Origin of the sequence: Brevundimonas sp. LPMIX5 (assembly GCF_003576505.1) — a bacterium.
Taxonomy (GTDB): Bacteria; Pseudomonadota; Alphaproteobacteria; order Caulobacterales; family Caulobacteraceae; genus Brevundimonas; species Brevundimonas naejangsanensis.
The window spans coordinates 450,012-561,801 of the sequence record NZ_QWTZ01000002.1; the positions used below are offsets into that span (position 1 = coordinate 450,012).

Below are 111,790 nucleotides of genomic sequence, written 5' to 3' on the forward strand. Positions count from 1 at the left end.
GACCGTACCGATGGCGTAGAAGTTGCCGCCCAGGGCGTCCGTCGTGGTCAGATCGCGCGAGCCCATGCCCGCTGTCTCAAAGCCGCGGAAGGTGTTGCCGCCCTTGAAGAAGCGGTCGTTGATCCGGATCGGATCGCCGCTCCAACCGCTGACATAACCCGTCTGGCCCTGGAAGCTGACCACCCAGTTCGGACGGATTCCATAGTACCAGGAGGCGTCCGCCTCGGTCCTGATGTAGTTCACGTCGCCGCCGATGCCGGCAAAGTCCTGACGCAGGGAGGCCGTCCAGCCGCGCGTCGGGCGCACCGGATCGTTCAGGCGGTTGACCAGCAGGGTATAGCCCGCCGAGGAGTTCAGGAACGACCCTGCCTGATCACACAAGGCCGACGAGCCGGCGCCGACGCCCCCGCAATAGCCGTACGGGATGACGACTTCATCGCTCTTCAGGAAGTAGCGGGCGCTGAAGCTGGCGTAGCCGTTCAGCGGATAGGTCACACGCACCCCGCCGCCAGTCGAGCGATAGTCATAGGACGAATATTTGCTGAGGTCGTAGCGGGTGTGGAACAGGTCGAAGCCCGCCCGCACGTCGCGTCCCAGGAACTTGGGCTCGGTGAAGCGGAAGTCGATCTGCTGGCGCAGCGAACCCCACTCGGCGCGGGCCACGACGTTCTGGCCGCGACCGCGGAAGTTCCGCTCGGTGATGCCCAGGTTCAGCACGAAGGAGTCAACCGAGCTGAATCCCGCCCCGACCGACAGCTCGCCGGTGGGCTGTTCTTCGACGGTCACGTTGACGACCGAGCGGTCCGGCGCGCTGCCGCGCGTCTCTTCGATCTTGACGTCCTTGAAGAAGCCCAGGGCGCGCAGGTTGTTGCGCGAACGCTCGACCAGCGAACGGTTGAAGGCGTCGCCTTCGCCCACCATCAGTTCGCGGCGGATGACGGTGTCCAGCGTGCGGGTGTTGCCGACCACATTGATGCGGTCGATGTAGACGCGCTGGCCTTCACGCACGTTGAAGGTGACGTTGACGGTATCGGTTTCAGGATCCGCGCGATAGGTCGGGTTGATCTCGACGAAGGCGTAACCGGCCGAGCCGGCGGCGAAGGTCAGGGTGTCGACCGCCGCCTGAATGCGATCGCTTTCATACAGATCACCCTTGCGGATCGGCAGCAGCAGCTGAAGGAAGTCGCCGTTCAGCCGGTCATTCTCGGTGACGACCTTGATCTCGCCGAAGTTGTAGCGGTCGCCCTCGTCCACCGTGACGGTGACGCCGAAGGCGCTGTTGTCCGGCTTCAGTTCAGCCACCGACGACAGGATGCGGAAGTCGTAATAACCGCGGTTCGTATAGAATTTGCGCAGCTGTTCCCGGTCGTAATCCAGCCGGTTTGGATCGTAGTTGTCGTTGGAGCTGAACAGCCGCCACCATTTGGAGGTCTTAGTCACCATGACCCCGGCGAGGTCGCTGTCCGAAAATGCTCGATTGCCCAGGAAGGTGATGGCGGCGATGCCCGTCTCGGGGCCCTCGTCGATCTCGAACACCACGTCGACGCGGTTCTGATCCAGTTGGACCAGCTTAGGCGTCACCGTCGCCGAGATGCGGCCCGACAGGCGGTAAAGTTCGACGATCTTGCCGACGTCTTCCTGAACCCGGGCGCGGGTGTAGATGCCGCGCGGGCGGATCGTGACCTCGTCGCGCAGCTTCTTCTCGGCCAGCGCCTTGTTACCCTCGAACGTCACCTGGTTGATGATCGGGTTCTCGGCGATCTCGACGATCAGATCGCCGTTCGCCTGCAGGCCCAGTTGAACGTCGGCGAACAGGCCTGTGCGCGACAAGGTCCGCACCGCCACGTCGATGGTCACGGCGTCGATGGTGTCGCCCGGCTGAATCGGCAGATAGGACAGGACCGTCGTCTGGTCGATCCGCTCGTTGCCGCGCACAACGATGCGGTTCACCACGGCGCGATCGGCCTGCGGCGGCGCTTCCTGAACCACGACGTTGGGCGTCTGTTGGGCCAGCGCAGGGCTCGCGAGGCCGGCGGCGAAGGTCAGGGCCAGGGCGCTGACCCCGAGAATGCGGCCACGGGTCTGGGTCATGAGGCGACTGTCGTTTTGATTCATGCGGGTACCATCGGGGGCTGGCGTCGGCTCACGAGACGAGCCCGCCGAGGAATTTGAAGAGATTGAGCTTCTGCAGATCGTTCCAGGTCGCGAACAACATCAAACTCGCCAGCAAAGCAAGACCGACCCGGTACCCCGCTTCCTGCACCCTGGCCGCCATCGGACGGCGCGCCACGGCTTCATAAGCGTAGAACAGCAGGTGCCCCCCATCCAGAACGGGAATGGGCATCAGATTTAAAAAGCCGATTCCGACCGAAAGTATGGCCGCGAAGCTCGTCAGCGTCAGCAACAGATTGCGAACAATGGCCCAGGGCTCGGGATTGGCCGCCACGGCGGCGTTGGTCAGGGCGCCCGAAGCCTTGGCGATGCCCAGCGGCCCGCTGAACTGATCGCCCGACTCGCGGCCCGTGAAGATGCGGCCGATATAGGTCAGGGTCGTATTCAGGATGGCGCCCGTCTCGCGCACGCCCTGCCCCACAGCTGCGATCGGGCCGTAACGGACATGACGAATCTCGCCGCGGGTCGAACCCAGGGCCAGACCGATGCGGCCGACGGTGACGCGACCCGCGATGCGATCAGTCTCGACCCGGCGCTCAGGCGTAGCGGTCAGTTGCACCGCCTGATCGCCGCGCTCGACGGTGAAGCGAACCGGATCTCCACTGCTGAGGGCCACAACGCGCGTCACCTCGCCGCCATCGGCAATCAGCTTGCCGTTGACGTGAGTGATCAGGTCGCCCTGCTGGAAGCCGGCGGCGGCGGCGGGCGATCCCGCCTGCACCTGCATCACCCGCGCCGGACGCAACTCGACGCCGACCAGGCTGAACAGCAGGGTGAAGATGAAGATGGCCAGGACGAAGTTGGCGAACGGTCCGCCCGCCACGACCAGGGCGCGCTGCCACAGCGGCTTGAAATACAGATAGTCGCGCTCGGCGCCCGGTCCGTGGGCGGCGATCAGCTGCTTGCGCATCGCCTCCAGCCCCGCACGGTCGGGCACGCCGGTGGCATCCAGATCGCCGGAGAACTTGACGTAGCCGCCCAGCGGCAGCCAGCCCACGCGCCATTCGACGCCGTGTTTGTCAGTGCGTTTGAAGATGGCGCGGCCAAAGCCGATGGCGAAGCGATCCATCTTCACGCCAAAGGCGCGCGCGGTCAGGAAATGCCCCAGTTCGTGCACCGTCACGACCAGCGTCAGGACGAGCAGAAACGGCACGACATAGGTCAGAATCTGGCTGATCACGCCTATCATGCCGCTCATCTCTCCTGCGCCCTCAGGCCGCCATGTTCAGCGAGGCGATGACGTCGCCCGCAATCCGCCGCGCCTGCGCATCGACGGCCAGAGCCGCGTCGCAGGCATCGTCCGAACCGCAAGACACGCCCGCGCTGGTCGCCTTCTCAAGGGTGTCGGCGACGACTGCGGCAATATTGAGAAAGCCCAGCCTTCGGTCAAGAAACGCCAGAGCCGCCACTTCGTTGGCTGCATTGAAGACGATCGGCGATGCGCCGCCTGCGGCCAAGGCTTCGCGCGCCAGCCTCAGGGCCGGAAAGCGCGCCTCGTCGGGAGCCTCGAAGGTCAGCCGCCCCAGCGACGCCAGGTCCAGCTTGGGCGCAGGCCAGGCCAGCCGATCCGGCCAGGACAGGGCGCAGGCGATCGGCGTGCGCATGTCCGGCGGCCCCATCTGCGCCAGGGTCGAACCATCCACATACTCCACAAGGCTGTGGATGATCGATTCCGGGTGCACCACCACATCGACCCGCTCGCCGGGCATGTCGAACAGATAGGCGGCCTCGATCAGTTCCAGCCCCTTGTTGGCCATGGTGGCGCTGTCGACGGAGATCTTGGCGCCCATGCTCCAGTTCGGATGGGCGACCGCCTGTTCGGGCGTGATCCGCGTCATGGCAGCGCGCGGCAAGGTGCGGAACGGCCCGCCCGAGGCCGTCAGCACCAGCTTGGACACGCGCTCGGGCGCCTCAAAGGGGAAGACCTGAAAGATGGCGGAATGCTCGGAATCAACCGGGATCAACTGGCCGCCGCTGCGCCGGACCCGCTCGATCAACGTCGGACCGCAGCAGACCAGGCTCTCCTTATTGGCCAGGGCCAAGGTCGCGCCCGTCCCCGCCGCCGCCCACGCCGAGCGCAGGCCCGCCGCGCCGACGATGGAGGCCATGATCCAGTCGGCAGGCCGCACGGCCGCCTCGACGATGGCGTCCGGCCCGGCCGCCGTTTCGATCCCTGTTCCCGTCAGCGCTTCGCGCAGTTCATTCAGCCGCGCGGGATCGGCTGTCACAGCGATGCGCGGGCGCCAGCGGCGCGCCTGCTCGACCAGCCGGGCGATATTGGCGCCGCCGGTCAGGGCCTCGACCTCGAACCGCGCAGAGCCCGCGCCTTGCGCCTGCTCCATCAGGTCCAGCGTCGACGAGCCGACCGACCCCGTCGAGCCCAGAACCGTCACGCGCCGCGCGATCACGCCGCCCGCTCCAGCATGAGGACGATCAGGCGCCCGGCGGCGACCACGACCACGGCGAACATCAGGCCGTCGACGCGGTCAAGCAGGCCGCCGTGACCCGGAATAAGATTACCCGCGTCCTTAACCCCGAAACGCCGCTTCAGCGCCGACTCCCACAGATCGCCGCCCATAGTGGCCAGGGCGGCGGCCAGGCCCAGCACCCCCCCCCAGACGGCGGTCAGCATCCCCATATCCAGCCAGCCAGCCATTGCGGCGCCCGCGATCATCCCGGCGGTGAGCCCGCCGATGAAGCCGGACCATGTCTTGTTCGGCGAAAAGCGCGGCCACAGCTTGGGGCCGCCGACGAAGCTGCCGACCAGATAGGCCAGAATGTCCGCCGACCATGCCACGGCGAAGACCAGCACGGTCCAGTACAGCCCCTGCACCTCATGCAGGTCGCGCAGCCAGATCAGCAGGACGCAAGGCCAGCCGAGATACAGCACGCCATAGGCCGTATCGAGCGCCGACTCGCCGCGCGTTCGGGCGAACAGACCCGCCGCCAGCGCTCCGAACACCATGAGCACCAGGGCCAGGGAAATCTGGCCGACGTGGGCGGCGATCACCGCCACGACCAGGGCCAGGGCCACGCCGATACCGATCGGTCGCCACAGCCTGGGCGCGCACATCCGCGCCCATTCGAACGCCAGCAGCACCGCGCCCGCCACCACCAGGGCGCAGAACCAGTCGCCGCCGGCCCAGGTCGCCAGAACCGCCGCCGGGGCCAGCACGACCGCAGAGGCGGCGCGCAGGGCGATGTCGCGAGGCTTCAGCGCCATATCAGACCGCCGCCTCGCCATAAGCCGTGTCCATGACCTCGCGCCCGCCATAACGACGCTGGCGACAGGCGAAATGGGCGATGGCCTCGGCCAGGGCTTCAGCGCCATAGTCCGGCCACAGGATGTCCTGGAAAACCATCTCGGCGTAGGCCGCCTCCCACAACAGGAAGTTGGACAGACGCTGCTCGCCCGAGGTCCGCACGATCAGATCGACCGGCGGCGCGCCCGCCGTCGACAGTCCAGCGCCCAGCGCCTCCTCGTCGACGACGATGTCCTCGCCCGCGCGGGCGCGATCGACCAGCCGCTGAGCCGCATCGGCCAGATCCGCGCGGCCGCCATAGTTGAAGGCCACCTGCAACAGGAATTTGTCGTTGTGGGCCGTCTGCGCCTCGGCCCGCGCGACGATGCCGGCGATGTCCTCAGGCAGGCCCTTGCGGCGCCCCAGCACCTTGATCCGCACGCCCGCAGCCTCCAGCCGCTTCAGATCACTGCCGACGAAGGCGCGCACCAGCCCCATGAGGTCGGACACCTCGTCGGCCGGACGGCTCCAGTTCTCGGTCGAGAAGCCGAACACCGTCAGGCACTGCACGCCCAGTTCAGGCGCGGCCTTGATGGTCCGGCGCAGGGCCTGGACCCCCTCGCGGTGACCCACGGCGCGCGGAAGGCCCCGTCGCTGCGCCCAGCGGCCGTTGCCGTCCATGATCAGGGCGACGTGACGAGGCCCCTTTGCAGGCGCCGTGGCGACGGGCTCGGCCGACATATGAGACCTTCCTTGGACAGACCTGACGCGGGCGTCAGACCTGCATGATCTCGACTTCCTTGGCCTTCAAGGTCTCGTCGATGCGCTTGATGGCGGCGTCAGTGTCCTTCTGGACCTCAGCTTCCATCTTCTTCTGTTCATCCTGGCTGATATCGCCGGCCTTTTCAGCCTTCTTCAGCTCGTCGTTGGCGTCGCGGCGCACGTTGCGCACAGCGATCTTCTTGTCCTCGGCGTATTTGGCGGCCAGCTTGGCGAGGTCCTTACGGCGCTCTTCGGTCAGCGGCGGGATCGGAATACGCAGGTTCTGGCCGTCGACGATCGGGTTTAGGCCCAGGCCCGCGGAGCGGATCGCCTTCTCGACCGAGACCACCATGCCCTTGTCCCAGACGCTGACCGAGATCATGCGCGGTTCCGGCACGCTGATGGCGGCGACGGCGGTCAGCGGCGAGGTCGCGCCATAGGCTTCGACGACGACCGGCTCCAGCAGGCCCGCGTTGGCGCGGCCCGTGCGCAGGCCCGCATAGTCATCCTTCAGCGAGGAGACCGACTTTTCCATCCGGTCACGAAAGGTTTTGAGATCGGGTTTGGCCATGACGAATGTCCTTGGTCCTGTCGTTGAATAGCGAAGCCGCTCAGGCGGGCTTGTTGGTGATGACGGTATAGGTCCCCTGCCCCGTCAAGGTCTTGTGCAGCGAACCTTCCTCGCGAATCGAGAAGACCACGATCGGAATGCCGCTGTCGCGCATCAGGGCGATGGCCGAAGCGTCCATGACCCGCAGGTCCTTGGCCAGGACATCCTGATAGGTCAGCGTTTCATAGCGGGTGGCCGTCGGGTCCTTCTTCGGATCGGCCGTGTAGACGCCATCAACGCTGGTGCCCTTTAGCAGGGCGTCGCAGCCCATCTCGGCCGCCCGCAGCGCGGCGCCGGAGTCCGTGGTGAAGAAGGGCGCGCCCACGCCGGCGGCGAAGATCACCACCCGGCCCTTTTCCAGGTGACGGAGAGCGCGGCGACGGATGTAGGGCTCGGCGATGGCGGCCATCGGAATGGCGCTCTGGACTCGGGTGTCTACGCCGATCTTCTCCAGCGCGCCCTGCATGGCCAGGGCGTTCATGATGGTGGCCAGCATACCCATGTAGTCGGCGTTGGCGCGGTCCATGCCCTCAGCCGCCTTGGACAGGCCACGGAAGATATTGCCCCCGCCGATGACCAGGCAGATTTCGACGCCCTGACGCGCCACGGCGGCGACGGCGGCGGCGACCACATCCACCGTCTTCATGTCGATGCCATAGGGCTGATCGCCCATCAGGACCTCGCCCGAGACCTTCAGCAGGACGCGCTTGTAACGAAACTCAGAGGGGGCGTCGGGCATGATCAGGGGTCCGTGGATACAGGGGTTAGCATCCGCGCGAAGTGAATCGGCGGCTCATCATAGACGAAGGGCGCGTCAGCCTTCAAAGCCGAACGCGCCCAAACGCATAATTCTCCCTCCCCTTCGCGGGGAGGGAGAGGTCTTCTTAGTTGCCGCCGGTCATCGAGGCGACTTCCGACGCGAAGTCCGGAGCGTCGGATTTCTCGACGCCTTCGCCCAGAGCCATGCGGACGAAACCCGCCAGCTTCAGCTCAGAGCCCAGCTCCTTGCCGGTGTTGGCGACCAGTTGTTCGATGGTCACGTCCGGGTCCATGACGAACGGCTGCTTGGTCAGCACCACGTCCTTCTGGAACTTGGCGATCTGGCCGGACACGATCTTCTCGATCATGTTTTCCGGGCGGCCTTCTTCCTTGGCCTTCTCGATCAGGACAGTGCGCTCCTTCTCGATCGCAGCCGGATCCAGATCCGAGGTGTCCAGCGCCAAAGGAGCCGTTGCGGCCACGTGCATGGCGATCTTGCGGCCCACTTCGCGCAGGGCTTCCTTGTCGCCGGCGCCTTCCAGGGCGACCAGCACGCCGATGCGGCCGACGCCCGGCGAAACGGCGTTGTGCACGTAGGTCGCGATCGCGCCTTCGCCAACCGACAGACGAGCCGCGCGACGCAGCTGCATGTTCTCGCCGATGGTGGCGATCAGGTTGGTGACTTCGGCCTCAACGGTCTTGCCGTTTTCCAGGGTCGCGCCGTGGATGGCTTCGACGCCGTCGTGGTGCAGGCCCAGTTGAGCGAATTCCTTGGCGGCCGACTGGAACAGGTCGTTACGGGCCACGAAGTCAGTTTCGGCGTTGAACTCGATGGCCGAGGCGACTTCGCCCTTGCCGTCTTCGCGCACGGCGACGGCCACCAGGCCTTCGGCAGCGACGCGGTCGGCCTTCTTGGCGGCCTTGGACAGGCCCTTGGCGCGCAGCCAGTCGATGGCTGCTTCGATGTCGCCGTTGTTCTCAACCAGCGCCTTCTTGCAGTCCATCATGCCGACGCCCGAACGCTCGCGAAGCTCCTTCACGAGGGCGGCAGTGATCTCGGCCATGTCTTTCTCCTGAAATTCAAAATGGGCGGCCGGACTGGATAGCCCGGCCGCATGTCAAGTTGACGTCACTCCGGCGCTCTAGGCCCCGGACGTCGATCTCAGCCCTCGACCTTCTCAGCCTCGACGACCTCGGCAGCCTCAACCGCAGGGGTTTCGACGGCAGCAGCATCGGCCGCGACCAGTTCTTCAGCCACGCCTTCCGTGCCGGCCGGAGCCGGGTCGGCGGCCGCGGGGGCCGGAGCTTCGCGCAGCATGGGCTCAACCGGAGCTTCCGAAGCGCCCAGGTCGATGCCTTGGGCGACGGCGCCGGCAGCCAGACCGTCCAGGACGGCGTCGGCGATCAGGTCGCAGTAGGTCTGGATGGCGCGGGCGGCGTCATCGTTGCCCGGCACCGGATAGGTGATGCCGTCCGGGTCCGAGTTGGTGTCCAGGATGGCGATGATCGGGATGTTCAGCTTGCGGGCTTCCTGGATCGCGATCGATTCCTTGTTGGTGTCGATCACGAACATGATGTCCGGCACCGAACCCATGTCCTTGATGCCGCCCAGCGACAGTTCCAGACGGTCCTTCTCGCGCTGCAGGGTCAGCAGCTCCTTCTTGTTCCGGCCTTCGCCGGTTTGAAGGATGGTTTCCAGTTCGCGCAGGCGCTGGATCGAGTTCGAGACGGTGCGCCAGTTGGTCAGGGTGCCGCCCAGCCAGCGGTTGTTCATATAGTACTGGGCGCAGCGCGTGGCGGCCTGCGCGACCGGATCGGCGGCCTGACGCTTGGTGCCGACGAACAGCACGCGACCGCCCTTGGCGGCCACATCGCGGACGGCGACCAGAGCCTGATGCAGCAGCGGCATCGTCTGCGACAGGTCGATGATGTGGATGTTCGAGCGCGAGCCGAAGATGTAGCGATCCATCTTCGGGTTCCAGCGGTGCGTCTGGTGACCGAAGTGAGCGCCGGCTTCCAGCAGGGTACGCATCGAGAATTCAGGCAGAGCCATGATCGTGTTTTCCTTTTTCCGATCAAACCTAGCGTGGGCGGTTAAAAGGATCGGCTGATCCCTCGGAACGGTGCAGGCCGGGATGTCTCCCCGGACCGCGCCACGCCCACGTGCGAAGTGCGCCGCGCATATAGGCGAAAGGCCTGAAAAACACAAGCGGCCGAACAACTCAGAAGCTGCGACCGTCCACGCGCTGCGCCGTCCAGGTCCACGGCTCGATATCGGTCAGGGTGCGGATATTGATCGCGGCCACCTCGCTTCCGTCCGGCGCTACGCCGTAACCGAACGGCTGCACTCCGCAGGTCTTGCAGAAGCGATGGTCGATCTTGTGCTGATTGAAGAAATAGGAGGTCGTCTCCCCCTCCCCCTTCGTCAGTCGAAAGGCCGAACGCGGCGCAAAGGCCAGAACGAACCCCTTGCGATAGCAATGGGAGCAGTTGCATTCGACCAGTCCATCCAGACCGACATCGACCTCAAACGCCACCGCGCCGCAGTGGCAGGACCCGGCATGGGTCTTTACGCTCGTCTCGCTCATCATGCATCCTCCAGCATCACCACCCCCGGCGCCGACTTCAACGCGCCGCGCAGCGCCGCGTCCAGCCGGTATCGTCCGGGCAGTTTGATCTCCACTTCAGTACGGCCGCCCAGCGTCGCCTGCAGCCAGACCTCCCCGCCCTTGCCCTGCGCCCGCGCGCGGTCCAACCGCGCCTTCAACGCCTCGGCGTCGGCCGACTGAGCCGAAAGGATGACGCGCAATCCGATCTGGGCGTCGTCCAGCAACACGTCCATGCGGCTGGCGTCGTCGCCGAAGAAGCGCACCTCCCCGTCCGCCGCCTTGGCCCGCACCCTGACCAGAACCGAGGTCCCGACCTCCAGAACCTCGCGGCAACGCCGAAGCTGTTCGGGCGGAAACAGGCACTCAAACTCGCCCGTCGGGTCCGAGAAGGTGACGAAGGCGAACTTCTCGCCGGTGCGGGCGCTGGCGCGTTCCTGACGACGACGCACCACCCCGGCCATCTGGAAGGCTTCATGCCCTGCCTCAGCCAGCCCCTGCGCCTCGGCCACGAAGGTCACCCGCTTGCGCTTCAAGGCGGGCGTCAGCTCCTCCAGCGGGTGGCCGGACAAGTAGAAGCCGACAGCATAGAGCTCCTGGTCCAGCTTGTCCGGCCCGGCCCATTGTTCGACGCTCTTCAGGCGCGGACGCGCGGCCCCTGCCTGATCAGCGCCGAACAGGCTCACCTGAGCCGAGGCGCGTTCAGCCGCCACGCTCTGGCAATAGGCGATCAGGACGTCGGCCTGTTCGAACAACTGACGGCGGTTAGGATGAATGCTGTCGAAGGCGCCCGCCCGCGCCAGTCCTTCCAGCGCACGCTTGTTGACGGCCTTGGGATCGACCCGCTCCAGGAAGTCGAAAATATCGGCGAACGGCCCGCCCGTCTCGCGCACCTCGACGACGTGGCGCATCGCCTCCAGACCCACGTTGCGGATGGCGCCGAGCGCATAAAGCACGCTGCCCTGCCCGTCTTTCCATGCCACATCAAAGTCGGCCGAGGAGCGGTTGATGTCGGGCGCCAGCACAGGCACTTCGAACCGTCGGCAGTCCTGATAAAAGACCGCCAGCTTGTCCGTGTTCGACAGGTCCAGGCTCATGGAGGCGGCGAAGAACTCGACCGGATGATTGGCCTTCAACCAGCCCGTCTGGAACGAGATCAGCGCATAGGCCGCCGCGTGCGACTTGTTGAAGCCATAGCCTGCGAACTTGGCCACCAGGTCGAAGATGGAGCCGGACTGGCTCTCCGGCACCCCCTTCTCGGACGCGCCCTTGACGAAGCGGAGGCGCTGGAAGTCCATCTCCTCCTTCTTCTTCTTGCCCATCGCCCGACGCAGCAGGTCGGCCTCGCCCAGGCTGTAGCCAGCCAGAATCTGGGCGATCTTCATCACTTGTTCCTGATAGATGATGACGCCGTAGGTCTCGGTCAGCACCTCCTTCAGGCTGGGGTGCAGATAGTCGACCTCGGCCCGACCGAACTTCCGGTCGATATAGGTGTCGATCATCTCCATCGGCCCCGGCCGGTAGAGGGAGATCAGGGCGGTGATCTCCTCAATCGAGCCGCAGCGCATCTTGCGTAGAGTGTCGCGCATGCCCTGGGATTCCAGCTGGAACACCCCGACCGTCTGGCCCGAGGCCATCAGTTCATAGGTCTTGGGATCGTCCAGCGGCAGCAGGCCCCAGTCCTGAGCTGCGCCGCGCCGCTCCAAATAGCCCTTGGCCCGGTCCAGAACCGTCAGGGTCTTCAGGCCCAGGAAGTCGAACTTCACCAGACCCGCAGGCTCGACCCACTTCATGTTGAACTGGCTGGCCGGGATGGTGGAGCGCGGGTCCTGATACAGCGGCACCAGTTCCGTCAGCGGCCGGTCGCCGATGACGATGCCCGCTGCGTGGGTCGAGGCGTTGCGGTACAACCCCTCAAGCTCCAGCGCTGTCTCCAGCAGCGCCTTGACCGAGGCCTCGGCATCGCGCGCCTCGCGCAGCCGCGGCTCCAGATCAATGGCCTGGGCCAGGGTCACCGGGTTGGCGGGGTTGGCCGGCACCATCTTGGCCAGACGGTCCACCTGGCCCAGCGGCATCTGCAGCACGCGGCCCACATCGCGCAGCACGGCCCGCGCCTGCAGGGTGCCGAAAGTGATGATCTGGGCCACCCGATCCTTGCCGTAATGGTCCTGAACGTAGTCGATGACCTCTTCGCGCCGCTCCTGACAAAAATCGATATCGAAGTCGGGCATCGATACGCGTTCGGGGTTCAGGAAGCGCTCGAACAGCAGGCCGAACCGCAAGGGATCCAGATCAGTGATGGTCAGCGACCAGGCCACCAGTGAGCCCGCGCCCGACCCCCGTCCCGGCCCCACCGGGATGTCATGCAGCTTGGCCCATTTGATGAAGTCCGACACGATCAGGAAGTAGCCGGGGAAGCCCATCTGCTGGATGATCCCGACCTCCCACTCGAGACGGTTCCAGTAGTCCTCCTCGGGCGCATAGGCCTTGTTCTTCTCCAGCCGCGCCCTCAGCCCCTCGCGCGCCTGATGCGCCAGTTCGTCGGCCTCGGAACGGCCCGCGCCCGTATCAAAGCGCGGCAAGATGGGCTTGTGCGTCTTGACCAGGAAGGCGCAGCGGCGGGCGATCTGAACGGTGTTGTCACAGGCCTCGGGCAGGTCGGCGAACAGCTCTCGCATCGCCTCGGCCGACTTGAACCAGTGCTCGCCTGTAACCCGGCGGCGATCTTCCTGGCCCGTAAAGGCGCCGTCGGAGATGCAGAGCAAGGCGTCGTGCGACTTCGCCTGCGCCGCCTTGGCGTAATAGACGTCATTGGTCGCAACCAGCGGGACATCGTGGGCGTAGGCCCACTCGACCAGCCCTCCCTCGGCTACCGTCTCGCTGGACAGGCCGTGGCGCTGAAGCTCGACATAGAAGCGATCGCCGAAGACCCGCTTCATCTCATCAAGCGCCGCGGCGGCCTCCGCCGGTTTCTTCTGCACGAACAAAGGATCAACGGGACCGTCAGGCCCGCCGGACAGCAGGATCAGCCCCTCGGACTTATCCACAACCTGTCCCCAGGGCACCCCCGGCTCGGCCATCTCGCCCGCGTCGAGGTAGGCGGCCGAAGACAGGGCGCACAGGTTGAGCCAGCCCTGCTCGTTCTGAGCGATCAGAACGACCGTGGGAGTCTTGGCCCAGCGCTGGGCGACCTGCCCACCAATGTCGAGCACGGGCAGGGCGCAGGCGACGATGGGCTGAACGCCCGCATCCCTGGTCGTCTGGCTGAACTCAAGCGCGCCGAACAGGTTGGCGCGGTCGGCCATGCCGACCGCCGGCATTCCCGCGTCAGCCGCCATCTTGCCGATCTTGCCGGCCTTGATCGCCCCTTCCAGCAGGGAATAGGCGCTGCGGACCCGCAGGTGGACGAAACCCTGACTGTTCACCGCATCCGACAAAAGAAAACTCCGCATCGCAGCGTCGTTCAAACGACGCTTCATCATCATGCAGGGAGTCGCCCCTCAACGGGGCGCGGTCATGTCACCAAGAAGGCCGCCTGCCAGACCATCCAGACGAAGCCGCCGCAGGACGCAAGCGACAGCAGATCCCTCACCCAACGCGCCATTGATTTTATCCCCAGATCAAATGTTGCCCATTTGTTCTAAGTTGCCTCTTTGTTCTCGTCAACCTCAATTCGCGAGGAAGCCGAGACGGGTCAGCGCCGACGCCAGGGCGGCGGAGTTGGGCGACTGGGTCTTGCGCAGCAGGCTGGCGCGGAAAAATTCCACCGTGCGCGGGCTGAGCTCCAGGTTCTGAGCGATCTGCTTGGTCGTCAGGCCCTCGACCAGCATTTCGGCGACCTGTCGTTCGCGACGTGTGAAGGTCAGTTCTTCACGCGGCGCCGTCGCAGCCAGCGCGGTCATGCCCCGTCGCAGGGCGCGCACCAACTCATCAATCGTCGCAGGCTTGGGCAGGACGTCGTCAACGCCCAAGCGCATGGCGTCGACGGTCGTTCGCACGTCCACAAAGGCGCTGACGATAATGACCGCGTGCCGGTTCAGCGCGCAGAAGGCCGCCACCAGATCCAGCCCCTCGACCCCCGGCATCTTCAGGTCGGCGATAATGCAGGTCGGCTCCGCGTCGGAGGCCCACATCAGAGCGTCGAGCGGTTCGTGAAAACCGACAACGGAAAAGCCCGCCTCACGCACCGCCAGAAGCGTCAGTTCCAGCAGCGCTCGATCGTCGTCGATGATGGCGACTTCGGTGATGGGACGCCCTGCTTTGTTCGCGATCTGATCATTTCGATTACCGACGGCGTTATCAAGCATCATACATTTGAAAATACGCAAGCTTTCGCACGTGAAAACCTCGTATTCCCACGCAGTTGATCCGCTTCTTCTCATCGCCGATCGATGTCTCGGTCACGCTACGAGACGGGAAGGTTCGACGTGCTGCAAAGCGCTGTTTTTCTAGCCCGCCCGGCCTGCGGCTTCATTGACAGCGCACGCTGGCCCGCGCTGACCGATAGGCGCCGCGACCAAGCCCGCAGCCTGAATCTCGCCGGCGTCATGGTCACGGTCGATGACGTCATCATCTACGCAATGGAAGGCGGCCCGGCGGCGCTGGATGATTTCCTCCGCCTGCTGACCGTCAGTCCCTGTCAGGCCGTGACGCACGAAGCCTGGCGAGAGACCATTCGTTTCCGCGTTCAGCGCGTGCTGGCCCTGTCGCAACCGGTTCTGATGTCCGAAGAGATCCTGGCCCTGCAGCAGGCTCTTCGTCCTGACGCCCCCGCCTATGGCGATATCCCGCCGCTGCTCGGCGCGGCCGCCATGCGATGGGTGATGCAGCCCTATCGGACCGCGCTCAAGCCCACGCTTGTCATCTCCTAATAGGTCTGACTTTCGGCGGCGCGCTGCTCCAGATGGCCGTCCTTGAGGGCGAAGACGCGGTCCATGTGGCCGGCCAGTTCCATGTTGTGCGTGGCGATCAGGGCGGCGACGCCCGTGGTCTTGGCCAGTTCACGCAGAGCCTCGAACACAGCCTGGCTGGTGACAGGGTCCAGATTGCCGGTCGGCTCGTCCGCCAGCAGCAGGCGCGGGCTGTTGGCCAGGGCGCGGGCGATGGCCACGCGCTGCTGCTCGCCACCGGATAGTTGCGCCGGCTGATGCGTGACACGCTGGCCAAGGCCGAGCGCGGTCAGTTGCTCGGTCGCGCGGCGACGCGCTTCCCCTTCCCGCACGCCCGCAATCCGCATGGGCAGGGCGACATTGTCCAGAGCATCAAATTCCGGCAGCAGATGGTGGAATTGATAGACGAAACCAATTCGATGCAGCCGCAGACGGGTACGCGCCCTCTCGTCCAGCCCGCCCACATCCTCGCCGTCAATCAGCACCTGGCCGCTGGTCGGCCGCTCCAGCAGGCCCGCCGCGTGCAGCAGGCTGGACTTGCCCGAGCCGGATGGTCCGATCAGGCCGACGACCTCGCCCGGCATAACCTCCAGGTCGACGCCCTTGAGCACCGTCAACCCGCCCTGAGCCGTCGGATAGGTGCGCGTCACCCCGCGCAGCGACAGGATGGCGCCGTTGGTTTCCGTCGCCACGGTCGGCTTCTTCTTCAGCAGCCTATTCAAAACGCAGGGCCTCCACCGGGTCGATGCGCGACGCGGTCCACGACGGCGGCAGGCTAGCCAGGCAGCTCATGAAGAAGGAGAAGACGGTCACTCCGACCACGTCCCACAGATCGACCTTGGCCGGGACGGAATCCAGCATATAGACCTCGGCGTTGAACAGCTGGACGCCCAGCAGTCCCTCCAGGAAATGCTGGATCGCGCCGATGTTCCAGCAGAACAGCAGGCCCAGCACCAGACCCGCGATCGTGCCGCCGATGCCGATGGCTGCGCCCGAAATGAAGAATATGCGCAGGATGGACGACTGGCTGGCGCCCACGGTCCGCAGGATGGCGATGTCGCGCGTCTTGTTCTTCACCAGCATGACGATGCCGCTAATGATGTTCATCGCGGCGATGGCGACCACCATGCCCAGGATGATGCTCATGGCCGTGCGCTCGACCTGAAGCGCGCCCCAGATCGCGGCCTGGCGGTTGCGCCAGTCGGTGACCGCATTGCCCGGCCCAGCGGCGTGCTGGACCGGCGTCAGCAGGCTCTCAACCTTGTCCGGCTCGGCCACCTTCATCTCGATGATGTCCCAGACGCCATCCTTGCCGAAGAAGAGCTGAGCCTGCTCCAGCGGCATGAAGATGAAGGCCCGGTCGTAATCCGCTGCGCCCGACGTATAGACGCCGCCGACGATATAGGTCTTCTCCAGCCCGCCCAGATTGCCGAAGGCGCTGTCAGCGCCGGTGGGACTATAGAGCGAGATAGGATCGCCTTCGCGCAGCCCGGCTTCCTCAGCCAACGTCTTACCAATCAGGACGTGGTCGCCGCCGTATTCGCCCTTACCGAAACGCTCGCGCGCCTCAGGGCTCAGGCTTTCAAAGACGAACTTCATCGAGGCCAGGTCCTGAGGCCTTACGCCGCGCACCATGCCGCCGGTCGCCAGATTACCCGCGCGGAACATGGCGGGGCTTTCGGTCAGAGGCGTCACCGACACGACGCCCGGTACGTCGCCGATCCGCTTCAGCGCCGCGTCGCGATCAGGCGCATAGAGTACAGGCCCCTGCACATACATATGGCCGTTGAACGACAGGATCCGGTCCATCAGCGTGCCGCGAAAGCCCGCCATGATGCTCATGACGCTGATCAGCACGGCGACGGCCAGCATGATGCCGATGAAGCTGATCATGGCGATCAGCGCCACCCCGCCCTGTTTCCGCTTGGCGCGCAGATAGCGGAGCGCCAGCCCGATCTCCCAGCTGGAAAACGGGCCGGACCCTTTCGATGCGGGCGGCGGAGCGGCAGCCGTCGCGGCGTCGGTCATTTCGTGAGCAGCTCCAGGGCGGCGTCCAGCGACAGGCTCTGCTTCTCGCCGGTGGCGCGACGCTTCAGTTCAACTACGCCCTCGGCCAGGCCCTTAGGCCCGATGGTCAGCTGCCACGGCACGCCGATCAGGTCGGCGGTGGCGAACTTGCCGCCCGGACGCTCGTCCGTGTCGTCGTAGAGCACGTCCTTGCCCGCCGCTTCCAGCTTGGCCACGGCGTCTTCACAGGCGGCCGAGACGGCCTCATCGCTGGCGCGCAGGTTAATCACCACCACGTCGAACGGGGCGACCGCATCCGGCCAGATGATGCCGCCAGCGTCGTGGCTGGCTTCGATGATGGCGCCCAGCAGGCGCGAGACACCGACGCCGTAGCTGCCCATGTGGACCGGCGCGTCCTTGCCGTCCGGCCCCTGGACATTGGCCTTCATCGCCGCCGAATATTTGGTGCCGAAATAGAAGATGTGGCCGACTTCGATGCCGCGCGCCGACAGGCGGTCGCCCTCGGCGGTCTGGGTCTCGAACTGAGCCGCGTCGTGCATTTCCTCGGTCGCGGCGTACAGGGCGGTGCGCTCGTTGAACACGCCTTCCAGTTGCTCGACGCTGAGATCGTGGCCCGGCGGGGCCATCTCGACCAACTTGCGGTCACAGAAGACCTCGCTCTCGCCAGTCTCGGCCAGGACGATGAACTCGTGGCTCAGGTCGCCGCCGATGGGGCCGGTGTCGGCGCGCATCGGAACCGCCTTCAGGCCCAGACGGGCGAAGGTGTTCAGATAGGCCGCGAACATCCGCTTATAGGCGATGCGCGCGGAGGCCTCGTCGATATCGAAGGAATAGGCGTCCTTCATCAGGAACTCGCGGCCGCGCATGACGCCGAAGCGCGGACGGCGCTCGTCGCGGAACTTCCACTGGATGTGAAAGAGGTTCAGCGGCAGGGATTTGTACGACTTCACGAAGCCGCGGAAGATGTCGGTGACCATCTCCTCATTGGTCGGCCCGTACAGCAGCTCGCGCTCGTGGCGGTCGGTGATGCGCAGCATCTCCGGGCCATAGGCGTCGTAGCGGCCGCTCTCGCGCCACAGGTCGGCCAGTTGCAGTGTCGGCATCAGCAGTTCGACGGCGCCGGCCTTTACCTGCTCCTCACGCACAATGTTCTCGATCTTGCGCAGCACCCGCAGGCCCAACGGCAGCCAGGCGTAGATGCCGGCGGCCTCCTGCTTGATCATGCCCGCGCGCAGCATCAACTGATGCGACACGATCTGAGCGTCGGAGGGGGCTTCTTTCAGGATAGGCAGGAAGTAGCGCGACAGGCGCATGGGAGGATTCTCGGCAAATTCAGTCAGGCCCGAGGTTTAACCGGGCGAAGGGGGCGAAAGCTAGAGCGCGTTCGCGTGGGTGATGTCGGGAACAGGGGTCCAGCCGATCCAGACGAAGGCGACAATCACCAGCCAGACGATGACCGACACCCAGGTCGTGGTGATGAACTTCTTCTTCAGGTTCGGATTCTTCGGCGCACCCCACTGGGTGCCGTCCGTCGGCGGATCCTTGACCTGATCAGACATCCCCAGCGGCAGAATGGCGAACAGGACGATCCACCACACCGTCAGGAAAGTGGCGATCAGGGTGAAGGGGCCAAGGGGCATCGTCTCTAAAGTCCGTTCATCGCAATCATCGTCGCGGGGCGATAAGGAGGGGCTCCGCAACAAGGACGCCCTGAATGCCACAGATTACGCTGGAACACTCCACCCATTTCGACGCGACCGACTGGCGCGCCCTGGCGCTGGAGATTCATCGCCTCTGTGTCGACACGGTCGGCGCGACCCTGCCCGCCTGCAAGACCCGCATCGTCCGCTGCGAAAACCTGATCATCGCCGACGGCGCCCCGGAGCAGGCCATGGTCCACTGCGACCTGCGCATCCTCAGCGGCCGCACCCAGGAACAGAAGACTGCGCTGGGCGAAGCGGTGCAGGCCGCGTTGCTGGCCGGGGTCGCGCCTTATGACGGCCCGCGCCAGATCTCGGTCGAGATCGGAAACCTGGACCGCGACAACTACCGCAAGACCACGCTCTAACGCCCTCTCCCGATGGGAGAGGGCTTGAGCTTCGGAGAGCCGAAGGCGATCCGCTAAGCGAAAGGGTGAGGGTTCGGCAATCAGCCGTATTTGCAACGGCTTTCGCCGACATCGGCCGGAACCCTCATCCGGTCCTTCGGACCACCTTCTCCCATCGGGAGAAGGATTCACTGCTTACGGATGCGGCCGACCGATCCCGTAGCGCGCCGCCCAGTAGGGCAGGATGTCGTCGTCCTGCAGGAAGCGCGCTCCCGTTTCCTCACTGACCTGAGCATCCGGCCAGTCGAACTCGTCGTCCAGCACCAGAAGGGGGCAGCTCTGGTTCGCCTCCCCCACTTCGGCAATTACGGCCGGGCGCGGGCGCGGGTGATCCAGATAGGTAACGGTCAAGTGCTCGCGCAGGCGCGGATACAGGCCCAGAACGCCTTCGATCCGCGCGCCGGGCGGGCAGAACCACGGCCCGCCCTGATCGTCGAACCAGTCGGCGTTCAGCAGATACAGCCGATCCGCCATCAGAGCCTCAGCACCACGGTTTCGACGATGGGACGGCGATCCCAGATCTGCTGGCTGGCCTTCTTCAGCGTCCGGCTGACGGCCTGTTCAATGACCATCTCGTCTTCCAGAGCCTCGCCCTTCAGGCCGCGCACCGTGTTCTCGACGCGCTCGGCCATGTCGTCCAGAACATCGCCCAGCGGGCGGTCCGCGTCGCCGGGCAGGCCGATGCCGCGCACGTCGATGTCGCTGGCGATCCGGCCGCGCTTATCCAGGACGAAGCTGACGATCAGGATGCCGTTGCTGGCGGCGTGCTTACGCTCGCGCAGGGCCTCGCCGCCCTCCTCGACCAGCATGCCGCCGTCGACGAACAGGCGGCCCGAGGGCACTTCGTCGATGATGGCGGCGGGTCCGGGGGCGAGGCGCACCATGTCGCCGTTGCGCGGCGTCACCGTCTCGGGGACCTGCATGTCCTTGGCCAGATTGCCGTGCTCGATCAGGTGACGGCGCATGCCATGGGTCGGCACCGCGATCTGCGGCCGGGCCCACTGATACATCTGGCGCAGTTCGTCACGGCACGGGTGGCCCGAGACGTGGATGCCGGGATGGTCCTTCTCAGTGTAGATGCGCACCCCGCGCTCGGCCATCTTGTCCTGCAGACGGCCAATGGCCAGTTCGTTGCCGGGGATGACACGCGACGAGAAGATGCAGTGATCCCCCTGCCCCAGCTTGATGAAGGGATGCGTCCCTTCGGCCACGCGAGAGAGGGCGGCTCGCGCCTCGCCCTGGCTGCCGGTGCACAGGTACAGGATCTCGTCCGCCGGCCAGATTTTGGCCTCCTGCTCCGACAGGAAAGGCTTCAGGTCGCTCAACATGCCGACCGACTTGGCGGCGGCGGTGATGCGGTGCATCGAGCGACCGGCCAGCGCCACACGGCGCCCGGCGGCCTCGGCGGCGCGGATCACGCTGTCCATGCGCGCGACGTTGGAGGCGAAGCAGCCGACCGCGACCCGGCCCTTCAAACCGCTGATCAGTTCGGCCAGCTTGACCTTCACCTCGCCCTCGGACCCGGCGACGCCGTCGACGAAGACGTTGGTGGAGTCGCACACCATGGCCAGAACGCCTTCGTCGCCCAGCTTCTGGATGAAGTCGACGTCGGTGCGCTCGCCCACGACCGGATCGTTGTCGATCTTCCAGTCGCCGGTGTGCAGCACCGTGCCCAGAGGCGTCTTGATGGCCAGGCCGTTCGGCTCGGCGATCGAGTGGGTGATGGTGACGTAGGTCACTTCGAACGGGCCCAGATCCACGGTCGAACCCAGCGGCGCCTCGATCAGTTCGACATCTTCATAGATGCCGGCGTCACGCAGCTTCTCGCGGATCAGGAAGGCGGTGAAAGGCGTGGCGTACAGCGGCGCCTGAATACGGGGCCACAGCCAGCCCAGGGCGCCGATGTGATCCTCGTGCGCGTGCGTCAGCACGATGCCGAGGATGTTCTCGCCTTCCAGGAAGGTCGGATCGGGCACGATCACGTCCACACCCGGCGTGGACTGGTCGCCGAAGGTCACGCCGACGTCGACGATGATCCATTTGCGATCATGCGCCGGGCCGAAGCCATAGGCGTTCAGGTTCATTCCGACCTCGTTCGAGCCGCCCAGCGGCAGGAAGACGAGTTCGTCGTTTTGATTTTTCTTAGTCATACGGCCTTACAGATGGGAGTTCCGCCGCCAGATTTCGAGTAGGCCGCGGATGGTCAGGTCCGGATCGAACCGGTCGATAGAGTCAGTTGCGCCCTCGAACAGTGAGGCGACGCCGCCGGTGCCGATGACCGTCATGGGCTTGCCCCACTCGGCCTTGATGCGGTCCACCAGCCCTTCGATCAGGGCGATATAGCCCCAGAAGACGCCCGATTGCATGGAGGTGACGGTGTCGCGCCCGATCACGGTGTCGGGGCGCTGAATGGCGATGCGCGGTAGCTTGGCCGCCGCCTCGTGCAGGGCCTGAAGCGACAGATTGATGCCCGGCGCAATCAAACCGCCTTCAAAGGCGCCCATGCCCTGCCCGTTGGCGCCGGAAATGATGTCGAACGTCGTGGCGGTGCCGCTGTCGATCAGCAGCAGGTCGCCCTCGTAAACCTGCAAGGCGCCGATGGCGTTGACCAGACGGTCGGCTCCGGCCTCGCTGGGCTTATGGATACGCACCTCGATGCCCAGCTCGACGTTCTCGCCGATCACCAGAGGCTCGACGCTCAGATACCGCCGCGCCAGATTGCGCAGGTTGAAGATCGACTGCGGCACCACGCTGGAGATGATGCAGCCGTCCATGTCGCCCATCGTCAGGCCATGCCCGCGCATCTCGAACAACTGATGCAGCCAGACGGCGTATTCATCGGCCGTGCGCATGGGATCGGTGGCGGTGCGCCACTGGAAGATCCACTCCTGACCGTCATGGACGGCGAACAGGGTGTTGGTGTTGCCTTGCTCGATCGCCAGCAGCATCAGGCAGCCTCTCCGAAGAAGACGTCGCCCGCAGAGATCACTCGCAGGTTTCCGTCCGGCAGTTTCAGACGCAGGGCGCCGTCGGCCTCGACGCCGTCGGCGATCCCGCTCAGGGTTTCGTGGCTCAGCCGCGCCGTGCACGGTCCGAACAGGCCCGGCGTCCGCGCGACCCAGGCGTCCAGCACCGGCTGAAAGCCCAGACGCGTCCAGCGTTCCAGCCAGGCGTCAAAGGTTTCGGCCAGCGCCTTCGCCCCCTCCTCCATCGACGGCGCAGCGGTCACGTCGTGACGCAGGTGCTCGGCGATGCAGGTGGTCGGCCGCTCGGTCCCTTCGGGCGCATGGGACAGGTTCACGCCGATACCCACGGCCAGCCACAGGCCGCCAGAAGGCGCAGGCCCGGATTCGATCAGGATGCCGGACGACTTGCGCCCGTCCAGCAGCACGTCATTAGGCCATTTGATGCTGACCAGCGCTGGCGGAACATAGCGGTCCAGCAGATCGGCCACCGCCAGCGCGGCGGCGAAGGTCAGTTGCGCCGCCTCGGCCGGAGTGCGGTTCAGCGTCAGCAGCAGGGTCGTGGCCAGATTGCCGTCCCGGCTGTCCCAGGCGCGGCCGCGACGGCCCCGCCCAGCCGTCTGACGCTGGGCTGCAATCCACAGCGGCTCGGCCTCGCCCGCCTCGGCGCGGCGACGCGCCTCGGCGTTGGTGGAGTCGGTCTCTTCGAGGATCAGGACCGGAGCCGCCAAGGCCCCTTATCCGATCCCGACGCCCGCGGCCGCCGCGCGCGTCAGCGGCTCCAGCCAGGTGAGGGCGATCAGCAGCACCGGGAAGCTGAAGGCCGCAGCCGCCCAGCCGATCCACTGGGCGCTGACCGGCGCCTTGTCCGTGGTCACGTCGAACTCCGGCGTGTCGAACCAGATCACCTTGATGATGCGCAGATAGTAGAAGGCTGCGACGACCGAGGCCACCAGACCCGCAGCGCCCGCCATCCAGTAACCGGCGTCGGCGGCCGCGCCGAAGACATAAAACTTGCCCCAGAAGCCCGACATCGGCGGAATGCCCACAGCCGACAGCGACAGGATCGTCAGGGCGACGGCCATCAGCGGACGATCCTTCTTCAGGCCCGCCAGGTCGGCGATCTTGCGGATCGGACGGCCATTGCGGCTCAGCGACAGCAGGATGGCGAAGAAGCCGATCTGATCCACAACATACAGGGTCATGAACATCAGGGTCGCCTGAACGCCGACATGCGTGCCCGCCGCCACGCCCAGCAGGGCGTAGCCGATGTTGATGATGGACGAATAGGCCAGCAGGCGCTGGATGTCCTTCTGCATCAGGCCGCCGAAGGCGCCGACAGCGAAGCTGATCAGCGAGATCAGGATCACGACCTGGGCCCACTGGGCATGGGCCAGGCCGAAGCCTTCGACCAGCACGCGGATGATCAGCACCATGGCCGCCACCTTGGGCGCCGTCGAGAACAGGGCCACGACCGGCGTCGGGGCGCCTTCATAGACGTCGGGCGTCCACATGTGGAACGGCGCGGCCGAAACCTTGAACGCCAGGCCGCAGATCAGGAAGACCAGACCGAAGATCAGGCCCGGACCGGGGTTGGCGCTGGCGAAGGCGGCGATGTCTTCGAACCGCATCGACCCGGCGAAACCGTAGATCAGGCTGGCGCCGTAGAGCAGCAGACCCGACGACAGCGCGCCCAGGACGAAATACTTCAGACCGGCTTCCGAGGCCTTCAGGTCGTCGCGGCGATAGGCGGCTAGGACATACAGGGCCAGCGAGTGCATCTCGATGCCGATGTAGAGCGAGATCAGGTCGCCCGACGAGGCCATCATCCCCATGCCGACCGAGGCCAGCACGATCAGGATCGGATATTCAAACTTGGCGATATTGTTGCGGTGCATCCAGCTGTCGCCCAGCACCACAGCCACGGCGGCGGACAGAAAGATCACCGCCTTGCCGTAAACGGCCAGCGGGTCAGCCACATAGGCCCCGTTGAACGCCGAACCCAACGGGCCGACGACAGCCAACGCCGTCGCCGCCAGCAGCAGCAGAACCGACAGGCCCGAAACCAGGCGCGTCGACTTCTCGCCGGAGAAGGCGCCGACCATGAGCAGCACCAGACCGCCGACCGCAAGGGTCAGTTCGGGAGCCGAGAGATGAAGGGCGGAAGACAGATCAGTCATTATGCTCTCACCCGCCGATGGCTGCGCGATAGGCGGTCGTCAGGGCCTCAACGCTTGGCCCGGTGTAGTCCAGAACGGCGTTGGGATAGAGGCCCAGCCAGATGGTGCCGACAATCAGGGGCACGAAGATCAACAGTTCGCGCTTGTCGATGTCGGTGATGTTTTCCAGCGCCGGGTTGGTGATCGGGCCGTACATGACGTTACGGAACAGCGTCAGCGCATAGACCGCCGAGAGGATCACGCCCGAGGCGGCGATCAGAGCCGTCCAGGTCGAGACCTGATAGGCGCCCGTCATGGTCAGCACTTCCCCGATGAAGCCCGAGGTGCCCGGCAGGCCGACGTTGGCCATGGTGAACATCAGGAAGATGGCCGCATACCACGGCATCCGCGCCGTCAGGCCGCCGTAGAGGGCGATCTCACGCGTATGCATCCGGTCATAGACCACGCCGACGCACAGGAAGAGCGCGCCCGAGATCAGGCCGTGGCTCAGCATCTGGAAGACAGCGCCCTGAACGCCGGTGTCGTTGCCGGCGAAGATCCCCATGGTCACGAAGCCCATGTGGGCGACCGACGAATAGGCGATCAGCTTCTTGATGTCCGTCTGACGGAAGGCGACCAGCGAGGTGTAGACGATGGCGATGACCGACAGCGTCAGCACCAGAGGCGTGAACATCTGCGACGCCAGCGGGAACATCGGAATGTTGAACAGGATGAAGCCGTAGCCGCCCAGCTTCAGCAGGATGCCGGCCAGGATGACCGAACCCGCCGTCGGCGCCTGAACGTGGGCGTCAGGCAGCCAGGTGTGCACCGGCCACATCGGCATCTTCACCGCGAAGGAGGCGAAGAAGGCCAGCCACAACAGCGGCTGCACCGAGGCGTCGAAGGCGTACTGCTTCAGCTCAGGGATGCTGGTGGTGCCGGTCGTGTGCGCCATCCACAGCATGGCCAGCAGCATCAGGACCGACCCGAGCAGGGTGTACAGGAAGAATTTGTACGCCGCGTAGATGCGGTTGGCGCCGCCCCAGATGCCGATGATCAGGTACATCGGGACCAGGGTGCCTTCGAAGAAGATGTAAAAGAGGAACAGGTCCAGCGAAGTGAACACCCCGATGACCAGCGTCTCCAGGATCAGGAAGGCGATCATGTATTCGACGACGCGCGTCTGGATAGACTTCCAGCTGGCCACGATACAGATCGGCAGCAGGAAGGCCGTCAGCAGGACGAACAGGATGGAAATCCCGTCCACGCCCAGATGATAGCTGGCGCCCGCGAACCAGGCGTGGTTCTCGACGAACTGATAGGCCGGGTTCGACGGATCGAACTGCGCGACCAGCACGACGGACACCGCCAGCACCAGCATGGTGGTGACCAGGGCGATCCAGCGGGCGGCCGGGGCCGCGGCGTCCTGACCGCCCTTGTTCAGCAGGCGCGCGACCAGGATCGCGGCCGCGCCGAGAAGCGGCAGGAAGGTGACGATGCTCAGAATGTGAGGCACGAGGCTCAGGCTCCCCACGTGAAGATGGCGAAGGCAAGGAACGCAGCCACGCCGATCAGCATCACGAATGCATAGAAGTAGACGAAACCGGACTGGAACCGGGACAGCCAGCCGCCCGACTTCAGCGAAGCCCAGGCCGCGCCGTTCGGGCCGAGGCCGTCGATGATCTTCACATCGCCGATCTTCCAGAAGAAGTCGCCGATCACCTTGGCGCCCTTCACGAAGACGGCGTCATACAGTTCATCGAAGAACCACTTGTTGTAGAGGAAGGTCCACAGCGGGCCCTTGCGGTCGGCCATTTCCTTGGCCGCCCCTTCCTTCACGACATACAGCCAGTAGGCGATGGCCGTGCCCAGCAGCGTCACGATCAGCGGCGCCCACTTCACCCAGGTCGGGACGTTGTGGCTCTCGTGCAGGACGTGGTTGTCGCCGCCGACGAAGATGGCGCCGCGCCAGAACTCGGCCTCATGATGGCCGATGAAGTGCGGGGCGAAGATCATGCCCGCGGCCACCGCGCCGACCGAAAGCAGCAGCAGCGGCAGCACCATGACCAACGGGCTCTCGTGCGGCTTCAGCGGACCGTGGTGATGGTCGTCGTGCGCGTGATCGTCGCCGTCCAGCGGCTCCGAATGGGTTTCGATCTGAGCGTGCGAGGCGTGATCGTCCGCGTGATGGTCGTGCGCGCCCTCCTCTTCCTTCCAAACCGGCTTGTTGTGGAAGGTCATGAACACCAGACGCCACGAATAATAGGCCGTCAGCAGAGCCGCCGAGATGCCGATGACGAAGGCGAACATGCCCGCGGCCGAGTGGCCGGTCGTCGCTGCGGCATAGGCGCTCTCGAGGATGGAGTCCTTGGAGTAGAAGCCTGCGAAGCCGCCGACGCCGGGCATGCCCAGGCCGGTGATGGCGATGGTGCCGATCATCATGGTCGCATAGGTGACGGGCAGCAGCTTCCACAGGCCGCCCATCTTCCGCATGTCCTGCTCGTGGTGCATGCCGTGGATCACCGAACCGGCGCCCAGGAACAGCAGGGCCTTGAAGAAGGCGTGCGTGAACAGGTGGAACATGGCGGGCTGATAGGCGCCGACGCCCGCCGCGAAGAACATGTAGCCCAGCTGCGAACAGGTCGAATAGGCGATCACCCGCTTGATGTCGTTCTGCATCATGCCGACGGTCGCGGCGAAGATGGCGGTGATCCCGCCGATGATGGCGATGAACTGCGACGCGACGGGCGCGTGCTCATATAGGGGCGACAGCAGGCAGACCATGAAGACGCCGGCCGTGACCATGGTGGCCGCGTGGATCAGGGCTGACACCGGGGTCGGGCCTTCCATCGCGTCCGGCAGCCAGGTGTGCAGGAAGAACTGCGCCGACTTGCCCATGGCGCCGACGAACAGCAGCAGACCGGCCAGATCCAGCGCCGACCAGGTGTAGCCCAGGAACTCCCAGCCCGCGCCGACCTTGCCCGCGATCATCGGGAACAGCTTGGCGAACTCGATCGTGCCGAACATCCAGAAGACGGTCATCATGCCGAGCAGGAAGCCGAAGTCGCCGACGCGGTTGACCACGAAGGCCTTGATCGCCGCCGAAGACGCCGAGGCCTTCTTGTACCAGAAGCCGATCAGCAGATAGGACGCCAGACCCACGCCTTCCCAGCCGAAGAACATCTGCACGAAGTCGGCGGCCGTCACCAGCGCCAGCATCATGAAGGTGAACAGCGACAGATAGGCGAAGAAGCGGGGACGGCTGTCGTCCTCCTTCATATAACCCCAGGAATAGAGGTGAACCAGCGACGAGACGCTGGTCACGACGATCAGCATGACCGCCGACATGGCGTCGACGCGGATCGACCAGTTCGACTGGAAGTCGCCGACGTGGATGAACGGCGCGATGTGCACGGTGAAGGCTTCCAGCCCGCCCCAGGTCCACTGGCTGAACACGATCCAGGAGACCGCGCACGAGAAGAACAGCAGGCCCGTGGTCACGGCCTGAGACGGAATGTCGCCGATCCGGCGACCGAAGAAACCGGCGATCATGGCCCCCAGCAGGGGGGCGAAGACGCCGAGAGTGACGAGAGTCTGGATAGTCACGGTTCCGATCAGCCCTTCATCACGGAGGCGTCGTCGACCGCGATGTCGCCGCGGTTACGGAAGAAGGTCACGAGAATGGCCAGGCCGACGGCGGCCTCGGCCGCGGCGACGGTCAGGACGAACATGGCCATCAACTGACCCGACACGTCGTTCAGGTGGGTCGAGAAGGCCACGAAGTTGATGTTCACCGCGAGCAGGATCATCTCGACCGACATCAGGATGATAATGACGTTCTTGCGGTTCACGAAGATGCCGAAGACGCCGATGGTGAACAGCATGGCGGCGACCGCCAGATAGTGCTGGAGCGAGATATCCATCACAGAAGCTCCTCGGGGGTGACGCCCTGGCCCGTGGTCACGGACTTGACCTCGACGGCCTTGGCGCGTTCGCGGTTGGCCTGGGCCGCCAGATCCTGGCGGTGCACGCCCGGACGGTGACGCAGGGTCAGGACGATGGCGCCGATCATGGCGATCAGCAGGACCACGCCCGCCGCCTGGAAGAAGTAGACGTAGTCGGTATAGAGCACGCGGCCGATCGTCTCGATGTTGGTGACGTCAGGTCCGGCCGGAACCGGCGAGGCGGCGTCGCGGGCGGCCCCGCCCTGCACGACGCTGATCGACACCATGATCATCTCGGCCAGCAGGACGCCCGCCACGATGCCCGCCAGCGGCAGGTAGCGCGCGTAACCCTCGCGCAGCTTCACGAAGTCGACGTCCAGCATCATGACGACGAACAGGAACAGCACCGCCACGGCGCCGACGTAGACGACCACCAGCAGCATCGCCAGGAACTCGGCGCTCAGCAGCACGAACAGGCCGGCCGCCGAGAAGAAGGTCAGGATCAGCCAGAGAACGGAGTGCACGGGGTTGCGCGCGGTCACCACCAGAAGGGCGGAAACCACGGCGACCGTCGCCAGAAGATAGAAGGCCAGGCCTTGCAACATGTGCGGGACGACGCCCCTCTTCAAAACCAATGGCCCGGATGGAAATCCCGGACCCTTCCAGAAATCGGCCCCGGCCCGGAGGTCAGGGTCAGCGTGGCGGAATCGCCGCTCCGTTTAGCGATACGGAGCGTCGAGTTCCAGATTCTTCGCGATCAGACGCTCCCAGCGGTCGCCGTTGTCCAGCAGGCGCGCCTTGTCATAGAGCAGTTCTTCGCGGGTCTCGGTGGCGAACTCGCTGTTCGGTCCCTCGACGATGGCGTCCACCGGGCAGGCCTCCTGGCACAGACCGCAGTAGATGCATTTGACCATGTCGATGTCGTAGCGCGTCGTGCGGCGGCTGCCGTCGGCGCGCGGTTCGGCCTCGATGGTGATGGCCTGGGCGGGGCAGATGGCCTCGCACAGCTTGCAGGCGATGCAGCGTTCTTCGCCGTTCGGATAGCGACGCAGCGCGTGTTCGCCACGGAAACGCGGCGACTGCGGATTGCGCTCGAACGGATAGTTCACCGTGGCCTTCGGCTTGGCCATGTACTTCAGCGACAGGCCGACAGCGCCGAACACGTCGGTCAGCATCGCGCCCTTGGCCGCCTGAACGATACGGGTCAGCATTACGATTTCACTCCGGCGCACTCGCGTTGATAGCGGGCGCTTTCCTTGTCGAGGGTCTGGCACAGGCGCTGGCGTTCCGCCTCGCGCCGTTCAACTTCCTGCACCTTGCGTTCCCACTGATAGACCGAGACGGGCTCGGCCTCATAGGGCGCGCAGGCCGACGCCAGCATGGGCGCGACCAAGGCGAACATGAGGGCTGCGGCTTTCGTCTTCATCCGCCGATCCGGCGTTCGCAGCCGTCCCTGTTGAAGCGCGGATCGTCCCGCGACAGACGTTGGCAATAAGCACGCTTGTCCGCCTCCTCTCCCCGCTCGCGGTCCAGCCGCTCGAGACGCGCGGACGCAGTCTCGGGCGCGGCCGGATCCATCGGCTTGAAGGTGCAGGCCGACAGGCCGGCGGCGAGCGCCAGCGCGATCAGGAATGTGGCGTAACCGCCCATCAGCCGCCCACCGCGAAGACGCGCCACGCCGCCACAAAGACCACGGCGACCAGCGAGGCCGGCAGGAAGATCTTCCAGCCCAGACGCATCAGCTGGTCATAGCGATAGCGAGGCACGAAGGCCTTCACCAGGGCGATCATGAAGAACCAGAAGACCACCTTCACGGCGAAGACCGCCAGGTAGAACAGGTTGGCGACGAAGGCCGGGACGCTGTTCAGGAAGTCGGTGGGGAAGCCCGGATTCCACCCGCCGCAGAACAGCAGGGTGATCATGGCGCACATGAAGACGATGTTGGCGTACTCGCCGATCATGAACAGCAGGTACGGGGTCGAGGAATATTCGACCTGATAACCGGCTACCAGTTCCGATTCCGCTTCGGGAAGGTCGAACGGCGGGCGGTTGGTCTCGGCCAGGGCCGAGATGAAGAAAACGATGGTCATCGGCAGCATGACGATGATCGTCGGCAGGGTCTCGAGGCCGCCGCCGAAGGCGTTCCAGTTCCAGATCCAACCCTGTTGCTGGGTCACGATCTCGGTCAGGTTCATTGTCCCCGCCAGCAGGATGACGTTGATGATGATGAGGCCCATCGAAACTTCATAGGACACCATCTGCGCCGCCGAACGCAGCGAGCCCAGGAACGGATACTTCGAGTTCGAAGCCCACCCCCCCATGATGATGCCGTACACGCCCAGCGAGCTGATCGCGAGGATGTACAGGATGCCGACGTTCAGGTCCGACACCACCCAGCCCGGCGCGAACGGGATCACCGCCCAGGCGATGAAGGCCAGCACGAAGCTGATCAGCGGGGCCAGGATGAAGACCACCTTGTCCGACCCGGCCGGGACGACGATCTCCTTCAACACGAACTTGAAGAAGTCGGCGAAGGATTGCAGCAGGCCGAAGGGACCGACCACGTTCGGCCCCTTGCGCAGCTGAACGGCCGCCCAGATCTTACGGTCAGCCAGCAGCAGAAAGGCCAGGGAGATCAGGATGCCGACCACGACCAGCAGGATCCCGCCCAGAGTGGCGAGGGTCCAGCCGACGGGAGTGGCCCAGAAGGAAGTCGCAGCGTCCATGTCTTACTCCGCCGCCAGGGCGACCGGCGCCGTCCGCTCAGCGGACAGTTGGGCCATGGTTTCACTGGCGCGCGCGATCGGGTTGGTCAGGTAGGGATCGGCGATGACGGAGACGAAGGCGACGTCGCCCAGGTCCCCCTTGGCGCCCAGCTTGGCGACGTCGAACGTCGCGGCGGGGGCCAGATAGTCGATGCGGCCGAAGGTCGGATGGTCGCCCATCAGCTTCGTCCGCAGTTGCTCAAGGGTGTCGAACGGCAGCTTGGCGCCCACACGCTCGGACAGGGCGCGGATGATGGCCCAGTCGTCCTTGGCCTCGCCCTTCGGAAAGACCACGCGCTCGGCCATCTGCACCCGGCCCTCGGTATTGACGTACAGGCCCGACTTCTCGGTGTAGGCCGCGCCCGGCAGGATCACGTCCGCGCCGTGCGCGCCGCGATCGCCGTGCGAACCCAGATAGACGCGGAAGGCGCCCGATGCGTCCGCGTTCACCTCATCGGCGCCCAGCAGGAACAGCACGTCCAGCGCGCCCGGCTTCAGCATGGCGGCCACATCCAGACCGCCCTCGCCCGGCAGGAAGCCCATGTCCAGCCCGCCGACGCGCGCGGCGGCGGCGTGCAGGACGTTGAAGCCGTTCCAGCCGTCCTTGACGACGCCGACCTTCTTGGCCAGCGCGCCCAGGGCGTTCAGCACGGCCGGGCCGGTCTCGCCGGTCAGGGCGCCCGCGCCGACGATGATCGCCGGACGCTCGGCCTTGGTCAGGAAGTCGGTCGCCGCCTTGGGCAGCTTGCCGACGGTCTTCGAACCGGCGCCGAGGTAGTTGTAGTCATAGGTCAGGTCAGCCTGCGGGCCGATGACGCCGACTTCGACGCCGCCCTTCAGCCAACTCTTGCGGATGCGCGCGTTCAGCAGCGGCGCTTCCGTGCGCGGATTGGCGCCGACGATCAGAATGGCGTCAGCGTTTTCAATGCCTTGCAGGCCGGAGTTAAACAACCAGCCCTCGCGAGCCTCGCCGCCCAGCGCCGCGCCGTCCTGACGGCAGTCGGTGTTGGCCGAGCCCAGCGCGCGGAACAGATCCAGCGTCGCCTTCATCGACTCGGCGTCCTGCAGGTCGCCGGCGATGACGCCGATGCGATCAGCCGATGCGGCCTTGATCTTGTCGGCGACGACCGACAGAGCCTCGTCCCACGAGGCCGGACGCAGTTTGCCGTTCTCACGCACCCACGGGCGGTCCAGACGACGCGCCTGCAGGCCGTCGACGGCGTAGCGGCTCTTGTCTGACAGCCATTCCTCATTGATGCCCTCGTTCACGCGCGGCAGCACGCGCATGACCTCGGCGCCGCGCGAGTCGGCGCGGATGTTGGAGCCGAGCGCGTCCATCACGTCGATGGTCTCGGTCTTCTTCAGCTCCCACGGGCGGTAGTGGTACTGCCACGGGCGGTGCGTCAGGGCGCCCACCGGGCACAGGTCGTTGACGTTGCCCGACAGTTCGCTGTCGATGTTCTTTTCCAGATAGGTCGTGATCTCAGCGCTTTCGCCGCGCGAGATCATGCCGATGTCCGGGACGCCCGCCACCTCGGTGATGAAGCGAACGCAACGCGTGCACTGGATGCAGCGCGTCATGAACGTCTTGACCGTGGGGCCCATGTTCTTTTCTTCGACCGCGCGCTTGTTCTCGCCGTAGCGCGAACCGTCGCGGCCATAGCCCACGGCCTGATCCTGCAGGTCGCACTCGCCGCCCTGGTCGCAGATCGGGCAGTCCAGCGGGTGGTTGATGAGCAGGAACTCCATAACCCCTTCGCGGGCCTTCTTCACCATCGGCGTGTCGGTGAAGATTTCCTGGCCGTCGGCGGCCGGCAGCGCGCACGATGCCTGCGGCTTCGGCGGTCCAGGCTTCACCTCGACCAGGCACATGCGGCAGTTGCCGGCGATAGACAGGCGCTCGTGGTAGCAGAAGCGCGGGATTTCCTGCCCGGCGCGCTCGGCGACCTGCAGCACGGTCATGCCCGGTTCGAACTCGACTTCAACGCCGTTGACCTTGGCGATAGGCATTACGATTACTCCGCCGCGATCGCGTGGCCGGCGAAGTTCGCGCGGCGGCTGCGGTAGGTGTGGATGCGCTCTTCGATCTCGTGACGGAAGTGCCGGATCAGGCCCTGAACGGGCCAGGCGGCGGCGTCGCCGAGGGCGCAGATGGTGTGACCTTCGACCTGACCGGCCACGTCGAGCAGCAGGTCGATCTCGGACGGGTCGGCGTCGCCGATCGCCATGCGTTCCAGCACGCGCCACATCCAGCCGGTGCCTTCACGGCACGGCGTGCACTGGCCGCAGCTCTCGTGCTTGAAGAAGTAGCTGATGCGGGCGATCGCCTTCACGATGTCGGTGGACTGGTCCATGACCGTCACGCCGGCGGTGCCCAGAGACGAGCGATGCTCGCGCATGGAATCGAAGTCCATCAGGGCGACTTCGGCCTGTTCGCGCGTGATCACCGGGCAGGACGCGCCGCCCGGAATGATGGCCTTCAGGTTTTCCCAGCCGCCGCGCACGCCGCCGCCGTGATCTTCGATCAACTGGCGCAGCGGGATCGACATGGCCTCCTCGACCACGCAGGGCGTGTTCACGTGACCCGACAGCGACATCAGCTTGGTGCCAGCGTTGTTCGGACGACCGAAGCTGGCGAACCAGTCAGCGCCGCGACGCAGGATGGTGCCGACCACGGCGATCGACTCGACGTTGTTCACGGTCGTCGGGCAGCCGTACAGACCGGCTCCAGCAGGGAACGGAGGCTTCAGGCGCGGCTGGCCCTTCTTGCCTTCCAGCGACTCCAGCAGCGCCGTCTCCTCGCCGCAGATGTAAGCGCCCGCGCCGTGGTGGATATAGACGTGGAAGTCCCAGCCGTGGACGTTGTCGTCACCGATCAGCCTGGCCTCATAGGCCTGCTTGACGGCGGCTTCCATGCGCTCGCGCTCGAGGATGTACTCCCCGCGCAGGTAGATGTAGCAGGCGTGGGCCTTCATCGCGAAGGAGGCGATCAGGGCGCCTTCGATCAGCAGGTGCGGATCATGACGCATGATCTCGCGGTCCTTGCAGGTCGCGGGCTCGGACTCATCTGCGTTGATGACCAGGTAGTGAGGGCGATCCTTCACTTCCTTGGGCATGAAGGACCACTTCAGCCCGGTCGAGAAACCGGCGCCGCCGCGTCCGCGCAGGCCCGAGTTCTTGACGTTGTTGATGATCCAGTCGCCGCCAAGGTCCAGCATGTCCTTGGTGGCGTTCCACGCGCCGCGCTTCTTCGCACCTTCAAGGCCCCAGTCGTGGAAGCCGTAGAGGTTGGTGAAGATCCGATCCTTGTCTTGGAGGATGCCGACCATGATCCCTTAAAGTCCTTCCGCCATGCGGCGTTTATGGTGGCGGGTGCGCTGGAAGACGGCGTAGATCACCAGCACCCATCCGATAGCCAACAGGCCATAGGCCGCCATCACCGCGTTGTCAGTCAGGCCGAAACGGCCGTCGCGCGCGAACATAACCAATGCGGCCGCGACCACGATGCAGGCCAGGCCAGCCCAACGCTGGCGCCAGCCCACGCGACGCAGCTCGGCCCGATAGGCCGCCCTGCCCGCTTCTGTCTCGAGGTCCGGCCGCGCCATCAGACCGGCGCCTTTTCAGCGACAGGCTCAGAGTTCGGCAGTTTCTTGATCTTCTTGGCGGCCGAGCCGTCATACAGCGCCGGATCCGTCAGCACGCGCGCGCCGCCTACCGGCTCAGACGTGTGACGACCGACATAGCTGCCCGCCTTCGGCGTCTTGCCCGCAGCGAAATCATCGATGATCTGGGCCATGTTTTCCGGCGTCAGATCTTCGTAATAGAGGTCGTTGATCTGGGCCACCGGCGCGTTCGAGCAGGCGCCGATGCATTCGACTTCCTGCCAGGTGAAGCGGCCGTCGGCGGACAGTTCATCCTTGGGACCGATCTTCTCGCGGCACACGCGCATCAGCTCATTGGAGCCGCGCAGCATGCACTGCGTCGTGCCGCAGACCTGGATCAGCGCGGCCGTACCGACCGGCGTCAACTGGAACATGGTGTAGAAGGTCGCGACCTCCAGCACCCGGATATAGGCCATGCCCAACAGGTCGCCGATGGCGCGCAGCGACGGCTCGGACACCCAGCCTTCCTGCTTCTGGACCAGCCACAGGATCGGGATCACGGCCGACTGGCGACGCGATTCCGGGTACTTCTTGATCCACCACTGAGCCTTTTCCATCGTCTCCTTCGAAAACTCGAAAGAGGACGGTTGCTCCTTGGCGAGACGACGAACGCTCATCGGTCCACTTCTCCGAACACCATGTCGAGCGAGCCGAGGATGGCGGACACGTCCGCCAGCATGTGGCCGCGGTTCATCCAGTCCATCGCCTGCAGGTGACGGAAGCCGGGGGCCGACAGCTTGACGCGGTAGGGTTTGTTGGTGCCGTCCGACACCAGATAGACGCCGAACTCGCCCTTCGGCGCCTCGACGGCCGCATAGACCTCGCCTTCCGGGGTGCGGAAGCCCTCGGTGTAGAGCTTGAAGTGGTGGATCAGCGCTTCCATCGAACGCTTCATCTCACCGCGACGCGGCGGGGCGACCTTGTGGTCTTCGGTCAGGACCGGCTCGCCGGGGCAGTTGCGCAGCTTGTGGATGCACTGCTCCATGATGCGCACCGACTGGCGCATCTCTTCGACGCGGCACAGATAGCGGTCCCAGCAGTCGCCGTTCTTGCCGACAGCGATGTCGAACTCCATGTCGGCGTAGCAGTCGTACGGCTGGGCCTTGCGCAGGTCCCAGGCGATGTCCGAGCCGCGCAGCATGACGCCCGAGAAGCCCCACGCCAGGGCGTTCTCCTTGGACACCACGCCGATGTCGACGTTGCGCTGTTTGAAGATGCGGTTCTCGGTGACCAGGCTTTCGATGTCGTTCAGCGCGGCCGGGAACTCGGCGCACCAGCGGCCGATATCGTCGATCAGCTCGGGCGTCAGATCCTGGTGGACGCCGCCCGGACGGAAGTAGTTGGCGTGCAGACGAGCGCCGCAGGCGCGCTCGTAGAAGACCATCAGCTTCTCGCGCTCCTCGTGGCCCCACAGCGGCGGGGTCAGGGCGCCCACGTCCATGGCCTGCATGGTCGCGTTCAGAAGGTGGTTCAGGATGCGGCCCATCTCCGAGTACAGGACCCGGATCAGTTGGCCGCGATACGGCACGTCGATCTCCAGCAGGCGCTCGATGGCCAGGCAGAAGGCGTGCTCCTGGTTCATCGGCGAGACGTAGTCCAGCCGGTCCAGATAGGGAATGTTCTGGAGGTAGGTGCGCGCCTCCATCAGCTTCTCGGTGCCGCGGTGCAGCAGGCCGATGTGCGGATCGACGCGCGTGACCAGCTCGCCGTCCAGCTCCAGCACCAGACGCAGCACGCCGTGAGCGGCCGGGTGTTGCGGGCCGAAGTTGATGGTGAACTTGCGGTCGTCCATCGCCCGTGCGTGCGGGGTCAGGCCGTCTTCATAATCCTCGAACGGGTCGATGGCCGAACCGAGCGGCGCGGGCATGTTCTTGACGTCGGCCATTACTGCGCTCCCGCCTTTTCATCGCCCGGAAGGACGGTCGGGTAGTCGGCGCCTTCCCACGGAGACAGGAAGTCGAAGTTGCGGAATTCCTGCGTCAGCTTCACCGGCTCATAGACGATGCGCTTCTGCTCTTCGTCGTAGCGGACCTCGACGTAGCCCGTCATCGGGAAGTCCTTGCGAAGCGGGTGCCCCTGGAAGCCGTAGTCGGTCAGGATGCGGCGCATGTCCGGGTGATCCGAGAAGATCATGCCGTACATGTCGAAGGCTTCACGCTCGAACCAGCCCGCCGACGGATAGACCGAGGTCACGCTGGGGACCGGCTGCACTTCGTCGGTCGACACCTTGACGCGAACGCGCGCGGCGCGGGTCAGCGACAGCAGATGATAGACCACCTCGAACCGCTCGGCGCGATCGGGATAGTCGGCGCCGCAGACATCCATGCACTGCTGGAAGCCAAACTGATCGCGCAGGGCCGTCATGATCGCGACGATCTTCTCGCGCGGGGCGATCAGGGTCAGTTCGCCATAGGCCACCACAGCCTCGACGCCGAGCGCCGCGACCATTTCCGTGCCCAGAGGCGTAAGAGCGGATTCACGTTCCGCAACGCGCACCAGTTCGCTCATCGCTCGATGGTCCCCGTGCGGCGGATCTTCTTCTGCAGTTGCAGGATGCCGTACAGCAGGGCCTCGGCGGTCGGCGGGCAGCCCGGAACATAGACGTCCACCGGCACCACGCGGTCGCAGCCGCGCACGACGCTGTAGCTGTAGTGATAGTAGCCGCCGCCGTTGGCGCACGACCCCATCGAGATGACGTAGCGCGGGTCCGGCATCTGGTCGTAGACCTTGCGCAGGGCCGGAGCCATCTTGTTGGTCAGCGTCCCGGCGACGATCATCAGGTCCGACTGGCGCGGCGAACCGCGCGGCGCGGTGCCGAAACGCTCCAGGTCGAAGCGCGGCATCGACAGGTGGATCATCTCCACGGCGCAGCAAGCCAGACCGAACGACATCCACATCAGCGAACCCGTGCGCGCCCAGGTGATGACGTCGTCCAGCGAGGTCGTCAGGAAGCCGCGCTCGCCCAGTTCCGTATTGACGGACTCGAAGAACTTGTCGTGGATCTTGGGATCATAGCCCTCGACGGTCGAACGCGCAGCCGAACCTGCGGGGACCAGAGGACTGGAGGGGGCGATCACTGCCATTCCAGTGCTCCCTTCTTCCATTCGTAGATGAAGCCGACCGTCAGGACGCCCAGGAAGACCATCATCGACCAGAAGGCGAAGACCATGCCGCCGTGCGACAGGTCGAACATCGACACCGCCCACGGGAACAGGAAGGCGATTTCCAGGTCGAAGATGATGAAGAGGATCGACACCAGATAGAAGCGCACGTCGAACTTCATGCGCGCGTCGTCAAAGGCGTTGAAGCCGCACTCATAAGCCGAGAGCTTCTCGGTATCGGGGTTCTTGGGAGCCAGCACCCAGGCCGCCAGCATGAAGCCGGCGCCGAGCACGATGGCGATGCCCAGGAAAACGACGATCGGAAGATATTCTAGAAGAAATTCGTTCATTCGAGCTGCCTCGCCCGCCGGGAGGTAGGGGGCGGATTCGGGGCTTCTTAGACCCAACCTCGCCAGGGTTCAAACCCATGTCGGCAAAGGTTTTTTGTTGCGAATGGTTCGCAGTTTTTTGCGCGATTTGCCGCAGCCCTCCCGATTGCTTCCTATGCCGGTGATCCGCGAAATGCGCTGTCGCCCATAGATAGCCTAGAGCCTGCGCATGAACCTGGCCGCCCGCCTGCTGAACTCCGTCGAACGCATCGGCAATCGGCTGCCAGATCCTGTCTTTCTATTCCTATGGCTGATCCTGGGTCTGGTGGTCCTGAGTCTGGTCGGGGCTGGCCTGGGCTGGTCTGCGGTCAATCCCGTGACCGGCGAGGTGCTGCAGGCGCAAAGCCTGTTGTCGCCCGCCAATCTGGAGCGGCTGTTCATCGGCATGCCGCGCACCCTGGCCGACTTTCCGCCGCTGGGGATCGTCATCACCATCATCTACGGCGCTTCGGTGGCCGAGCGGACAGGCCTGTTCTCGACGGCGATCCGTGGCGCGCTGCTGAACGCCCCACGCTTCATCCTGACGCCGATCGTGGTGATCACCGGCATGGTGTCGCACCATGCGTCGGACGCCTCCTATGTCGTGGTGATTCCTCTGGCGGCCGTCATCTTCGCCGCTGCGGGCCGCCATCCGCTGGCGGGCCTGGCCGCTGGCTTCGCCGCCGTGTCGGGCGGCTATGCGGGCAATCTGTTCCCTGGCGCCAGCGACGCCCTGATCCTGGGCATCACCGAGCCGGCAGCCCATCTGATCGATCCGTCCTACGCCGTCAGCATCGCGGGCAACTGGTTCTTCATCGTCGGGGTGGTGATCGTCTTCACCCCCATCGTCTGGTTCCTGACCGACCGGGTGATCGAGCCGCGCCTGGGCGCCTGGATTCCGCATGACGCCGCCCCAGTCGCCGCCGAGGAGAAGACCCCTCTCACCGCCGCCGAGAAGCGCGGACTGGGCTGGGCGGGCCTGACCATACTGGCCATGATCGCCGTCTGGGCCGCCGTGACCTTCCTGCCCGGCTCGCCCTTCATGGACGCCGACGCCGAGCCGGAGCAGCGCTTCAATCCTCTGTACCGCTCGCTGGTGGCCTTCTTCGCCCTGACCTTCTTCATGGCGGGCGCGGCTTTCGGCGCGGGGTCCGGCTCGATCAAGAGCCACCATGACCTGGTGCGGATGATGCGCGAGGGGATCAGCCAACTGGCGCCCTATATCGTCCTGGCCTTCTTCGCCGCCCACTTCGTCGCCATGTTCAACTGGTCCGGCCTGGGGCCGATCCTGGCGGTCAACGCGGCCGCCTCCTTACGCGAACTGGCCCTGCCGACGCCCGTGCTGCTGATCATGGTCGTGCTGGTGTCCTGCATCTTCGACCTGTTCATCGGCTCGGCCTCGGCCAAGTGGTCGGCGCTCGCGCCCATCGTCGTGCCCATGTTCATGCTGCTGGGCATCAGCCCCGAGATGACGACCGCCGCCTATCGCATGGGTGATTCCGTCACCAACATCGCCACCCCGCTGATGAGCTACTTCCCGCTGATCCTGACCTTCGCCCAGCGCTGGGATCCCAGATTCGGCCTGGGATCGCTGATGGCGACCATGCTGCCCTACGCCGGGGCCTTCCTGATCGCCGGCCTGATCATGGTCGCGTCCTGGGTGGCGCTGGATCTGCCGCTGGGACCGGGCGTGGGCGTCCACTACGAACCGCCGCCGCCCGCCACGGCGTCGCAACTGCCTGCGGACGGCGGAATCGCCGGTCCCGCCGCCCCGCCTCAGGCCGCCGCAGCCGCTCCGACGAGATGATTTGATTTATCCACAGCCAGGTCGCTTGACCTTCGGCGCAGCCCCGCCTAAACGACGCCCCTCGCCGGGGCGCACAGTCGCTTCGGATGGGAACGCGGGTGTAGCTCAGTTGGTTAGAGTGCCGGCCTGTCACGCCGGAGGTCGCGGGTTCGAGCCCCGTCACTCGCGCCACTCCTCTCAAGGCTTTGAGGGAGTGGCGCACCGCCCTTCCCTCTTCTCCTGAAAATCAAAACCGACCCGCAGGCGCCGTTTTCGCACGCCCGCAGTTCATCGGTCCCCAAGCCTAGTTGAGCGGCAGCCTCTCTCGCGGCGTGACGAAGGCGGCCTTCCCGGTCAGTTCGCCGTACAACATGGTCAGATCCTCGAACACGCGGTTCCAGGCGAACTGCTCGACCGCCTTGACCCGCGCCGCCACGCCCAGCGCCTCTACGTCGCGCGCGAACAACGCCTCAATGGCTGCGGCGTAGTCGACCGGATCGGCCGAGGCCGCCAGTTGCCCCACGCTGTCATCGACCGTCTCGGCCACGCCGCCCGCATTGACGCCGACCACGGCCCGGCCGCAGGCCATCGCCTCCAGCACGATCAGGCCGAAAGGCTCCTTGTCATTGGCGTGCACGAAGGCGTCGCAGCTGGCGATGATCCGGGCCACGGCGCGCGGGTCCTTTTCATACGGCAGGGAGATCACGCGATCTTCCGGCGGCATTCCGGCGCCCGCGCCGACCAGCACCAGATGATAGGGCGCGCCCAGACGCTGGACCGCGTCGATCAGCACGCCGACGTTCTTCTCCTTGGCCGGACGCCCGGCGAAGCACAGCAGACGGGCGTCTGCGCCCAGGCCCAGCTTCTTCAACAGCCAGTCGCGATCGCGACGATCCGGATGGAAGGTATCGACCTCCACGCCCAGCGGGCGCACGACGATGCCGCCGACCCCGGCCTCTTCCAGCCGCCTGGCAATGAAGCGGCTGGGGGAGACGACGCGATCAAACTGCGAGAACAGCTTGGCCCAGCGTTTCTCGACCGGCTTCTTGGCCCATTCGCCGAAATGCAGCGCCGCCAGACTCGCCGGATCCGAATGACAGAAACCCACGACCGGGCAACCGACCCGCTGGCCCGCCTCCAGCGCGCCCTGCCCCGGCGTATAGGGATCGCCCGCCTCGATCAGCGCGGGATTCAGCGACGATACCCATGCTCCCCAACGGCGCACCGAACCGGGCCAGCGATAACCGTCCCCGAACGGCAGCTTGGGGGCCTGCAGCCGCACCACGCCGTCGCCGCTGGCCCTGTAACCGGCGCCGGGCACGACGAGGCTGTGCGCCACATCGGGGCGATTGTCCGCCAGCCACGCCTTTTTGGACAGCAGATAACGCTTCACCCCGCCCGAGCGCGGCGCGAACAACATCGTGGTGTCCACCAGCCGGGGCCGATCCTCGGCCGCGCAGGCCTTTAACGCCCGAAGGGTCGCCGCAACCTCATCATCCAGGCCAGGAAAGAGGCGCAGTTCGCTTTCCTGGACGTCGATCGGGCTGACGCTCATGCCTGGGGCCTTTCCGCTGAACTTCTTCACGTTAACGCCAAGGCTCCGACTTTGGATGCGGGACGGTGCAAATCAGCATCATGCAGATCTTCCGCCCTATATTCGTCCCCGGCTACGCTGCAAGCCACAAGCGCACAAGGCTGCGCTTGTATCCCGGCTGCGCCATGGTTTTCATCTGCCGTTCAGCTTCAGCCCCCTAACGCGAGGTCTTGCAATCGCCTCAAATTCAAGAAACTTGGGGCATGTAGGTGCTGACCCTGTTAGGAGGGGCGCCTCAATCCTTGCGCGTGCGACCACGAGGGGTTTCCTACCGATGCGTATTCTGCTCGCGACCGCTGTAGCGATCGCTCCCCTGATGGTTGCAGCCGGCGCCCAGGCCGAACAGGTCATCTCAAACGGCCGCACCACGCCGATCAGCACCTCGACCGCCAATAACGGCGCGCGCGACGACGTGCGCATCGCCAGCGGCGGCTCCATCACGGTCACGTCCGGCACGGCCGTGACGCTGGATTCCAGCAACAGCGTCAAGCTCGACGCCGGCTCCAAGATCGACATGCTGAAGGCGGCCGACGGCGCCACAGGCATCCTGGCCAATGGCGGCAACACCGGCGACATCACCATCGGCGGCGCCATCACCATCACCGATGCGATCGACGAGTATAAGGACGAAGACAAGGACGGCGACCTGGACGGTCCCTTCGCCGAAGGGAATAACCGCTATGGCGTGCGCGTCACCGGCGATTCCCCCCTGACAGGCAACATCCGGATCGAGAACTCCGGTTCAATCCGCGTTGAGGGCAACAATTCCGCCGGTCTGTCGGTCGAAGCGCCCCTGACCGGCAACATCTTCAGCATGGGCCAGATCAACGTCATCGGCGACAACGGCTATGGCGTGCGCACGACCGGCGATGTCAGCGGCGACGTCACCCTGCTGGGCGGCATCGGCGTGGTCGGCGAGAACTCGACCGGCGTCGCCATCGACGGCGATGTCGGCGGCCAGGTCAAGATTCAGGGCGCCGTCACCTCTACCGGCTATCGCTACACCACGGCCCCGCCGTCCAAGCCCACGACGGGCGAGCCGTGGCCCGGCCAAGCCTATCTCGAAAACCTGGACGAGGACGACCTGCTGCAGGGCGGCCCGGCCGTGCGAATCGCAGGCGATGTCGGCAAGGGCGTCGTGTTCGACACCGCCCCTTCCTACGGTCCCGGCGGAATCGACGGCGACGACGACGGCGACGGCGTCAAGAACGGCGACGAGGACGACGACGGCGACGGCAAGATCAACCGCGAAGACGATGACCGCGACGGCGACGGCATCCCCGACGCCCAGGAAACGACCGCCACCATCCGCTCGTTCGGCGGCGCAGCGGCGGTGCTGGTGGGTTCAACCGACAAGGCGATCACCCTGGGCGCGGCCGGCACAGGCGATTCCGCCTATGGCCTGATCAACCGCGGCTCCATCGAAGCGGCCGGCGTCTACAAGGACGTCGACGCCAAGGCCGTGCAGATCGGCGGTACGGGCCAGGACGTGACGGTCGCCGGAGGTTTCCGTAACGAAGGCACCATCGTCTCATCAGCCGTATCCGCGAACAGCAGCACCGTGCTGGTCGGCAGCGGCGCTTCGCTGCCTACCATCTTCAACAGCGGCGCCATTCAGGGCTCCATCGCCACCTCCGACGCCGACACGGCCAGCGGCGTCCTGATCCAAAACGGCGCCAACGTCGGTTCGATCTCGAACTCGGGCAACATCGCCGTGGCGGTGAACGGGTCCAAGGGTTCCGCCGTGGCCATTCGCGACGAATCCGGCACGCTTTCCACAATCGACAACACCGGTCGCATCATCGCCGTCGTCACGCCCGAGAAAGATGTCGAGAAGACGGGGTCCGCCATCGCCGTGGACGTCAGCGCCAATACGACCGGCGTGACCTTCGTTCAGGACGGCGTCGTCGTACCAGACCACAAATTGCCTGACGCTGACGGCGACGGGGTGCCGGACGCCAATGAACCGGCGATCGTCGGCGACATCCGCTTCGGCTCAGGCGCTGACGTTCTGGATGTCCGCAACGGAACGGTGAACGGCGACATTTCCTTCGGGACCGGAGCCGACCGCCTGTCGATCAGCGGCGGCGCCGTGGTGAAAGGCAAGCTGTCGAACGACGACGGCCAGCTCGACATCGACATTTCCAAGGGGGTCCTGGACGCTCAGCAAACCACGAGCCTGGATATCTCCAGTCTTAATGTCGGCGAAGACGGCAAGCTGATCGTGACCCTGGACGAGGCGACCAAGGACGAGTTCCGCTACAATGTCAGCGGCTCGGCCGACCTGGCGGGCGCCAGCAGCCTTGGCGTCCGCTTCAACTCCCTAATTGACGCTGAAGGCACGACCACCTTCAAGGTGATCAAGGCAGGTGACCTGAACGCTGGCGATCTGACGTCCGAAGAACTGCAATCAAACTCGCCCTACGCTTTCGTCGTCGAAATCGGCGACGTGACCGCGAACGAACTGTCGATCGACGCCCGCAGGATCACGGCCGACGAGGCCAAGATGATCAACTCGGAAGCCGCCGCCTACGACGTGCTCTACGCCGGCCTGGCCGATAATGAGATCATCCGCGCGGCTCTGCTCAACCAGACGGATCGCGAAGGCTTCTTCCACATCTATCAGCAACTGCTGCCCGAGCACTCGGGCGGGCCGCTGCTGTCGCTGGCCAGCGGCGTCGACGCCGTGACCCGCGCCCTGACCGGCCGCAACGCCGCCGCCGCTCCGGGCGAAACCAGCGCCTGGGTGCAGGAGATCAACTTCTACGCCGATAAGGACAAGACCGACACCTACGGCTTCCGCTCGGAAGGCTTCGGCCTGGCGGGCGGCGTCGAGCGCGGCACCTCGATGGGCGCCTTTGGTCTGACGGCCGCCTTCACCTCCTCCGATCTGGAAGACCCGGAATCGGCCGCTGAAGAAGTCCTGTCGGCCAATCTGCTGGAACTGGGCCTCTATTGGCGCGCCCAGGGGCAGTACTGGACGACCTGGGCGCGTGCGGCGGGCGGTTACGCCTCCTTCAGCGCGACGCGCAAGCTGGTCGCCGAAGGCGTCAACCTGAAGAACGAATCCGACTGGCACGGCTTCACCCTGGCCGCAGCGGGCGGCGCTTCGTACGAGCGTCACTTCGGCCGCCTGAATGTCCGTCCCGAAGCCTATGTCGAATATTTCTCGCTGAGCGAGGACGCCCGTTCCGAACGCGGCGGCGGCGACGGCTTCGATCTGGATATCGACGAGCGCGACGGCCACATGTTCTCAGGCGTGGCGGCCGTCAACATCGGCTACGGCTTCGGCAAGGACGGCTGGATCCGCCCGGAAGTCCGCCTCGGCTGGCGTCAGAACTTCTCGGTCGACGCCGGGACCACCATCGCCCGCTTCGCCTCAGGCGGCGACGCCTTCACCCTGACGCCCGCCAGCATCGAAGGCGGCGGTCCGATCCTGGGCTTCCGTCTGAATGTGGGCAACGACCTGGGGATGCTGGCCATCACCGGCGACGCCGAACTGCTGGAAGACTACGTCCGCTACACCCTGCTGCTGCGGGCCAGCTTCAAGTTCTGATTCTTCTTCGGGATTCGGATCAAAACGGGCCGTCGGATTCGTTCCGGCGGCCTTTTCCGTATCTTGTCGTCGCCTCGCGTCTTCCTATGATCCCTGTCAATTCAGAGGGGGATTCATATGAACAAGTTCGCCTGGGCCGCCTGCGCCCTGATCCTTAGCGCCCATGCGCCGGCGCTGGCGCAAACTGCGCCTGCTGTTGCTCAGGCCGCCCTGCCCTCTGCCGACCGCGGCCTGTTCACCGCTCAGGACCTGTTCGGCATGGAGGTCGCCTCCGACGCCCAGATCAGCCCCGACGGCAGCCGGATCGCCTATGTCCGCCAGACGGCCGACATCATGACCGATCAGATGCGCCCGACCATCTGGCTGATCGACGTGAAGACGGGCCAACACACGCCGCTGATCGCTTCGGCCGGTTCCCACCGCCAGCCGCGCTGGTCGCCGGATGGAACGCGCCTGTCCTACATCTCGAACGCCGAGGGCGGCGCGCCGCAACTGTTCGTGCGCTGGATGGCGTCGGGTGAAGCGGTCCGCGTCACCAACCTGCCCAACACCCCGTCAAGCATCAGCTGGTCGCCCAACGGCGAGCAGTTGGCCTATTCGGTCCTGGTTCCCGGCGACAAGCCCAAGATCGGCTCGTCGCTGCCGAAGCCCGAAGGCGCCAAATGGGCGCCGCCGCTGGAGATTATCGACACCGTCTCGTACCGCTCGGACGGTCAGGGCTATCTCAAGCCCGGTTTCCGCCATGTCTTCGTCGTCGGCGCCCAGGGCGGCGGCGCGCGCCAACTGACTCACGGCGACTTCAATCACGGCGGCGGTCTGTCCTGGTCGGCTGATTCCCGCACCCTCTATCTCAGCGCCAACCGTCGACCCGACTGGCAGCGCGAAGCCGCCGACAGCGAAGTCTTCGCCCTGGACGTGCAGACCGGCGGCCTGACCGCCCTGACCAGCCGCGCCGGTCCCGACAACTCGCCCGTCGCCTCACCCGACGGACGCCGCATCGCCTATCTCGGCTATGACGACAAGCGGATGGGCTATCACAACACTCGCCTCTATGTGATGGACGCCGACGGCTCGAACAGCCGCGTGCTGACGCCGAACCTGGACCGCTCGGTCAAATCGCCGGTGTGGAGCCGCGATGGGCGCTCGGTCTATGTCGCCTATGACGATCAGGGGCGCACCAAGGTCGCCCGCGTCTCGCTGGACGGCGCCGTCACCACCCTGATCGAAGACCTGACGGGCGACGATTTCGGCCGTCCCTACACCGGCGGCGATTTCACCGTGGCCGACGACGGCGCCATCGCCTTCACGCGCGGCACGCCGATGCGTCCGGCCGATGTCCACGTCCTGAAGGGCGGCCGCAGCACTCAGCTGACCCGCCTGAACGCGGACTTCCTCAGCGCCCGCCGCCTGGGCGAGGTGCGCCGCATTCAGGTCGCCTCGTCTCACGACCAGCGCGCGGTCGAAAGCTGGCTGACCCTGCCGGCCGACTACGTCGAGGGCCAGAGCTATCCGCTGGTGCTGGAAATCCACGGCGGCCCGTTCGCCGCCTATGGCCCGCACTTCGCCACCGACAACCAGCTGTTCGCAGCTGCGGGCTACGCCGTTCTTTCGGTCAACCCGCGCGGCTCGACCTCCTATGGGGACGAGTTCGCCAACCTGATCCACCACAACTATCCGTCGAACGACTATGACGACCTGATCAGCAGCGTCGACGCCGTCATCGCTCAAGGCGTCGCCGATCCCCACCGCCTGTTCGTCACCGGCGGCTCGGGCGGCGGCGTGCTGACCAGTTGGATCGTCGGCAAGACCGACCGCTTCAAGGCCGCCGTGGTCCAGAAGCCCGTCATCGACTGGGCCAGCTTCGTGCTGACGGCCGACAACCCGGCCTTCTTCGCCCGCTACTGGTTCGGTGAATATCCGTGGGAGAACCCGGAGGCCTACTGGCGCCGGTCGCCGCTGTCGCTGGTCGGCAACGTCAAGACCCCGACCATGGTCGTCGTCGGCGACGAGGACTACCGCACCCCGGTCAGCGAGTCGGAGCAGTACTACACCGCCCTGCAACTGCGCGGCGTGCCCACGGCCCTGGTGAAGATCCCCGGCGTCGGCCACAGCCTGGCCGTCCGTCCGTCCCAGAACGCCGCGCGCATGAACGCCATGATCGAATGGTTCGAGCGCTATAAGGACGGCGCCCCGACCGCTCGCTAACGTCAGCACAGCACGGACCGAAACCCGCGCCCGCCGTCGAACGGCAGGCGCGGGTTTTTGCTTTGAGAGCCTTAAGCGTGGCGTTAGTTGACTTTTAACCAGAACACTTACAGAACATCACCAACGGTTCACGCCTTGTTCTGGATTCGCCGCCATGCTCACGAAGAAACAGCACGAACTCCTGATGTTCATTCATGAGCGCATTCGGGAAACGGGCGTGTCGCCCTCCTTCGACGAGATGAAGGAGGCGCTGGACCTGGCGTCCAAGTCGGGCATCCACCGCCTGATCACGGCGCTTGAGGAACGCGGCTTCATCCGCCGTCTGGCCCACCGCGCTCGCGCGCTGGAAGTCGTGAAGCTGCCGGAACAGGCGACGACCGCCGCCCCCTCAAAAGGCCGCGCCCCGTTTAAGCCCGACGTCATCCAGGGCGGCGGCCTGGGCCCGCGACCGGCCGTCGCCGAGGCCGCCAACGATGTCCGCGACCTGCCCCTGTTGGGCAAGATCGCCGCTGGCACCCCCATCGCCGCCATCCAGCACGAACGCGAGCGCCTGCCGGTCCCTGAGGCCATGCTGGGCGCGGGCGAGCATTATCTGCTCGAGATCGAAGGCGATTCCATGATCGAGGCCGGCATCCTCGACGGCGACACCGTCATTATCAAACGCGTCGAAAACGCCTCCTCCGGCGAGATCGTGGTCGCCTTGGTCGAGGGTGAGGAAGCCACGCTGAAACGCCTGCGCAAGAAGGGCCAGTCCATCGCGCTGGAACCCGCCAACAGCGCCTATGAGACCCGCATCTTCGGCCCTGATCAGGTCGAGGTTCAGGGCAAGCTGGTCGGCCTGCTGCGCCGGTATCACTGAGGACGGGGCAGAGGCGCCACGAGCCTTCTTTCCGCTCATCCCGGCGGACGCCGGGACCCAGTGCTTTGGCCGCAAGCGGGGCCGTTTGATTGTCCGCCGACCTCCCCTGGCCAGCGACAGCACATGTGGCTCTTACTGGATCCCGGCGTCCGCCGGGACGAGCGGGTTAAGAGAGAGGCCCGCTCCACGGCCGCCTGCCCCGCACTTCGGCCGCCCACAAGGCGCGCCAGCCGCCGGCGTCATCGCGCCATAACTCCACCGAACCGCCGCGCGCATAGTCGGCGCCGTCCAGCACCAATCGCCCTTGGCATGACGACGGCAGGGTTGTGATCACGGCGCGCACGCTGACAACCTGCGCGCTACGGCACATCTGATCCAGTTGCTCGGCCGTCGGCGCCGCCTTGCCCCACCACAGCGCCAGCGGCCCCGTTCCGCCGTCCGGCGCACAGAAAGAACGCTTACAGACCCAACCCTCGGGCGACCGCGCGACGGGCTCCAGCCCTCGTCTCCGGGACCACAGATCGATGGCGAACCTGCGAACCGCAGGCCGCACCACAACCGCCTCGCTTTCCAGCCGATAGGCTGCATTCGCTCCACCATCGCCGATCCAGATATCCGGCGGCGCCGCGCGCGGCCAGATCAGCACAGCGGCCGCAAAAGGCAGCCCCAGCAACCGCCACCATCCGCGCCACAGGCACATAAACAATATACCCAGAAAGGCGACCGGCAGGGCCGCCGCAGGGGCGCTGGAAATCGCCTTCACTGCGCCGGGCAGATTGGCCGCCCAATGTCCGATCGCCAGCATGGCGTCCACCGACTGACCCGCCGCCCACAGGAAGGGCGCGCCCAGCCCCAGCGGCTCCAGCGCCGCACCCAACGCCAGCATGGGCATCATGACGAAATCCGCCAGCGGCGCCGTCGCCATATTGGCGATCAGCCCATAGACGGCCGTGCGATTGAAGTGCTGCATGGCGAACGGCCCGGTCGCCATGCCCGCCACCAGGCTGGCGGCGCAGGCAGCCATCAGCCAGCTTGCAAACCTTTGAACGGCGGCGATCGGCCAGGGAACGGACAGTTCGCGGATGCGACGCGGCCAGACCTCGACCAGGGCGACCAGAGCCGCCGTCGCCGCGAACGACATCTGGAACCCCGGCGTCACGACGGCCTCGGGCCGTAGCAACAGGACGACAAAGGCCGCTGCCGACAGCGCCCGCATGGTCACGGCCTGCCGATCCGTCAGTATCGCCAGAAAGGCGATCGACGCCGTAATCGCGGCGCGTTCGGCCGGCGGCGGCGCGCCCGAGATGACCAGATAGGTCCCGACCGCGATCAACCCCGCAATCGCCGCCGCCTTCTTGCCCGACACACGCAACGCCAGCCACGGCCACGCCGCAACCAGAAGGCGGGCCGCAAAGAAGACAAAGCCGCCCACGACCGCCATATGCAGGCCCGAGATCGACAGGATATGCGCCAGCCCGGAATCGCGCATGGCGTCCAGATCCGGATCCTGGATCCACGTCTCATGACCGGTCGTCATAGCCGCCGCCACCCCGCCGGTCCGCTCGCCCAGACGCGCCACGATCCTTTCAGCCAGGGCATAGCGAACCGCATTGACCTTCATCGTCGCCCTGACCCGCCACGGCGGCGGGGCGAGAGCCGCCGGACGCGTCGGGCCCAGGGCGAACAGGGTCCCGCCCATCCCCTTGAAATAGGCGTTGCGGCCGAAATCGTAGGCTCCGGGACTGGCGGGCGGCGGCGGCGGGTTCAGGATGCCGAACACCCGGATCGGCGCGCCGGGCGGCGGGGGCGCCCCCTTCACCGTCACGCGCAGCCGCTCGGGCGTCTGCTCCGGCGCCAGCCCCCGCACGCGCACAGGCGCCACCACCACGCGCGCCCCGTTCTGCCCGGACGAGTCCACGTCGATGACCCAGCCCTCGACCTGGGTGGGAGCCATGTCCGCAGGCGCGATCGGCGCCGCCACAGCGTCTGTTCTCAGCTTGGCCACCGCCAGTCCGCCCGCGAAACAGGCCAGCATCAGCAGGATCAGGGTCGCCCAGCGCGGCGCGCCTCTGGCCCGACTGACGATCCAGGCTCCGAAGAACACGGCGGCGCCCAGCACCAGAGGCCAGGTCGTCGGCTCGTCCTTCAGGGTGAAATAGGCCCCGCATCCGGCGCCGAAGCAGACGGACGACCACAGCGGCCAGCGTTCGGCCTGCGCCCGTGCATCTGCGATCAGACTGGCAAATAACCCGGCCATGAGGGTTCGCTTCCCCACGGGCGGGCGTATAAGACCCTGCCCTATGGATGCTGCCTCTATGACCTCCCCCTCGTCGACCGTCGTCACCCGCTTCGCCCCCTCGCCCACAGGCTACCTGCATATCGGCGGGGCGAGAACTGCGTTATTCAATTGGCTGTACGCCAAGGGGCGCGGCGGCAAATTCCTGATCCGTATCGAGGACACCGACCGCGAGCGTTCGACGGATGAAGCGGTGAAGGCCATCTTCGACGGCCTGTCCTGGCTCGAACTGTTCGGCGACGAAGAGCCTGTCTTCCAGTTCGCCCGCGCCGACCGTCACCGCGAGGTGATCAACGAACTGCTGGCGACGGGTCACGCCTATCGCGACTTCCTGACGGCCGACGAGACCACGGCCCTGCGCGACCAGGCCAAGGCCGAGGGTCGCGACTTCGTCTCGCCCTGGCGCGACCGCGAGCCCAGCGTCGATGATCTGGCCAAGCCGCACACGGTGCGCTTCCGCCGCCCGTTGGATCAGGCCGTCATGGTCGACGACGCTGTGCAGGGGACGGTGCGCTGGGAATCGGCTTCGCTGGACGACCTTGTCATCCTGCGCTCGGACGGGGCGCCGACCTATAATCTGGCTGTGGTGGTGGACGACCACGACATGGGCGTGACCCACGTCATCCGCGGCGACGACCATCTGAACAACGCGGCCCGTCAGAGCCTGATCTACGACGCCCTCGGCTGGACGCGGCCGACCTTCGCCCACATCCCCCTGATCCACGGTCCGGACGGCGCCAAGCTGTCCAAGCGCCACGGCGCCCAGGCCGTGCACGAATACGCTGACATGGGTTATCTGCCCGAAGCCATGCGCAACTATCTGGCCCGACTCGGCTGGGCGCATGGCGATGATGAACTGTTCAGCGACGAGCAGGCGCTGGAATGGTTCGACCTGGCGGGCGTCAACAAGGCGCCGGCCCGGCTGGACTTCGACAAACTGGCCCACGTCAACGCCCACTGGCTGCGGCTGGCGGACGACGACCGTCTGGCCAAACTGACGCTCGACGCTCACCTGGCACGCGGCCGTGTTCTGGAACCGGACGACGAGGAACGGCTTCTACGGGCCATGCCTTTCGTCAAGGATCGCGCCAAGACCATCCCCGAGCTGGCGGATCAAACGGCATTCGTGTTGCAGGCGCGTCCACTCGCGCTCAACGAGAAATCGGCCGGTTTGCTGCAAGGCGAAAGCCGGCAGAGAATCTCACGACTGCGTGAACGTCTCAATCTTTTCCAGAGCTGGGACGTCTTCGCCCTTGAAGCCGAACTTAAGGCCTTTGCGGAGGAAGAAGGCGTAGGCTTCGGAAAAATAGGACCTTCCATGCGCGCAGCCTTGACGGGCGGTTCGGCCTCGCCTGATATCGCGCGAACTCTTTGCGCTCTCGGGCATAACGAAAGTCTCGGACGCTTGGATGATGCGCTGCAACAGACTAAGTGATCACCCATAACCAACTCAGGCCGACCGCCTCCCCGCGCCGGTCCAAGGAAGAACAAGGGGCCTAGATGACTGAACAAGCGAAACCCGCCGGCTCGGCGACCCTGTCCTACCAGGACAAGACCGTAGAGCTCCCCGTCCTTTCCGGCTCGACCGGCCCGGACGTCATCGATATCCGCAAGCTGTACGGCGGCACCGGCGCCTTCACCTTCGACCCCGGCTTCACCTCTACCGCGGCCTGCGAATCGGCCCTTACCTACATCGACGGCGACGCTGGCGTTCTGTTGCACCGCGGCTATCCGATCGACCAACTGGCCTCGAAGTCCAACTTCCTGGAAGTCTGCCACCTGCTGCTGCACGGCGAACTGCCGAACGCCGCCGAATACGAAGAGTTCGAGCAATGCGTCACGCGGCACACCATGCTGCACGCCCAGTTCGACCGCTTCTTCGAAGGCTTCCGCCGCGACGCCCATCCGATGGCGATCATGGTCGGCACTGTCGGCGCCCTGTCGGCCTTCTATCACGACAGCCTGGACATCCATGATCCGGTGCAGCGCAACATCTCGGCCATCCGCCTGATCGCCAAGATGCCGACGATCGCGGCCCGTGCCTACAAGTACCATATCGGCCAGCCGTTCATCTCGCCGCGCAACGACCTGTCGTACGCCGAGAACTTCCTGCGCATGTGCTTCGCCGTGCCGGCCGAGGACTATCAGGTCGATCCGGCACTGGTGCGCGCGATGGACCGCATCTTCATCCTGCACGCCGACCACGAGCAGAACGCCTCGACCTCGACCGTTCGTCTGGCGGGTTCGTCGGGCGCCAATCCCTTCGCATGTATCGCCGCCGGCATCGCCTGCCTGTGGGGCCCGTCGCACGGCGGCGCCAACGAAGAGGCGCTGAACATGTTGAAGGAAATCGGCACGCCGGACCGCATCCCCGAGTTCATCGAGGGCGTGAAGGCGCGCAAGTACAAGCTGATGGGCTTCGGCCACCGCGTGTACAAAAACTACGACCCGCGCGCCAAGGTCATGCAGCAGTCGGCCTACGAAGTGCTGGCCGCCACGGGTCGCGAGAACGATCCGCTGTTCCTGGTCGCCAAGGAACTGGAGAAGGTCGCCCTGTCGGACGAGTACTTCACCTCGCGCAAGCTGTTCCCGAACGTCGACTTCTACTCGGGCATCACCCTGTCGGCCATGGGCTTCCCGACCACCATGTTCACCGTGCTGTTCGCCCTGGCGCGCACCGTGGGCTGGATCGCCCAATGGCAGGAAATGATGGCCGATCCGTCGCAGAAGATCGGCCGCCCGCGTCAGCTGTACACCGGGCCGACCGAGCGCGACTACGTCCCGCTGGCTCAGCGCGGCTAAGAGATCAAAAGCGTAAGACTGCACAAACGCCGGGGCGAGAGCTCCGGCGTTTTTTCTTGGCTTTGCGAAAGATCAAGACCCGGCCGCATCAGGCGCGCTAAGAGTCGAAATCTCCCAGTTCTTCTTCATGAGGATCCGCCATGCAAGGCTATCTCGACGACATCGAACGGGCCACGCTCGACAACGACGACTATCGCCGCGTGCTCTACACCGGCCGTCACCTGCAACTGGTGCTGATGACGCTTCAGCCGGGCGAAGAGATCGGCGAAGAGGTCCATGACGGCCACGACCAGTTCTTCCGCATCGAACAGGGCGAAGGGCAGGTCGTCATCGACGGGCAGTCGCGCCCCGCCCAGGCCGAGTCCGGCATCATTGTTCCCGCCGGAGCCCGCCACAACCTGATCAACACGGGCTCGGAGCCGCTGAAGCTCTACACCCTCTATGGCCCGCCGGAGCATCGCCACGACGTGCTCCACCCGACCAAGGCCGACGAGGCCGAAGAGCATTTCGACGGCAAGACCTCGGAATAGGCTCAGGCGACCGGCGCGCTCTCTCACGCCAGGCGGGAGCGCGCCCTCTGCCTTCGAACCCCGCCAGCGATTTCAAATGACGAACGGTCTGGCATGGTGAAGCCTGTCGAGAATCTTCGACCGGTTGAAAAGCCGACTCGGCGTCATGGCCAAACTCAATGGAGCTAAGCGATGGATTTCACCCTGACGGAACGCGAGCGTTCGTTTCAGGCGCGCGTCCGGGCCTTCATGGCCGAAAAGGTGCGCCCGCGCGTCGCCGCCGTCCACGCCGAGATCGCTGAAGGCGACCGCTGGGCCGCACCCCTGCCCTCGATCGAGGCGCTGAAGGTCGAGGCGCGCGCCGCAGGACTGTGGAACCTGTTCATGCCGCCCGCGCCCGAAGGCATGGCCGAACCGGACGATTTCGAGTTCGCGGGCGAGCGGCTGACCAACCTGGAGTACGCCCTGTGCGCCGAGGAAATGGGTCGCATCGACTGGGCCAGCGAGGTGTTCAACTGCTCGGCGCCGGACACGGGCAATATGGAGGTGCTGCACCGCTACGGCACGCCCGCGCACAAGGCGAAGTGGCTGACGCCGCTGATGAACGGCGAGATCCGCTCGGCCTTCCTGATGACCGAACCGGCCGTCGCCTCGTCCGACGCCACCAACATCCAGACGCAGATCCGTCGCGACGGCGACTGCTATGTCATCAACGGCCGCAAATGGTGGTCGTCCGGGGCGGGCGATCCGCGCTGCCGCATCGCCATCGTCATGGGCAAGACCGACCCGGACGAGAAGACCTATCGCCAGCAGTCGATGATCCTGGTGCCGATGGATGCGCCCGGCGTGAAGATCGAACGGCCGCTGAGCGTCTATGGCTATGACCACGCCCCGCACGGCCACATGGAGGTCAGCCTGACCGACGTGCGCGTGCCGGTCGAGAACATCCTGCTGGGCGAGGGTCGCGGTTTCGAGATCGCGCAAGGGCGCCTGGGCCCCGGCCGCATACACCACTGCATGCGCACCATCGGCGCGGCCGAAGAGGCGCTGGAAGCGATGGCCCGCCGCCTGATGTCGCGCGTCGCCTTCGGCAAGCGGATCGGCGAACATTCTGTCTGGGACGAGCGCGTCGCGCGCGCCCGTATCGACATCGAGATGACGCGCCTGCTGTGCCTGAAGGCCGCCGACATGATGGACCGCGCAGGCAATAAGGCGGCCAAGGACGAGATCGCCATGATCAAGGTCCAGGCGCCGATGATGGCCCTGCGCATCATCGACGACGCCATTCAGGCCCACGGCGGCGGCGGCGTGTCCCAGGACTTCGAACTGGCGGCGGCCTGGGCGGGCATCCGCACCCTGCGCTTCGCCGACGGCCCGGACGAGGTCCACGCCCGCGCCATCGCCCGGTCCGAGTTCGCCCGCCACGCTGAGGCGACCCGATGAGCGATCTGGACGTCGCGCGTCTGGGACAGTGGCTGGCGGGCGTCCTGCCCGCCGCGCCCGCCGACATCCGCCTGGAAAAATTCCCCGGCGGCCAGTCGAACCCGACCTATCGGATGACTGTCGACGGCCGGGACTATGTCCTGCGCCGTCGCCCGTTCGGACCGCTGCTGCCCTCGGCCCATGCGGTCGAGCGCGAATACCGGCTGATCAGCGCCCTGCATCCGACCGGCTTTCCCGTGCCCGCACCGCTGGCCCTGTGTCAGGACGACGCCGTCATCGGCTCGGCCTTCTATGTGATGGAACTGGTCGAGGGCCGCACCTTCTGGAACGGCGCCCTGCCCGACCTGTCGCCGTCTGAGCGCCGCGCCGCCTATGAGGCCATGATCGACACGCTGGCCCGCCTGCACAGCGTCGATCCGGTCGCCGCCGGGCTGGAGGACTTCGGCCGCCCCGGCAACTATTTCGAGCGCCAGGTCGCCCGCTGGACCAAACAGTACCGCGCCGCCCAGACCGACGACCTGCCCGAGGTCGAGCGTCTGATCGACTTCCTGCCGCGCACGGCGCCGGAACAGACGCGCACCGCCATCATCCACGGCGACTATCGCATCGACAACCTGATCTACGCCCCCGACTCCATGACCGTCCGCGCCGTGCTGGACTGGGAGTTGGCGACTCTGGGCGACCCGCTGGCCGACTTCGCCTATCTGGCCATGAACTGGATCCTGCCCGCCGACGGCCGCGCCGGTCTGAACGGTCTGGATCTTGAGGCTGCAGGCATTCCGTCGCTGGACGACATGGCCCGGCGGTATTGCGCCGCGACCGGCCGCGACGCCCTGCCGGACCTGCACTGGCACTTCGCCTTCAACCTGTTCCGCCTGATCGGCATCATCCAGGGGGTGAAGAAGCGGATGCTGTCGGGCAACGCCTCCAGCGCCAAGGCCGCCGACGCCGTGGCCATGCTGCCTGCCCTCACCACCGCCGCCTGGCGCGAGGCCCGCCTCGCGGGCGCCGCGACTGAAGGACAAGCCGCATGCTAAGGCTCGGACCAACCCAGCACGCGCAGACGCGGCTCAGGCTTCTGCGCACCTGAGAAGACCAAGCTGACCTTCTTCTCTCCCTGTCCCGGCACATAGTCCAGCGACACGCCGGACCGTTCATGGCCAAACTGGCCCTCGATATCCACGGCGGCGGCGGCCAGGTCGCCATGATTGGCGACAACGATGTCGACCACCCATCCGCCCGCCGATGGCCGAATATCATCGCGCGTGATCGTCAGATCCGCCGGCGAGGGTTTGGAAAAGGCCGCAGAAGCGAGAACGGCCACGGCCCCGAACAGAACGACACCTCCCGCGACGGCGCAGCAGGCCTGCAGCCGCGACACGGACTTCTTATCCATCTGCTCTTTCCCTCGGCGCGCCATGGTCACACCAGCAGCCGGGCCGCAGCCGCGCCGACAGACGCCGGAAAGGCCAGGATGATCGCATTGGCGGCCAACGACTGAACGCCGTGGCCGTCCGCTCCTCCGAACACCCAAAGCATGGCCAGGCTGGATAGCAGGCACAGAGCGTAGCCCGGCAAGGTGAAATCGAGGAAGGCCCGCAGCGGCGTCTCCGCCTCTTCCTGCCCGGCGAATCCGGCTTCAAACACGATAAGGTGCAGCAGGATAACCGACACCGCCAACACCCCCAGAGCGCCCAAAGGAGTGGTGAGATAGGCGATCAGCCGCATCTCCTCCGTAGGAGCCAGGTTCAGGGCGAAATAGAGCGCCCCGGCCAGCATGAGAAACAGTTCGCCCGGATAAGAGGCTTGGTCCTCCTCACCCTCGTTCGGATCGCCGGACAGCTGACGTCGCGCCGCCAAGGCGCCAAGCGCGGCCGGCACCGCTTGCAAGGAGACCTGCCCCACGGCGGATGCCGGCGAACTCCCATCCAGAACATTGAACATCAACAGAAGCGCGGTGGCGGTGATGAATCCCACGGCCAGAGCGACCAGGGTGTCCAACGCATTATTCACCAGGCCTCGTCGCGCCGAGAACCCGGCGTAATGCGCCAACCCGAACAGCACCGGCAGCGCCGCCAACAAGAAGAGCAGACGCCGCACCGGCTCAGCAGCAAAGCCGAGCGCCCACATCTCCATGGTCATCAGCAGGGGCAGGCTGAACAGCAGCGCGCCGCCGAACGCCCGGCCCAGGTCCCGTATATAGGCGCCGTCTTCCGCCTTCCCGATATCCTGCAGCGAGCTCATGCCCATCCAACGCCGGCGTCTGACTTCCGCTCCCGCGTCACTAGGCGCCTCTGTCTCCAAAGCGCCACTTCATGATCAGAACGGCCGACGCCATGACCAGAGCGCAGGCGTTGGCGAAGGTCACAGGCCACGCCTGGGTCATGACGCCATAGATCGTTCAGAGGATGAAGCAGCTGACGGTCAAGGAATAGGTCTTGAGGCTGACCGCCGACGCATCGCGCTCCTTCCAGATCTTGTATGCCTGCGGCGCAAAACTGGTGATGGAGCAGATCGCCGCCGCCGTGCCTATGGTGTTCGCTAGCTGGTCATTCATGACCGGCCAACGCCAGGCCTGCGCCGCCGTTCCGAAAGCGCGCTTCCGGAATCAGCCGCCAATCACGCCCAGGCGAACCGCCAGATGAGACCCTCAGGCGAACTAGACCCAGGCGTCCAAGACTTCATCGCACTCCGCCGTCTCGATCTGCTGGCCGAACCGGTCATGATAGAGGCCGAGCAAGGCGTCGTGCGACTGGTCCGACGAACTGCACAGGGCGTCGGAAACCACCACCACCCGCAAGCCCAGATCCACGGCGCCGAGCACGGTCGCAAGCACGCACACGTCGGTCTCCGCCCCCGTCACCACCAGGGTGTCCACATGACCGGCCGCAAGCGCCCTCGCCAGACCGGTATCTACCCATGGCGAATAATGCGCCTTGTCCAAGATCCTGGCGGGCGGGGTGAAGCCTTGAAGCTCAGGCAGAAGCTGCACCTTGTCCTCACCCAAGTTCTCGAGCGTGATCGACGACCATCGCTCCCAGTAGCGCCGCCACGCGCCCCGCCCCTCACTAGGCGAACGCGCGGGAATGAACCGAGTGAAGCAGGTCCGGTCTGCCTTACGCTCGCACAGGCGTTCGACAATGGGCAGAACGCGCGGCATCCACGGCGTGCGCCAGGCGGTGTCTTCAGCAAAGAGCCGTTGCATGTCCACGCACAGGTGGACGGCGTTGGCCGGGATGCGGCCGAAATGAATGCCAGAAGCCATGCTGGGGCAAACCTCAGATTTTCCCAAGCGGTTCCACCGGTCGCGAACAGGCATGCGCCCATGGAGCAGCCTGCCTGCCAACGCGGCCAGAGCGTCGCCGACGGCGAGGCGAGCGCGTGGTCGGCCCGACGAGCGGCGGAACCGGGCTTCGACCTGCGCCGTTTTCCTGCCCTGCTCAGGAACCCCGACACCATGTCTGATACGGTCGCCGAACCCGCCTTTGAACCGCCTCCCGAGGCGCAGGCCTTCTATGAGGAGGCGTTGGGCCTGCTGAAGGAATCGGGCGTGCCCTTCCTGCTGTCGGGGACCTACGCCGTCACGGCCTATACGGGCATTCGACGTCCGACCAAGGACCTGGACGTCTTCTGCAAGCCCGGCGACTACCCCCGTATCCTGTCATTCTTCCAGGCGCGCGGCTATCGCACCGACGTCGAGGACGAGCGCTGGATCGCCAAGGTCTGGAAAGACGATAAACACTTCTTCGACGTCATCTTCGCCATGTCGAACGGCACGATCGCCGTGTCCGACAGCTGGTTCGGCCCCGACCACATCACCGTCTACGGTCATGAGGTCACGATCACCCCGCCGACAGCCCTGATCCTGTCGAAGGTTTTCATCCAGGACCGCTATCGCTACGACGGCGCCGACGTAAACCACGTCATCCTGAAGCAGGCGGACGCCATCGACTGGAAGTCGTTGCTGGATCAGATGGACCTCTATTGGGAGGTGTTGATGGCGCACTTGCTCAACTTCCGCTTCGCCTATCCGACCGAGCGCGGCCTGGTGCCCGGCTGGTTGATGACCGAGTTGATCGGCCGCCTGCAAGCTCAGGTCGATCTTCCGCCGCCGCGCGTGAAGGTCTGCCGCGGCCGCCTGTTCAGCCCGCGCGACTACATCGCCGACATCTCCGAGTGGGGCTTCGGCGACGTCGTCGGCAAAGGCCTGGAGGAACGCCATGACCCCGTCGCCTGAAGCCGCCTCCGCCCCCGCTGAAGGCCAGACGCCTCAGCCGGGCATGGAGGCCGGACCGAAGAAGAAGCTGCGCGTCGCCGCCGTCGGCGACCTGCATGTCGGCGAGACCTCGCATCGCGCCTATCGCGACCTGTTCGATCGGGTGCATGAAGACGCCGACGTGCTGTGCCTGTGCGGCGACCTGGTCAATTTCGGCAAGACGGTCGAGGTGGAGAACCTGCTGGAAGACCTGCGCGCCTGCCGCATCCCCATGGTCGGCGTTCTGGGTAATCACGAGCACGAGTGCGGCCAGCCCCTGGAAGTCACCCGCATGCTGAGCGAAGCCGGGGTCAAGATGCTGGCCGGCGAGGCCTATGAGATCGACGGCGTCGGCTTCGCCGGCGGCAAGGGCTTCGTCGGCGGCTTCGGTCGCTACATGCTCAGTTCCTTCGGCGAGGCCTCGATCAAGACTTTCGTCAATGAAGCGGTGGAAGACGCCAACCTTATCGAGAATTCGATCCGCACCCTGCGAACCGAACGAAGCGTCGTGCTGCTCCACTACGCCCCGGTTGTGGACACGGTGATCGGCGAGCCGCCCGAGATTCACGCCTTCCTCGGCTCGTCACGCCTGGCCGAGGTCGTCGACCGCTATGAGAACGTGAAGCTGGTGCTGCATGGTCACGCCCATCGCGGGGCGCCGGAAGGCCGCACGGCGCGCGGCGTTCCGGTCTACAACGTCGCCCTGCCCGTGCTGCGGACGCTGGGCGACACCCCCTATCGCGTATTCGAGGTCTGAAAGCTCAGGCGATCCCGGCCCCGCCGGTGACGCCCCATACCTCGCCCGTGACGAAGCTGGCCTCCTGCGAGGCAAGCAGCACATAGATCGGTGCGATCTCTACCGGCTGGCCCGGTCGGCCGAACGCGCTGTGGGCGCCGAACTGTTCGACCTTTTCCTGAGGCTGGCCGCCGCTGGGCTGCAGCACCGTCCAGAAAGGGCCTGGCGCCACGGCGTTCACGCGAACGCCCTTTTCGATCAACTGCTTGGCGAGGGCCTTGGTGTAGGTGACGATCCCGCCCTTGGTGGTGGCGTAGTCCAGCAGAATGTCCGACGGCTCATAGGCCTGGATCGAGGCGGTGGTGATGACCGCCGCGCCCGGCGGCAGGTGGGGCGTCGCCGCCTGACACAGCCAGTGCAGGGCATAGAGATTGGTCTTCATCGTGGCGTCGAAATCATCGGTCGAAACCTCGCCCACATCCTCGCGGAACTGCTGGCGTCCGGCATTGACCACCAGGATGTCCAGCCCGCCGAAGGCCTCCAGCGTGCGCTCCACCATGATCGCATTCCACGCCTCATCGCGCACGTCGCCGGGCAAGGCCAGCGCCTTGACGCCCTCGGCCTCGACCAGGGCGATCACCTCGCGCGTATCGGCTTCCTCTGAAGGAAGATATGAGATCGCAACGTCGGCGCCCTCACGAGCGTAAGCGATGGCGACCGCACGGCCTATGCCGGAATCGGCGCCGGTGATCAGGGCGCGTCGCCCCCTCAGCCGCCCGTGGCCGCGATAGGTCTCTTCCCCATGATCGGGCTGCGGCTCCATCTTGGCGACCAAGCCGGGGGCCGACTGGGGCTGGCGCGGAAAGGGAGGCCGCGGATACTGATTTCGGGGGTCTTGCATGGTGATGCGGTCGGGCATGACGGCTCCTCTGAACGACTGAAGGTCGCCATTCTAAGTCGTGCCCGCCGCGGGCGTTCCCGGCGCAAGGATGGAACGGCGGGATCGGAAGCGACGTTTCCGGCAAAGCCAAGCCGGAGGCATCCATGCCCGATTCCGTCGCCCCGCCTCCTGCCGTCCCCGAGCCGCGCAAAGGCATGCCCAGCCCCGAACTGGATCGCGCGACCTTCAAGGCGCGCTTTCGCAGCCGGTTCGCTGACCCCGCCTTCGACTCTTTGCGAGAGGAGATCGATCGCTTGGCCGCCACAGCCTGGGACGGATATATCTCGGGCCGCAAATCGCCGCTGACGCAGGCCGCCGGCCAGGGTTTTGCTGATCCCGAATATGAGCTGGCTCTCGACTGGGTGTACGCCCACGCCGCCGTCCGCGCCGCCCAGGCCTGTCACGACGATGCGTCGGCGCCTTTACGCATCCTCATCATCAACGCTTCCAGCCGATCGGAACACACCTGCCCCGGAGAAATGTCCAAGAGCTGGCGCCTGGTCCAGATAGCGCTTGAGGTCATTGAGCGCACCCCCGAGATAGAGGGCGAAATTCTCGACCTGTCGCGGCTGGCATCGGAGTACGGCCGCGAAATCCACCCTTGCAAGGCGTGCTTCTCGACCGCGGCCGCTCTCTGTCACTGGCCGTGCAGCTGCTATCCCAACTACAGCCTGGGCCAGGTCCACGACTGGATGAACGACATCTATCCCATGTGGGTCCGGGCGCACGGGGTGCTGATCGTCACGCCGGTGAACTGGTATCACGCCTCCAGCCCATTCAAGCTGATGATGGACCGGCTGGTCTGCGCCGACGGCGGCAACCCGGACCCCACGTCGACGCAGGGCAAGACCGTCGCCCTGGCCAAGGCCCTGGAGCTTGCGGATTGGCCCTATCCGCGTCACCTGGCCGGCCGGCGTTTCGCCCTGGTGGTCCATGGCGACGTAGAAGGAGCGGAGAACGTGCGCCGGTCGCTGTCTGACTGGCTTATATCGATGAAGTTGTCGCCGGCCGGACCCGACGCGGAGATCGACCGCTATATCGGCTACTGGGAGCCGTACGCGACCAGTCACGAGGCCTTGGACCATGACGAGACCATCCAGGACGAGGTGCGTTTGGCGGCGGAAGAGTTAGTTCGCGCCGTTATCGCCGGACGGGAAGACGGCGGCCCTGTGGAACCCTCTCGCCGCCCGCCGCGACAGAAATAGGCGAACCACCGGCGCCGTATGGAACAGGCCGCATGCCTGTCGCTTCTCCTCAGAACGAAAGGAACCGCCTTGCCTCTCGCCAACAAGCAAAAGCCGCCCATTCTGCAGCGCCCGCGGCGGTTGCTGATGGTCGTCGGCGCGCTCCTGGCGCTGCTGCTGATCGTTTATCTGGCGACCGCCGCGACAGGTTTTCTGCGCACCCAAAGCAAGGTTCCTGACCCGCAGATGACCGGAGGCGAAGCGCCGCTGGAGCGCGCCATGTAGCGACCGCCAAGCTTGACCGTTTGGAACGGGCTCGCGCTTTCGCTGCTTAACCTCCTGTCACAGAGAGGAAATAATGACCGAGCATCGCTCACGACTGCGCCGTCCCTTCATACAGGGAGCCCGCCATGCGCTTCTATGAAGTGGTGGTCGGCAGCGACAGCGGACCGCAGCGGCATTTGCGCGTGGCTTCGCCCACCGACGCCCAGGCCGCCGACGCCGCCGCTCCCTTGATGCGCGCGCATGAGGCCATTCTGTCCATTCGAGAAAGCCCTGACGACGGATTGCAGCAGGCCGACGCGCCGCCGCCCAAGACTCAGGCTGAAGAGATGGCGCCCGACACACCGGGCATGGCCGCTAAGTCCTGAAAATTATCCAAGGAGAAATCGATCATGATCAAGCAAACCGTCGCCGTTCTGGCTGTATCCACCGCCGCCCTGACCTTGGCCGCCTGCAATCAGCAGCAAGCCTCTGAAGCTATCGACAAGGCCCAAGACGCCGTCTCCGAGCCAGTGGGTCAGACCTCGGCCGCGACCATGGGGTCCAATATGGTCAGCGCCTACGTCCCCAACGCGGCGATGGGCGACATGTACGAGATTCAAGCGGCTGACATCGCCCTCGAGCGCTCGCAGAACGCTCAGGTCAAGGAGTTGGCCCAAATGATCAAGGCCGATCACACCGCCGCCTCCGCCGCGCTGAAAACGGCGGCAGGGCAGGCGGCGCCGGACACGACCCTGCCGACGGAACTGGACCAGCGCCGCAAGGGCCTGATCGACAACCTCCGCTCGGCCTCGGCGGCGAACTTCGACAAGACCTACGTCGACCAACAAGTCGCCGCCCATGAAGAAGCCGTCACCCTGCATCGCGGCTTCTCGAACAACACGGACGTGCCCGCCCTCGCGGAACACGCCCGCACGGTATTGCCCAAGATCGAGGCGCACCTGGAGCGCGCCAAGCAGTTGCAATCCAGCCTCGGTTGACGCCAGCCGCGAGGATTTGCTGAGGGAGGGGCGGTCTAAAGACCGCCCCCAAAGGATACGGCGGCGCTGGATGGGCCTTCTGGCCGCTGCCCAGTCGGTCGAACCTCATGACATCACCCGCTACGGCGCGCTCAAACGCTGGGCTGAAGTGCTGGGGACGAAGGCTGCCGTCATCGCCGACGCGACGGTCAACGCCGAAGCGTTGCAGCCGACAGCCTGAGCCAGCTTGGGCTCGCCGCCTCCGCCCGGCGGCCGGGCGAACGCCCGCGCGCGACTATGGCCGGCGACAGATCGGACAATGGCGATGGATGGTAGGCGGCGACGGGTTCGAACCGCCGACCCCCTCGGTGTAAACGAGGTGCTCTGACCAGCTGAGCTAGCCGCCCACATCAAATCGACTCAACGTCGGGAACAGGGCTTCATGCCCTGTGGCGGTCAGCCGTTCAAGGCGCTTTTCAAGCCTTCGCCGGGACGAAAGCGCGCGGTGCGCGAGGCGGGACGAGCGATCTCCTGGCCGGTCTGGGGGTTGCGCGCCACGCCTGCCTTGCGCTCGGCCGCGACGAAGCTGCCGAAGCCGACCAGACGCACCACCCGCCCCTCGACAAGCGAAGCAGTCACCTGATCAGTGAAAGCCTCCAGCGCCAGCTTGGCCTGGTCGCGGCTGATGCCCGCCGCCTGAGCCATGCGGCCGATCAGTTCAGTCTTGGTCATGTCGAAAGCTCCCCTCGCGAACGAAGGCGGAACTTAAGCGGCTGTCGGCGCACAGGTCAAAAAAGAGGCGGCTCAGGTCGCCCCGAGCCGCCTCTCTTCACTTCATCAGGCCCAGGCCCGCATCAGTGGCTGATGCTGGTCCCTTCGCCCGCCGTCGGCGCGGGCGGCGTCGGGGTCATGGGTTCGGCCGCCTCGTCCCATTCGACAGGGGTCGGCGTGCCGGTCAGGGCCCACTTCAGCGCCTCGTCGGCGGTGGAGATCGGCACGATCTCCAGGGCCGCCTTGACGTTTTCCGGCACCTCTTCGAGGTCCTTCTCGTTCTCCTGCGGGATCAGCACGGTCTTCACGCCTGAGCGCAGGGCCGCCAGCAACTTCTCCTTCAGGCCGCCGATAGCCGTGACCCGCCCGCGCAGGGTGATCTCGCCGGTCATGGCGATGTCCTTGCGGATCGGAATGCCGGTCAGAACCGAGACCATGGCCACCGTCATGGCCACGCCCGCCGAGGGGCCGTCCTTGGGCGTGGCGCCGTCGGGGACGTGGACGTGGATGTCGGTCTTCTCGAACACCGGCGGCTTGACGCCGATGCTGAGGGCGCGGCTGCGGACGTAAGACGCCGCCGCCGAGATCGACTCCTTCATGACGTCCTTCAGGTTGCCGGTCACGGTCATGCGGCCGCGGCCCGGCATCTTCAGGGCCTCGATGGTCAGGATGTCGCCGCCGAACTCGGTCCAGGCCAGGCCGGTGACGATGCCGACCTGATCTTCCGCGTCCGTCTCGCCATAGCGGAACTTCTTCACGCCCGCGTATTCGGCCAGCTTGGCCGCATCCACGGTGATCGAGGCGGCCTTGGTCCTGGCCATCTCGCGCACCGCCTTGCGGGCCAGGCCGCCCAGGGCGCGCTCCAGCGAACGCACGCCTGCTTCACGCGTGTAGTAGCGGATCAGGTCGCGGATCGTGTCGTCAGGGACGATCAGCTCGCCCTCCTTCAGGCCGTGGTCCTTGAGCTGTTTGGGCAGGACGTGGCGGCGGGCGATCTCGACCTTCTCATCCTCGGTGTAGCCGGAGACACGGATGATCTCCATGCGGTCCAGCAGGGGCTGGGGCATGTTCAGGCTGTTGGCCGTGGTGACGAACATCACCGGCGACAGGTCGTAGTCGACCTCCAGATAGTGGTCGCCGAAGGTCGAGTTCTGGGCCGGGTCCAGCACTTCCAGCAGAGCCGAGGACGGGTCGCCGCGCCAGTCGGCGCCCAGCTTGTCGATCTCGTCCAGCAGGACGAAGGCGTTGGTGGTCTTGGCCTTCTTCATCGACTGGATGATCTTGCCGGGCATGGAGCCGATGTAGGTCCGGCGGTGGCCGCGGATCTCGGCCTCGTCGCGCACGCCGCCCAGCGACATACGGACGTATTCACGCCCCGTCGCCTTGGCGATGGACTGGGCCAGCGAGGTCTTACCGACGCCCGGAGGGCCGACGAGGCACAGGATCGGCCCCTTCAGGCTGCCGGTGCGCGCCTGAACGGCCAGATACTCGATGATCCGTTCCTTGACCTTCTCCAGGCCGTAGTGATCCTCTTCGAGGATGTCCTCGGCCTTCTGCAGATCGATGGGCTTGGGGCGGGTCTTGGACCACGGGATCGACAGCAGCCAGTCGAGATAGTTGCGCACAACGGTCGATTCCGCCGACATCGGCGACATGTTACGCAGCTTCTTCAGCTCCGCCTCGGCCTTGATGCGGGCTTCCTTGGACAGGCGCGTCTTCTTGATGCGCTTTTCCAGCTCAAGCAGTTCGTCGCGAGCGTCGTCGGTCTCGCCCAGCTCGCGCTGGATCGCCTTCATCTGCTCGTTCAGATAGTACTCGCGCTGGGTCTTCTCCATCTGCCGTTTCACGCGGCTGCGGATTTTCTTCTCGACCTGAAGGACGCTGATCTCGCCTTCCATCATGCCGTAGACCTTCTCCAGCCGCGCCGGGATGACGACGGTTTCGAGCAAGGCCTGCTTGTCGGCGATCTTGACCGACAGGTGGGCGGCGACCGAGTCCGCCAGCTTGGACGGGTCGGTGATCTGAGGAATGGCGCTGAGGGCCTCGGGCGGGACCTTCTTGTTCAGCTTCACATAGTTTTCGAACTGCTCGATCACGGCGCGCAGCAGGGCTTCGCTCTGCGACGGATCGCCGGCCTCGTCGTCGATCTCGACGGCCTCGGCTTCGTAATAGTCCTCACGGTCGGTGAAACGAGTCAGGCGCGCGCGCGACTTGCCCTCGACCAGCACCTTCACCGTGCCATCCGGCAGCTTCAGCAGTTGCAGCACGGAGGCCAGAACGCCGGTCGAATAGATGGCGTCCGTCGCCGGGTCGTCGTCGACCGAGTTCATCTGGGTGGCGAGCAGGATCTGCTTCTCGCCCTTCATGATCTCGTCGAGGGCGCGCACGGACTTTTCGCGGCCGACAAACAGCGGCACGACCATGTGCGGAAAGACGACGATGTCTCTCAGCGGCAGGACAGGGAGGATTTTGCTCTCGGTCATGATGCGTACTTTCCGGGGCCTTCGTGAATCTCCGGCCCGCCGAACCGGTCTGATTTGGCGCTACTGCCTCTTCGTCCCGACTCGACCCGCTGTTTTCAGCGGCTTTCGTGTGAGTATGTGGTTCTGTCTGGACGCGGTTCAAGCGTGGCGGGCCTGCAGCCCACAGAAGCGTGAAAAAGCGTGTGATTTCAGACGGCCGCCTGGACCATCTCTGAAACGATGAAGGGGCGGCCCATGGCGAGCCGCCCCTTTCGCTTGGATCAGACCGTGGCGTCAGGCGGCGCCGTCGGCCGTTTTCTTCTTGGTTTCCGAATAGATCAGCAGCGGCTGGGCCTTGCCGTCGATCACCTCGGCGTTGACCACGACCTCTTCGACGCCCTCGAAGGTGGGCAGTTCGAACATCGTCTCCAGCAGCACGCCCTCCAGAATGGAGCGCAGGCCGCGGGCGCCGGTCTTGCGGGTGATCGCCTTCTTGGCCACCGCCGACAGGGCGTCGTCGGTGAAGGTCAGGGTGACGTTCTCCATCTCGAACAGTCGCTTGTACTGCTTAACCAGAGCGTTCTTCGGCTCGGTCAGAATGGTGATCAGCGCCGCCTCGTCCAGGTCTTCCAGCGTCGCCAGGACCGGCAGACGGCCGATGAACTCGGGGATCAGGCCGAAGCGCATCAGGTCGTCCGGCTCGACGCCCTTGAGGATTTCACCGGTGCGACGCTCATCGATCTCCTTGACCTTGGCGCCGAAGCCGATCGAGGCCCCCGCCCCGCGCGCCGAGATCACCTTTTCAAGGCCGGCGAAGGCGCCGCCGACGATGAACAGGATATTGGCGGTGTCGACCTGCAGGAACTCCTGCTGCGGATGCTTGCGGCCGCCTTGCGGAGGCACGGAGGCGACGGTGCCTTCCATGATCTTCAGCAGGGCCTGCTGCACGCCCTCGCCCGACACGTCGCGGGTGATCGACGGGTTGTCCGACTTGCGCGAGATCTTGTCGATTTCGTCGATGTAGACGATGCCGCGCTGAGCCCGCTCGACGTTGTAGTCCGACGCCTGAAGCAGCTTCAGGATGATGTTCTCGACATCCTCGCCCACATAACCGGCTTCGGTCAGGGTCGTGGCGTCGGCCATGGTGAACGGCACGTCGATGATGCGCGCCAGCGTCTGGGCCAGAAGCGTCTTGCCCGAGCCGGTCGGCCCGATCAGCATGATGTTCGACTTGGCCAGTTCGACGTCGTTGTTCTTCGTCGCGTGGTTCAGGCGCTTGTAGTGGTTGTGAACGGCGACGCTCAGCACCTTCTTGGCGTGGGCCTGGCCGATCACATAATCGTCGAGGACGTCGCGAATCTCCTTGGGCGTAGGCACGCCGTCCTTGGAGGTCTTGAAGGCGATCTTGTGCTCTTCGCGGATGATGTCCATGCACAGTTCGACGCATTCATCGCAGATGAAAACGGTCGGTCCGGCGATCAGTTTGCGGACTTCGTGCTGGCTCTTGCCGCAGAACGAGCAGTAGAGCGTGCTTTTGGCGTCTGTGCCGGCGGCTTTGGTCATAGACCCTTCTCACTATCCGCAATCCGCCCCGACATTGGGACGAAAGGCGCTTCCTTCGCGATCGATCCGAGGAATCTATCATCGAAGGTCTTCAAAAAATGACAATCACCCATCACACGTTCCGCCACAACCCCGTTGCGGCGCTGCAACGCGCTTCGGGGAACGGACAGGACAGATAATATGGGGATCACGGCTAATGTCTGACATGGGAAGCGAAAAAGCCTTTCACCAGTCCCCTGCCCCCGGTCAGGCCATCGTCGCCTTCGATTTCGACGGCACGCTGACGATTCGCGACAGCTTCACCAGTTTCCTGAAATGGCGGGCCGGGCCTGTGCGCTGGCTGACCGGTCTGGCGCAGATGGTCCCGGCAGTCTTCGCCTATCTGGGCGACCGGGATCGGGGCCGGATCAAGGTCGCCTCGGTGCGCGAATTCCTGATGGGCGCCGACCGCAAGTCGCTGGAGGCCGAGGCCGAGCGCTTCGCCGCCGAGATCTGGCCGCGCTTCATGCGCCCCGACGCCCTGGCGACGTGGGAAGACTGGGGCCGTCGCGGCGCCCACCGCGTCATCGTCACAGCCTCGCCCGAGACAACCGTCGCCCCCTTCGCCCGCCGTCTGGGGGCCGAAAACCTGATCGGCACCCGGTTGGCCTTCGACGGCCAGGATCGCGTGGCGGGAAGCTTCGTCGGCGGCAACTGTCGGGGCGAGGAGAAGATGAGCCGCCTTCGCGCCGTCTACGGCCCGGACATGAAGCTGGCCGCCGCCTATGGCGACACTTCGGGCGACGCCGAGATGATCGCGGCGGCCGACGAAAAAGGCTACCGCGTGTTCACTGGCCGCCCCTGATCGACACTTCACTCTAGCCGATCATCCGCCGGGTCGTCTCATCCTTCCAGATGAAGCGATGGACCAGCACCATCAGAATATGGCCCGCAATCGCGGCCAGCAGCACCCAGGCCAGCAGGCCATGCACGGCGTTGGCCGGGGCGGTCATCCACGACACCTCGGCCCAGCCGCCGTCGATCAGGCGCACTCCGAACACATCCAGCGGCTTACCCGATCCATACTGCCGCAGCAGCGCCAGAGCCGGGACGATCAGCATCAGGGCGTACAGCGCCAGATGCCCGACCTTGGCGGCCAGACCCCAAAAACCGCCGCCATGCGCCGGACGCTCCTTCATATTGTACAGGCCCCAAAGCGCCCGCAGCACGATCAAGGTCAGCAGAATGACGCCGATCCCCTTGTGCGTTCCGACCCAGAAGGCGGTGATCGGCGCCCTGCCGACGATCAGCTTGATCGCCATACCCGCGAACTGCCACGCCAGCAGCAGGGCCATCGCCCAGTGCAGGACGCGCGTCACGGCGCCATATCGGAATCCGTCGTCTCTCCACTGCATCATCATGAATCGCCCCCTTGCTGACAACGAATCTCAAACACGATTCGAGGCGGAATCCGTCGCCAGATCCCGCCTCGCAAATTGTCGCAGCCCGAGCGCGTTTAAGACTTAGGGAGCCTTCACGCCGTCGTCGTCGGCCTGGGTGCGTTTGTCATAGACGTGGTCGACGATGCCCCAGGCCTTGGCTTCCTCAGCCGTCATGAAGTGGTCGCGGTCCAGAGTGCGCTCGACCTCTTCATAGGTGCGGCCGGTGTGCTGGACGTAAATCTCGTTCAGACGTCGCTTGGTGGCGATGATGTCTTCGGCGTGGCGCTCGATGTCCGAAGCCGTGCCGCGGAAACCGCCCGAGGGCTGGTGCACCATGACGCGCGCGTTCGGCAGGGCGACGCGCTGGCCCGCTTCGCCGGCCGTCAGGATCAGCGAGCCGGCCGAGGCGGCCATGCCCATGACCACGGTCGAGACCGGCGACTTGATGTATTGCATGGTGTCGTAGATCGCGAGCGCCGACGTCACCTGACCGCCGGGGCTGTTGATGTACATGCTGATCTCCTTCTTCGGGTTCTCCGATTCCAGAAACAGCAGCTGGGCGCAGATCAGCGAGGCCATGCCGTCCTCGAACGGGCCGGTCAGGAAGATGATCCGCTCGCGCAGCAGGCGCGAGAAGATGTCGAACGACCGTTCGCCGCGGCTGGATTGCTCCACCACCATCGGCACCAGGTTGTTGGAGATGTAGTCGATCGGATCGCGCATGAAGGCCTTCTCGAATTCAGGAGGGTCGCACGACTCATGGAACGCGCGCCTGTCTCCTACGATATCGCGTCGCTGGCCCGCCGGCGCAAGGCTCCCTTGCGCTCGACCTTATTGGCGCTGCGCGTTCCGCTCCGCTCGTCGGAGGTCACGCACGATCGAAGAGGCATGATTGTATCGGTCGATGCGCTCCGAGAACGCCCCGTATAGCGAAGCGAGGTAGGCCTTATCCCAGCCCGACAAGCCCTCCTCCCTACCCGTTTCGTGGAAAAGATTCAGCACCGTATCGAACCGACCCGTGCCGCCCTCGGGGTCAACCTGCGCCAACACCACCATCGCCAGATAGTCCCCTAAAAGGGGAAGTTCAGTCCCCTCGACCTTGGCTATATCGACGATGACGATCACCTTGCTTAACACGTCCGTGATAGGTCGCCCCTTGTTCGCCAGCCCCTCGCCCGGCACATAAATCGGCTCGACGTCCCCCGGCATCCGGATGGCCCGCTGCCCCGAGATGCCGATGACCGGCATGCTGACGTGCCACCAGCGCACCGGCCAGTCGCTGTTCTGGAAGGCGTCCAGCGCTTTCTGGCCTCGGTCCAGCTGGCTGGTCCAGCGCACGCGGAACGCATCGGCGTCGTGCTCCACCAGACCCCGCGCCAAGCCTGGAGCGTCGTCCGTGAAGACAATGATGACATTGGGCTGGCAGCCGGGCTCTCGTATGCGCACGTCGTAGCCGCTCGCCACCGTGGCGATGTGGTCGATCAGCGGGCGCGCGACGCTCTGCGACAGGTTGGCGACGCCGATGCAGATCGGCCCGCGCCATCGCGCCAGACCGCGCTTGGGCGGCGGAGCCGCCAGTTCCGCCACAAACGCCTCAGCCTCGTCCTGCAGGCGTCGGCTGGATACGACAACATCCTCGACCCGGACGGGGTCGTCCTGCGCCGACGGCGAGCCCGCAGCTTGCACCGGCGTGCTGGAGATCGCTGCTGACGCCATCAGCGTCGCTAGGCTCAGCATTGTCGTCTCCGTGTCGAAATCCCGACCAAACGCCGATATTCTATCGTCTCCGCTCTTCCATGCAAAGAGGGGCGGCCCATGCGGACCGCCCCTCAATAAGGCTCGTCAGGAAAGAAGGCTTACGCCTCGTCTTCTTCCTTCATCAGCTCTTCCTTGGTGATGGCTTCGTCCTTCACCTCGGCGACCGAGACGATCAGGTCGACGACCTTCTCTTCATAGATCGGGGCGCGCAGCTGGGCGGCGGCGTTCGGGTTCTGGCGGTAGAAGTCCAGCACCATCTTTTCCTGACCCGGATAGTTGCGGGCTTCGGCCATGATGGCGTTCGACAGTTCCTGATCCGTCACGCCGACGTTGTTGGCGCGGCCGATCTCGGCCAGGACCAGACCCAGGCGCACGCGGCGCTCGGCGATCTTCTTGTACTCGGCCTTCAGTTCGTCTTCCGACTTCTTGGCGTCTTCTTCCGGCAGCTGGCCGGCGTCCTTGTCGGCCGACACCTGGGCCCAGATGCCTTCGAACTCGGCGTCCACCATCTTCGGCGGCAGGGCGAAGTCGTGGCCTTCGTCCAGCAGGTCCAGCAGGGCGCGCTTCAGCTTGAAGCGGGTCGCGCCGGCGTACTGCTGGTTCAGGTTGGACTTCAGCAGTTCCTTCAGCTGGTCCAGCGACTCCAGGCCGATGCGCTTGGCGAACTCGTCGTCGATCGTGGATTCGACCTCGGCCTTGATGGCCTTGACGGTGACGTCGAAGGTCGCGGCCTTACCGGCCAGGTGCTTGGCCTGGTACTCTTCCGGGAAGGTGACCTCGATGGTCTTCTCTTCGCCGACCTTGGCGCCCTTCAGCTGCTCTTCGAAGCCCGGGATGAAGCGGCCCGAGCCGATCACCAGGTCGGCGTCGGTGGCGGCGCCGCCGTCGAAGGCTTCGCCGTCGATCTTGCCCAGGAAGTCGATGGTCAGTTGGTCGCCGTCGGCGGCCTTGACCGTCTTGCCCTTCTTGTCCTCGTAGGACTTGGCCTGCGAGGCCAGTTCCTTCAGCGCCTCGTCTAGGTCCTCTTCCGAGGCCTCATAGGTCGGGCGGGTCAGCTTCAGGGTCTTGGGGTCGACCGGAGTGAATTCCGGCATGACTTCCAGCGACATTTCATAGGCCAGGTCTTCCTGACCGGCGATGACCTTGTCCATGTCGGAGGTCAGGTTCATCTCGGCCGGAGCGGCCGGACGCAGCTTCAGCTCTTCCAGAGCGCCCTGGCTGGTCTCGTTCAGCGAGGCGTTGATGATTTCGCCCATGAAGTCACGGCCGAAGGTCTTCTTGACGTACGAGGCCGGCACCTTGCCCGGACGGAAGCCCTTGAGCTTCATCTGGGGGGCCACTTCCTTGATGCGGGCTTCGAGCTTTTCATTCAGCTCGGCGACGGGAATGGTCACCGCAATCACGCGGCTGAGGCCTTCGTTCGACTTTTCGACGACTTGCATGGTCGGATATCTGACGCTCTGTGGCGACGCCGCAAAGGCGCGCGGTGGATAAAGCAACAGGGCCGCCCCTTTCGGGAGCGGCGCCTCGGAGCCCGCCCTTATGTCGAGAAGGGGCTGAAACGTCAACGCAACGCGGTTCCTTTGTGGTCATCGGGCCGCTATCTGAGGGCGCATGAGCCAGTCGTCAGCCTCTTCCGCAGCCCCCATCGGCGTCTTCATCACGCCCGTGACCCCGCTTCAGCAGAACTGCACCACCGTCTGGTGCACGAAGACCAACAAGGCCGCCGTCATTGATCCGGGCGGCTCGGTCGACGCCATTCTGGGCGAGGTCGCACGACGCGGACTGACGCTGGACGCCATCTGGATCACCCACGGCCACCTGGACCACGCTGGCGCCGCCGCCGAGATGCAGGAGAAGACGGGCCTCGACATCGTCGGCCCGCACCTTGAGGATCAGTTCTGGATCGACCTGATTCCCACCCAGGGCCAGAAGTACGGCTTGCCCGAGGCCCGCACCTTCACCCCGACGCGCTGGCTCGACGACGGCGACGTGCTGACGCTGGGCGAGACGACGTGGGAGGTCTTCCACTGCCCCGGACACACGCCCGGCCATGTGATCTTCTTCAACCGCCAGGCCCGTTTCGCTCAGGTCGGCGACGTTCTGTTCCAGGGTTCGGTCGGTCGCACCGACTTCCCGCGCAGCGACCATCAGGCCCTGCTGAGCGCGATCACCACAAAGCTGTGGCCGCTGGGCGACGACGTAACCTTCGTGCCGGGCCACGGGCCGCATTCGACGTTCGGAGCCGAGCGACGCAGCAACCCCTTCGTCTCGGATCGGGCCATGCAGGCGGCGCCGATTGCGCGCCCGGCCTTCGGCCCAGCCTGATTCAGCGCGCGGCCAGCAGGCCGATCAGCACGCCTATCCCGAGGGCATAGAGCGTCATCCGGATCGGCTCGTCGCGAATCGCCTCGCAGGCCTCAGAGCCGCGATGCCGCGCCCAGTCGCGCACCTCGGCCGCATCCTCGCGCACGGCCTGACGCAGGGGGCGCGGCCGCGTCCCTGCGGCCAGAATCTCATCGGCCGCACCTTCCAGACGGTCGCCAAGGGTGGAGCGGCCTTCGGTGATGTCCTCCGGCGACGGCGCGCCGTCAGTATTGGCGAAGGGGTCGTTGGAAACCGGCATGAACTGAGCTCCTGAATGCTGCACTCCGAGCCTCGATGAACCCGCCGAAATCCGTGCGGTTCCGTTTTATCGCGCCTTGACGAGCCTGGCCGCCGAACAGGGTTTTAATCCTTTCTCGGAACCTCCGCGCCGGGGCCGGGTTCTCTTGCGCAAGCGCCACCGTCTACGAAAGGAACATCTGAAATGGCCGAAGGTCAGCCCACTCGCGGCTCCGGTGTTTCCAAGCGAGGTTTCGCCTCGATGGATCCGGAACGTCAGCGCGAAATCGCCCGCAAGGGCGGCGCCAGCGTCCCCAGCGAGAAGCGCAGCTTCTCTCAGGATCGCTCTCTTGCAGCCCAGGCCGGGCGCAAGGGCGGCGAAGCCTCCCACGGGGCGCGCAACAAGGCCGCTCAGGATCCGGCGACGCCGAAGCGCTGATCCCAGCGACACAGTTTCAGACTTTAGAGACGGCGCGTGAAACCTCGCCGTTTTTCTTTGCCCGACATCCGCCGAGGACTAGCTGGCCAGCAGCGCCAGGGCCACGCGCGGCGCGTCGCTGACCTCGAACGCCTCGACCCGCCAGCCGGCCGCCTCGGCCAGAGCGCGCACGCGGGCCTCGTCGAACTTGCGCGAGCTTTCGGTGTGGATCGTCTCGCCCTGCGCAAACCGGAAGACCAGCTTGCCCAACCGCACCGTCATGGGGCGCAGGGCCTCCAGGTGCATCTCCATACGCGCCTCGGCCTCGTTCCAGACCGCCCGATGGGCGAAGGCGTCCAGATCAAAGTCCGTCCCCAGATCGCGGTTGGCCCGCGCCAGCACGTTCAGGTTGAAGTGGGCGGTCACGCCTTGCGCGTCGTCATAGGCGGGGATCAGGATCGACGGCTCCTTGATCAGATCGACGCCCAGAATAAACAGAGCGTCCGGCCCCAGCATGTCGCGCGCGCCGCGCAACAGGGCCTCGGCGACCTCTGGCGTCAGATTGCCGATGGTCGAACCCGGGAAAAAACCGACGCGCCGCCCCTGCCCCGCTTCAAGCGGCAGGACGCCGAGATGTTCGAAATCGCCGACCAGCGGCAGGACCTTCAGCGCGGGATAGGCCTGCCTCAAACGCGCGGCCGCGTCTTCCAGCGCTGTAGGACTGATGTCGATGGGGACGTAGGCCGCCAGATCGGACGCGGCGTCCAGCACGATCCGGGTCTTCTCGCTCGCGCCCGAGCCCAGTTCAACCAGGACGGCGTCAGGGCCGAACCGCCCCGCCCACTGCGGCGCGACCAGCCGCAGCAGCGCTGCTTCCTGTCGGGTCGGATAATATTCCGGCAGGCGCGTAATGGCCTCAAACAGGTCCGACCCCCGCGCGTCATAGAACCATTTGGGCGGCAGGCTCTTGGGCCGCGCCGCCAGACCTGAAACCAGATCGCGACGAAAGGCCTCATGCTCGTCGTCACCCTCGCCCTGACGCATCGCCTCATCGGCGTCCGACGCCAGCCGCACGCCGGTGAAGGCCCAGCGCTGGTCAGGATAGAAGAAGTTGCGATAGGTCGGCCGCGCATGGCCCGGCGCCGTGGCGAAAGCGCCGCCGCGCAGCACCATCTGATTGGCCATGAACTTGCCGTTGTACTCAGCCGCCGTGCCTTCGGTCGGGCGAAAGCCGGGGTAAGGGCCATAGGCGCTGGAGGTCCATTGCCATGCCTCAGTGTCCAGATTGGAGAAGGCCTCGGGCCGACTGCGAGCCGCGTGCTCCCATTCCGCCTCGGTCGGCAGGCGCCGCCCCGACCACCGCGCGAAGGCGTCGGCCTCATAGAAGCTGACATGACGCACCGGCGCCGCCGGATCGACCGGCCGCCGCCCCGCCAACGTCATCACCGTCCAGCCGCCGTCTTCCTCACGCCTCCAGTACAGCGGCGCCGTCCAGCCCTGCGCCTGAACCGTCGCCCAGCCGTCGCTCAGCCACAGATCGGCCCGCGCGTAGCCGCCGTCGTTGATGAAGGCCAGCCACTCGCTGTTGGCGACCAGGTCGGCGGCCAGATCGAACGGCTCCAGCCAGACGCGATGGGCGGGCCGCTCATTGTCGAAGGCAAAGCCCTCGGCGGCGTCGCCGATCTCAACCAGCCCGCCATCGAAAGTCCGCCACCCGTCGTGCGACGACTGCAGCTGCGCGCAGCGCGGCTCCTCGCCAAAGGCGGCTGGATCCAGCGGCGAGCGCGACATCAGATGCAGCATATCCATCAGGAAAAGCTCCTGATGCTGCTGTTCGTGGTTCAGGCCCAACTCAAAGAGATATCGCTCCAGCTCGCTGAACGGCGCCGAGGCGTCGGCGAGGCGCGCCTCCATTCGCCGATCGACCTCCTCCCGATAGGCCATGACCTCAGCCCGCGAAGGGCGCGTCATCAGGCCCCGTTCGGCGCGAGCGATCCGCTCGCCCAGAGCATCATAATAGGAGTTGAAAACCCGCCTCAGCCTCGGGTCGATCGGCCGATAGCCCGGCCGTTCAAGCAGCATGGCCTCAAAGAACCAGCTTACATGGCCGAGATGCCATTTGCCGGGACTGGTCTCAGCCATCGACTGAGCCTGCAGGTCTTCATCCGACAGGGATGCAGCCAGTATCGGCAACACGCTACGCGTCCGCCGATAGCGTTCAAGGTCGCAGTCGGGGGCGGTCGCCCTATGCTGCATGCTGCCCATGAAGCCGTTTCGCCCCCATGCTGATTTCGTCGGTCGCCACCTTCTCGAAATGCAGGCCACGCGCAGGCGGTTCCGTCAGTCGTGATCCGGCCCTGGGCGTGGGCTGACGGCCGCGACGACGCACACAGGAGAGAAAGTCATCGACCGCCGGCGCCGCCGGGAATGCAATAGCGCTCCATGACGCCAAAATAATAATGGCCGCGACAGCGGCGCCGAAGGAACAGCGCCCTTCTGAAAGGGTTTAATTCCCAGCTTCAGGAGAGTCCGTAATGATGACTCCGCAACACCCCTCGTTCCCTCAAAGCCCCCGTCCGGCCAAGCGCGGCCTCATGGACTGGCTGTTCGGCCGCCCGCCTGCCCCGCCCAGCAAATCAAGCACGAACCTTTATCTGGGCGACATCGTCGATGGAGACTTCAGTTCGCCCTCCGTCCATCACCATCATAAAAATCCGCCTGATCAGGCGCGATAGCCAGAGTCGCGACCCAGCCCCGCACAAATGAAAACGGCGCGGCTCCGTCGGAGCCGCGCCGTTGATCATCAGGCCTTAAGCCCGTCGTCAGCCCTTGAGCAGCGGCGCCAGCTTCTGGGCGATCATCATGTCGCCGGCGATTTTCAGCTTGCCCTGCATGAAGGCCATCATCGGATCCAGGCGACCTTCGGCCAGGGCGACGAAATCGTCCCACTTGATCGAGACTGTGGCGTCGGCCGGCTTGTCGTCGTTGCTGACGGTGTTCGGAGCCGAGGCGCCGTCGATGAAGATCTTGCCGTCATCGCCGAAGTCCAGCTTCACGGTCTTGCCCAGACCCGAGTTTTCGCCGACGGCGGCGCGGATCTTGTCGGTGGCGAGGGCCAGATCGGCCATATGCGTCTCTCCCGTTGAGAAGTTGAGCCACAGGCCTAACCCGCGCGCCGCGCGGCGCCAAGATCACCCTAGGGAAGCTCGCCCCCGAATGCATTCCAAGGTGTGGGTTCCATCACATATGGCTCAGGTTACATGAGTTTGCGTTCGCGCCCGGCGGGACGGCCTAAAAGCAAAGAGTCTGCGTAACAAGGACTCCTCAATGACCCGCCTACTCACTCCCGAGGAAGTTCGCCTCGATCAACTGTGGCGCGAGCGTTTTGGCCAGCCTCTGCCCATGATCGGCGCGCCCGAAGTCGCGCGTCGCATCCTGCGCCAGCACGGCGTCGCCGTGCGCCGCCCTACCGACGCCAAAGCCGCTCCCTCCAAGGAAGGCTGAGGCTGCGTCATCATTTGTGAAGGTGAATGGTTCTGGCGGAGACGGAGGGATACTCCGCTGTGTGACATCTTTAGGACTGTTGTTAAAAAGCTTTTTGTTTACCGTGGCTTTTGCGATTGCACTGTCACACAATTTGTCACACAATTCTGCGCGAAATGGCTCGCGTACCCTCCCATCTGATCCTTCGTAACGGCGTCTATAACTACCGGCGTCGCGTCCCCGCTGACCTTCGCTCAAACCCGGTTTTTAGAGGGCGCGATACCTTTCAAGTGTCGCTGGGCGTCAGGACATTGGTTGAGGCCCGAAAACAGGTGGCATTGCGGAAGCTAGACGAGCTTTTTCACGTCGAGCATCCCGCTACCGACGAAGCTTCGGAGCGCACAGCCCTGACCCCGGCGCTTCTCGCTCACATAGCGAAATCCGCCTTTGAACGCAGCATGACAGCGACTCAGAGAGACCGCCTGTCTGACCCGGACGATGTGCGACAAGAAAAGGACGAGTGGGCCGCTCAGCAGGTAAGCGCGCTCAATGATCCGATCGACGGGCTAAACACGCGCGAGCACCTAAGACGTGAGCTTGCCCCTGTGCTTCAAATCGAAGCTGAGGCTAAGGCTAGAGAGTTCGGCCTCAGCGCCGACGAGACGAACCTCAACCGGATTGCGGGCGCACTATTCGACGCCGAGGTTGGAGCGATAGGCGCGCGCGTTGATTTCGCCAGCGGCAAAGCAGTACCAACTATGCCCGCCTTCGCCCATGCCAGCCCATCGGGCTCGGCAATCCCCCTACGCAAAGAAGCGCACTGGACGTTCAAAAAACTGGCTCAGGCAGCCATGCGCCAGCACCCCAAGGGAGACAGCTGGGAACACAAGGTCACGACTGTCGCCAAGCTATTCGATGACTACGTAGGTGCAGTGCCGATCTACAAAATCGATCGCCGTAAGGTCCGGGACTTCATGAACGATATTCAGTTTATGCCGGACCGGATGGCTATGCGCTTCCCGAACCTTTCGTTGAAAGACGCAATCAAAGCGAATGACGCGCGTGAGACGCCTTACCGCTCCATCTCTCCGAACACGGCGCGAGACGGGTATTTCTCGATCATCCGGTGGGTCTTCAACCATGCGCTAGAGCTAGAGGCGATTACGACGAACCCCTGCACCGGCATTCGGATCAGCGGGGCGACCAAGGCGAAAGGGAAGCGAACGCGGAACCCATTCACCGTCGCGGAGCTAAATGCCTTCTTCCGCCTACCACTTTTCACCGGATGCCTATCGGAGCAGCGTCCTAACACCCCCGGCAAATACACGTTTGACGATCACAGGAAATGGGCTCCGCTAGTTTTGCTTTTCTCCGGGGCTCGTCCAAGCGAAGTGGCCCAGCTGGCCGTCGCAGATATCAAAAGCGACGGGCCGCATCCCTACATTTCAATCCTGACCGAATACGACCCTGAAGACCCCGAGGACGAACGCGACTTCGTGGTATCTCACAAAACCGAAAACGCCCGTCGAAACATTCCAATCCATCCCGAACTTATCGACCTGGGTTTCCTGAGCTACGTGCAGCGCCGCAAAGATGCTGGCGATGAACGCTTGTTTCCAGGATGGAGACTCTCAGGGGACGGACGCAAGCTCTACTCATCAGCCTCGTGGATCAGGAGTCTGAATGAGAAGCAGATTCCTGCGATCACCATGCGCCGTCCAAAGCCTACACTCTACAGCTTCCGGCATACATGGAAGACGCAGATGGCTATCTGCGGAGTACCCACGCAGTATCAAAACCAAATTCTCGGCCATGCTCAGTCAGGGATGGATGAGCATTACCTTGGTCGAATGGACATCGAACATACTTACAAGGCGATTAGCCGAGTTAGTTTCGATAAACTTGATCTCGACCACCTAAAATCTAGCTGATTAGATAGACGTTATGTGGTAATATTATCACATGACTTTCTCTGATATGGTAGACCGATGGAAAGGCGGCTCTGACGGCTTCTTCAACTTCCTCGAAGACGTAAAGCCTGTAGTTCGATGCTCCAAGGGTGGCTTCACCCCCTTCGTCCCCGGCCCTCGGGAGCGATCCGAGATCGTTCAGGCACTAGACGGCGACTTCTCGACCGTCGTCTTCTCATGGCCGCGACGGCACGGGAAAACCGCCACAAGCGTCATGATCATCCTGTGGCGCTTTCTCACGCGCCGCACCGAAAACGTAGCCATCGTCGCAAACTCCGAAAAGCAGGTGGTCGATACCGCCTTCCGGATGTTGCGGGACGCCTTCGAAAACACGCCCTTCCTGAAACGCCTGACCGACGCCGGAAGCATCGATGTCGGGATGGATGCCATCCGTTTTCCAGCCACGTCGTCTGTTATCCAAGCTTTCAGCGCCAACCCCTCCGCTCTGTGGGGGAAAAAGCTGACGGCGGCGCAAATCAGCGAGCTTCATGCCGCAAAGAGCGATGGCGTACTCGAAGCCCTGACTGGTTCTCTGATCGACACCGAGGGCTCGATGTTGCTGATCGACTCGACCGTGGGACCAATGTCGTCGCCGCTCTATGCGCTCTACCAATCCCACCTCACCGGGGATGACCCCAGCCTATTCTTCTCGCACATCCAATATGCTGACCTGGACGACGCTTGCGCCAACAGCCCACCGTGGATTGATCGCGCAAGGCTCCGGGCCGCGTCGCGTCGGATGCTTCCCCAGCGCTTCGCATTGTTCCACTTCAACCGCTGGGGCGATGCGTCCAGCCTCCTGATCGCCAGCGACGCGCTCGCTCTCTGTACGGCGACCAGCTACCTCCCCGACCCCAAGGCTTTAGCGGGCGGCGCGAGCTATGTCGTGAGCGGCGGGTTAGACCGTGCGTTCGGCGGATCGAAGCACGGCGACGCCACCGTCACCACCGCCGTCGTCATGACCGTAGTGGACGACGAAGAGCATTATTTCGTGCTGGACTCTGACGCGGTGATGTTCTCGCGCCTCGCTGGCATCAAAGCCAACCTGAAGCGTTATCACCGGGATTGGGGGATGACCCGCTGCGGCCTCGAAACCTATGGCGCACAGGACGTATATGATTGGGCGCAGGCCGAGGCGTTCGCGGACGGCACGGAACTGATCACGCCTAGCCGAAAGGTTCAGTATCAAGCGTTCACGCTGTTAGCGACCGCCGCTGCTGAAGGCCGCCTTCATATCGACCCACGCTTCACCCGCCTCATTGAAGAGTTGAAGTGCTTCGAAATCACCGACGACGGCAAAGAGACCGTTGGGAATGAAGCTCTTCCGAAGTTCGGCCATCCGCGCGGAAAGCATGATGACCATGTTTACTCCCTCGCCTGGGCGATGTTCGCGACGCGGGAAATAACTCTGAACCCTTATGAGCTACCCGGTGTCCGATGCACCGACACCACCGCAGCGCGGACCATGTGCGCGCTCAACGGCGGTGCGCTGATCCCGCTATGCGCCGGTTCCTGCCGCTCGATGAGAAGGGCGCTCGACCTGTTCGACCAATACGCCGAACGCAGCCCTCGCAATAACCTCTCTATAGAAACCTTCATCACCGAGAAGCTAAAAAATACAGGAAGCCATACGATTGCTCGCTAAATCATGTTGCATAATAGCAACCCATAGTGATATACTTATATCATGTTGGGATTTAGCGACGAAAGGAAGTCATTCTTAGATTTGGTTAGAAAATCGGAGCCGCGAAAACTTCGCGCCGCCGAAGCTTTAGCATTCTTTGACGACAAACAGGACGAAACCACCCTAGCCCTGATTAGGCAGCGTTTCGCCAACCCGGAGTCATTCCGGGTCTTTAACGTGAACATCGTCAAAAAGATCGTCAGCCGTCGCGCTACGGCCTATCAGACGCCGCCTGTCCGCACGTTTGAAGGCTGGGATCAGAGGGCGGCCTCTGCCCTCTATCAGGACGCCAACATCGACGCCGTTATGAAGCGAGCGTCCAAGCTGACCAAGTTGCACAAAACGACCGCACTACAGGTTGTTTGGACCGAACCGCATGGCCTCCAGGTCCGCGTTCTGACCCCGAACATCCTCGATGCGGAATGGGACGACCCGGAGCACCCCACCCGGATTGTCGTGACCCACGCGGCCAACAACCCAGCGCATACGACCTATTCAGACTGGACCGCGAACAGCTTCGTTCGTCGCAACGCCAACGGCCACAAACTGCCAAACCCCGGCAATGCGGGCGACCAGAACCCTTACGGTGTCCTACCCTTTGTCCCGTTGTTCGACCGTCTGCCCGACGCCGATTTCTTCCTTCCGGGCGGCGACGATCTCATTGGCGCACAGAAAGCCCTCAACGTCGGCCTGACGAACCTGTGGCGAGCGGTCGAACTGCAAAGCCACGGCCAAGCTGTCGCGAAGGGACTTCCTATCGGCGACCCAATCGCCACCGGCCCCGATAAGGTGATCCTGCTTCCGAAGGATGGCGAGTTTTCCTACGCGGCCCCCAACACGCCCATTCCCGATATCCTCGAAGCGTTAGAGTTTCTGATGCGCTCGACGGCGGCGACTAACGATTGCACCGCCGATGTTCTGGACCTGTCCAAAACGGCTGAATCTGGTTCAGCCCGCGAAGCTCAACGTATCGACCTGAAGGAAGCCCGCCTTGATGACATCGCCCTATGGCGAGGCTTTGAGCGCCGTCTTTTTGAAACGATCAAGCGCGTCGTCAACACCCACCGCCCCGGAACGATTCCCGAGGGCGCGAAGGTTCGGGCTGACTTTGCCGAGCTTCAGGACAATCTCACCGAGGCCGAAGTTCTCGCCAATCTGAAAGAGCGCGCCGAGCTTGGCGTGTCTTCCCCGGTCGATGCTCTGATGACGCTCAACCCGGACGGCTACGCCACCCGCGAGGACGCCTACCGCGCCCTCATCACCTGCAAACAAGAAAGCCAGGAACTGCTTCTGGCCCTCTGAGGAAATACTGTGACTGACGACATCAAGGAAAACGCAGCCGACCAGATCGACCTGACCGCCGACATTGCCCGCTTGGACGCCGAACTGAAGAGCCTCCGCGAAGCTACTAGAACGGCAATCTCCGACGACGACCTGGGCGATTTGATCACCCAACTCGAAGATATGATTCCGGAAGGTGAACGGGCGAAGCTACCCGCCTCGGGATCGCGGGAGCATCAAATCTTCTCCCGGATCAACGCCGTCCTGAGGACTCAAAAAGCGCCCCTCGTCCCGGAAACGGACACCAAACGTCCCGCCCTGACGACGCCACCGACCGACTACACCGGCCTTCCGGCACACGCCCGCATCGCAGCCGGTTACGGCAAAGCCTGACCGTCCCGCGTCTCAACAAACCACCCCCGCCAAAGGCGGGAGAAAGGATCAAAGTGAACAAACGTGCTGACTCAATCCGAATGGAGCAAGCTCAACCCTAACCCTCTGCAATCCGGCATTGTCGAGGTATTCGCCCGCGAAAATCCGGTTCTCGCCCTGATGCCCTTCCAGAGCATCGCCGGTAACGCCTACACCTACAACGTCGAGGAAGAACTGCCCGGCGTCGAGTTCCGAACGTATAATGAGGGCTACTCGGAAAGCACCGGCGTCATTAATCCGCAGACCGAGCGCCTGACCATTCTCGGCGGCGACTCTGACTTCGATGTCGCTCTGATCGCGCAACAGGTCGGCGGCAACGACACCCGCGCCGTCTATGACGCCCTGAAGGCGAAGGCGCTGACCCTGAAGTGGTTGCGCACCTTCTTCGAAGGCGACGCTGACACGAACCCCAAAGAGTTCGACGGCATCAAAAAACGCCTGACCGGCGACCAGATCATCGAGGCTGGTGCGAACGGCGGCGCGATCACAATGGCAATGCTGGATGAACTGGTGGACGCCGTTCAGGGCCAGCCGTCCGCGATTTTCGCCCGCAAGTCCGTTATCCGCGCCTATCGAAATCTGTTGCGGGCATCGGGCGGCACCACGCCCGAAACGATCATGGTTCCCAACTTCGGTCGCCCGGTCATCGCCCATAACGGCGTCCCGATCCTGCCTATCGAACTCGATACGCGCGGTACGGAAATCCTGACCGCTGACGAAACCCAAGGCACGAACGACAACACCTGTTCGGCCTATGCCGTTCGATTCGACATCGACGGCCTGCACGGCATTCAGACCGCCCCCATCGGCGCCCGCGACCTTGGCGAAATCGACGCCAAGCCCGCCTTCCGGACTCGCATCGAGTGGTACTCGGGCATTGCCCTGAAGTCTGGCCGCTGCGCCGCCCGCCTAAAAGGTCTGACGAACGTCTGACCGATCCAGTGACATCGCCGTCACGGCGGCGATGACGGGCGGCCCTCTAACTCAGCAAAGGCAGAGGACCGCCCCCACGAAGGCGTCGCATCCCAACGCGCGACGCCAAGCGGGGACGGATCGTGGTTTCTCAGCGCGATCCGTCCCTGCCCCCAGGGGATAAATATGGAATATTACAATGACGATCTGACCGCCGCTGACAGCCTCGTCAGCCTTGAGGCCGCCGACGGCATCTTAGCCAACACCCTGCACGGTCGCGCTTGGACGGCCCGTGCAGAGAGCGATCGGCGGGCTTGTTTCGATGACCCGGAGCGTCAACCGGAACGAACCGATGATAAATCCGCCCTTCGCGATGCCAGCGCCATGCTCGCGGCACAACCGTGGAAAGGCAGTCCCGCCGCCAGCGAACAGCCTCAGCCATTCCCCCGCGTCGGCATTCGTCTCGACACAGGCGCTTCCGCTCACGGCGTCCCCGCTGCAATCCAGACAGCAACGGCATTGCTTGCTGCATATCTGATCGAGCAAGCCGATCAGCCGATCTCACCTGAACTCCTGATCAGCTACACAATAGGGGAGAGCCAGGGCGTTTTCCGCGCCCCCAGCCTCGACGCCCTACCCCGCCACGTCCGCCAGCTAATCCAGCCCTACCTCAATGCAGGTTCCGGGTGGGCGCAGGTGCGAGCGTAGGAGGCGGGCATGCTGTCATTCATGGGGAGAGGGTACCGCATCAGCAAAAACCCGTACTGGTTCAACGCCAATACGGGGGAAATCGTCACAACCGGCAACGTTCACCATTCCAAGGTTTTCGCTTCCGATCCGGGCATCCTCGGCATCGCCGCCGATGAGGTGGCATCGAAATACGATGGCGAACTCTACGCCATGGCTTATGCGACCGTCATGCTGCGCCATGGGTGGTGCCGTATCGACATCTGCGACGGAACCGACCGCACTATTAGCCAACCGACCGCCTACCCGCCCGGTACCGTTTCAGTAAACGCTCCAAACATCGGGGCCGCGAATGACGCCATCCGCGAGGCCGTCCGTCTAACGAGCGGATCGATTCCTTTTCTCATCGTAGTCATTGCCCCAAGGGCGACGAAGGACGCCGAAGAAGCAATCACGCTTGGCCTGTCCGGAAGGGAACTAAAGGAAGCGCTCAGCGACGGCATCGACCGCCTTGCCGCTGATCGTCGTCCCGAAAGAATCGATGATGCGGCCTTCGAAGGCCGCTCAAAAATGGCCGCAAGCCGCTGCCCATTTGGGTTCGGGGGGCGGTGATGGACGATCTCGACATCCTAATCGCAAGGCTGACGGCTGAGTTCGAAGACACCCTTCACCTTAGCTTTAAAAAAATCTCTGAAGATATTGATATTGATTATCTTTCAAATGCGATAGCAGCGCGTGACGAAGGAAAAATCGCCGGTATCCTTAGCTTCGATGAAGGACTTCATCAGGGTATCGATAACGACCTTAACAACGGCCTTCTGTACGCTCTCATCGGCGGCATTGCGTTCGCGATGAAAGGCTTCGCGCAACGTCATCGCTCGCGGGTGAATCCTAATGGCGAAGTCGAACAACTCATGGCCGAGCTTCGCCGCAACGTGGTCGAACCCCTCGCCCGCCGCGCCTATGAAGCCGCCACCCAAACCATTAGCAGGATGCAGCGCCTGAACTTCAACGCGCATGAAATCGCCCGGAGCGCGGTAGCTGCACTGTCCCTCGCACCGGATCAGGCGAAGAGCATCGTATATATGCGGAAAGCCGTCAGGGAGGCACTACAGGCCGCATCCACCACCCCGGACGCCAAACTGTCCGCACAGGCCGTCAAGGCCATTCTCGACCGCGTACAAAGCCATCTGAACGCAGCCCAGCGCGGCGCGCTTAGAAAGGCGTTCTCTGGACCTCTGGATCAGAAAGCCGCTGACGACATCATACACCGGCACACAAGAGCTTTGGCCTCCTACCGGCAATCAGTCATCGCCCGACAGGAAGCCACGCGCGCCGTACACCTTGGAGAGTACCTGGCCTTCCGACAGGGAAAGGCGAACCGCTCAATTCCCCGCGATGCCCGGAGGTTCTGGCGCACTCGGGAGGATGAACGGGTACGCCACACCCATCACCTTGTCCCGGCCATGAATGCCGATGGCGTGGATGTAGGTGAACCCTTCCAGACGTCGTTAGGCCCTGCTCTGTACCCGCCATTGGAGATAAACTGCCGATGCAGGGTCGATGTCAGAAGGCCGAATGCAGGGGCGTGATTCAATTCGGGAGGGATCAGTTTCTCCAAAAGGGCGCGCTCCCTCCCCGCCCTCATCGCCAGCCCAGCAGAACCCAAGCCCTGAAAGGAGGGCGCATCATGAACTCGTTTGAAAGCAGCAATGAACACCGCGACATCACCGCCCTCTTCACCTTGGAAATCGACGGTGGGAAAGCTGACGGGCGCAGTCAGGCCGCTAGGGTGTTCAAACGCACCGCTGGCGACCTGATGGATCAGCTGGCGCGGACGCCAAAGCCATCGGAAGGCATTCTTCTCCGGAACGCCGCCACCCTGGCCTTCCTATGCGACAGAGACACGGCCCGCCTAATGGCCGGTCAGGCAATCGATGAAGAGAACTACCGCCGCAACGCACAGGCGCTAGGCGGCGTCCTGATCAAGCTTGGCATGGCGGCGAAGAGCCGGGATGTAACGAAGGGTGGATCGAAAGGCGGCGACCCGTTCGCTGACGCTATCAATGCTACATGGACCTCCCGGACGGTAGCTTAGTTCCGCCCATCGTTAAGTTCAGCCTCAATAGCGGCGGCGAGTTGCTCAAGGCTAAGCCTAGCCTCTCGGACAACGACCCTGATCGGCAACCCAATTTCCATTGCGCTATTTAGCTGTTCCGCGACATCTGACAGTGGGACAGACAATCTCTCCCCAATTCTAGCAGCCAAATCAGGCTTATTGGCGATCAAATGATTAACCCATAGTCCAAGCGCTCCCACCGCCGTATAGGAGCTGCTTAGTTGCCCCGCGTAAGTTCCTAAAGCGGTCTTAGAGAATAGCATCTGCGTTTTGGATATACGCATTGGTGCATCATAGAACTGTGCATCCGGGTTAGATGACGAACGATCAATGAGCTTTGTTAAAGCCTGAACTGATGCCAGTAGATTTTGAGCAGAATCTTCCAGCTTTGTAAGCATAGAATCAGCGTTGTCGTCTCGAGAAGCAGCAGGTTTGCGACCATGCGTCAGATACATATTAACCAGCGTCAACACGAATGAAGATGCGGCTATGCATACAGAGGCGACCTGCGCTGGGTCCGGGTCAACTTCGTACGTTTTTGGTTCAAGTTGCATCTAACCCCCCTCAACAAGGCGATCAGGCTAACGCTTTCAAACGGCTCCGCAAGACCTATGCAACGCAACAGAAAGCGGCTCAAAAGTTCTAACTTTCGATCCTGGCGCAAATCATAGACTTGACGCGATTATGAGCTATGGTTATGAGCTAGGTATCGTAGTCAGGTATCTTTTGAGCCACCCATGCACCGCATTGCCTATTACCGGGTCAGCACAGGCGACCAGAGCATTGAAGCCCAGCGGAACGCACTCGGCGGGCCGTTCGATCAAGAGTTTTCAGACGTAGGCGTGAGCGGCGCACGGCTGGCCGCTTCTCGCCCTGGCTTTTCCGACCTTCTGTCAAAAGTCCGCAGCGGAGACACGGTGTACGTCTATGCCGTTGACCGGCTAGGCCGCGACGCCCTCGACGTTCAATCCACTGTGCGCCGCCTAATTGAGGCTGGCGTCACCGTCCACGTCCACGGTCTAGGCCCCATCGGAAAAGGCGTCGGAGAGCTTATCCTAGCTGTCCTAGCGCAGATCGCGGACATGGAACGCCAGCGCATTACAGAACGCACTCAGGCGGGCCGTGACGCGGCCAAAAAAGCCCTTGCCGCTACCGGAAAAACCCATCGCGGAAAGGTCAGCCTTGGACGCCCCAAAGCTCACGACCATGAAGACGTAGTTAGATGGAGGAAGAGCAACGCCGCCAGCATCAGAGAGACTGCGTTACACTTCAAGATTTCACAGGCTACCGTGAAAAGGTACTGTTCACCTATGGATTAGAGGGATGACAACAGCGCCGGGATAGATTGCTAAAAAACTAGCGACCTCCTTTTTTTGAAAGCCGGAGACCGGGACCACCCCACTCCAGATTGAGGCACCGCTCCCGAAAGCATCGACACCAACTGAAAGCTTAGATTATCGTCAAGCTCGAACGGAGGGGATTATGTTCAGCTTCATCGATAGAGAGACGCCCGAGGTAGCCCGACGCCTATTCCTACGCACCCAGGAGGCGGGAAGGCGATATCTTCGACGGTCATTTCCCGAAATAAGAACTTTGGTAAAAGCGGACTTTCCTACTGAAAGGCGCTTCACCTCATACGATGAGGTCAGCTTCAAATATCCTGACCTTCCAGACTTCAGCTTCACCATCATGGCGATGCTGGATGAAGCGACGCTCTCAGTTTTCGGCGGTGGTCAATATGACGGCTTCATGCTTCAGCGGCCCGCGCACGACGCATGGCACATCGATGTAACCAAACCGATTTCCCGACCGTTAGGCCGGAGGGCCAAGAAGCTCAGCGAAGCCCTTAAACACCACTATGGGGCTACGAGTCCCAGGGAGACGATAGAACGCCTCATGGGGCGTTGAGCGCCAATCGCCGCAATGTAAGAAGGCCGCCCGATATACGAGCGGCCCCTTCAAGCATCAGACGCCGAAGCCAGCGAACGCGGTCCAAAGCACGAACAGCACAATAGCAGCGACGAAGTTCAACACGGCGATGCCAAACCCAATGGCAAACCCGCGCCCGACCCATCCTGAGTTCAAAGTGCGGACAAGCTTCTCAATATCCCGTGCCGTAGCAGGCTGGTCGAGGCGGAGCTTTTCGCGACCAAGTCGAACTTGTTCATCTTCAAGCCGACGCTGCGCCGCATCAGCTTCAATTCGACGCCGTTCATCAGAAATTTTAAAAACCACTCGCTTCCCCAAACAGCGCTTTTGAACGAAGCGCAGCCTTATCAAGGAAGATTGGGTTTGGGTATCCGGGTGCAAGCCGAAATCTGTCATAGCGGATCCGGGTGCGGTTCTTGACACGCTACCCCCGCCCTGAAACTTACTAATTATCTAATCTAAATTAGATATATTAAGAGACTTCTTAATTGTCCCTTATTCATTCGCTCCGCTCATTCATAAGTGACAAGAACGAGGGGTACGTGTCAAGATGATTTCGACACCAACCCCCTCCGGGATGCCGAAACAGTTACATCCCTACAACACATACGCGCGTGAACCGCGCCGAAGCCCCGCGACAATGAGACCCTTTGCCCGAAACGCCGTTCATCTAGTTTTCTAGCTTGCTATAAAGCTATATAAATACTTGGATATTCTATATTTTTTACTGTTTACCCTCGATTCCCGGTGACATATAATAGTGTCATCATGAACATCACTTCAGAAGAAAGGCGCACTCACAGCGCAGGTCAGAAGCGAAAGCTTCTTTGTGTACAATCATCCACCCACCGCCTCCTCCAGCGGGTGGCATCGATCCGGGGCGAGAGCATGAGCGACACGCTCTACCTAGTTCTCCGCGACGAACTCCAACGGCAAGAGGGCGGGGATACCTGGGCTTTTGTCCCGCCGCCGTTCAGCATCAAGCCGACTTATCTCGAACATGAGTGCGCTGTGCTGTTCTGGCACCCGATGTTTGGCGGCGTCGTCCTAACCAAGGCTGAGGCCGTCCAGCTTGCCGACGCTCTTCAGCGAGCCGTGGACAGCGACGTAAAACCGACGCTGGCGATGATCACCACGCACAGCGCAAAGGCTCTCAGCTTGAGCCGTGGCGGTCGTCACTTCAAAATCCACGTGGATGATCAATCAGCAACCGTAACGCGGCCCGTCGCCATCGACGTTGTTGCCGCTCTGGACTCGGCAAGCGTTCACGCCGGTCCTCTTTCCACGACGGTTCATTGACGCCGGTGTCCTACGCTAACCACCTACATGATTGGGCTGAAACCAATGGTGCGCGTCACGCTCTGACGCTCACCCTTGGACTTTGGCCGTCTCGCTCATTCGATCCCGAAGCGAGCTTTCGCCCTCACTTGAAAAAACTCTTCCGGGCCATCGCCCACGAAGTGTTCGACATTCCCAAGCGCCACCTGCCGCAAATGGACATCGGAGAAATGCCGTGGTTCGCGGGCGTGGTTGAAGAGGCCACACGCAGCGGCGCGCTCTATCCGCACATCCACGGCTACATAGCCATCCCGGATCGCCTAGAGCCACTTCTGAGGGGCGTTCTACGCAATCGGTGGGGACAGGACGCTAGCCCTTCCCTGCCCGCCCATCGCATCGAGGGGTGGCAACTCGTCAACGCCCCTTCGGAAGCGATTGCCCCTCGGGCCGTAATCCCTCCCCGCCTGGGCTTCAAACCCACGTTCGAACTTCGGGAAGCCATCAGCGCCGGATGGGCTGACTACTCCCTCAAGCGCTCTGGTGCCGATCTTCGCGGCGTCTGGACCACTCCGGAAATCCTTCACTAATCAAGCCAAAGACCCAACTAGCGAAAGACAAAAGCCAAGCCCTCGCGCGGTCATCCTTCGGGACGCGAGGCAGGAAGGTAGGTGGTTCATCCACGGCCTTCCGGACCGATACGGGAGAAGTGCGGATTTGCGACGCACACAGCCCCGGCCCGATGTGGGTGTCAGCCTGAAAGCGGCGCGCAAGGTTCGATCTTCGAACAAAACCATCCTCGCATCACGGCTGTTCTGAGGACGCTCAGTCAGCCGGATAGAGAAGCTATGCCTAAACAAAAAACAATCAAACGCATCATTGAGAAAACCAATGACCGCCATCAATCTTCAACATCAGACGCAAGCCGAAATCATCGACATCGACTACCTCTGGTACATGATCGAAGAGGAATCTTATGAGGATCATCAGGACGGCGACATCATCGTCTTCTGCCATACGCGCCGAGGCTGGCTGACCGCCCTTCAGTCCGGAAATACCGCCCTCATCGTTCCGGGCAAGGTTCGCGACAATCGGGGTCTTCCGCCGACTGCGGAGGTGGTTCATTTGTGGGCATAACAATCGATGTCAGCAGAATCAGTATATCTCCAAGGAGATCGATCTATCAAGATAGCAATAAGTACAAGCTACGCGCGGCTCTCATCACAACCCCATTAGACAAAAGAGACATTGCCCTACGAGCTTCGATAGATATTTCTAGAGCCTGATCTAGGTAGGAACTACTATGATCGTCTTCGATCAACCCCATCTCATAAGACTCTTGGTCAAAATATAATCCAAGGTGCTTCACCCTTTCCGTTGCTCCGAGAGCCACATATCGTGACAGCTTGGCCTCCTTGCTAGAAGCAATCGAGTTAGCAAGATCCTCTCGGAAGCTCTTCGCAACTTCCCTTGTAACACCCCTCAAACCGTCAATTGATTTGAGTAGAACAAACGTCTCAGAGATAGCTTGATCAGCTTGCAACAACATAGTTGCTGCGGCCTGCTTCCTGCGATGATAAGTCCAACGTCGGTCGATTTTGCGGAGTTCCTCCGGATTACCCCATAACTCCAAAACAACCTTGCCGACTTCCTCGAGGGCAAGCACGCTCAAAGCGATAGCCGAGCCGCCGCGTCGATGAGACATCAAGAGATCGGCGTCAGCGAGTAAACGTTGAGCGTTCAGAACGATCCGACCCAGCATTATACGCCGGTCCTCCGCGCAGTCTAAAGGCCAAGCGACGGAGATGGTATCCGAAGCGCTCAATCGTGCTGCTCCCGCCATGTCGTTAGCTGTCTGACCTGCGCCCTTATGCATCTCCGCGAGTACCCCTGCCTCACCAAGCCGCCTCAACGGCCTTCATCTCAGATCAAGGGCCGCTCTGCCCCCCCAAAAAAAAGGCCCCCGAGCGCAACCACAGTCAAGCAACCAATTTTCACTGCCCCCTCCAACGACCAGGGTAGACAAGGCATGCGACAGGGACCGCTCGTTGTTGCCGCTTCGGTCCAAAAAGGTGCCGGCCTTCCGACAGTCGTAAATCGTTGTGACGAATCAAGCGGCCCGGTTGTGCGCCCTAACCGCCCACCAATCGCCCCGAGGGGTAAGGAAGGGGTGTCACACAATCCGTCACACAACCGAACCCAAAGAGGGGATAAGTTGCTGATTTCCCTGATTTTTTAAGGCAATGGCGGAGACGGAGGGATTCGAACCCTCGGTACCCCTTACAGGGTACGACGATTTAGCAAACCGTTGCCTTCAGCCACTCGGCCACGTCTCCAGCAGGCCGCGTGGATAGCGAGTCGCGCGACGCTTCGCAATGCGGAACTGACACCCTTTGTGTTAACCCGGCATAAGAGTGGCATGTGAGAGGGGATTATCGCCCCATTTTGCTCGATTTCGGGAAAGAGAATTGGCCATCACCCCTGCTGACACCCTGGCATCCGCGACGGATGGCGCGCGCGCATCTCGCGCCGCGACGACCGAATCGCGCGCCGCGGCGCCGACAGGGCCGACCGGGCGGACGCGGCGCGGGCCGCTGCGCCCAGAAGTCTGGCTGAACACCCGTCAACGCGCGGCCGCGCGGCGGCGCGTCTTCTATTTCCGAGGCATGGACATCGTCGCCTCTTCCTTCCTGTGCTTCGTGGCCATCGACCGGCTGAACCCAGGCGGTTTGACGAAGGTCACCCTGCTCCAGGCCCTGCCGATCCTGATCGGCGCACTGGTCACCCTGGGCCTGATGCGCTCGCTGGGCCTGTATCGTTTTGACAGCAGCCGGGCGCCGGCGCGCCATCTGGCGGGGGTCGCTGTCGTGGCCGCCCTGGGCGGAGCCATCGCCTGCGCGCTGGGGCTGGTCCTGCCCGGCGAAACGCCCGTGGCCGAATACGGCTGGTGGGCGATTGCATCCACGGTGGTGGTGACCGGCCTGCACACCATCTGGCGGATGCTGGTGGCTCAATGGAGAAGCCGCGGCGACCTGACTCCCAATGTCGTCGTGGTCGGCGCCACGCGTCATGCCGAATCCCTGATCCGCGAGGCGCTGGATCGGCGCGACCTGAACATTCTGGGCGTCTTCGACGACCGCCTGGCCCGTACGCCTGACGCCCTGGCTGGAGTGCCGGTTCTAGGCGGCGCCGACGCCCTGCTGGACCATCGACTGACGCCCTATATCGACCGCGTCATCCTGGCCATCGACCCCAAGGCCGAAGAGCGGGTTCGCGCCCTGACGCGCCGGCTGGAAGTCCTGCCCATCCCGCTGACGCTTCTGGTCGACCCCAAGGGCGCCGCCCAACGCAATGAAGCGCTGGAGAAGCTGGCCTCGGCCTCCCTGCCCCTGCTGGGCGGCGCAGTGGACGGCGAGCGGCGCGCGTTCAACAAGCGGATCCTCGACATCATCCTGTCGGCGCTGGCTCTGGTCGCGCTCAGCCCGGTTCTGTTCCTGATCGGCCTGGCCGTGCGGCTGGACAGCAAGGGCCCGGCCCTGTTCCGCCAGCGCCGCCACGGATTCAACCAGGAAGAGATCGTGGTGTGGAAGTTCCGCACCATGCGTCAGGAAGCCTCCGACGCCACCGCCAGCCGCCAGGTGACCGCCGGCGATGACCGCGTGACGCGCCTTGGCAGGTTTCTGCGCGCCACCAGTCTGGATGAACTGCCGCAGTTGGTGAATGTGCTGCGCGGCGAGATGTCGCTGGTGGGGCCGCGTCCGCACGCCATCGGCATGAAGACCGGAGACGCCGAGTCGGCGCGTCTGGTCGCTGAATACGCTCACCGTCACCGCATCAAGCCGGGCATGACCGGCTGGGCCGCCATCAAGGGCTCGCGCGGGCCGCTGCATACGGCCGACGAGGTGCGCCGCCGCGTGCAGCTCGATATCGAATACATCGAGCGCCAGTCCTTCTGGCTGGATCTGTGGATCATCGCCGTGACCGTTCCCGTTCTCCTGGGCGACCGGATGGCTGTCCGCTGATGTTCTGGCGAGGGGTTTTCGGCTACCTGCCGGCCAATATCGTGCAAGGCGTGGTCGGGTTTCTGACCATCATCATCTTTACGCGCCTGCTGTCGCCCGAGGACTTCGGCCGCTACGCCCTGGCCTATTCGGTGCTGACGCTGGCCCATGTGGCGACGTTCAGTTGGCTGGAAGCCTCAATGGCCCGTTTCTGGGCGGCACAGTCCGATGAAGCGCAGATGGCCGGGCATTTCGCCAGCCTGTATCGCGCCGCCTTCCTGATCACCGCCGTCTTCGTGCCCGTCGTCGGCCTGCTGGTGTGGCTGTGGCCCATGCCGGACAGTTTCCGCCTGCCCCTGGCGGTGGCGTTGGCAGGCGTGCCGGTGCGCTGCTTCCTGAAGCTGGCGCAGGAACGGTTCCGCGCGGCGGGGAATGTCGGCCCCGCCGCCGCCATCGATATCTGGAGCGCGGTCGCCGGACTGATCTTCGGCGTCGGCCTGGCCCTGCTGGGGCTGGGGGCTGAGGCCCCGCTGGCGGGTATGCTGCTGGCGCCGCTGGCCGCCCTGCCCTTCATTCTTCCCGCTGAACTGCGCGAGGCCAGGCGCGGACGGCTGGATCGCCAAAGGCTGAAAGCCTACGCCGTCTATGGCTATCCCATCGCCGTCGGTCTGGGGCTGACCGTGGTGCTGGCGTCGACAGACCGCTTCCTGCTGGCCCTTTTCATGAACGAGGCGGCGGTCGGCGCCTATCACGCCGCCTACAGCATCGCCAATCGGACGCTGGACGTGATGTTCGTCTGGCTGGGCGCTGCGGGCGCTCCCGCCCTCGTCATGGCGCTGGAGCGCGGCGGGCGCGCAGACCTTCAGGCCGCCGCGCGAGAACAAGCCTCGACCCTGGTGCTGATCGGCCTGCCCGCCGCCGTGGGCGTAGCCCTGGTCGCGCGGCCGCTGGCCGAGTTCATGATCGGTGAAGACCTGCGCACTGTCGCCGCCTCCGTCACGCCATGGGTCGCGCTGGGCGCATTCCTGTCGGGCATGACGACCTATTATTTCGGACAGGCTTTCACGCTGGGCCGCCGCACCGGCTGGCTGTTGCTCGCCATGAGCATTCCGGCGGGCAGCAACATCATCCTGAACATCCTGCTGATCCCGCGCTTCGGCGTCATGGGCGCGGCCTGGGCGACGGCGATCAGCTTTGCACTGGGCCTGAGCGCCTCCATGACCATCGGCCGCCGCATCCTGCCGCTGCCCGTGCCGTGGAACGCGCTGGCGCGCTGCGGCCTGGCGGCCGCCGTCATGGCCGCCGCCGTGCTGTTGCTGCCGCCGATCGGAGGTTTCGCGGAACTCATGATGGACGCTGCCGTAGGCGTAGCCGTGTACGGCGTCGTCGCCTACGCCCTGAACGCCGCGGGCGTGCGCGACCTGCTGCGTCGCCTGCGCGGCTTCCTGCAGGCGCGAAAGGCGGCGGCATGAGCGTCTCGGTTCACGACAACACGGCATGGGCGGCGGCGACGCCCGCCCTGTCGGTGCTGATGCCCTTCCTGCGCGACGATCCGTCAGTGCTGCTGCGGATGCTGGACCGCGAGGCTCATGCCGTCGCAGAGCGCACCGAGTTGATCATTCTCGACGACGGCACAGCGGACCCGGCCCTGACCGCGCGACTGACCGCCCTGATCGACGCCCTGTCCCTGCCCGCCCGACTGATCACCCTGAACGCCAACGAGGGGCGCTCAAAAGGCCGCAACCGCCTGGCTGAGGCCGCGCGCGGCCGCTTCCTGCTGTTCCTGGACAGCGACATGTGCCCCGACCATCCGCGCTTCCTCAGCGACTGGGTCGATCTGGCGATGAAGGATGACCCGGCCGTGGCCTTTGGCGGGTTCTCCTTGCTTCAGGCGCCGAGCGACGCGCGCTTCGCCGTCCATCGCCAGATGGCCGCGCGCTCCGACTGCATCTCCGCCGATCAGAGGGCGCTGCAGCCGGAAAAATACGTCTTCACCTCCAACCTTCTGGTGCGCCGGGACGTGTTCGACACCGAGAGCTTCGACGCCGGTTTCAGCGGCTGGGGCTGGGAGGATGTCGAATGGGCCATGCGCGTGTCGCGCCGGTTCACGGTTACGCACATCGACAATCCGGCCACCCACATGGGTCTGGACACGGTCGAGGCCCTGGCCGCCAAATATGAGCAGTCGGCGCCCAATTTCGCCCGCGTGGCCGCCCGGCACCCTGACTTCGTCGCCGCCTATCCCAGCTATCGCGTGGCGAAAAAGCTGAAGGCCGTGCCCGGCCTGCGCCTGATCCGGCCTCTGTTCAAACAGGCGGCCCGCATCGGCCTGCTGCCCCCCGCCGTACGCGGCCTCAGCCTGCGGCTGTATCGCGCCGCCCTCTATGCCGAGGCGATATGAGCAACCCTGACGTCGCCGTCGTCATTCCGACCCTGCGTCGTCCGGACGAACTGACCCGCGCCCTGCGCTCGATCTTCGCTCAGCAGGGTTCCGAGAGCCGTCTGCGCGAAATCATCGTCGCCGACAACGACCCCGAGGCCAGCGCGCGCGCGACGGTCGAGGCGTTGAAGGGCGAATCGCCGGTCCCCCTGATCTGGACCCATGCGCCGCGCCCCGGCGTCGCCACCGCGCGCAACACAGGCCTTTCCGCCACCCAGGCGCCGCTGATCGCCTTTCTCGACGATGACGAGGCCGCCAGCCCCGGCTGGTTGGCCTCCCTGTTGCGCGGTCAGGCGGTGACCGGCGCCGACGCCGTGTTCGGCCCGATCCAGGGTCGTGTGCCCGACGATACCGGCTGGACGACGGCCTATCTGGAGCACTTCTTCGGTCGCGACGGACCTGAAGGCGATCAGCTGATCGACGAGCCCTACGGCTGCGGCAATTCGCTTCTGGTGCGCGCCACCGCCCTGCCCGGCGAGGCGCCCTTCCACGTCGGATCGGATCAGATCGGCGGCGAGGACGATGTCCTGTTCGCCGCCTTGAAGGCGCGCGGCGGCCGCTTCGGCTGGGCGGCCGACGCCTGGGTGGACGAGTTCGCTCCCCCGCATCGGGCCACCCTGCGCTACGCCCTGACCCGCGCCTTCGCCTATGGCCAGGGCCCCAGCCAGACAGCCGCCGAAGCGCGCGACTGGCTGGGCGTCGGCCGTTGGATGGCCATCGGCGCGCTCCAGACGTTGGTCTGGGGCGCAGCAGCCCTCGCCCTGACCATTATGGGCCGCGCCAGCCGCGCCCAGATGGCCGACCGCGCCGCACGCGGTCTGGGCAAGATCATGTGGATGACGGGGTTCGAGCCGCGCTTCTATGGCCAGAGCGAACTGGACCGCCTGAACCGGTTGAGCCGGTCTAGCTGAAGAACCGCTTCAGCAGTTTGGGCGGACTCCAGGTCGAGCGGTTCATCACCAGACCCGCGACACGGCCCCCGGCGGCGTCGATCTCCTCGCGCAGGGCGGCAGGTGCGGCCGCGCCAGTGCTGTCCGCCGCCACCACCATCACCGTTGAGTCCGCCAGCGGCGCCAGCGTCAGGGCCATGTCGCTACGGTCCGCCGCCGGGGCGTCGATCACCACGGTGTCGGCATGCGCCCGCAGCCGGGTCCAATAGCGCGGATCATCGACCGCCTCGACCCGCTGACCTGCGCGCAGCAGCTCCATATGGAAGCGGGTGACATACAGCCGCCCTCCCAGACAGGCCTTGGCCGTCAGGATGCGTCCCGGCGCAGCGGGCTTGCCGTCACGGCCGCGCAACGGCGGTGACACGGCGTAGAAGGCCGATCCGTCCGGCGACGCCCGCACAGACGACCCCAGGCGCCCGAACCGGTCCGGCTCGGCGGCGATCTGTTCCATCTGCCCCTGCTGCGACAGGTCGCCGTCGATCAGCCAAACCGAACGGCGTCCACGCACGGCGGCCATACGGGCGAACTCTCGCGCCACCGTCGAGACGCCTTCGCCCGATGTCGCGGCGGCGAACAGGATCACGCGGCCGCGATGCGCCGGGGCCGGCCCCAGCGCAGCCCACAGGCCAGCCATCTCTGTCGTCAGATCGACCATGCGAATCGGTTACGCGCGCGCCATTTGGCGCAACCTAGCACGAGCCGTCCGCCGGTCATCGCCGCGTATCAGCGTCATACGCGCTCAGGCGCTCTTGGCCGGCGCCACGGCCAGCACCGGCGCATTGAGGGTGCGGCTCAGGGTCGCGGGCATGGCGAATCCCGGCCGCAGCAGCACCCGCAGCAGGCCGACGCACAGGGCGGTGAAGCCGGCGAACAGGAAGACGGCGATCATCAGCGGCGCCTTCAGGCTCTTGCCCTTCGACGGCGGCTGGGCGCGCTCGATGACGGTGACGTTATCGGCGCCCGCCTTGACCAGTTCGTTGTCGGCGCGGCTCTGGGTCTCGCGCTGCTGGAACTCGCGGATCGAGGCGGTCAGCACCTCGCGGTTGCCCGCCAGGGTCGAGTTGCGCGACTCCAGTTCGGTCAGGCGCGACTGACGCGCGCGCAGGTCCGACAGTTGCCGATCCAGCACGGCCAAGCGCGCCGCCAGCGAGTCCCTCTCGGCCTGGGCGTTGATGCGGGTGGTCTCCAGCTCGACCCAGATCGGGTTCGGTCCCGTGCGGACCTCCTTGGCGCCGACCGCCGTGCCGGTGCCGACATAGGTCTGGAGCTGGGCGATCTTGGCGTCGATCTCGCGCACCGGCTGGGCGTCGGCCTGATAGCGGGCCAGCAGGCTCTCACGCTCGGTGCGCAGTTGTAGGATCAGATCCTGGGCCGAGACGTTCAGATCCTTGTACAGGGCCACCTCCGACGGTGTCCGCGACAACTGGCTGACGAGGGTCGACAGGCGCTGCGACGCCTGTTGCAATTGGGCCTGAACGCCCATCCGCTCGGTGAAGATCGACTGATAGGTGCTGGCGACCGTCGCCCGAGCCGTGGCGAAATCGCCGATGTTATTGGTGCGCAGGAAGTCTTCATAAGCGCGGTCAGCGTCGCCCAGCTCATCTTCGAACGTCTGGCGCTGAGTGCGGATCGCCGCCGTCGCGCGGTCCTGGAAGACCTCGCGGCGATAAGTCAGATACTGGTCAATGACAGTGTTCAGGACCCGCGCCGACTTGGCCGGATCATCGCTCTTATAGCTCAGGCCGATCACCGGGCTCAACGGCGTCACCTCGACGCCCAGACCGCTGGCGACCGCGCGAACCGCCGAGGCCTCGCGGCGGGCCGGATCAGCGGGCGGGGGCGCATCGGGGCTCTGGAAGCTCTCGACGCCCAGGGCGCGCACCACGCGGCGCTTGACCTCCAGACTGTTCAGAATGGCGGCTTCGGATTGAGCCACCTCGGCGGCCGAAGGGGGCATAGCCCGCTCGCCCAGACCGACGCGCGGCTGGTAGACATATTCCTGGCCCACGCCGACAAACAGGCTGGCTCCGGCCGTGTAGGTCTTCTTCATCGTCATCACGACAGCGGCGCCGATGCCGAAGAGCACCGCGAAGATGACGATCATCAACAGCAGCTCCCGGAACAGCAGGGCCACGACGTCCATGACGCCGTACCGGGGACGGGTTGCTGTGACGTGCGAACGCATACGGGCCGGATTATCCACCAGTGTCAGACCGGGACACCTTGAAGCGTTGGCGTTAACCGGCCGTTACCCATAAGGCGTCAACTTGGAGGAACTTCAGTTTCGCAATCGATCGGACCCGGCCGCTCATGGACGTTGATCGCCGCCTGCTTCTTCTGGCGCTGGGCGCCGGCCTGACCGGCTGCGCGGCCGGCGGTCGCAACGGCGGGTCAGCCGCCCTGCCCCGTCCCCAGACGGTGGCGGACCTGCCGCGCGACCTGCCCTTTGCGCCGTGGACCGATATCGAACCTGAATACCGCCTCTACGCCGGAGACGAGATCGAGGTCGCCCTGCCCACCGCGACCGAACTGACTCGCCAGTTGAAGATCGGCCCGGACGGACGGGTTTCGTTGCCGCTCGTCGGACATGTGACCGCCGCCGAGCGCAGCCTATCGGAGCTTGAGGGCGACATCTCGGCCGGTTACGCCCCTCACCTCCTGCGCCCCGAGGTCGAGGTGACGTTGCGCCAGGCCGGTCCGCTCAAGGTCTGGATCGACGGCGAGGTCCGCAATCCCGGCATGTTCGACATGCCGGGCCAGATCGACGCCTATCAGGCCCTGATCATGGCGGGCGGCGTCCTGCCGACATCCAACGCCCGCAACTGCGCCCTGATCCGACGCGGACCGGGCGATCTGCGCATGCTGAAGGTGCTGGACCTGCGCGCGCCGCGCGGCGAAATTCTGCCCTTACGTCGCGGCGACATCATCTTCGTTCCGCGCTCGACGCTGGGCGAACTGGCGGCCTTCTTCACCCAGTTCCGCGCCGCCCTGCCGATCGGCTTCTCCTACGCCATCAACGGCGGCTACGCCTCGACGTAATGTGGGTCAGAGCGATGCGGCGATAAGTGAAGCCGCGTCATCGTCCATATGGATCGCGAACCCCGTGTCTTACAGGCCGAAGCGAACTTCGCTTCACGACCCATTGCGGGCATTCGATAGCATTGCTTGCTGACACCAATTCCACCGATACAGTAGTAGTGGGCTTGGCCTTGAAGGTAGGGATTTGAGACCATGGGCGTTCACCCCACAGGCGGTCTGGCAGATGCGTTGATTTCATGCGGCATCAACCCGGAAGACGTAAAGGTAGAATGGGATGACGTCTGCCAAGAGGACGTCCTCATCTTTTCAACAGCCCACATCCCAGATGCGGTGCTGACTGACCTCGCCGATTTATATCTGTCGTTTTCAAGCCGCTTCGTGTTCGCATCGGAAGACCTCGAAAAGGCTTTTCAAAGCATGGTTTCAAAGTCGCCCAGATTGGTCGCGCTACGAGATCAGGCACTCAATCAGCAACACGAATGGCTCAAGACGCGGGCCCTATCAGCCTTTCCGCAGTTCGATCCTGGGAGCGAGAGTGTGAGCGATTTTGCCGCCCGCGTCGAAATCGCGTGCGACGCCGAACGGGGCGACCTGCTTTCGGTGAAGGGCAACGACGCAGTTTCCGTCCATCCACGAGACCCCAGCAAACTCACGCTGGATCGCATGAGAACGCTGATGGCTCTCTTGGAGACATGCGCTCCTAACCTTCCCTATTTCATAATGGGAGAGGATCTGGGTGATGACGGCTAACCACCTTGTGCAGTCGCTGTGAACGGCCGCTCTCGGGCTGTCTGGTCAAGATCCGGTTTCAGGCATGATGCCTAGGACTGAAACGGACCCTTAAGCGAACTTCGCGTCACGACCCGTTGCAGACATTCGCGGGTCATCCGAAGTTAGCATTATGGTCCCTCCTGCGAACCAATATTTGGCTCCGGCCATCGCGATATTCGCCGTGCTGGCAGTCACCTTCGCCGGCTTCGGAGGCTTGGCAGCGACCAAGTCTCACCGCAACTTGTTTGCGGCTGGCGCCAGCTTCTGGCTGCTCATGCTGCTCGTTCCCTGGATTTTCATGTCGACTAGAGATTGGTCGCAGACAACCCAGTCTGCTGTGTCGGCAGCCCATGGTGGCCTTGCCGGACTGTGCGTCAGTCTGTGTTTCGCGCCAGGTGCGGGGTGGATGGCTCTCCTCGCCCATTTGGCTGCTGGTGCTGCTATTGGCTTTGCGAGCCACTGGCTTCGGCTCATCCGCCACGGAGCACTCTGGCGTGACGACTGAGGATAGGACCGACTGAACGAACTTCCGGTTTCCACCCATAGATCAAGTTGAAAGGGTCTGTTTTGGGGAAACCAAAACCAGCGCCGATCGAGAAAACCGATTGAGAGGCAGCGTTTGCGCGCGTGGACGCGTGTAAAACTCATCCAGCCCAAAAGGGCTTAAACCGTGGTCGGGGCGAGAGGATTCGAACCTCCGACCCTCTGGTCCCAAACCAGATGCGCTACCAGGCTGCGCCACACCCCGGACCGACGGAGCGCTCTCATGGCACGTCGGCGGCGACGCCGCAACGGCCTAAGCGGCGCCTTAGTCGGTCAAGGGCGAAAGAAAGGGTGTTTCACCGTGTCGCCCGGCTTGGCGCCGATCTCGTCCGCCCGTCCCGCACGCAGTTCCAGCACCCCGTTGGCTGCGCCGTTCGAGGGAATCGGCGCCTCTGAGTTCGGCGTCGTGTGGCTGGCGATGGAGACGATGCGGCCGCGCGGATCGATGTAGAGGATGTCCAGCGAACTGGGCGTGTTCTTCATCCAGAAGCTCTGCTCGGACGCCGCCGGAAACTGGAACAGCATTCCGCGATCGTCTTCCAGCGGCGGGCGGAACATCAGGCCCCGCGCGCGTTCGGCGTCGTCGTCCGCGATTTCCACCATGAATTTGTGCTCGCCCGTCGATGTAACGATGGACAGGGCCTCAAGCGGTCGCCCCGCGCCATCCATCGGCCCGGTGCGCGCGCAGGCCGAAGCCGTCACGGCGATCCCCAGGGCCGCCCCCAGAGCCAAACGGCGGGTAAGGTTCATCATCATCGTCCCTTACGGACGAACTCAACCGCCCGGTCTGATATCAGCCACCACGAGGCCCTTGGGACCTTCGGCGAAGCGAACGCTGACCGGATCGCCCGGCAGCAGGTCGTCCAGGCCGCAGCGTCGCAGCGTCTCGACGTGAACGAAGATATCGCCATCCTGGCCGTCACGCACCACGAATCCATAGCCCTTGGTGCGATTGAACCATTTGACCACAGCCGCTTCCAGCGGCGTGTCAGCAGAGAAAGCCTGACCAATGGACGAGGGCCGGATGCTTTCCCGGCGCGTCACAGGCGCCGCCACGGCCGCATCCAGATCAACGACCGTCACGACCTGCCAGCCCTTGGTCCGCTTGGCGCATTCGCAGGTGATGGCCGCGCCCTCGCCCGCCAGTTCGTGCCCGGCCTGGCGCAGGCTGGTGACATGAAGCAGGACATCACGAGATTCAGTCAGAGCCGGATCGTCAGGAACGATGAAGCCGTATCCCTTGCCCGCGTCGAACCATTTGACCTTGCCCGCGACCTTTACGGTCTCAAGCGTATCGCTCTCTTCGAAACTCATCACCTAACACCCCCGCCCGAACACACCGGGACAGTCACCATAACACGGGTACACCAAGATTGGCAATCTCGCCGCCCATTTTACGCCACATTATTGTCAAGAACGCAAGGCGGCGCGCAACTGCGCGTTGCAATGACGCGCTGAAGGATTTTGACGATGTCGGGGGAGATAAAACTCCGCGTGGCAGTCCCTAGGGGAATCGAACCCCTCTTTTCAGGTTGAAAACCTGACGTCCTAACCGATAGACGAAGGGACCGCTGCGCGGAGGAGCGGCCTGATAGCCGTCCCTTTTCGGCGACGCAAGAGGCTGCTGCGCGCTTTTTCAAAAAAACGGCAAGTCGACCGTCCGGCGCGGATCGGCGCGTACGAAACAAGTGCGCAGACGCGCGAAGTCACGGCGGTGAAACAGCTTGAATTGTCGGGGGAGATAAACTCCGCGTGGCAGTCCCTAGGGGAATCGAACCCCTCTTTCCAGGTTGAAAACCTGGCGTCCTAACCGATAGACGAAGGGACCGCTGCGCGGAGGACCGTGTAGATAGCCGCCGATTCCGCCTATGGCAAGCTCGGCGAAGCGGATTTATGCGACTTTTTCAAAGACCTGCGTCGTTTCACGGCCAAGGCTGACGGTTTCAGACCATGCGCGGATCGGCGACGTCCTCGATCTCGAACTGGACGCCGCGACGGCCGTTCCAATCGTCGGCTTTCAAGCGGCCCGCCAGGTTCAACCCGCCCTGCCCCGCCAGCAGCGCCTTGCCCGTCGGCAGATCGGCGCAGCGCCAGGCGATGGCCCGCACCGAGGCGCCGTCCGGCCCGACCAGACGGCACCGCACATGCCCCCCATTCATCGCTACCGGCTCGCGCGCCTGAACGCCCTCCAGCGCGAACAGGGGTTCAGGGTTGGCGGGACCATAGGGCGCCAGTTGCTCGAACGCATCGAACAGATCGCGGGTGGCGGCGCGTGGATCGATCAGGGCGTCGATCTCGACCCAGTCCTGAGCCACCGCCTCGACGCGCTCGGCCGACAGGCGGTCGTTGAGGAAGGCGCGCAGTTCGTCGATGCGGTCGACCGCGATCGTCAGCCCCGCCGCCATGGCGTGACCGCCGCCCGCGATCAGCAGCCCCTCGTTCCACGCCGCCTGCACCGCTCGGCCCAGATTCATGCCCGGCTGTGACCGACCCGAGCCCTTGCCCACGCCATTGATGGCGTCGACGCCGATGACGATGACCGGCTTCCTCCAGCGTTCGCGCAGGCGCCCGGCGACAATGCCGACCACGCCGGGGTGCCAGTCTTCGCCGCTGACAACTACGGCGGCGCTGTCGTCGGCATGGGCGCCGATCGCCTCGACGCGGCGGACGGCCTGTTCCGTGACTTCGGCCTCGACCTCGCGCCGTGCGAGGTTCAGGGCGTCCAGTTCCTGGGCCAGCAACCTCGCCTCGTCGGCGTCATCGGTGGACAGCAGGCGCGCGCCCAGGTCCGACTTGCCGATCCGGCCGCCCGCATTGATGCGCGGACCGAGGATGAAGCCCGCGTGGTTGGTCTTGGCCGGCCCCGGCTCAGCGCCCGCCGCCGCCAGCAGGGCGCGCAGGCCCGGATTGCGCCAGTGCGACATCACCCCCAGCCCCAGACTGGTCAGGGCGCGGTTGAAGCCCGTCAGGCCCGTCACGTCGCAGATAGCGCCCATGGCGGCCAGGTCCAGCCACTGACGGATGTCCGGCTCGGTCTTTCCCTCGAACAGGCCGCGCCCGCGCGCCTCGCGGTTCAGGGCGGCCAGCAGAACGAAGACCACGCCCGCCGCCGCCAGATTCCCCTGCCCCGAGTTGCAGCCCGGACGGTTCGGATTGACCACGGCGAGGCAGGCGGGCGGCTCCTCGCGCATCATGTGGTGATCGATGACCACGACCTTCAGGCCGATGGCCGCCGCATGGGCCACCGCCTCATTGGCGGCCGCCCCGCAGTCGACGGTGATGACCAGATCGGCGCCGCGCGCCTTCAGCGTGTCGAAGGCGCGCGCGCTGGGGCCGTAGCCTTCAGTCAGGCGATCCGGCACATAGATGGGAAGGTCCGCGCCCAACGCCCGGAACCAGCGCACCAGCAGGGCCGCGCTGGACGCCCCGTCCACATCGTAATCGGCGAAGACATGGATTCTGGCGCCGCCCTGCAAGGCATCGACGATCGCGGCGGCTGCGGCGTCCATGTCCATGAAGCTGGACGGATCGGGAAACAGCGCCTTCAGGGTCGGTTTCAGGAAGTCGGCGCCCTGATCCGCCGCTACGCCACGCGCCGACAAGGCGCGGGCCATCACCTCGTCCAGCCCCAGCGCCTGCATATGGGCGCGGGTCGTCGCCGCTTCGGCCGGACGCTGCCGCCACGCCCGCCCCGACAGAGAGCGGCTGACGCCCAGAAAGGCGGACGCGCCGTAACCGTCCGCCATCAGAAGGTCCGTCCGACGAAAAAAGCGGCGATGAAGACAGAACGGGCCATGCGGACCTTTGCAGCAGATTCGAGCGACGGCCCTGCGGCCGAAGCGTTCAGGATCGCGGGATTCGAGACTGGACGCGATCTGCGCGCCTCATGCCTATTAAATCGCGGCTGCGTCCAAGGCGGTCGTGCGCCTCAGAAACGCGGGCGGTCGATAGGCGGCGGCGGCGTGGCGCGACGGCGCAACTCCTCGGCGTAGGCTTCGACCTCCTGCGCCGTCTTCAGCGTCTGGGGCGACATCTGGCTGGCGTCCAGGCGACGATTGATCTCGGCGAGAAACGCAGCCGGGTCGCTGTTCAGCGTCCAGTCGATACGGGCCATCTCGGCCGCCAGAGCAGCGCTGCGGCCTTGCAGGCGTCCCACATCGGCGGCGATTTCAGTCGGCGGCGGCAAGGGCGTACTGCTGCGCGGGAAATCGGCCCAGCGCGGATATTGGCGATTCTCATCGACCAGTTGCTGGATGCGGGGCGCCAACGGCGAGGTCGGGTCGGTTTTCGGCTCGAAAGCCCCGACGCAGCCGCCCAAAATCAGCGCTGAACCGAGGGTCGCCCCCCAGGCCGCCGTCCATCCCGTCTTTTTCAGCATAAGCGCGTTCATTTCCGTCACTGACATATGCCATCATCGCGTCGGGAGGAAGGCGCGCGCATTCGCTCGTCCCCAACGGAGATTCGCCATGGCCAAGCGCCCGACCAAGGCCCCGCTCCAGCAGACAGCGCCCGCCGAGGCGCCCGCGCCGCGCAAGGCTGGCCGCCCGACCTCGGCCAAGCCGCGCGCCAGGAAGGCCGCTGCACCGCCTGAACAGCCGCAACCGGCGCCCGCCCCGGAACCGACGCCGCAGGACGAAGCCCCCTCCTCCGCGCCCGACTTCATGGCCTTCAGCGCCGAACAGCGTCAGCAGTTGGAGACCCTGTCGTTGAACCTCGCCAAGGCGGCGATGATGGCTCAGACGGCGGTGGCCGAGGCGGCTCTATCGCAGGCCGACCGCCCCGCCGCCCTGTCGCCCGACCCGTTCAATGTGGCCCCGGCCATGTCCTCGGTCATGACCAGTCTGGCCGCCCGCCCCGAAAAGCTGTTTCAGGCCCAGGCCGACCTGTTCGGCCGCTATATGGAGCTGTGGTCGACCACGACCCGCCGGGCGATGGGTGAGACGGTCGACAGCCCCGCCCCGTCCGACAAGCGGTTCCGCGACCCTGCGTGGTCCGAGAACCCCATGTTCGACATGATGCGCCAGTCCTATCTGGCCACCTCGGACTGGATGAACAGCCTGGTCTCCAGCGTCGAGGACGTGGACCCGCGCGTGAAACGCCGGGCCGAGTTCTTCACCCGCCTGCTGACTGACGCCTTCTCGCCCGCCAACTTCTTGGCGTCCAATCCCGTGGCGCTGAAGGCCCTGGCCGAAACGAGCGGCGAATCCCTGGTGCGCGGGATGCAGAACTTCGCCGCCGATCTGGAGCGCGGCGCCGGGTCGCTGAAGATCAGTCAGGCCGATTATGGCCGCTTCGTCCTAGGCGAAAACGTCGCCACGGCGCCGGGCCAGGTCGTCTGGCGCGACGAACTGTTCGAACTGATCCAGTACGACGCCGCGACGGATCAGCAGCACGCCGCCCCGCTGCTGATCTTCCCGCCGTGGATCAACAAATTCTACATCATGGACCTGCAGCCGGCGAACTCCCTGATCCGCTGGCTGAGCGCGCAGGGCTTCACCGTCTTCGTCTGCTCGTGGGTCAACCCGGACCGCGACAAGGCTGAGTTCGGCCTCGACGACTATATGAAGAAGGGCGTCTATCGCGCCGTCGAAAAGACGCTGGAGCAGACCGACCAGAAACATCTGAACGCCGTCGGCTACTGCATCGGCGGCACCATGCTGGGCGCCACCCTGGCGCACATGGCGGCCAAGGGGGACGACCGCGTCGCCTCGGCCACCTTCTTCGCCGCCCAGCACGACTTCGCCGAGGCGGGCGACCTGCTGCTGTTCACCGACGAGCACTGGCTGGCCGAGATCGAGCGGCTGATGGACGAGGCGGGCGGCGTCCTGCCCGGCACGGCGATGGCCGACACCTTCAACGCCTTGCGCGCCAATGACCTGATCTGGTCCTTCTTCGTGTCCAATTATCTGATGGGCAAGGCGCCGCCCGCCTTCGACCTTCTGGCGTGGAACGCCGACCAGACGCGGATGCCCAAGCGGCTTCACCTGCAATACCTGCGCCTGATGTACGGCCAGAACGCCCTGGCGAAGGGCGAACTGAAGATCGACGGCGAGGCCATCGACCTGTCGAAGGTCCGCATCCCCCTCTACTTCCAGGCCAGCCGCGAGGATCACATCGCACCGATGAACTCGGTCTATCGCTCGGCGCGGCTGTTCGGCGGGCCGGTGACCTATACGCTGGCCGGATCGGGCCACATCGCCGGGGTCATCAACCCGCCGTCCGCCAACAAGTATCAGCACTGGGTCAACGCCGCCCTTCCCGAAACGCTTGAGGAATGGCAAGCGGAGGCGCAGTTGCATCCAGGCAGTTGGTGGTCGCACTGGGCCGATTGGCTGGGCGCGAAGTCGGGCGAGAAAATCTCCGCTCGCGATCCTGAAACCGGGCCGCTGAAGCCTATCGAACCGGCGCCCGGCGCCTATGTGAAAGTGAAGTCTTGAAGCGTATCGAGCCCAACCTGCTGCTGGCCGTCGCCACGGCCATTCCGCTGATCCTGCTGATCGCCACGGCGACCCTGTTCGGAACGCCGGGCCAACTGGTGAAATATCTGGCGATTGCGATCGTCGTGCCCGCGGCTTTCGTGCCGCTGAACGGCATGATGGCGAGACGGATGGGAATGCAGCGTCCGCCGATGATCCATCCCAACGCCGCCTCGACCGCCGTCTGGGCCAGCCTGTTTCCGGCGTTGATCATCCTGGCGGCGGGCGTGCCGTTGGTCTTCCCCGGACACGATTACGGCCTGCTGATCATCATCGCCGCCGTCTTCTTCGGCGGGACGGTGGAGTCGGCGGTCAAGGCGGCGCGGGCGCGCTGATCGTGCGCGCCGGCCGGCCTCACTTGAGGCCGGTCGCCTCGTCCAGACCCAGCATGATGTTCAGGTTCTGGACCGCCGCGCCCGAGGCGCCCTTACCCAAATTGTCCAGCAGGGCGACCAGACGCGCCTGTTCGCCCCCGCGATCGCCGAAGATGTGCAGGCGCATACGGTTGGTGCCGTTCAGGCCCTCAGGCTCTATGCCGGTCATGGCTTCGGTCTCGTCGATCTCGGCGACCTCTACGAAACGCTGCCCCTCATAAGCTTCGGCCAAAGCGCCGTGCAGCCGCTCGACCGAAGGCGTTTCAGGCAGGGCCGACAGGTGCAGCGGGACCTCGACCAGCATCCCCTGACGATAATTCCCCACGGCGGGTGAGAACAGCACCGGGCGGGACAGGCCCGCGTGCTTCGTCATTTCCGGCACGTGCTTGTGCTTCAGCGTCAGGCCATAGGCGCGGAAGGCGGTGGATGCGCCCTCAGTTTCAAACTCGGCGATCATGGCCTTGCCGCCGCCGGAATAGCCGGACACCGCATTGATCGTGACGGGCCAGTCGGCCGGGACCAGTCCCGCCCTCACCAAGGGTTGCATCAGGCCGATGAAGCCGGTCGGATAGCAGCCAGGGTTCGACACGCGCGTCGAGGCGGCGATGGCCGCGCGCTGGTCCGCATCCATCTCGGCGAAGCCATAGGTCCAGCCGTCCGCCACGCGATAGGCGGTCGAGGCGTCGATGACCCGCACCTTGGGATTCTCGATCATCGATACGGCTTCCTTCGCCGCATCGTCAGGCAGGCACAGGATGACCGCATCGGCGCTGTTCAGCGCCTCGCGCCGCGCCTCGACATTGCGACGACGGTCGCCCAGCAGCATCAGTTCCAGATCGCCGCGCGCCTCCAGACGCTCGCGGATCTCCAGCCCCGTGGTTCCGGCCTCGCCGTCAATGAAGATGGTGTGGGTCATGCGCATCTCCTGCCCTTCTCCCCTTGTGGGAGAAGGTGGCCCGTCAGGGCCGGATGAGGGGTCAGACGAACCCCGAGAATTCAGCAGATTTGAGACGCTAGCTCAAATTGTTAGGTCGAGATCAAACGGCGCTTCTCTCGCGCGCCACTTGTCGCGCCTCAATCAAAAGATCGCGTATTCGACGCTCGCCATCGGCATTCACTGGTAAGTCGATGTTCGCTGCGGCAGCACGGATCGCTTCGAGTGCAGGATCTGCAATATCCACCGAAATGAAGTCGTCCCAATCATAAGGGGCGCCACGATTCTCGAGAAAGTTTGACAAGCAGGAGACAACGTCTTCCGGCGCCCGCTGCACTTTCCCTGAAAAAACACGCGCCATTATTTTCACCCAAGAAATCTACATTGCGCTCAAAAAAGAAAAAAAGCGCCCCGGGTTTCCCCGAAGCGCCCTTTGTATTCCCAGTCGCGGGTTCGCGACCGACTTAGCGCTTCGAGAACTGGAAGGACTTGCGCGCCTTGGCGCGGCCGTACTTCTTACGCTCGACGACGCGGCTGTCGCGGGTCAGGAAGCCGTGCGGCTTCAGAACCTTGCGCAGTTCCGGCTCGTAGTGGGTCAGGGCGTGCGACAGGCCGTGGCGGATGGCGCCGGCCTGGCCCGACAGGCCCGAACCTTCAACGGTGCAGATCACGTCGTACTGGGTGGCGCGGTCCGAGACGTTCAGCGGCTGGGCGACCATCATCTGCAGCACGGGGCGAGCGAAATACGCAGCCACGTCCTTGCCGTTGACGGTGATCTTGCCGGTGCCGCGCTTCACCCACACGCGGGCGATGGCGTTCTTGCGCTTGCCGGTCGAGTACGAACGGCCCAGGGCGTCGATCTTCGGCTCGCGGACGATTTCCTCGGCAGCAGCGGTGCCCAGGCCCTTCAGGGCGTCAAAACCGGCGGCGGTGTCTTGAGTCACGTCGGTCATGCTCAGGCGCTCCGGGTGTTCTTGGACGACATCGACTTGAAGTCGATGGTCGTGGGCTGTTGGGCTTCGTGTTCGTGAGCCGCGCCGGCGAACAGGCGCAGGTGGGTCATCTGCTTGCGAGCCAGCGGCGACTCCTTGGGCAGCATCCGCTCAACGGCCTTCTCGAGCACGCGCTCGGGGAAACGACCGCCCAGAACCTTCTCCGGGGTGGTTTCCTTGATGCCGCCGGGGTGGCCGGTGTGGCGATAGTAGACCTTGTCGGTGTTCTTCTTGCCGGTGAACACGACCTTGTCGACGTTGGTGACGACGACGTAGTCGCCGCAGTCAACGTGCGGGGTGTAGGTCGGCAGGTGCTTGCCGCGCAGGCGGTTGGCGATGAAGGTCGCGAGGCGGCCCACCACGACGCCTTCGGCGTCGATGTGGATCCACTTCTTCTCGACCTCGGCCGGCTTCAGCGAAGCCGTAGTGCTCTTCAGCATGATGAGGGTCCTGGAAGACGAAAAACGCGGCTCGATCCGGACGGATTGAGCGGAGGCCGTGCTGATAGAGGGTCCGCACGCAGAGGTCAACGCCACTCGCGACACCAATAACACATCAATACATTGAAAAATATCGACTATTTGTTAATGGTATTAAAATACCCGATCCATTTGGCGCAAAACACGTGGGCCAAAGACCGGAAAACGCCGCTCAACCCTCCCGGCGCGACGGTTTTCATCTTCTCGTACGAATCCAGACGCGGTAATCGCGGGCCATGCCCTCTCGCTCCCTGTTCCCGACCCAGGTGTATGACGCCTCCCTCGTCTCGGCGCGCGGATGGAGCGAACTGCACGAGGAGTTGCTGGACCTGTGCCTGGTCATGGCTGAGGAGGACGAGGCCGGGATCGAATGGTGCCGGGCCAACCACTATCCGGGCTATACCTCCTATGGCTCGATCAACGACCTGCCTCAGCGGTTTCCCGAGTTCGCCGAGCTGAAGAAGCTGCTGGACAAGCAC

111 protein-coding genes, 6 tRNA genes and 1 pseudogene (2 of these 118 only partly in view) are annotated in these 111,790 nt (G+C 64.5%); 46 read left to right on the forward strand and 72 right to left on the reverse strand.

Annotated elements, in window-relative coordinates:
• The 12 genes from bamA to D1604_RS03245 form a co-directional block, all read right to left on the reverse strand.
• Window positions 1-2,091: the 5' portion of an outer membrane protein assembly factor BamA gene (gene bamA, locus D1604_RS03190; RefSeq protein ID WP_233551823.1), read on the reverse strand. Its footprint begins 288 nt before the window's first position; the window shows 2,091 of its 2,379 coding nt (coding positions 1-2,091); the start codon lies at window positions 2,089-2,091; the stop codon falls past the left edge of the window.
• Window positions 2,092-2,143: 52 nt separating this feature from the next.
• Window positions 2,144-3,370 (reverse strand): M50 family metallopeptidase, encoded by a 1,227-nt coding sequence (locus D1604_RS03195; RefSeq protein WP_233551824.1) that lies wholly within the window; start codon window positions 3,368-3,370, stop codon window positions 2,144-2,146.
• 13 nt (window positions 3,371-3,383) lie between these two features.
• A complete protein-coding gene (gene dxr, locus D1604_RS03200; RefSeq protein ID WP_119412157.1) occupies window positions 3,384-4,580 on the reverse strand; it encodes a 1-deoxy-D-xylulose-5-phosphate reductoisomerase in 1,197 nt (398 codons plus the stop codon).
• The gene (locus D1604_RS03205; protein ID WP_024352575.1) at window positions 4,577-5,395 is read right to left on the reverse strand and encodes a phosphatidate cytidylyltransferase; all 819 of its coding nucleotides are present in this window, start codon (window positions 5,393-5,395) and stop codon (window positions 4,577-4,579) included. The genes dxr and D1604_RS03205 overlap by 4 nt, the downstream gene beginning before the upstream one ends.
• Before the next feature lies 1 nt (window position 5,396).
• A complete protein-coding gene (gene uppS, locus D1604_RS03210) occupies window positions 5,397-6,155 on the reverse strand; it encodes a polyprenyl diphosphate synthase (protein ID WP_119412158.1) in 759 nt (252 codons plus the stop codon).
• Window positions 6,156-6,189: 34 nt separating this feature from the next.
• Window positions 6,190-6,747, reverse strand: coding sequence for a ribosome recycling factor (gene frr, locus D1604_RS03215; protein ID WP_024352573.1), 558 nt, complete (start codon window positions 6,745-6,747; stop codon window positions 6,190-6,192).
• 40 nt (window positions 6,748-6,787) lie between these two features.
• A complete protein-coding gene (pyrH, locus tag D1604_RS03220) occupies window positions 6,788-7,525 on the reverse strand; it encodes a UMP kinase (protein ID WP_024352572.1) in 738 nt (245 codons plus the stop codon).
• Between the two features lie 145 nt (window positions 7,526-7,670).
• Window positions 7,671-8,609 carry a translation elongation factor Ts gene (tsf, locus tag D1604_RS03225; protein WP_024352571.1) on the reverse strand — a complete coding sequence of 313 codons (939 nt, stop codon included), beginning with the start codon at window positions 8,607-8,609 and terminating at the stop codon, window positions 7,671-7,673.
• Between the two features lie 98 nt (window positions 8,610-8,707).
• On the reverse strand, window positions 8,708-9,598 hold the full coding sequence (gene rpsB, locus D1604_RS03230) for a 30S ribosomal protein S2 (protein ID WP_119412159.1): 891 nt from the start codon (window positions 9,596-9,598) through the stop codon (window positions 8,708-8,710).
• Between the two features lie 169 nt (window positions 9,599-9,767).
• Complete coding sequence (locus D1604_RS03235) at window positions 9,768-10,133, reverse strand: GFA family protein (RefSeq protein ID WP_024352569.1); 366 nt, start codon at window positions 10,131-10,133, stop codon at window positions 9,768-9,770.
• Complete coding sequence (gene dnaE / locus D1604_RS03240; protein WP_119412436.1) at window positions 10,133-13,588, reverse strand: DNA polymerase III subunit alpha; 3,456 nt, start codon at window positions 13,586-13,588, stop codon at window positions 10,133-10,135. Before dnaE ends, D1604_RS03235 begins: the two co-directional genes overlap by 1 nt.
• A 231-nt stretch (window positions 13,589-13,819) precedes the next feature.
• The gene (locus D1604_RS03245) at window positions 13,820-14,533 is read right to left on the reverse strand and encodes a response regulator transcription factor (protein ID WP_233551826.1); all 714 of its coding nucleotides are present in this window, start codon (window positions 14,531-14,533) and stop codon (window positions 13,820-13,822) included.
• 45 nt (window positions 14,534-14,578) lie between these two features.
• Here D1604_RS03245 and D1604_RS03250 point away from each other — a divergent pair, with 45 nt between their 5' ends.
• Window positions 14,579-15,022 (forward strand): hypothetical protein, encoded by a 444-nt coding sequence (locus D1604_RS03250; RefSeq protein ID WP_233551828.1) that lies wholly within the window; start codon window positions 14,579-14,581, stop codon window positions 15,020-15,022.
• On the opposite strand, the gene D1604_RS03255 is transcribed toward D1604_RS03250, so the two are convergent.
• Genes D1604_RS03255 through D1604_RS03270 form a run of 4 tightly spaced genes read right to left on the reverse strand, consistent with a single transcriptional unit; the run spans window position 15,019 to window position 18,708 of the window.
• Window positions 15,019-15,732 carry an ABC transporter ATP-binding protein gene (locus tag D1604_RS03255; RefSeq protein ID WP_233551830.1) on the reverse strand — a complete coding sequence of 238 codons (714 nt, stop codon included), beginning with the start codon at window positions 15,730-15,732 and terminating at the stop codon, window positions 15,019-15,021. The two genes, D1604_RS03250 and D1604_RS03255, sit on opposite strands and share 4 nt — an antisense overlap.
• Window positions 15,733-15,754: 22 nt before the next feature.
• The gene (locus D1604_RS03260) at window positions 15,755-17,068 is read right to left on the reverse strand and encodes a lipoprotein-releasing ABC transporter permease subunit (protein ID WP_119412161.1); all 1,314 of its coding nucleotides are present in this window, start codon (window positions 17,066-17,068) and stop codon (window positions 15,755-15,757) included.
• Window positions 17,065-18,381, reverse strand: a complete 1,317-nt coding sequence (proS, locus tag D1604_RS03265; RefSeq protein ID WP_119412162.1) for a proline--tRNA ligase — start codon at window positions 18,379-18,381, stop codon at window positions 17,065-17,067. The genes D1604_RS03260 and proS overlap by 4 nt, the downstream gene beginning before the upstream one ends.
• A gap of 60 nt (window positions 18,382-18,441) precedes the next feature.
• A complete protein-coding gene (locus D1604_RS03270; protein ID WP_024352562.1) occupies window positions 18,442-18,708 on the reverse strand; it encodes a DUF1467 family protein in 267 nt (88 codons plus the stop codon).
• Window positions 18,709-18,782: 74 nt separating this feature from the next.
• On the opposite strand from D1604_RS03270, the gene D1604_RS03275 reads away from it, so the two are divergent.
• Window positions 18,783-19,136, forward strand: a complete 354-nt coding sequence (locus tag D1604_RS03275; RefSeq protein WP_119412163.1) for a 5-carboxymethyl-2-hydroxymuconate Delta-isomerase — start codon at window positions 18,783-18,785, stop codon at window positions 19,134-19,136.
• A gap of 174 nt (window positions 19,137-19,310) precedes the next feature.
• Here D1604_RS03275 and D1604_RS03280 read toward each other — a convergent pair whose 3' ends face one another.
• The 21 genes from D1604_RS03280 to D1604_RS03380 form a co-directional block, all read right to left on the reverse strand.
• Window positions 19,311-19,649, reverse strand: coding sequence for a DUF3088 family protein (locus D1604_RS03280; RefSeq protein ID WP_119412164.1), 339 nt, complete (start codon window positions 19,647-19,649; stop codon window positions 19,311-19,313).
• Window positions 19,649-21,325 (reverse strand): ribonuclease J, encoded by a 1,677-nt coding sequence (locus tag D1604_RS03285; protein WP_119412165.1) that lies wholly within the window; start codon window positions 21,323-21,325, stop codon window positions 19,649-19,651. The genes D1604_RS03280 and D1604_RS03285 overlap by 1 nt, the downstream gene beginning before the upstream one ends.
• Window positions 21,326-21,331: 6 nt before the next feature.
• Window positions 21,332-22,126: a type III pantothenate kinase gene (locus D1604_RS03290; RefSeq protein WP_119412438.1), complete on the reverse strand. Its 795-nt coding sequence runs from the start codon at window positions 22,124-22,126 to the stop codon at window positions 21,332-21,334.
• Entirely contained in the window at window positions 22,123-22,869 is a 747-nt protein-coding gene (locus D1604_RS03295; RefSeq protein ID WP_119412166.1) for a biotin--[acetyl-CoA-carboxylase] ligase, read from the reverse strand. The genes D1604_RS03290 and D1604_RS03295 overlap by 4 nt, the downstream gene beginning before the upstream one ends.
• Before the next feature lie 6 nt (window positions 22,870-22,875).
• On the reverse strand, window positions 22,876-24,318 hold the full coding sequence (nuoN, locus tag D1604_RS03300; protein WP_119412167.1) for an NADH-quinone oxidoreductase subunit NuoN: 1,443 nt from the start codon (window positions 24,316-24,318) through the stop codon (window positions 22,876-22,878).
• 7 nt (window positions 24,319-24,325) lie between these two features.
• Window positions 24,326-25,813: an NADH-quinone oxidoreductase subunit M gene (locus D1604_RS03305; protein ID WP_119412168.1), complete on the reverse strand. Its 1,488-nt coding sequence runs from the start codon at window positions 25,811-25,813 to the stop codon at window positions 24,326-24,328.
• Window positions 25,814-25,818: 5 nt separating this feature from the next.
• Window positions 25,819-27,897: an NADH-quinone oxidoreductase subunit L gene (nuoL, locus tag D1604_RS03310; RefSeq protein WP_199683677.1), complete on the reverse strand. Its 2,079-nt coding sequence runs from the start codon at window positions 27,895-27,897 to the stop codon at window positions 25,819-25,821.
• 14 nt (window positions 27,898-27,911) lie between these two features.
• Entirely contained in the window at window positions 27,912-28,220 is a 309-nt protein-coding gene (gene nuoK, locus D1604_RS03315; protein WP_003164596.1) for an NADH-quinone oxidoreductase subunit NuoK, read from the reverse strand.
• Window positions 28,220-28,846 carry an NADH-quinone oxidoreductase subunit J gene (locus D1604_RS03320; protein WP_024352552.1) on the reverse strand — a complete coding sequence of 209 codons (627 nt, stop codon included), beginning with the start codon at window positions 28,844-28,846 and terminating at the stop codon, window positions 28,220-28,222. The genes nuoK and D1604_RS03320 overlap by 1 nt, the downstream gene beginning before the upstream one ends.
• Before the next feature lie 114 nt (window positions 28,847-28,960).
• Window positions 28,961-29,452, reverse strand: a complete 492-nt coding sequence (gene nuoI / locus D1604_RS03325; RefSeq protein WP_003170180.1) for an NADH-quinone oxidoreductase subunit NuoI — start codon at window positions 29,450-29,452, stop codon at window positions 28,961-28,963.
• Window positions 29,452-29,667 (reverse strand): hypothetical protein, encoded by a 216-nt coding sequence (locus D1604_RS03330; RefSeq protein ID WP_119412170.1) that lies wholly within the window; start codon window positions 29,665-29,667, stop codon window positions 29,452-29,454. Before D1604_RS03330 ends, nuoI begins: the two co-directional genes overlap by 1 nt.
• The gene (locus D1604_RS03335) at window positions 29,664-29,891 is read right to left on the reverse strand and encodes a hypothetical protein (RefSeq protein ID WP_024352550.1); all 228 of its coding nucleotides are present in this window, start codon (window positions 29,889-29,891) and stop codon (window positions 29,664-29,666) included. Before D1604_RS03335 ends, D1604_RS03330 begins: the two co-directional genes overlap by 4 nt.
• The gene (gene nuoH / locus D1604_RS03340; RefSeq protein ID WP_119412171.1) at window positions 29,891-30,967 is read right to left on the reverse strand and encodes an NADH-quinone oxidoreductase subunit NuoH; all 1,077 of its coding nucleotides are present in this window, start codon (window positions 30,965-30,967) and stop codon (window positions 29,891-29,893) included. The genes D1604_RS03335 and nuoH overlap by 1 nt, the downstream gene beginning before the upstream one ends.
• 3 nt (window positions 30,968-30,970) lie before the next feature.
• Entirely contained in the window at window positions 30,971-33,016 is a 2,046-nt protein-coding gene (gene nuoG, locus D1604_RS03345; protein WP_119412172.1) for an NADH-quinone oxidoreductase subunit NuoG, read from the reverse strand.
• A gap of 5 nt (window positions 33,017-33,021) precedes the next feature.
• On the reverse strand, window positions 33,022-34,335 hold the full coding sequence (nuoF, locus tag D1604_RS03350) for an NADH-quinone oxidoreductase subunit NuoF (RefSeq protein ID WP_119412173.1): 1,314 nt from the start codon (window positions 34,333-34,335) through the stop codon (window positions 33,022-33,024).
• 6 nt (window positions 34,336-34,341) lie between these two features.
• Window positions 34,342-34,611: a hypothetical protein gene (locus D1604_RS03355; protein ID WP_119412174.1), complete on the reverse strand. Its 270-nt coding sequence runs from the start codon at window positions 34,609-34,611 to the stop codon at window positions 34,342-34,344.
• Window positions 34,611-35,285 (reverse strand): NADH-quinone oxidoreductase subunit NuoE, encoded by a 675-nt coding sequence (gene nuoE / locus D1604_RS03360; RefSeq protein WP_024352545.1) that lies wholly within the window; start codon window positions 35,283-35,285, stop codon window positions 34,611-34,613. Before nuoE ends, D1604_RS03355 begins: the two co-directional genes overlap by 1 nt.
• On the reverse strand, window positions 35,282-36,460 hold the full coding sequence (locus D1604_RS03365; RefSeq protein WP_233551885.1) for an NADH-quinone oxidoreductase subunit D: 1,179 nt from the start codon (window positions 36,458-36,460) through the stop codon (window positions 35,282-35,284). Before D1604_RS03365 ends, nuoE begins: the two co-directional genes overlap by 4 nt.
• A gap of 92 nt (window positions 36,461-36,552) precedes the next feature.
• On the reverse strand, window positions 36,553-37,176 hold the full coding sequence (locus tag D1604_RS03370; RefSeq protein WP_119412175.1) for an NADH-quinone oxidoreductase subunit C: 624 nt from the start codon (window positions 37,174-37,176) through the stop codon (window positions 36,553-36,555).
• Entirely contained in the window at window positions 37,173-37,772 is a 600-nt protein-coding gene (locus D1604_RS03375; protein ID WP_119412176.1) for a NuoB/complex I 20 kDa subunit family protein, read from the reverse strand. Before D1604_RS03375 ends, D1604_RS03370 begins: the two co-directional genes overlap by 4 nt.
• Window positions 37,742-38,119 carry an NADH-quinone oxidoreductase subunit A gene (locus D1604_RS03380; protein WP_003164585.1) on the reverse strand — a complete coding sequence of 126 codons (378 nt, stop codon included), beginning with the start codon at window positions 38,117-38,119 and terminating at the stop codon, window positions 37,742-37,744. The genes D1604_RS03375 and D1604_RS03380 overlap by 31 nt, the downstream gene beginning before the upstream one ends.
• Before the next feature lie 208 nt (window positions 38,120-38,327).
• Between D1604_RS03380 and D1604_RS03385 the strand changes: the two genes are divergently transcribed.
• The gene (locus D1604_RS03385; RefSeq protein ID WP_024352542.1) at window positions 38,328-39,944 is read left to right on the forward strand and encodes an AbgT family transporter; all 1,617 of its coding nucleotides are present in this window, start codon (window positions 38,328-38,330) and stop codon (window positions 39,942-39,944) included.
• A gap of 94 nt (window positions 39,945-40,038) precedes the next feature.
• Window positions 40,039-40,115, forward strand: a tRNA-Asp gene (locus tag D1604_RS03390).
• Window positions 40,116-40,227: 112 nt separating this feature from the next.
• Here D1604_RS03390 and D1604_RS03395 read toward each other — a convergent pair.
• Window positions 40,228-41,478, reverse strand: coding sequence for a glycosyltransferase (locus D1604_RS03395; RefSeq protein ID WP_119412177.1), 1,251 nt, complete (start codon window positions 41,476-41,478; stop codon window positions 40,228-40,230).
• Window positions 41,479-41,791: 313 nt separating this feature from the next.
• On the opposite strand from D1604_RS03395, the gene D1604_RS03400 reads away from it, so the two are divergent.
• The 3 genes from D1604_RS03400 (at window position 41,792) to lexA (ending at window position 48,137) form a co-directional block, all read left to right on the forward strand.
• Window positions 41,792-45,073 (forward strand): autotransporter outer membrane beta-barrel domain-containing protein, encoded by a 3,282-nt coding sequence (locus tag D1604_RS03400; RefSeq protein ID WP_119412178.1) that lies wholly within the window; start codon window positions 41,792-41,794, stop codon window positions 45,071-45,073.
• Between the two features lie 117 nt (window positions 45,074-45,190).
• Window positions 45,191-47,278: a S9 family peptidase gene (locus D1604_RS03405; protein ID WP_119412179.1), complete on the forward strand. Its 2,088-nt coding sequence runs from the start codon at window positions 45,191-45,193 to the stop codon at window positions 47,276-47,278.
• A gap of 154 nt (window positions 47,279-47,432) precedes the next feature.
• A complete protein-coding gene (gene lexA, locus D1604_RS03410) occupies window positions 47,433-48,137 on the forward strand; it encodes a transcriptional repressor LexA (protein ID WP_119412180.1) in 705 nt (234 codons plus the stop codon).
• Window positions 48,138-48,303: 166 nt separating this feature from the next.
• Here the strand turns inward: lexA and D1604_RS03415 are convergent, their stop codons facing one another.
• Window positions 48,304-50,394: a ComEC/Rec2 family competence protein gene (locus D1604_RS03415; RefSeq protein WP_119412181.1), complete on the reverse strand. Its 2,091-nt coding sequence runs from the start codon at window positions 50,392-50,394 to the stop codon at window positions 48,304-48,306.
• A gap of 58 nt (window positions 50,395-50,452) precedes the next feature.
• Here D1604_RS03415 and gltX point away from each other — a divergent pair, with 58 nt between their 5' ends.
• From gltX to D1604_RS03440, 5 genes are all read left to right on the forward strand, one after another.
• Entirely contained in the window at window positions 50,453-51,868 is a 1,416-nt protein-coding gene (gltX, locus tag D1604_RS03420; RefSeq protein WP_119412182.1) for a glutamate--tRNA ligase, read from the forward strand.
• A gap of 65 nt (window positions 51,869-51,933) precedes the next feature.
• Window positions 51,934-53,235 (forward strand): citrate synthase, encoded by a 1,302-nt coding sequence (gltA, locus tag D1604_RS03425; protein ID WP_024352535.1) that lies wholly within the window; start codon window positions 51,934-51,936, stop codon window positions 53,233-53,235.
• Between the two features lie 140 nt (window positions 53,236-53,375).
• Window positions 53,376-53,765 carry a cupin domain-containing protein gene (locus D1604_RS03430; protein ID WP_119412183.1) on the forward strand — a complete coding sequence of 130 codons (390 nt, stop codon included), beginning with the start codon at window positions 53,376-53,378 and terminating at the stop codon, window positions 53,763-53,765.
• A gap of 171 nt (window positions 53,766-53,936) precedes the next feature.
• The gene (locus tag D1604_RS03435) at window positions 53,937-55,187 is read left to right on the forward strand and encodes an acyl-CoA dehydrogenase family protein (RefSeq protein ID WP_119412184.1); all 1,251 of its coding nucleotides are present in this window, start codon (window positions 53,937-53,939) and stop codon (window positions 55,185-55,187) included.
• Entirely contained in the window at window positions 55,184-56,224 is a 1,041-nt protein-coding gene (locus D1604_RS03440) for a phosphotransferase family protein (RefSeq protein WP_119412185.1), read from the forward strand. The genes D1604_RS03435 and D1604_RS03440 overlap by 4 nt, the downstream gene beginning before the upstream one ends.
• On the opposite strand, the gene D1604_RS03445 is transcribed toward D1604_RS03440, so the two are convergent.
• The 4 genes and pseudogenes from D1604_RS03445 to D1604_RS03460 all read right to left on the reverse strand — a co-directional run bounded on the left by D1604_RS03445 (window position 56,221) and on the right by D1604_RS03460 (window position 58,452).
• Entirely contained in the window at window positions 56,221-56,583 is a 363-nt protein-coding gene (locus D1604_RS03445) for a hypothetical protein (protein WP_119412186.1), read from the reverse strand. The genes D1604_RS03440 and D1604_RS03445 overlap by 4 nt on opposite strands.
• A gap of 26 nt (window positions 56,584-56,609) precedes the next feature.
• Window positions 56,610-57,431, reverse strand: coding sequence for a TIGR02587 family membrane protein (locus tag D1604_RS03450; RefSeq protein ID WP_233551832.1), 822 nt, complete (start codon window positions 57,429-57,431; stop codon window positions 56,610-56,612).
• A gap of 40 nt (window positions 57,432-57,471) precedes the next feature.
• Window positions 57,472-57,744, reverse strand: a pseudogene (locus D1604_RS03455) (SemiSWEET family sugar transporter).
• Between the two features lie 102 nt (window positions 57,745-57,846).
• Window positions 57,847-58,452 carry a cysteine hydrolase family protein gene (locus tag D1604_RS03460; RefSeq protein WP_119412188.1) on the reverse strand — a complete coding sequence of 202 codons (606 nt, stop codon included), beginning with the start codon at window positions 58,450-58,452 and terminating at the stop codon, window positions 57,847-57,849.
• A gap of 60 nt (window positions 58,453-58,512) precedes the next feature.
• On the opposite strand from D1604_RS03460, the gene D1604_RS03465 reads away from it, so the two are divergent.
• Window positions 58,513-59,424 (forward strand): nucleotidyltransferase family protein, encoded by a 912-nt coding sequence (locus tag D1604_RS03465; RefSeq protein WP_233551833.1) that lies wholly within the window; start codon window positions 58,513-58,515, stop codon window positions 59,422-59,424.
• Window positions 59,408-60,199, forward strand: coding sequence for a metallophosphoesterase family protein (locus tag D1604_RS03470; RefSeq protein WP_199683648.1), 792 nt, complete (start codon window positions 59,408-59,410; stop codon window positions 60,197-60,199). Before D1604_RS03465 ends, D1604_RS03470 begins: the two co-directional genes overlap by 17 nt.
• A gap of 4 nt (window positions 60,200-60,203) precedes the next feature.
• Here the strand turns inward: D1604_RS03470 and D1604_RS03475 are convergent, their stop codons facing one another.
• The gene (locus D1604_RS03475) at window positions 60,204-61,097 is read right to left on the reverse strand and encodes an SDR family oxidoreductase (protein ID WP_119412189.1); all 894 of its coding nucleotides are present in this window, start codon (window positions 61,095-61,097) and stop codon (window positions 60,204-60,206) included.
• A 125-nt stretch (window positions 61,098-61,222) separates the two neighbouring features.
• On the opposite strand from D1604_RS03475, the gene D1604_RS03480 reads away from it, so the two are divergent.
• The 5 genes from D1604_RS03480 (at window position 61,223) to D1604_RS03500 (ending at window position 63,784) form a co-directional block, all read left to right on the forward strand.
• On the forward strand, window positions 61,223-62,323 hold the full coding sequence (locus D1604_RS03480; protein ID WP_233551835.1) for a flavodoxin family protein: 1,101 nt from the start codon (window positions 61,223-61,225) through the stop codon (window positions 62,321-62,323).
• A 69-nt stretch (window positions 62,324-62,392) separates the two neighbouring features.
• A complete protein-coding gene (locus D1604_RS03485) occupies window positions 62,393-62,587 on the forward strand; it encodes a hypothetical protein (protein WP_233551837.1) in 195 nt (64 codons plus the stop codon).
• A gap of 125 nt (window positions 62,588-62,712) precedes the next feature.
• Window positions 62,713-62,952, forward strand: coding sequence for a hypothetical protein (locus D1604_RS03490; RefSeq protein WP_119412191.1), 240 nt, complete (start codon window positions 62,713-62,715; stop codon window positions 62,950-62,952).
• A gap of 24 nt (window positions 62,953-62,976) precedes the next feature.
• On the forward strand, window positions 62,977-63,564 hold the full coding sequence (locus D1604_RS03495; protein WP_233551839.1) for a DUF4142 domain-containing protein: 588 nt from the start codon (window positions 62,977-62,979) through the stop codon (window positions 63,562-63,564).
• Between the two features lie 70 nt (window positions 63,565-63,634).
• Window positions 63,635-63,784, forward strand: coding sequence for a DUF892 family protein (locus D1604_RS03500; RefSeq protein WP_119412193.1), 150 nt, complete (start codon window positions 63,635-63,637; stop codon window positions 63,782-63,784).
• 89 nt (window positions 63,785-63,873) lie between these two features.
• Here D1604_RS03500 and D1604_RS03505 read toward each other — a convergent pair.
• The 4 genes from D1604_RS03505 to clpX all read right to left on the reverse strand — a co-directional run bounded on the left by D1604_RS03505 (window position 63,874) and on the right by clpX (window position 68,339).
• A tRNA-Val gene (locus D1604_RS03505) sits at window positions 63,874-63,950 on the reverse strand.
• Window positions 63,951-63,999: 49 nt separating this feature from the next.
• Window positions 64,000-64,275: an HU family DNA-binding protein gene (locus D1604_RS03510; RefSeq protein ID WP_003170215.1), complete on the reverse strand. Its 276-nt coding sequence runs from the start codon at window positions 64,273-64,275 to the stop codon at window positions 64,000-64,002.
• 122 nt (window positions 64,276-64,397) lie between these two features.
• The gene (gene lon, locus D1604_RS03515; RefSeq protein ID WP_024354172.1) at window positions 64,398-66,797 is read right to left on the reverse strand and encodes an endopeptidase La; all 2,400 of its coding nucleotides are present in this window, start codon (window positions 66,795-66,797) and stop codon (window positions 64,398-64,400) included.
• Window positions 66,798-67,070: 273 nt separating this feature from the next.
• Entirely contained in the window at window positions 67,071-68,339 is a 1,269-nt protein-coding gene (gene clpX, locus D1604_RS03520) for an ATP-dependent Clp protease ATP-binding subunit ClpX (RefSeq protein WP_024354171.1), read from the reverse strand.
• Between the two features lie 196 nt (window positions 68,340-68,535).
• Here clpX and D1604_RS03525 point away from each other — a divergent pair, with 196 nt between their 5' ends.
• A complete protein-coding gene (locus D1604_RS03525; RefSeq protein ID WP_119412194.1) occupies window positions 68,536-69,183 on the forward strand; it encodes an HAD-IB family hydrolase in 648 nt (215 codons plus the stop codon).
• A gap of 13 nt (window positions 69,184-69,196) precedes the next feature.
• On the opposite strand, the gene D1604_RS03530 is transcribed toward D1604_RS03525, so the two are convergent.
• The 4 genes from D1604_RS03530 to tig form a co-directional block, all read right to left on the reverse strand.
• Window positions 69,197-69,739 carry a cytochrome b gene (locus D1604_RS03530; protein WP_119412195.1) on the reverse strand — a complete coding sequence of 181 codons (543 nt, stop codon included), beginning with the start codon at window positions 69,737-69,739 and terminating at the stop codon, window positions 69,197-69,199.
• 102 nt (window positions 69,740-69,841) lie between these two features.
• Window positions 69,842-70,483, reverse strand: a complete 642-nt coding sequence (locus tag D1604_RS03535) for an ATP-dependent Clp protease proteolytic subunit (RefSeq protein WP_024354168.1) — start codon at window positions 70,481-70,483, stop codon at window positions 69,842-69,844.
• 108 nt (window positions 70,484-70,591) lie between these two features.
• Complete coding sequence (locus D1604_RS03540; protein ID WP_119412196.1) at window positions 70,592-71,497, reverse strand: hypothetical protein; 906 nt, start codon at window positions 71,495-71,497, stop codon at window positions 70,592-70,594.
• A gap of 119 nt (window positions 71,498-71,616) precedes the next feature.
• Entirely contained in the window at window positions 71,617-72,960 is a 1,344-nt protein-coding gene (tig, locus tag D1604_RS03545; RefSeq protein WP_119412197.1) for a trigger factor, read from the reverse strand.
• A 172-nt stretch (window positions 72,961-73,132) separates the two neighbouring features.
• Here tig and D1604_RS03550 point away from each other — a divergent pair, with 172 nt between their 5' ends.
• The gene (locus D1604_RS03550) at window positions 73,133-73,846 is read left to right on the forward strand and encodes an MBL fold metallo-hydrolase (protein ID WP_119412198.1); all 714 of its coding nucleotides are present in this window, start codon (window positions 73,133-73,135) and stop codon (window positions 73,844-73,846) included.
• Window position 73,847: 1 nt separating this feature from the next.
• Here the strand turns inward: D1604_RS03550 and D1604_RS03555 are convergent, their stop codons facing one another.
• Entirely contained in the window at window positions 73,848-74,144 is a 297-nt protein-coding gene (locus D1604_RS03555) for a hypothetical protein (protein ID WP_119412199.1), read from the reverse strand.
• A gap of 183 nt (window positions 74,145-74,327) precedes the next feature.
• Here D1604_RS03555 and D1604_RS03560 point away from each other — a divergent pair, with 183 nt between their 5' ends.
• Entirely contained in the window at window positions 74,328-74,561 is a 234-nt protein-coding gene (locus D1604_RS03560; RefSeq protein WP_029673451.1) for a general stress protein, read from the forward strand.
• A gap of 78 nt (window positions 74,562-74,639) precedes the next feature.
• Here the strand turns inward: D1604_RS03560 and egtB are convergent, their stop codons facing one another.
• Together egtB and D1604_RS03570 are read right to left on the reverse strand one after the other, a co-directional pair.
• Window positions 74,640-76,805, reverse strand: coding sequence for an ergothioneine biosynthesis protein EgtB (egtB, locus tag D1604_RS03565; RefSeq protein WP_119412200.1), 2,166 nt, complete (start codon window positions 76,803-76,805; stop codon window positions 74,640-74,642).
• Between the two features lie 557 nt (window positions 76,806-77,362).
• Window positions 77,363-77,668, reverse strand: coding sequence for an SCP2 sterol-binding domain-containing protein (locus D1604_RS03570; RefSeq protein WP_024354161.1), 306 nt, complete (start codon window positions 77,666-77,668; stop codon window positions 77,363-77,365).
• A 199-nt stretch (window positions 77,669-77,867) separates the two neighbouring features.
• On the opposite strand from D1604_RS03570, the gene D1604_RS15785 reads away from it, so the two are divergent.
• From D1604_RS15785 to D1604_RS03615, 10 genes are all read left to right on the forward strand, one after another.
• Window positions 77,868-78,044, forward strand: a complete 177-nt coding sequence (locus tag D1604_RS15785) for a hypothetical protein (RefSeq protein WP_169469200.1) — start codon at window positions 77,868-77,870, stop codon at window positions 78,042-78,044.
• A 155-nt stretch (window positions 78,045-78,199) separates the two neighbouring features.
• On the forward strand, window positions 78,200-79,954 hold the full coding sequence (locus D1604_RS03575) for a site-specific integrase (RefSeq protein WP_119412201.1): 1,755 nt from the start codon (window positions 78,200-78,202) through the stop codon (window positions 79,952-79,954).
• 46 nt (window positions 79,955-80,000) lie between these two features.
• A complete protein-coding gene (locus tag D1604_RS03580; protein ID WP_255413938.1) occupies window positions 80,001-81,638 on the forward strand; it encodes a terminase large subunit domain-containing protein in 1,638 nt (545 codons plus the stop codon).
• 42 nt (window positions 81,639-81,680) lie between these two features.
• On the forward strand, window positions 81,681-82,979 hold the full coding sequence (locus D1604_RS03585) for a hypothetical protein (RefSeq protein WP_199683649.1): 1,299 nt from the start codon (window positions 81,681-81,683) through the stop codon (window positions 82,977-82,979).
• A 9-nt stretch (window positions 82,980-82,988) separates the two neighbouring features.
• Window positions 82,989-83,351 carry a hypothetical protein gene (locus D1604_RS03590; RefSeq protein ID WP_119412204.1) on the forward strand — a complete coding sequence of 121 codons (363 nt, stop codon included), beginning with the start codon at window positions 82,989-82,991 and terminating at the stop codon, window positions 83,349-83,351.
• 63 nt (window positions 83,352-83,414) lie between these two features.
• Complete coding sequence (locus tag D1604_RS03595; protein WP_119412205.1) at window positions 83,415-84,323, forward strand: major capsid protein; 909 nt, start codon at window positions 83,415-83,417, stop codon at window positions 84,321-84,323.
• Window positions 84,324-84,488: 165 nt separating this feature from the next.
• Window positions 84,489-85,010, forward strand: coding sequence for a DnaT-like ssDNA-binding protein (locus tag D1604_RS03600; protein WP_119412206.1), 522 nt, complete (start codon window positions 84,489-84,491; stop codon window positions 85,008-85,010).
• Window positions 85,011-85,019: 9 nt separating this feature from the next.
• Window positions 85,020-85,601: a hypothetical protein gene (locus D1604_RS03605; RefSeq protein ID WP_119412207.1), complete on the forward strand. Its 582-nt coding sequence runs from the start codon at window positions 85,020-85,022 to the stop codon at window positions 85,599-85,601.
• Window positions 85,601-86,581 carry a hypothetical protein gene (locus D1604_RS03610; RefSeq protein ID WP_119412208.1) on the forward strand — a complete coding sequence of 327 codons (981 nt, stop codon included), beginning with the start codon at window positions 85,601-85,603 and terminating at the stop codon, window positions 86,579-86,581. Before D1604_RS03605 ends, D1604_RS03610 begins: the two co-directional genes overlap by 1 nt.
• 98 nt (window positions 86,582-86,679) lie before the next feature.
• Window positions 86,680-87,087, forward strand: a complete 408-nt coding sequence (locus D1604_RS03615) for a hypothetical protein (protein ID WP_119412209.1) — start codon at window positions 86,680-86,682, stop codon at window positions 87,085-87,087.
• On the opposite strand, the gene D1604_RS15565 is transcribed toward D1604_RS03615, so the two are convergent.
• The gene (locus tag D1604_RS15565) at window positions 87,084-87,662 is read right to left on the reverse strand and encodes a hypothetical protein (protein WP_147399866.1); all 579 of its coding nucleotides are present in this window, start codon (window positions 87,660-87,662) and stop codon (window positions 87,084-87,086) included. The genes D1604_RS03615 and D1604_RS15565 overlap by 4 nt on opposite strands.
• 183 nt (window positions 87,663-87,845) lie before the next feature.
• Here D1604_RS15565 and D1604_RS03620 point away from each other — a divergent pair, with 183 nt between their 5' ends.
• On the forward strand, window positions 87,846-88,427 hold the full coding sequence (locus D1604_RS03620) for a recombinase family protein (RefSeq protein ID WP_119412210.1): 582 nt from the start codon (window positions 87,846-87,848) through the stop codon (window positions 88,425-88,427).
• Between the two features lie 163 nt (window positions 88,428-88,590).
• The gene (locus D1604_RS03625; RefSeq protein WP_147399867.1) at window positions 88,591-89,016 is read left to right on the forward strand and encodes a hypothetical protein; all 426 of its coding nucleotides are present in this window, start codon (window positions 88,591-88,593) and stop codon (window positions 89,014-89,016) included.
• A gap of 57 nt (window positions 89,017-89,073) precedes the next feature.
• On the opposite strand, the gene D1604_RS15570 is transcribed toward D1604_RS03625, so the two are convergent.
• A complete protein-coding gene (locus D1604_RS15570) occupies window positions 89,074-89,433 on the reverse strand; it encodes a hypothetical protein (protein ID WP_147399868.1) in 360 nt (119 codons plus the stop codon).
• 492 nt (window positions 89,434-89,925) lie between these two features.
• Between D1604_RS15570 and D1604_RS03630 the strand changes: the two genes are divergently transcribed.
• The 3 genes from D1604_RS03630 (at window position 89,926) to D1604_RS03640 (ending at window position 91,449) form a co-directional block, all read left to right on the forward strand.
• Complete coding sequence (locus D1604_RS03630; protein ID WP_119412212.1) at window positions 89,926-90,336, forward strand: hypothetical protein; 411 nt, start codon at window positions 89,926-89,928, stop codon at window positions 90,334-90,336.
• Window positions 90,337-90,464: 128 nt separating this feature from the next.
• Complete coding sequence (locus D1604_RS03635) at window positions 90,465-90,902, forward strand: hypothetical protein (RefSeq protein WP_119412213.1); 438 nt, start codon at window positions 90,465-90,467, stop codon at window positions 90,900-90,902.
• A 301-nt stretch (window positions 90,903-91,203) separates the two neighbouring features.
• On the forward strand, window positions 91,204-91,449 hold the full coding sequence (locus D1604_RS03640; RefSeq protein ID WP_119412214.1) for a hypothetical protein: 246 nt from the start codon (window positions 91,204-91,206) through the stop codon (window positions 91,447-91,449).
• A 46-nt stretch (window positions 91,450-91,495) separates the two neighbouring features.
• On the opposite strand, the gene D1604_RS03645 is transcribed toward D1604_RS03640, so the two are convergent.
• Window positions 91,496-92,074, reverse strand: coding sequence for an AbiV family abortive infection protein (locus tag D1604_RS03645; protein ID WP_158584909.1), 579 nt, complete (start codon window positions 92,072-92,074; stop codon window positions 91,496-91,498).
• A gap of 482 nt (window positions 92,075-92,556) precedes the next feature.
• Window positions 92,557-92,648 (reverse strand) — tRNA-Ser (locus D1604_RS03650).
• A 132-nt stretch (window positions 92,649-92,780) separates the two neighbouring features.
• Between D1604_RS03650 and D1604_RS03655 the strand changes: the two genes are divergently transcribed.
• From D1604_RS03655 to D1604_RS03670, 4 genes are read left to right on the forward strand one after another with little or no spacing between them, the layout of a single operon-like run.
• Window positions 92,781-94,334: an exopolysaccharide biosynthesis polyprenyl glycosylphosphotransferase gene (locus D1604_RS03655; protein WP_119412216.1), complete on the forward strand. Its 1,554-nt coding sequence runs from the start codon at window positions 92,781-92,783 to the stop codon at window positions 94,332-94,334.
• A complete protein-coding gene (locus D1604_RS03660; protein ID WP_119412217.1) occupies window positions 94,334-95,785 on the forward strand; it encodes a lipopolysaccharide biosynthesis protein in 1,452 nt (483 codons plus the stop codon). Before D1604_RS03655 ends, D1604_RS03660 begins: the two co-directional genes overlap by 1 nt.
• Window positions 95,782-96,714 carry a glycosyltransferase family 2 protein gene (locus D1604_RS03665; RefSeq protein ID WP_119412218.1) on the forward strand — a complete coding sequence of 311 codons (933 nt, stop codon included), beginning with the start codon at window positions 95,782-95,784 and terminating at the stop codon, window positions 96,712-96,714. The genes D1604_RS03660 and D1604_RS03665 overlap by 4 nt, the downstream gene beginning before the upstream one ends.
• Window positions 96,711-97,664 carry a glycosyltransferase gene (locus tag D1604_RS03670; protein WP_119412219.1) on the forward strand — a complete coding sequence of 318 codons (954 nt, stop codon included), beginning with the start codon at window positions 96,711-96,713 and terminating at the stop codon, window positions 97,662-97,664. The genes D1604_RS03665 and D1604_RS03670 overlap by 4 nt, the downstream gene beginning before the upstream one ends.
• Here the strand turns inward: D1604_RS03670 and D1604_RS03675 are convergent.
• Window positions 97,657-98,358, reverse strand: a complete 702-nt coding sequence (locus D1604_RS03675; RefSeq protein ID WP_024354156.1) for a hypothetical protein — start codon at window positions 98,356-98,358, stop codon at window positions 97,657-97,659. The two genes, D1604_RS03670 and D1604_RS03675, sit on opposite strands and share 8 nt — an antisense overlap.
• An 84-nt stretch (window positions 98,359-98,442) precedes the next feature.
• Window positions 98,443-99,888 carry a GumC family protein gene (locus tag D1604_RS03680; protein WP_024354155.1) on the reverse strand — a complete coding sequence of 482 codons (1,446 nt, stop codon included), beginning with the start codon at window positions 99,886-99,888 and terminating at the stop codon, window positions 98,443-98,445.
• Window positions 99,889-100,013: 125 nt separating this feature from the next.
• On the opposite strand from D1604_RS03680, the gene D1604_RS03685 reads away from it, so the two are divergent.
• Complete coding sequence (locus D1604_RS03685) at window positions 100,014-100,742, forward strand: polysaccharide biosynthesis/export family protein (RefSeq protein ID WP_119412220.1); 729 nt, start codon at window positions 100,014-100,016, stop codon at window positions 100,740-100,742.
• 192 nt (window positions 100,743-100,934) lie between these two features.
• Window positions 100,935-101,492 carry a hypothetical protein gene (locus D1604_RS03690; RefSeq protein WP_119412221.1) on the forward strand — a complete coding sequence of 186 codons (558 nt, stop codon included), beginning with the start codon at window positions 100,935-100,937 and terminating at the stop codon, window positions 101,490-101,492.
• A 692-nt stretch (window positions 101,493-102,184) separates the two neighbouring features.
• Here D1604_RS03690 and D1604_RS03700 read toward each other — a convergent pair.
• The 7 genes from D1604_RS03700 to D1604_RS03730 form a co-directional block, all read right to left on the reverse strand.
• Window positions 102,185-102,261: transfer RNA gene (locus D1604_RS03700), tRNA-Pro, on the reverse strand.
• A gap of 68 nt (window positions 102,262-102,329) precedes the next feature.
• Complete coding sequence (locus D1604_RS03705; protein ID WP_373561203.1) at window positions 102,330-102,806, reverse strand: DUF192 domain-containing protein; 477 nt, start codon at window positions 102,804-102,806, stop codon at window positions 102,330-102,332.
• Between the two features lie 24 nt (window positions 102,807-102,830).
• Window positions 102,831-103,370: a cold-shock protein gene (locus tag D1604_RS03710; RefSeq protein WP_119412224.1), complete on the reverse strand. Its 540-nt coding sequence runs from the start codon at window positions 103,368-103,370 to the stop codon at window positions 102,831-102,833.
• A 181-nt stretch (window positions 103,371-103,551) separates the two neighbouring features.
• Window positions 103,552-103,626: transfer RNA gene (locus tag D1604_RS03715), tRNA-Glu, on the reverse strand.
• 183 nt (window positions 103,627-103,809) lie between these two features.
• Window positions 103,810-103,884, reverse strand: a tRNA-Glu gene (locus tag D1604_RS03720).
• Window positions 103,885-103,999: 115 nt separating this feature from the next.
• Window positions 104,000-105,802: a single-stranded-DNA-specific exonuclease RecJ gene (gene recJ, locus D1604_RS03725; protein WP_119412225.1), complete on the reverse strand. Its 1,803-nt coding sequence runs from the start codon at window positions 105,800-105,802 to the stop codon at window positions 104,000-104,002.
• A 182-nt stretch (window positions 105,803-105,984) separates the two neighbouring features.
• A complete protein-coding gene (locus D1604_RS03730; RefSeq protein WP_233551842.1) occupies window positions 105,985-106,434 on the reverse strand; it encodes a hypothetical protein in 450 nt (149 codons plus the stop codon).
• A gap of 88 nt (window positions 106,435-106,522) precedes the next feature.
• On the opposite strand from D1604_RS03730, the gene phaC reads away from it, so the two are divergent.
• Together phaC and D1604_RS03740 are read left to right on the forward strand one after the other, a co-directional pair.
• Window positions 106,523-108,493 carry a class I poly(R)-hydroxyalkanoic acid synthase gene (gene phaC, locus D1604_RS03735; RefSeq protein ID WP_119412227.1) on the forward strand — a complete coding sequence of 657 codons (1,971 nt, stop codon included), beginning with the start codon at window positions 106,523-106,525 and terminating at the stop codon, window positions 108,491-108,493.
• On the forward strand, window positions 108,490-108,867 hold the full coding sequence (locus D1604_RS03740; RefSeq protein ID WP_119412228.1) for a hypothetical protein: 378 nt from the start codon (window positions 108,490-108,492) through the stop codon (window positions 108,865-108,867). The genes phaC and D1604_RS03740 overlap by 4 nt, the downstream gene beginning before the upstream one ends.
• A 19-nt stretch (window positions 108,868-108,886) precedes the next feature.
• Here the strand turns inward: D1604_RS03740 and argC are convergent, their stop codons facing one another.
• From argC to rplM, 4 genes are all read right to left on the reverse strand, one after another.
• Window positions 108,887-109,822, reverse strand: a complete 936-nt coding sequence (argC, locus tag D1604_RS03745) for an N-acetyl-gamma-glutamyl-phosphate reductase (protein WP_119412442.1) — start codon at window positions 109,820-109,822, stop codon at window positions 108,887-108,889.
• Between the two features lie 121 nt (window positions 109,823-109,943).
• The gene (locus D1604_RS15575; protein WP_147399870.1) at window positions 109,944-110,201 is read right to left on the reverse strand and encodes a hypothetical protein; all 258 of its coding nucleotides are present in this window, start codon (window positions 110,199-110,201) and stop codon (window positions 109,944-109,946) included.
• Window positions 110,202-110,304: 103 nt separating this feature from the next.
• Window positions 110,305-110,793, reverse strand: a complete 489-nt coding sequence (gene rpsI, locus D1604_RS03750; protein WP_024354145.1) for a 30S ribosomal protein S9 — start codon at window positions 110,791-110,793, stop codon at window positions 110,305-110,307.
• A 2-nt stretch (window positions 110,794-110,795) separates the two neighbouring features.
• Window positions 110,796-111,269, reverse strand: coding sequence for a 50S ribosomal protein L13 (rplM, locus tag D1604_RS03755; protein WP_181409293.1), 474 nt, complete (start codon window positions 111,267-111,269; stop codon window positions 110,796-110,798).
• A gap of 278 nt (window positions 111,270-111,547) precedes the next feature.
• Between rplM and D1604_RS03760 the strand changes: the two genes are divergently transcribed.
• Window positions 111,548-111,790: the 5' portion of a TIGR02466 family protein gene (locus D1604_RS03760; protein WP_119412229.1), read on the forward strand. Its footprint extends 369 nt past the window's final position; only the first 243 of its 612 coding nucleotides appear in the window; it begins with the start codon at window positions 111,548-111,550; the stop codon falls past the right edge of the window.

What these genes read in the sequence shown, in the direction of transcription:
- D1604_RS03480 (WP_233551835.1), top strand. Translation starts at nt 61,223, where the DNA reads ATGCCCGATTCCGTCGCCCCGCCTCCTGCCGTCCCCGAGCCGCGCAAA.
- D1604_RS03285 (WP_119412165.1), bottom strand. Translation starts at nt 21,325, where the DNA reads ATGACTAAGAAAAATCAAAACGACGAACTCGTCTTCCTGCCGCTGGGC.
- D1604_RS03355 (WP_119412174.1), bottom strand. Translation starts at nt 34,611, where the DNA reads ATGGCGCGGCCGGACCTCGAGACAGAAGCGGGCAGGGCGGCCTATCGG.
- D1604_RS03685 (WP_119412220.1), top strand. Translation starts at nt 100,014, where the DNA reads ATGGACGTTGATCGCCGCCTGCTTCTTCTGGCGCTGGGCGCCGGCCTG.
- D1604_RS03235 (WP_024352569.1), bottom strand. Translation starts at nt 10,133, where the DNA reads ATGAGCGAGACGAGCGTAAAGACCCATGCCGGGTCCTGCCACTGCGGC.
- D1604_RS15565 (WP_147399866.1), bottom strand. Translation starts at nt 87,662, where the DNA reads ATGCAACTTGAACCAAAAACGTACGAAGTTGACCCGGACCCAGCGCAG.
- D1604_RS03380 (WP_003164585.1), bottom strand. Translation starts at nt 38,119, where the DNA reads ATGAACGAATTTCTTCTAGAATATCTTCCGATCGTCGTTTTCCTGGGC.
- D1604_RS03615 (WP_119412209.1), top strand. Translation starts at nt 86,680, where the DNA reads ATGAACTCGTTTGAAAGCAGCAATGAACACCGCGACATCACCGCCCTC.
- D1604_RS03435 (WP_119412184.1), top strand. Translation starts at nt 53,937, where the DNA reads ATGGATTTCACCCTGACGGAACGCGAGCGTTCGTTTCAGGCGCGCGTC.
- D1604_RS03245 (WP_233551826.1), bottom strand. Translation starts at nt 14,533, where the DNA reads ATGAGAAGAAGCGGATCAACTGCGTGGGAATACGAGGTTTTCACGTGC.
- rpsI (WP_024354145.1), bottom strand. Translation starts at nt 110,793, where the DNA reads ATGACCGACGTGACTCAAGACACCGCCGCCGGTTTTGACGCCCTGAAG.
- D1604_RS03405 (WP_119412179.1), top strand. Translation starts at nt 45,191, where the DNA reads ATGAACAAGTTCGCCTGGGCCGCCTGCGCCCTGATCCTTAGCGCCCAT.
- gltX (WP_119412182.1), top strand. Translation starts at nt 50,453, where the DNA reads ATGACCTCCCCCTCGTCGACCGTCGTCACCCGCTTCGCCCCCTCGCCC.
- argC (WP_119412442.1), bottom strand. Translation starts at nt 109,822, where the DNA reads ATGACCCACACCATCTTCATTGACGGCGAGGCCGGAACCACGGGGCTG.
- D1604_RS03610 (WP_119412208.1), top strand. Translation starts at nt 85,601, where the DNA reads ATGGACGATCTCGACATCCTAATCGCAAGGCTGACGGCTGAGTTCGAA.
- D1604_RS03570 (WP_024354161.1), bottom strand. Translation starts at nt 77,668, where the DNA reads ATGGCCGATCTGGCCCTCGCCACCGACAAGATCCGCGCCGCCGTCGGC.
- D1604_RS03445 (WP_119412186.1), bottom strand. Translation starts at nt 56,583, where the DNA reads ATGGATAAGAAGTCCGTGTCGCGGCTGCAGGCCTGCTGCGCCGTCGCG.
- D1604_RS03535 (WP_024354168.1), bottom strand. Translation starts at nt 70,483, where the DNA reads ATGCGCGATCCGATCGACTACATCTCCAACAACCTGGTGCCGATGGTG.
- D1604_RS03395 (WP_119412177.1), bottom strand. Translation starts at nt 41,478, where the DNA reads ATGAGCGTCAGCCCGATCGACGTCCAGGAAAGCGAACTGCGCCTCTTT.
- D1604_RS15570 (WP_147399868.1), bottom strand. Translation starts at nt 89,433, where the DNA reads ATGACAGATTTCGGCTTGCACCCGGATACCCAAACCCAATCTTCCTTG.
- D1604_RS15785 (WP_169469200.1), top strand. Translation starts at nt 77,868, where the DNA reads ATGACCCGCCTACTCACTCCCGAGGAAGTTCGCCTCGATCAACTGTGG.
- nuoG (WP_119412172.1), bottom strand. Translation starts at nt 33,016, where the DNA reads ATGCCTATCGCCAAGGTCAACGGCGTTGAAGTCGAGTTCGAACCGGGC.
- D1604_RS03430 (WP_119412183.1), top strand. Translation starts at nt 53,376, where the DNA reads ATGCAAGGCTATCTCGACGACATCGAACGGGCCACGCTCGACAACGAC.
- D1604_RS03600 (WP_119412206.1), top strand. Translation starts at nt 84,489, where the DNA reads ATGGAATATTACAATGACGATCTGACCGCCGCTGACAGCCTCGTCAGC.
- clpX (WP_024354171.1), bottom strand. Translation starts at nt 68,339, where the DNA reads ATGACCAAAGCCGCCGGCACAGACGCCAAAAGCACGCTCTACTGCTCG.
- D1604_RS03675 (WP_024354156.1), bottom strand. Translation starts at nt 98,358, where the DNA reads ATGGTCGATCTGACGACAGAGATGGCTGGCCTGTGGGCTGCGCTGGGG.
- D1604_RS03625 (WP_147399867.1), top strand. Translation starts at nt 88,591, where the DNA reads ATGTTCAGCTTCATCGATAGAGAGACGCCCGAGGTAGCCCGACGCCTA.
- rpsB (WP_119412159.1), bottom strand. Translation starts at nt 9,598, where the DNA reads ATGGCTCTGCCTGAATTCTCGATGCGTACCCTGCTGGAAGCCGGCGCT.
- D1604_RS03400 (WP_119412178.1), top strand. Translation starts at nt 41,792, where the DNA reads ATGCGTATTCTGCTCGCGACCGCTGTAGCGATCGCTCCCCTGATGGTT.
- uppS (WP_119412158.1), bottom strand. Translation starts at nt 6,155, where the DNA reads ATGTCGGCCGAGCCCGTCGCCACGGCGCCTGCAAAGGGGCCTCGTCAC.
- D1604_RS03555 (WP_119412199.1), bottom strand. Translation starts at nt 74,144, where the DNA reads ATGCCGGTTTCCAACGACCCCTTCGCCAATACTGACGGCGCGCCGTCG.
- nuoF (WP_119412173.1), bottom strand. Translation starts at nt 34,335, where the DNA reads ATGGTCGGCATCCTCCAAGACAAGGATCGGATCTTCACCAACCTCTAC.
- D1604_RS03320 (WP_024352552.1), bottom strand. Translation starts at nt 28,846, where the DNA reads ATGTTGCAAGGCCTGGCCTTCTATCTTCTGGCGACGGTCGCCGTGGTT.
- D1604_RS03670 (WP_119412219.1), top strand. Translation starts at nt 96,711, where the DNA reads ATGAGCAACCCTGACGTCGCCGTCGTCATTCCGACCCTGCGTCGTCCG.
- D1604_RS03450 (WP_233551832.1), bottom strand. Translation starts at nt 57,431, where the DNA reads ATGAGCTCGCTGCAGGATATCGGGAAGGCGGAAGACGGCGCCTATATA.
- D1604_RS03525 (WP_119412194.1), top strand. Translation starts at nt 68,536, where the DNA reads ATGTCTGACATGGGAAGCGAAAAAGCCTTTCACCAGTCCCCTGCCCCC.
- D1604_RS03470 (WP_199683648.1), top strand. Translation starts at nt 59,408, where the DNA reads ATGACCCCGTCGCCTGAAGCCGCCTCCGCCCCCGCTGAAGGCCAGACG.
- tig (WP_119412197.1), bottom strand. Translation starts at nt 72,960, where the DNA reads ATGCAAGTCGTCGAAAAGTCGAACGAAGGCCTCAGCCGCGTGATTGCG.
- lexA (WP_119412180.1), top strand. Translation starts at nt 47,433, where the DNA reads ATGCTCACGAAGAAACAGCACGAACTCCTGATGTTCATTCATGAGCGC.
- D1604_RS03710 (WP_119412224.1), bottom strand. Translation starts at nt 103,370, where the DNA reads ATGAGTTTCGAAGAGAGCGATACGCTTGAGACCGTAAAGGTCGCGGGC.
- D1604_RS03490 (WP_119412191.1), top strand. Translation starts at nt 62,713, where the DNA reads ATGCGCTTCTATGAAGTGGTGGTCGGCAGCGACAGCGGACCGCAGCGG.
- D1604_RS03630 (WP_119412212.1), top strand. Translation starts at nt 89,926, where the DNA reads ATGAGCGACACGCTCTACCTAGTTCTCCGCGACGAACTCCAACGGCAA.
- D1604_RS03415 (WP_119412181.1), bottom strand. Translation starts at nt 50,394, where the DNA reads ATGGCCGGGTTATTTGCCAGTCTGATCGCAGATGCACGGGCGCAGGCC.
- D1604_RS03375 (WP_119412176.1), bottom strand. Translation starts at nt 37,772, where the DNA reads ATGGAAGAAGGGAGCACTGGAATGGCAGTGATCGCCCCCTCCAGTCCT.
- D1604_RS03475 (WP_119412189.1), bottom strand. Translation starts at nt 61,097, where the DNA reads ATGCCCGACCGCATCACCATGCAAGACCCCCGAAATCAGTATCCGCGG.
- recJ (WP_119412225.1), bottom strand. Translation starts at nt 105,802, where the DNA reads ATGGCGGACGGTTACGGCGCGTCCGCCTTTCTGGGCGTCAGCCGCTCT.
- D1604_RS03640 (WP_119412214.1), top strand. Translation starts at nt 91,204, where the DNA reads ATGACCGCCATCAATCTTCAACATCAGACGCAAGCCGAAATCATCGAC.
- D1604_RS03575 (WP_119412201.1), top strand. Translation starts at nt 78,200, where the DNA reads ATGGCTCGCGTACCCTCCCATCTGATCCTTCGTAACGGCGTCTATAAC.
- D1604_RS03465 (WP_233551833.1), top strand. Translation starts at nt 58,513, where the DNA reads ATGGAGCAGCCTGCCTGCCAACGCGGCCAGAGCGTCGCCGACGGCGAG.
- proS (WP_119412162.1), bottom strand. Translation starts at nt 18,381, where the DNA reads ATGCGCCTGTCGCGCTACTTCCTGCCTATCCTGAAAGAAGCCCCCTCC.
- nuoI (WP_003170180.1), bottom strand. Translation starts at nt 29,452, where the DNA reads ATGCTGACCCGTATCGTTCAGGCGGCCAAGGGCGCGATGCTGACCGAC.
- D1604_RS03580 (WP_255413938.1), top strand. Translation starts at nt 80,001, where the DNA reads ATGGTAGACCGATGGAAAGGCGGCTCTGACGGCTTCTTCAACTTCCTC.
- D1604_RS03370 (WP_119412175.1), bottom strand. Translation starts at nt 37,176, where the DNA reads ATGAGCGAACTGGTGCGCGTTGCGGAACGTGAATCCGCTCTTACGCCT.
- D1604_RS15575 (WP_147399870.1), bottom strand. Translation starts at nt 110,201, where the DNA reads ATGGCGCGTGTTTTTTCAGGGAAAGTGCAGCGGGCGCCGGAAGACGTT.
- lon (WP_024354172.1), bottom strand. Translation starts at nt 66,797, where the DNA reads ATGACCGAGAGCAAAATCCTCCCTGTCCTGCCGCTGAGAGACATCGTC.
- D1604_RS03540 (WP_119412196.1), bottom strand. Translation starts at nt 71,497, where the DNA reads ATGCTGAGCCTAGCGACGCTGATGGCGTCAGCAGCGATCTCCAGCACG.
- gltA (WP_024352535.1), top strand. Translation starts at nt 51,934, where the DNA reads ATGACTGAACAAGCGAAACCCGCCGGCTCGGCGACCCTGTCCTACCAG.
- tsf (WP_024352571.1), bottom strand. Translation starts at nt 8,609, where the DNA reads ATGGCCGAGATCACTGCCGCCCTCGTGAAGGAGCTTCGCGAGCGTTCG.
- D1604_RS03195 (WP_233551824.1), bottom strand. Translation starts at nt 3,370, where the DNA reads ATGAGCGGCATGATAGGCGTGATCAGCCAGATTCTGACCTATGTCGTG.
- nuoN (WP_119412167.1), bottom strand. Translation starts at nt 24,318, where the DNA reads ATGACTGATCTGTCTTCCGCCCTTCATCTCTCGGCTCCCGAACTGACC.
- D1604_RS03690 (WP_119412221.1), top strand. Translation starts at nt 100,935, where the DNA reads ATGGGCGTTCACCCCACAGGCGGTCTGGCAGATGCGTTGATTTCATGC.
- D1604_RS03260 (WP_119412161.1), bottom strand. Translation starts at nt 17,068, where the DNA reads ATGACCGACGCCGCGACGGCTGCCGCTCCGCCGCCCGCATCGAAAGGG.
- D1604_RS03460 (WP_119412188.1), bottom strand. Translation starts at nt 58,452, where the DNA reads ATGGCTTCTGGCATTCATTTCGGCCGCATCCCGGCCAACGCCGTCCAC.
- D1604_RS03585 (WP_199683649.1), top strand. Translation starts at nt 81,681, where the DNA reads ATGTTGGGATTTAGCGACGAAAGGAAGTCATTCTTAGATTTGGTTAGA.
- D1604_RS03705 (WP_373561203.1), bottom strand. Translation starts at nt 102,806, where the DNA reads ATGAACCTTACCCGCCGTTTGGCTCTGGGGGCGGCCCTGGGGATCGCC.
- phaC (WP_119412227.1), top strand. Translation starts at nt 106,523, where the DNA reads ATGGCCAAGCGCCCGACCAAGGCCCCGCTCCAGCAGACAGCGCCCGCC.
- D1604_RS03205 (WP_024352575.1), bottom strand. Translation starts at nt 5,395, where the DNA reads ATGGCGCTGAAGCCTCGCGACATCGCCCTGCGCGCCGCCTCTGCGGTC.
- frr (WP_024352573.1), bottom strand. Translation starts at nt 6,747, where the DNA reads ATGGCCAAACCCGATCTCAAAACCTTTCGTGACCGGATGGAAAAGTCG.
- egtB (WP_119412200.1), bottom strand. Translation starts at nt 76,805, where the DNA reads ATGGGCAGCATGCAGCATAGGGCGACCGCCCCCGACTGCGACCTTGAA.
- D1604_RS03550 (WP_119412198.1), top strand. Translation starts at nt 73,133, where the DNA reads ATGAGCCAGTCGTCAGCCTCTTCCGCAGCCCCCATCGGCGTCTTCATC.
- D1604_RS03605 (WP_119412207.1), top strand. Translation starts at nt 85,020, where the DNA reads ATGCTGTCATTCATGGGGAGAGGGTACCGCATCAGCAAAAACCCGTAC.
- D1604_RS03495 (WP_233551839.1), top strand. Translation starts at nt 62,977, where the DNA reads ATGATCAAGCAAACCGTCGCCGTTCTGGCTGTATCCACCGCCGCCCTG.
- D1604_RS03275 (WP_119412163.1), top strand. Translation starts at nt 18,783, where the DNA reads ATGCCACAGATTACGCTGGAACACTCCACCCATTTCGACGCGACCGAC.
- D1604_RS03560 (WP_029673451.1), top strand. Translation starts at nt 74,328, where the DNA reads ATGGCCGAAGGTCAGCCCACTCGCGGCTCCGGTGTTTCCAAGCGAGGT.
- nuoH (WP_119412171.1), bottom strand. Translation starts at nt 30,967, where the DNA reads ATGGACGCTGCGACTTCCTTCTGGGCCACTCCCGTCGGCTGGACCCTC.
- D1604_RS03500 (WP_119412193.1), top strand. Translation starts at nt 63,635, where the DNA reads ATGGGCCTTCTGGCCGCTGCCCAGTCGGTCGAACCTCATGACATCACC.
- D1604_RS03280 (WP_119412164.1), bottom strand. Translation starts at nt 19,649, where the DNA reads ATGGCGGATCGGCTGTATCTGCTGAACGCCGACTGGTTCGACGATCAG.
- D1604_RS03335 (WP_024352550.1), bottom strand. Translation starts at nt 29,891, where the DNA reads ATGGGCGGTTACGCCACATTCCTGATCGCGCTGGCGCTCGCCGCCGGC.
- D1604_RS03510 (WP_003170215.1), bottom strand. Translation starts at nt 64,275, where the DNA reads ATGACCAAGACTGAACTGATCGGCCGCATGGCTCAGGCGGCGGGCATC.
- D1604_RS03660 (WP_119412217.1), top strand. Translation starts at nt 94,334, where the DNA reads ATGTTCTGGCGAGGGGTTTTCGGCTACCTGCCGGCCAATATCGTGCAA.
- D1604_RS03270 (WP_024352562.1), bottom strand. Translation starts at nt 18,708, where the DNA reads ATGCCCCTTGGCCCCTTCACCCTGATCGCCACTTTCCTGACGGTGTGG.
- D1604_RS03365 (WP_233551885.1), bottom strand. Translation starts at nt 36,460, where the DNA reads ATGGACGACCGCAAGTTCACCATCAACTTCGGCCCGCAACACCCGGCC.
- nuoK (WP_003164596.1), bottom strand. Translation starts at nt 28,220, where the DNA reads ATGGATATCTCGCTCCAGCACTATCTGGCGGTCGCCGCCATGCTGTTC.
- D1604_RS03680 (WP_024354155.1), bottom strand. Translation starts at nt 99,888, where the DNA reads ATGCGTTCGCACGTCACAGCAACCCGTCCCCGGTACGGCGTCATGGAC.
- D1604_RS03385 (WP_024352542.1), top strand. Translation starts at nt 38,328, where the DNA reads ATGAACCTGGCCGCCCGCCTGCTGAACTCCGTCGAACGCATCGGCAAT.
- D1604_RS03665 (WP_119412218.1), top strand. Translation starts at nt 95,782, where the DNA reads ATGAGCGTCTCGGTTCACGACAACACGGCATGGGCGGCGGCGACGCCC.
- pyrH (WP_024352572.1), bottom strand. Translation starts at nt 7,525, where the DNA reads ATGCCCGACGCCCCCTCTGAGTTTCGTTACAAGCGCGTCCTGCTGAAG.
- D1604_RS03730 (WP_233551842.1), bottom strand. Translation starts at nt 106,434, where the DNA reads ATGCTGAAAAAGACGGGATGGACGGCGGCCTGGGGGGCGACCCTCGGT.
- nuoE (WP_024352545.1), bottom strand. Translation starts at nt 35,285, where the DNA reads ATGAGCGTTCGTCGTCTCGCCAAGGAGCAACCGTCCTCTTTCGAGTTT.
- D1604_RS03620 (WP_119412210.1), top strand. Translation starts at nt 87,846, where the DNA reads ATGCACCGCATTGCCTATTACCGGGTCAGCACAGGCGACCAGAGCATT.
- D1604_RS03645 (WP_158584909.1), bottom strand. Translation starts at nt 92,074, where the DNA reads ATGCTGGGTCGGATCGTTCTGAACGCTCAACGTTTACTCGCTGACGCC.
- D1604_RS03530 (WP_119412195.1), bottom strand. Translation starts at nt 69,739, where the DNA reads ATGATGATGCAGTGGAGAGACGACGGATTCCGATATGGCGCCGTGACG.
- D1604_RS03440 (WP_119412185.1), top strand. Translation starts at nt 55,184, where the DNA reads ATGAGCGATCTGGACGTCGCGCGTCTGGGACAGTGGCTGGCGGGCGTC.
- D1604_RS03330 (WP_119412170.1), bottom strand. Translation starts at nt 29,667, where the DNA reads ATGAAGACGAAAGCCGCAGCCCTCATGTTCGCCTTGGTCGCGCCCATG.